General features: G+C 46.3%; 66 protein-coding genes, 1 pseudogene and 1 riboswitch (1 of these 68 only partly in view). Of the genes and pseudogenes, 23 read left to right on the forward strand and 44 right to left on the reverse strand.

Translation table 11 applies throughout. The annotated features are described in order from the left end of the window. Window positions 1-1783, reverse strand: the 5' portion of a protein-coding gene (locus HG547_RS17195) for an ATP-dependent endonuclease (RefSeq protein WP_144345039.1). It extends 209 nt beyond the left edge of the window; only the first 1783 of its 1992 coding nucleotides appear in the window; it begins with the start codon at window positions 1781-1783; its stop codon lies off the left edge, out of view. Window positions 1784-2409: 626 nt separating this feature from the next. On the opposite strand from HG547_RS17195, the gene ampC reads away from it, so the two are divergent. Both ampC and emrD read left to right on the forward strand, forming a co-directional pair. Then, window positions 2410-3540 carry a class C beta-lactamase gene (gene ampC / locus HG547_RS17200; protein WP_248278762.1) on the forward strand — a complete coding sequence of 377 codons (1131 nt, stop codon included), beginning with the start codon at window positions 2410-2412 and terminating at the stop codon, window positions 3538-3540. 339 nt (window positions 3541-3879) lie between these two features. Then, window positions 3880-5123 (forward strand): annotated as a pseudogene (gene emrD / locus HG547_RS17205) (multidrug efflux MFS transporter EmrD). A gap of 65 nt (window positions 5124-5188) precedes the next feature. Here emrD and pssA read toward each other — a convergent pair. Beyond that, on the reverse strand, window positions 5189-6502 hold the full coding sequence (gene pssA / locus HG547_RS17210) for a CDP-diacylglycerol--serine O-phosphatidyltransferase (RefSeq protein ID WP_140907312.1): 1314 nt from the start codon (window positions 6500-6502) through the stop codon (window positions 5189-5191). Window positions 6503-6513: 11 nt separating this feature from the next. Continuing rightward, window positions 6514-6846, reverse strand: a complete 333-nt coding sequence (locus tag HG547_RS17215) for a DUF1904 domain-containing protein (RefSeq protein WP_011072371.1) — start codon at window positions 6844-6846, stop codon at window positions 6514-6516. A gap of 378 nt (window positions 6847-7224) precedes the next feature. Between HG547_RS17215 and HG547_RS17220 the strand changes: the two genes are divergently transcribed. Beyond that, the gene (locus tag HG547_RS17220; protein ID WP_037418920.1) at window positions 7225-7401 is read left to right on the forward strand and encodes a hypothetical protein; all 177 of its coding nucleotides are present in this window, start codon (window positions 7225-7227) and stop codon (window positions 7399-7401) included. Window positions 7402-7426: 25 nt separating this feature from the next. After that, the gene (gene dacB / locus HG547_RS17225) at window positions 7427-8947 is read left to right on the forward strand and encodes a D-alanyl-D-alanine carboxypeptidase/D-alanyl-D-alanine-endopeptidase (RefSeq protein ID WP_169548519.1); all 1521 of its coding nucleotides are present in this window, start codon (window positions 7427-7429) and stop codon (window positions 8945-8947) included. A 61-nt stretch (window positions 8948-9008) separates the two neighbouring features. Here the strand turns inward: dacB and HG547_RS17230 are convergent, their stop codons facing one another. From HG547_RS17230 to aroA, 10 genes are all read right to left on the reverse strand, one after another. Beyond that, complete coding sequence (locus HG547_RS17230) at window positions 9009-10766, reverse strand: acyl-CoA dehydrogenase family protein (RefSeq protein ID WP_169548520.1); 1758 nt, start codon at window positions 10764-10766, stop codon at window positions 9009-9011. Window positions 10767-10989: 223 nt separating this feature from the next. After that, complete coding sequence (locus HG547_RS17235) at window positions 10990-11532, reverse strand: DUF2058 domain-containing protein (RefSeq protein WP_037428086.1); 543 nt, start codon at window positions 11530-11532, stop codon at window positions 10990-10992. 44 nt (window positions 11533-11576) lie between these two features. Next, window positions 11577-12404: an SDR family oxidoreductase gene (locus tag HG547_RS17240; protein ID WP_169548521.1), complete on the reverse strand. Its 828-nt coding sequence runs from the start codon at window positions 12402-12404 to the stop codon at window positions 11577-11579. A gap of 75 nt (window positions 12405-12479) precedes the next feature. After that, complete coding sequence (gene pyrF, locus HG547_RS17245) at window positions 12480-13175, reverse strand: orotidine-5'-phosphate decarboxylase (RefSeq protein ID WP_169548552.1); 696 nt, start codon at window positions 13173-13175, stop codon at window positions 12480-12482. 42 nt (window positions 13176-13217) lie between these two features. After that, window positions 13218-14378 carry a lipopolysaccharide assembly protein LapB gene (gene lapB / locus HG547_RS17250; protein WP_037418905.1) on the reverse strand — a complete coding sequence of 387 codons (1161 nt, stop codon included), beginning with the start codon at window positions 14376-14378 and terminating at the stop codon, window positions 13218-13220. A gap of 1 nt (window position 14379) precedes the next feature. Beyond that, a complete protein-coding gene (locus tag HG547_RS17255) occupies window positions 14380-14655 on the reverse strand; it encodes a lipopolysaccharide assembly protein LapA domain-containing protein (protein WP_037418900.1) in 276 nt (91 codons plus the stop codon). Between the two features lie 123 nt (window positions 14656-14778). Beyond that, window positions 14779-15066 (reverse strand): integration host factor subunit beta, encoded by a 288-nt coding sequence (gene ihfB, locus HG547_RS17260; RefSeq protein ID WP_037418898.1) that lies wholly within the window; start codon window positions 15064-15066, stop codon window positions 14779-14781. 72 nt (window positions 15067-15138) lie between these two features. Continuing rightward, window positions 15139-16806 (reverse strand): 30S ribosomal protein S1, encoded by a 1668-nt coding sequence (rpsA, locus tag HG547_RS17265; protein ID WP_011072381.1) that lies wholly within the window; start codon window positions 16804-16806, stop codon window positions 15139-15141. 103 nt (window positions 16807-16909) lie between these two features. Further along, window positions 16910-17602: a (d)CMP kinase gene (gene cmk / locus HG547_RS17270; RefSeq protein ID WP_169548522.1), complete on the reverse strand. Its 693-nt coding sequence runs from the start codon at window positions 17600-17602 to the stop codon at window positions 16910-16912. A 183-nt stretch (window positions 17603-17785) separates the two neighbouring features. Beyond that, window positions 17786-19066, reverse strand: coding sequence for a 3-phosphoshikimate 1-carboxyvinyltransferase (gene aroA / locus HG547_RS17275; RefSeq protein WP_169548523.1), 1281 nt, complete (start codon window positions 19064-19066; stop codon window positions 17786-17788). A gap of 433 nt (window positions 19067-19499) precedes the next feature. On the opposite strand from aroA, the gene HG547_RS17280 reads away from it, so the two are divergent. The 3 genes from HG547_RS17280 to HG547_RS17290 all read left to right on the forward strand — a co-directional run bounded on the left by HG547_RS17280 (window position 19500) and on the right by HG547_RS17290 (window position 23535). Beyond that, window positions 19500-20690, forward strand: coding sequence for an amino acid aminotransferase (locus HG547_RS17280; RefSeq protein ID WP_169548524.1), 1191 nt, complete (start codon window positions 19500-19502; stop codon window positions 20688-20690). 402 nt (window positions 20691-21092) lie between these two features. Continuing rightward, complete coding sequence (locus HG547_RS17285; RefSeq protein WP_169548525.1) at window positions 21093-22652, forward strand: YjjI family glycine radical enzyme; 1560 nt, start codon at window positions 21093-21095, stop codon at window positions 22650-22652. After that, entirely contained in the window at window positions 22624-23535 is a 912-nt protein-coding gene (locus tag HG547_RS17290) for a YjjW family glycine radical enzyme activase (protein WP_211164704.1), read from the forward strand. The genes HG547_RS17285 and HG547_RS17290 overlap by 29 nt, the downstream gene beginning before the upstream one ends. On the opposite strand, the gene HG547_RS17295 is transcribed toward HG547_RS17290, so the two are convergent. The 3 genes from HG547_RS17295 to gyrA all read right to left on the reverse strand — a co-directional run bounded on the left by HG547_RS17295 (window position 23532) and on the right by gyrA (window position 28682). Beyond that, window positions 23532-24452, reverse strand: coding sequence for a LysR family transcriptional regulator (locus HG547_RS17295; protein WP_169548526.1), 921 nt, complete (start codon window positions 24450-24452; stop codon window positions 23532-23534). The two genes, HG547_RS17290 and HG547_RS17295, sit on opposite strands and share 4 nt — an antisense overlap. Before the next feature lie 264 nt (window positions 24453-24716). Then, complete coding sequence (gene serC / locus HG547_RS17300) at window positions 24717-25814, reverse strand: 3-phosphoserine/phosphohydroxythreonine transaminase (protein WP_169548527.1); 1098 nt, start codon at window positions 25812-25814, stop codon at window positions 24717-24719. Window positions 25815-25919: 105 nt separating this feature from the next. After that, the gene (gene gyrA, locus HG547_RS17305) at window positions 25920-28682 is read right to left on the reverse strand and encodes a DNA gyrase subunit A (RefSeq protein WP_037419047.1); all 2763 of its coding nucleotides are present in this window, start codon (window positions 28680-28682) and stop codon (window positions 25920-25922) included. Between the two features lie 384 nt (window positions 28683-29066). Here gyrA and ubiG point away from each other — a divergent pair, with 384 nt between their 5' ends. From ubiG to HG547_RS17335, 6 genes are all read left to right on the forward strand, one after another. Then, entirely contained in the window at window positions 29067-29777 is a 711-nt protein-coding gene (gene ubiG, locus HG547_RS17310) for a bifunctional 2-polyprenyl-6-hydroxyphenol methylase/3-demethylubiquinol 3-O-methyltransferase UbiG (protein WP_169548528.1), read from the forward strand. A 1-nt stretch (window position 29778) separates the two neighbouring features. Further along, window positions 29779-30453 carry an HAD-IA family hydrolase gene (locus HG547_RS17315; protein ID WP_055648352.1) on the forward strand — a complete coding sequence of 225 codons (675 nt, stop codon included), beginning with the start codon at window positions 29779-29781 and terminating at the stop codon, window positions 30451-30453. Window positions 30454-30898: 445 nt separating this feature from the next. Further along, a complete protein-coding gene (gene nrdA, locus HG547_RS17320; RefSeq protein WP_037418879.1) occupies window positions 30899-33187 on the forward strand; it encodes a class 1a ribonucleoside-diphosphate reductase subunit alpha in 2289 nt (762 codons plus the stop codon). 61 nt (window positions 33188-33248) lie between these two features. Continuing rightward, on the forward strand, window positions 33249-34379 hold the full coding sequence (gene nrdB / locus HG547_RS17325; RefSeq protein ID WP_037418877.1) for a class Ia ribonucleoside-diphosphate reductase subunit beta: 1131 nt from the start codon (window positions 33249-33251) through the stop codon (window positions 34377-34379). A 33-nt stretch (window positions 34380-34412) separates the two neighbouring features. Further along, window positions 34413-34832, forward strand: coding sequence for a class I ribonucleotide reductase maintenance protein YfaE (yfaE, locus tag HG547_RS17330; protein ID WP_169548529.1), 420 nt, complete (start codon window positions 34413-34415; stop codon window positions 34830-34832). Window positions 34833-35028: 196 nt separating this feature from the next. Further along, window positions 35029-35484: a nuclear transport factor 2 family protein gene (locus HG547_RS17335; protein WP_248278761.1), complete on the forward strand. Its 456-nt coding sequence runs from the start codon at window positions 35029-35031 to the stop codon at window positions 35482-35484. Between the two features lie 100 nt (window positions 35485-35584). On the opposite strand, the gene HG547_RS17340 is transcribed toward HG547_RS17335, so the two are convergent. Further along, window positions 35585-37603, reverse strand: coding sequence for an NADPH-dependent 2,4-dienoyl-CoA reductase (locus tag HG547_RS17340; RefSeq protein WP_169548531.1), 2019 nt, complete (start codon window positions 37601-37603; stop codon window positions 35585-35587). Window positions 37604-37768: 165 nt separating this feature from the next. Between HG547_RS17340 and sppA the strand changes: the two genes are divergently transcribed. Both sppA and ansA read left to right on the forward strand, forming a co-directional pair. Next, complete coding sequence (gene sppA, locus HG547_RS17345; RefSeq protein WP_169548532.1) at window positions 37769-39613, forward strand: signal peptide peptidase SppA; 1845 nt, start codon at window positions 37769-37771, stop codon at window positions 39611-39613. A gap of 110 nt (window positions 39614-39723) precedes the next feature. Next, window positions 39724-40737 (forward strand): asparaginase, encoded by a 1014-nt coding sequence (ansA, locus tag HG547_RS17350; protein ID WP_037418865.1) that lies wholly within the window; start codon window positions 39724-39726, stop codon window positions 40735-40737. Window positions 40738-40805: 68 nt separating this feature from the next. Here ansA and HG547_RS17355 read toward each other — a convergent pair whose 3' ends face one another. From HG547_RS17355 to HG547_RS17405, 11 genes are all read right to left on the reverse strand, one after another. Then, the gene (locus HG547_RS17355) at window positions 40806-41087 is read right to left on the reverse strand and encodes a DUF1315 family protein (RefSeq protein WP_037418861.1); all 282 of its coding nucleotides are present in this window, start codon (window positions 41085-41087) and stop codon (window positions 40806-40808) included. Beyond that, complete coding sequence (locus HG547_RS17360; protein WP_037418858.1) at window positions 41084-41401, reverse strand: hypothetical protein; 318 nt, start codon at window positions 41399-41401, stop codon at window positions 41084-41086. The genes HG547_RS17355 and HG547_RS17360 overlap by 4 nt, the downstream gene beginning before the upstream one ends. An 8-nt stretch (window positions 41402-41409) precedes the next feature. Continuing rightward, window positions 41410-42537, reverse strand: a complete 1128-nt coding sequence (locus HG547_RS17365; RefSeq protein WP_037430581.1) for a M14-type cytosolic carboxypeptidase — start codon at window positions 42535-42537, stop codon at window positions 41410-41412. A gap of 170 nt (window positions 42538-42707) precedes the next feature. Beyond that, complete coding sequence (locus HG547_RS17370; protein WP_037419044.1) at window positions 42708-43391, reverse strand: response regulator transcription factor; 684 nt, start codon at window positions 43389-43391, stop codon at window positions 42708-42710. Window positions 43392-43586: 195 nt separating this feature from the next. Continuing rightward, on the reverse strand, window positions 43587-46166 hold the full coding sequence (locus HG547_RS17375) for a TonB-dependent receptor (protein ID WP_069454982.1): 2580 nt from the start codon (window positions 46164-46166) through the stop codon (window positions 43587-43589). Between the two features lie 785 nt (window positions 46167-46951). Then, a complete protein-coding gene (gene ruvB, locus HG547_RS17380; RefSeq protein WP_037418848.1) occupies window positions 46952-47956 on the reverse strand; it encodes a Holliday junction branch migration DNA helicase RuvB in 1005 nt (334 codons plus the stop codon). A 123-nt stretch (window positions 47957-48079) separates the two neighbouring features. Continuing rightward, a complete protein-coding gene (ruvA, locus tag HG547_RS17385; protein ID WP_037418847.1) occupies window positions 48080-48697 on the reverse strand; it encodes a Holliday junction branch migration protein RuvA in 618 nt (205 codons plus the stop codon). Next, on the reverse strand, window positions 48694-49215 hold the full coding sequence (gene ruvC / locus HG547_RS17390; protein ID WP_037418845.1) for a crossover junction endodeoxyribonuclease RuvC: 522 nt from the start codon (window positions 49213-49215) through the stop codon (window positions 48694-48696). The genes ruvA and ruvC overlap by 4 nt, the downstream gene beginning before the upstream one ends. 166 nt (window positions 49216-49381) lie before the next feature. Continuing rightward, window positions 49382-50128 carry a YebC/PmpR family DNA-binding transcriptional regulator gene (locus HG547_RS17395; protein WP_169548533.1) on the reverse strand — a complete coding sequence of 249 codons (747 nt, stop codon included), beginning with the start codon at window positions 50126-50128 and terminating at the stop codon, window positions 49382-49384. Between the two features lie 216 nt (window positions 50129-50344). Further along, on the reverse strand, window positions 50345-52120 hold the full coding sequence (gene aspS / locus HG547_RS17400) for an aspartate--tRNA ligase (protein WP_169548534.1): 1776 nt from the start codon (window positions 52118-52120) through the stop codon (window positions 50345-50347). 184 nt (window positions 52121-52304) lie between these two features. Next, window positions 52305-55118, reverse strand: coding sequence for a transporter substrate-binding domain-containing protein (locus tag HG547_RS17405; RefSeq protein WP_169548535.1), 2814 nt, complete (start codon window positions 55116-55118; stop codon window positions 52305-52307). A 150-nt stretch (window positions 55119-55268) separates the two neighbouring features. On the opposite strand from HG547_RS17405, the gene cmoA reads away from it, so the two are divergent. The 4 genes from cmoA to HG547_RS17425 all read left to right on the forward strand — a co-directional run bounded on the left by cmoA (window position 55269) and on the right by HG547_RS17425 (window position 60034). After that, entirely contained in the window at window positions 55269-56000 is a 732-nt protein-coding gene (gene cmoA, locus HG547_RS17410; protein ID WP_037418836.1) for a carboxy-S-adenosyl-L-methionine synthase CmoA, read from the forward strand. Continuing rightward, on the forward strand, window positions 55997-56989 hold the full coding sequence (cmoB, locus tag HG547_RS17415; protein WP_037418833.1) for a tRNA 5-methoxyuridine(34)/uridine 5-oxyacetic acid(34) synthase CmoB: 993 nt from the start codon (window positions 55997-55999) through the stop codon (window positions 56987-56989). Before cmoA ends, cmoB begins: the two co-directional genes overlap by 4 nt. Before the next feature lie 29 nt (window positions 56990-57018). After that, entirely contained in the window at window positions 57019-58917 is a 1899-nt protein-coding gene (locus HG547_RS17420; protein WP_240199952.1) for a M3 family metallopeptidase, read from the forward strand. A gap of 214 nt (window positions 58918-59131) precedes the next feature. Continuing rightward, the gene (locus HG547_RS17425) at window positions 59132-60034 is read left to right on the forward strand and encodes a LysR family transcriptional regulator (RefSeq protein ID WP_037418830.1); all 903 of its coding nucleotides are present in this window, start codon (window positions 59132-59134) and stop codon (window positions 60032-60034) included. 451 nt (window positions 60035-60485) lie between these two features. Here HG547_RS17425 and HG547_RS17430 read toward each other — a convergent pair whose 3' ends face one another. The 9 genes from HG547_RS17430 to HG547_RS17470 form a co-directional block, all read right to left on the reverse strand. Further along, window positions 60486-62639 carry a putative metalloprotease CJM1_0395 family protein gene (locus tag HG547_RS17430; RefSeq protein ID WP_140906649.1) on the reverse strand — a complete coding sequence of 718 codons (2154 nt, stop codon included), beginning with the start codon at window positions 62637-62639 and terminating at the stop codon, window positions 60486-60488. Window positions 62640-62641: 2 nt separating this feature from the next. Next, complete coding sequence (locus HG547_RS17435; protein WP_037418823.1) at window positions 62642-62905, reverse strand: hypothetical protein; 264 nt, start codon at window positions 62903-62905, stop codon at window positions 62642-62644. 111 nt (window positions 62906-63016) lie between these two features. Beyond that, window positions 63017-64132: a 2-iminoacetate synthase ThiH gene (gene thiH / locus HG547_RS17440; RefSeq protein ID WP_169548536.1), complete on the reverse strand. Its 1116-nt coding sequence runs from the start codon at window positions 64130-64132 to the stop codon at window positions 63017-63019. Then, a complete protein-coding gene (locus HG547_RS17445; protein WP_169548537.1) occupies window positions 64129-64893 on the reverse strand; it encodes a thiazole synthase in 765 nt (254 codons plus the stop codon). The genes thiH and HG547_RS17445 overlap by 4 nt, the downstream gene beginning before the upstream one ends. A gap of 1 nt (window position 64894) precedes the next feature. Beyond that, window positions 64895-65098, reverse strand: coding sequence for a sulfur carrier protein ThiS (gene thiS, locus HG547_RS17450; protein WP_037418815.1), 204 nt, complete (start codon window positions 65096-65098; stop codon window positions 64895-64897). After that, the gene (locus HG547_RS17455; RefSeq protein ID WP_169548538.1) at window positions 65095-66033 is read right to left on the reverse strand and encodes a HesA/MoeB/ThiF family protein; all 939 of its coding nucleotides are present in this window, start codon (window positions 66031-66033) and stop codon (window positions 65095-65097) included. The genes thiS and HG547_RS17455 overlap by 4 nt, the downstream gene beginning before the upstream one ends. After that, on the reverse strand, window positions 66030-67727 hold the full coding sequence (gene thiE / locus HG547_RS17460; RefSeq protein ID WP_169548556.1) for a thiamine phosphate synthase: 1698 nt from the start codon (window positions 67725-67727) through the stop codon (window positions 66030-66032). Before thiE ends, HG547_RS17455 begins: the two co-directional genes overlap by 4 nt. Before the next feature lie 2 nt (window positions 67728-67729). Further along, entirely contained in the window at window positions 67730-69874 is a 2145-nt protein-coding gene (thiC, locus tag HG547_RS17465) for a phosphomethylpyrimidine synthase ThiC (protein WP_169548539.1), read from the reverse strand. 160 nt (window positions 69875-70034) lie between these two features. Further along, window positions 70035-70133: riboswitch (TPP riboswitch) on the reverse strand. A gap of 175 nt (window positions 70134-70308) precedes the next feature. Continuing rightward, on the reverse strand, window positions 70309-71565 hold the full coding sequence (locus HG547_RS17470; protein WP_169548540.1) for a hypothetical protein: 1257 nt from the start codon (window positions 71563-71565) through the stop codon (window positions 70309-70311). A 278-nt stretch (window positions 71566-71843) separates the two neighbouring features. Here HG547_RS17470 and HG547_RS17475 point away from each other — a divergent pair, with 278 nt between their 5' ends. Next, the gene (locus tag HG547_RS17475; RefSeq protein ID WP_169548541.1) at window positions 71844-72527 is read left to right on the forward strand and encodes a hemolysin III family protein; all 684 of its coding nucleotides are present in this window, start codon (window positions 71844-71846) and stop codon (window positions 72525-72527) included. Between the two features lie 110 nt (window positions 72528-72637). Here HG547_RS17475 and HG547_RS17480 read toward each other — a convergent pair whose 3' ends face one another. After that, complete coding sequence (locus tag HG547_RS17480; RefSeq protein ID WP_055648294.1) at window positions 72638-73168, reverse strand: NUDIX domain-containing protein; 531 nt, start codon at window positions 73166-73168, stop codon at window positions 72638-72640. A gap of 112 nt (window positions 73169-73280) precedes the next feature. Then, the gene (locus HG547_RS17485) at window positions 73281-74069 is read right to left on the reverse strand and encodes a tRNA (adenine(22)-N(1))-methyltransferase TrmK (protein WP_169548558.1); all 789 of its coding nucleotides are present in this window, start codon (window positions 74067-74069) and stop codon (window positions 73281-73283) included. A 218-nt stretch (window positions 74070-74287) separates the two neighbouring features. Here HG547_RS17485 and HG547_RS17490 point away from each other — a divergent pair, with 218 nt between their 5' ends. Further along, a complete protein-coding gene (locus tag HG547_RS17490) occupies window positions 74288-76387 on the forward strand; it encodes a glycoside hydrolase family 97 protein (protein ID WP_169548542.1) in 2100 nt (699 codons plus the stop codon). Between the two features lie 283 nt (window positions 76388-76670). On the opposite strand, the gene HG547_RS17495 is transcribed toward HG547_RS17490, so the two are convergent. From HG547_RS17495 to HG547_RS17515, 5 genes are all read right to left on the reverse strand, one after another. Further along, a complete protein-coding gene (locus HG547_RS17495; protein WP_037431613.1) occupies window positions 76671-77678 on the reverse strand; it encodes a class I SAM-dependent methyltransferase in 1008 nt (335 codons plus the stop codon). Window positions 77679-77942: 264 nt separating this feature from the next. Then, the gene (locus HG547_RS17500; RefSeq protein ID WP_169548543.1) at window positions 77943-79052 is read right to left on the reverse strand and encodes an alkene reductase; all 1110 of its coding nucleotides are present in this window, start codon (window positions 79050-79052) and stop codon (window positions 77943-77945) included. Window positions 79053-79060: 8 nt separating this feature from the next. Continuing rightward, window positions 79061-80158, reverse strand: coding sequence for an alkene reductase (locus tag HG547_RS17505; protein WP_169548544.1), 1098 nt, complete (start codon window positions 80156-80158; stop codon window positions 79061-79063). 138 nt (window positions 80159-80296) lie between these two features. Beyond that, window positions 80297-81178: a LysR family transcriptional regulator gene (locus HG547_RS17510; RefSeq protein ID WP_169548545.1), complete on the reverse strand. Its 882-nt coding sequence runs from the start codon at window positions 81176-81178 to the stop codon at window positions 80297-80299. An 88-nt stretch (window positions 81179-81266) separates the two neighbouring features. Beyond that, a complete protein-coding gene (locus HG547_RS17515; protein ID WP_169548546.1) occupies window positions 81267-81560 on the reverse strand; it encodes a YciI family protein in 294 nt (97 codons plus the stop codon). A 610-nt stretch (window positions 81561-82170) separates the two neighbouring features. Here HG547_RS17515 and HG547_RS17520 point away from each other — a divergent pair. Together HG547_RS17520 and HG547_RS17525 are read left to right on the forward strand one after the other, a co-directional pair. Then, a complete protein-coding gene (locus tag HG547_RS17520; protein WP_169548548.1) occupies window positions 82171-83766 on the forward strand; it encodes an MFS transporter in 1596 nt (531 codons plus the stop codon). A 129-nt stretch (window positions 83767-83895) separates the two neighbouring features. Beyond that, the gene (locus HG547_RS17525; protein WP_169548560.1) at window positions 83896-86394 is read left to right on the forward strand and encodes a glucan 1,4-alpha-glucosidase; all 2499 of its coding nucleotides are present in this window, start codon (window positions 83896-83898) and stop codon (window positions 86392-86394) included. Window positions 86395-86789 lie beyond the last annotated feature (395 nt).

Below are 86789 nucleotides of genomic sequence, written 5' to 3' on the forward strand. Positions count from 1 at the left end.
CGCTATTAGCCAAGATAAATGCATCTTCAAAGCTACGGCCGCATAAGCCACTAACATCTTCATCTACCTGAAAGGCAAGTCGCCGGCATCCGAAAATTTTAGAACCTGAATCTTTAGCTCTAATAGTCGCTAAGTCAGAATAACCATCCCCGCTAAACCATTTCGAAATGCCTACGTTACTTGACCTATCACCCTGGCTCACCATTACACCAGAATTATGTTGTTTCGAATCAACGGCGTCTAGGTCAGTAATAAAGAGCGTTTTAAGCTCAAGAAAATCTATGAATTTGTAGAAGTGATGTGCATAAGCGCCACCAATTTCGACAACTGACAGGTATTTCTGCCTTAAGTTAGTACCTAAAGCAGCATCAACTTTTTTAATCATTTGAGGCAACAATATCCTTTCAGTCGCCCCTTCAACGAGGATCGCTCGATCCGCAAAATACAGGTCGCATTTTGTGAGCGTCAGGTATTTATGCAAAAACTCTTTGTCGCCTGCTGCTTCGTCACTTTGGAAAGCAATACCCAGATCCTTAACTTTGGTCTCGTTTCCATTTTTGGAAAGGAAATAACGAACTTTGCTAAAATCAGCTTCGTTAGCAATATGCGAGGAATGAGTACTCACTATAAATTGTACAGGCCACACCTGCTGGTCATTTAGCTCACGCTGGAACTGCTCAACAATTTGCTCAAGCTGTCGAATAAATACTTCCTGCATTTGCGGATGAAGATGTGCCTCGGGCTCTTCTATGAAAATTACATGCCCTTTCGGTGGCGTTTGATGGCTTTGAAACTCACGGAAATACTCATAAATTCGGAAGAGGATAAAGATTAGATTCCGCATTCCCAATCCGTTATAGGTTTCAGGCAATGTAAAATGATCATCTCGTTGATAAAAAACGCGGGTATGACTTTCCAGCAGTGATTTAACATTGAGTTCGGTTGCTGCGCTTAAATTTGGATCGTGCAGACCCGGATATCCAAAAATATTTAAGGTGGGAAGTAGAGCTTTCACCCTTGCCTGAAAGTCAGTATCAACGACTTGTTGTAATCCTTCGACGACAGTATTAATTTCAGCTGATTGCGCCTTAAAAGCTTCTGGCGCACCAACACTACTCGCACTTTTGAAAATATTACCTAACGATTTACCAAGCACATCACGTTCATTGTGCGTTTCGTCATCTAAACCGCGTTGTGCATTTATAAGACCCGACAGCAGCAATTTTTTAAATGATGAAAACTCAAGTCGAGCTTTGTTGTTCAGGTTTGTTGGCTCGACTGCGTAAACGCTAGCCTCGTAGTAATGCTCAATCCGCGCTCTTAGTTCAGAGAAATATTGTTTTCGGTTGTCATTATCGAGACCAGTAAAAAAATCACTGATCTTGCCATCTTTCAATTGGTAGGAAATGAGGATAATCGTTTCAAATAATTGGTCGTCGAAATCGATAATAAAATCGCCGAGGACACCATATTCGTCTGTATTTTCTTGATAATTAATAAGTAACTCTAGCTCGATTGTTGGAAGCATTAGCCTCACAACATCATCTTTAGCACCGCCTTTAAAAGCATTCAGCGCATCTTCGAAACCTGTCAGACAGGATTGATTGAAATCCTCATAACGCACCTTCGGCCCAGCAGGATTCAAGAAACTGCGGAAAGCCTCAGCAAATGAGGTTTTTCCAGTATTATTGCGCCCGACAATGAGCGTAGTTTCTTCATCAATCGAAAATGACACATCTTTAAGCAGACGATAGTTTTTAATTCGTACGTTTTTTATTTTCACTTTTCATCCCTGACTTAAATTTTATCCGATATTAATAGACACTTTGTAGCATTACTAAAATAGGGTCAATCGTTGCGTTTCAGAGTGAGCCTAAAGTCACGCTACTAAATCATTTTGGGGCATAAACATTGTAGAAAAGGCTGCGTACCGAAAAGAACGCTGCCATTTTAGTATGATATTTTGATGCTCAATATGATTCTATATTACGATCTTACACCAATTAACCTTATCAAAAGCGTTAATCTTTGCCGAAGTTTATGTGGTATTTAGTGATTATTACCATCGTGATAAGTTGCATAAAATACAATCAAACACTCCTAAGTCATAACAAGAAAACACATAGGCCAACTAATTGGTTACGCTTTGCTAAACGATCGCCGAAGATCAAACCGCTTAGGCTAAATTTGTAGCCAATCTGATTTAAATCGTGCTAAATCTTTCATTCATCAATCTATGTTGAATCAGTGCCATTTGCAGGCCCCAACAAAAATGCAAGGAATTATATGCCCACGTCTATCTTGCAAGCGGTAAAGCTCACCCGCTTCGCTTTGTTATCTACACAATTAAGTTCACACAACGTAGGCTCGATCATTTTTGGCGGAATATTGCTAGCAGTGACACCATTAATGGTAAATGCCGCGCCACAACGGGGCGTCAGCTTCCCTCCGAATGCCCAGACTATAGAAGCCCTTATCGATTCTACTGTTAATCCTTTAATGAACGAATATGGGATCCCTGGGATTGCAATCGGGGTAAGTATCAATGGACAACAGTACTTCTTTTCTTATGGTGTCAGTTCAAAAAAGACAGGGGAAAAGGTGAATGAAAATACCCTATTTGAGATTGGTTCTATCAGTAAAACCTTTACCGCGACCCTCGCAACATACGCTCAACTTGAGGGTAAACTGACGCTAACAGATAAGGTAAGCCAATATCTGCCTGAATTAACCGGTAGCCATTTTGACCAGGTCAATCTTATTCATTTAGCCACCCATACAGCGGGAAATCTGCCCATGCAGGTCCCTGATAATATAGCCAATAATGCTGAGTTAATAAGCTATTTAAAAGCCTGGCAACCAGCTTATGCCGCAGGTACTCACCGCAATTATGCCAATCCCAGCATTGGTATTCTCGGTGTGATCGCGGCAAAGCAGCTTGGTCAAGGTTTTCCTGAGGCCGTAGAGCAAACTCTCTTTCGACAACTTGGCATGACAAACAGCTATTTTATGGTTCCAACCAATAAAATGACTGACTACGCCCAAGGCTACAATAAGCAAGATCAGCCAGTACGCCTCAATCCCGGTGTGTTAGCCGATGAGGCCTACGGAATAAAAACGACGGTTGTAGATCTGCTCCGTTTTGTTGAAACCAATATGCAGCAGCATGCGGTGCCTGCAAGGTTGCAACGTGCCATTGATGCCACCCATACGGGCTATTTTGATGTCGGCATGATGACTCAAGCGCTGATTTGGGAGCAATATCCGTATCCGATTGCCCTTGATAAGCTCCTCACTGGACATACTCAAGATGTAGTGTTTGGCAGCATGCCAGTGAAAGCCATTACACCACCCCAAGCGCCACAGCAAAATGTCTGGATAAATAAGACTGGCTCAACGGGTGGTTTTGCTGCGTATGTGGCATATATTCCAGCTAAAAAGCTGGCATTGGTGTTATTGAGTAATAAAAATTATCCCGTGCCGCCACGGGTAACCGCGGGTTACCAGATATTAACAGGCTTAGAAACACTGCAAAATTAATATCGCGTTATCATATTTCAGCCCAAAACCGCGCTTGCCAAAATGGAGAGGTTTTCTCTCCATTCAATTTCTCTGCTACGAATATCTCGTTATTGATCAAAACCCATGTTAATAAACGCGTTATATTGTTGACTTAAGAATCCACCCTTTATCAATTACAAAACCTGATTAACAAGATAAAAACCAAGTGTAAGCTTAGTTTTACAGCCATAAAAGCATAGAAAAACTTATGGGTTGGATGAAAAAATATTCCTGAAAATCAAGACTATTAGCCATTGAACTACTCAATTTTGGGCGTAAGATGCGCGCCATTGTTCAACTGTGCTTTTTTACGGAATTATGATGTCAGGCGAAAAACCGTCTTTAATCTCATTAAAAGCGTCGGCTTCATCAGCAGGAAGTACCACTCGATTGCTCTTTATGCTGGTCTTTATGGTGGCCTGTGGACAAATGGCCCAAACGATTTTTGTGCCAGCACTCCCGCTGATTGCCCAAGGTTTAGCCGTCGATGCAAGCAAGCTACAAGCAGTCATGGCCTGTTATCTGCTCGCCTACGGTTTATGTCAATTTATCTACGGCCCATTATCTGACCGCTATGGGCGAAAACTCCCACTGTTGGTTGGTATTGGGATTTTTATGATCGGCGCGTTAATTGCCACACAAGCCACAAGCTTTAATCAGTTAATTTGCGCGAGTCTGCTTCAAGGCCTTGGCACAGCCAGTGCAGGCGCCCTGTGCCGCAGCATTCCTAGGGATCATTACTTTGGCGATAACTTAGTTAAATTTAATAGCTATGTGTCCATGGCGGTGGTGTTTTTACCCTTGGTGGCACCCTTCTTAGGGAGCCTTGCTTCAGCCTACTTAGGTTGGCAAGCCGTTTACTGGGTGTTATTTGGGTTTGGCGTCTTTGTTTGGTTACTGCTTTGTTTTGGTTTTAAAGAGTCTTTACCAAAAGACAAACGAGAACAACAACCAGTGTTAGCCTCCTATCGCCATGTGCTACGCCACCGCAGTTTTAGGGCATATCTATTTTCATTAATCGCCACCTTTGCGGGGATTGCCGCCTTTGAAGCCATTGCGGGCGTGCTCTATGGCCAATATTTGCAACTCTCATCTTTTTGGTGAGCTGCTATTTTGTGGCGCCTATCCCCGGTTATTTACTCGGTGCACTGGTAGCAGGAAGACAAAAACAAGCACAACGAACCGTATTTCAAGGTGTTGCCTTGCTCGGTGCTGGCGCATTGTTTATGTTGATCCCTGGGTTGTTTCAACTGGTTGTAGGCTGGAGTTTGTTGATAGGCTCAATTTTATTTTTCAGCGGCGCAGGCATGTTATTTCCGACATTAACCTCGGCTGCGTTAGAACCTTTTCCGCGTCAAGCTGGCATTGCGGGGGCTTTGCTGGGTGGTTTACAAAACTTTGGCGCAGGGCTGGCGGCATTAACCATGTCGCTCGTACCTATGGGAGGCCAGTTAAGTATCGGTTTACTGAGCGCGCTGATGGTGCTTTTAGTGATTGTGGCCTTGCATTATGCCCGAGATCAAAATGATACCCATCAAACACTATTGCCGCAAAAAACCTGAGGTTTGCTCTATCAAAATAACAAAGCCCACTTATGTGGGCTTTAGTTTTATCTGATGCTTATCGATTACAGGATTCGTCTTAGTAAAAAGTCTGCTTTTAATCTTCTAATACGATTCATAATCTTCTTCACCGGATCGGGATAGCTTTGCAAGGTATCCACTTGGCTATAGTGATATAACCTCTGTGTATGCTCAAGAATATGCGCTTGCTCGGCCTCAAATTGCGCCTTCCAGCTACCTGTTTCATCGTGGATCAAGAGCCCATTCTCTAAATCCAACGCCCATGCTCTAGGGTTTAGATTTGAGCCTGTGATCAAATGCTTACGCCCATCGGCACTGATACCTTTGAGGTGGTAACTGTTGATCCCATGCTTCCACAGGTGAATATTGAGCTGGCCATTATCAATCGCCCACTGCTGACGTTTGGCAAATTTACGCAGCGACTGTTCATATAAATACGGCAAGGCACCGATGGTGGAAAAATCTTGCTCAGGCGGAATATAAAAGTCATTCGCCGTTTTATCGCCGACGACAATATCAATCCGTTTGCCGTTGCGCAGATGTTTAGCTAAGGCACGGACTAATATATAAGGAGGGTTAAAGTAAGGTGTGCAGATAAAGAGTCTATCTTTTGACTCCTCAACCATCGCAATAACCGCTTTATTCAATAAATTATGTTTACGGCCTAAGCCCAGTAATGGTGTTACCCGATTACCTGTCCGAGTTGCGTTAAACTCGTACTGTGCCTGTGACAAACGTAATTTAAAGCTGCGCACATCGGTTTTAGGCGGTAACACTTCCTGCTGCGGATCTTGAGTGAGTGATGTCACTGCTGGATCGGCAATGATATAACGTTGGATCATTGCCCGCATGCTGCGTGCCAGCTCTGCTGACTCAATCACATGGTAGCGGTCGAAACGGTATTTATCGTTTTGCTGTAGATAGATATTATTAAGACTTGCGCCGCTATAAATCACGGCATCATCAATTACAAAGCCTTTAAGGTGTAATACACCCATAAATTCACGGGATTTGACTGGTACGCCCATAATCTCGATAGGATATTCAGCTTCAGCCATCACTTTGCGGTACATCAAATAATTACCGCTATCACCCTTATGACCAATCAAGCCACGTCTAGCACGGTGAAAATCGACCAAAATTTTGATATCTAACGCAGGATTTTTAGCCTTCGCCGTCATCAAGGCCTGTAAAATCTCCCGCCCTGCTTCATCATCTTCTAAATAGAGTGCAGCGATGTAGATGCTGTTCTTGGCATTTTCGATGCGAGTAAGTAACTCTGCCTTAAATCGGCATGGCGTAAGCAACCACGTTAAAGCCTCGGGTTGAACGGCTATTCCACCAAGCTTATCTAGCAAGGCATCCTCCTTTAAACATGCTGACCACCCCGATAGGAAGCGCTTGGGGTCAGTGACAAAAACATCACAGCAATCTGTGTTAATTCTGGGTAGGCTTCTGTCACTGCCAGTCTGATTGTTTGTTCTACTTTAAGATGAATATCAGGGTCTACCGGAAACCAAAGCAATTCGATTTGGACAAAACGCTGATCAATTCTACCATTACGGTAACTGATGCTGGGGATCCAATCTAATGTAAAACTCTCTGCTTTACCTTTACATATAGCCGCCAAAGACTGCAGTAATGTTTGGCTAAGCTCTGCAACGACTGCCTGGGGTAAGCCGCGCATACTAATATGAGGCATGGTTTTAGTGGTTACCTAAGATCCTAAAATCGTAAGGGGTAGAAATTACCGACTTCACTGCAACTCGGCAAGACTTTTCGATGAAAAGAGCGCGGCGTAACGCCTATTTTGCTGGTAATTTGAGCTGAAACAAGTCATTGGCAATAATAAGTGTAAAATTACGTCGGTTCAGCCTAAATATATACGAGCAGACAAGCCGACTTCAACGACTAACCAAATACGCTTGCACTCTTTATCGGTTGTTCATTTTGCTTATCTACATAGGGTGCCCAAAATGGTAGTTTAATCACAAAATATGGGTTGCTCCTAATGCAAGCATGCCCGTTTTACGTGTTTTAGCGTAAACTAAAACGTCACCAGTCAACACTGCAAAACGCTATGAATAAAAAAATCCTGTTAACCCTCGCACTGACTTTAGCTTTAGCGTGGGGCATTTTTCATTTTAAAGCGCAACTTGGATTACTCATTTTGCCACTTTTTATTGGCTTGGTTTTATTTGTTACCCTAAGGTTGTATCGTCTGATGGAAAAAGATGATGGCAGTCATGACCGCTAATTAAGAGAGTAAACATACAACAGACATGGAAACGTTCTCCCCATTATTCAATTTACAGCGTTCGGCAGGCATATTGCTAACGGTAGTCGCAACAGCCCTATTACCACATCAGCTGTGGGCTACGACTGCAGATATTCAACATGCGATCTTGAGTCAACAAATTAATGATATTGCACCACGTCACTCGCAAATTGCGCTGCTGGCACTGGATATGACGAACAGTAAACAGCTTTATAGCCAGCAAGCTGATACCTTGTTTATCCCCGCCAGCACACAAAAGGTCCTTACTGCCGTCACAGCATTGGCCAACCTTGGGGCCGATTTTCGTTATGTGACGGAGCTGTGGAGCGATGCACCCATTCGCCAAGGCCATATTGCGGGAAGTGTCTATCTGCGCTTTAGTGGCGATCCTACCCTCACTCAAGACGATCTTAAGGCCTTGTTTGCCCACCTACAAAAACAGGGCATCAACAGTATTGACGGGCATCTTTATCTTATCGGTGATAAACAAGAGCAATTACAAGCTCCTGGCTGGGTGTGGGACGACCTCGGCATTTGTTTTGCGGCGCCGGTGTCGAGTTACATCATCAATCAAAACTGTGTTTATGGGCAATTCGTTCCAAGCTCGAGCAAGCATTCCTCTGAGGTCAAATTAAGGGTATCTAGTTTTGGGGTAAAGGTCAGCAGTGACGCGATATTCTCTCCCAAAGCTAGCCATGATTTTTGTCAGCTCGATTTAGTGCGACTTGGGCAAAATCAATATCACCTTCGGGGATGTTATCCTGGCAGTGAGGCTATTCCCCTCGCTATCGCAATAACCGATCCTGAAAAATTCGCCATGGATACGTTAACGGCCATACTCAAGGGGGAAATGTCGCTCTCGGGTAAAGTTAAAATTGGCAACGCAATACCTTTAAAGGCAAAACTTATCGCCAGTCACAGTAGTGCGCCTTTGCCGGAGTTGTTAAAGACTATGTTGCTTAAGTCGGATAATCTGATCGCCGACAGCCTGTTTAAGTTAGTCGGACAACGCTATTACAAAACCCAAGGAAATTTTACCAATGGTGCGGCGGCCATGCGCCATATCCTTAGCGATTTGGGAGTAGATTTAACCCACGCCAATATCGTCGATGGTTCAGGGCTTTCTCGTTATAACTTATTGAGCGCAAGGCAATTAGCCAATGTGCTTACACTAATTTATCAAGATGCCCGCTTTCACAGTCTGATTGACAGTTTGCCCGAGGCGGGAGTCAGCGGTACGCTAAAATATCGACAAGGTTACACTCAACCACCGCTCAAAAACCGTGTTTTTGCCAAGACAGGTTCAATGCAAGGGGTTGCCAATTTAGCTGGTTTTATTCGAATACCACAGCGGAATATCTTATTTGTGGTGCTTGAGAATGGCATTAGTCCTGAAACGAAAAAACAACGCACGCCTGCGTTTAGCGCTGACTTTTTGACTCGTCTCATAACTACGGTTGAGCAACAGGCACAAACAAACCAAACATCGACTAAAGAACTCAACACGGTTAAATTAATTGACTGACAAAACTAAAAAGTACTGATAAATCAGTGCTTTTTACATCATTTATCTCACCAATCCAAACTTAGAATAATTCTGCTGGCATTGCCATAGTACTGGCATCACCCGCACGCACTTGCGCTAAATGATAATCGGCCTTAGGCAATAACTTATCAAAATAGAATTTAGCTAGGTAAGCTTTTTGCTCGGCAAAGTTTTTATCCTCTGCACTAGGGACCTTATCCAACATGGCTAGCCAATAAAAACCATATAAGCTGTAACCAAAGGCATCTAAAAAGTCGACTGCACAAGCATTGATTAACGCAGGTTGAGTCAGTTTTTGCTCATTGATCGATTCGGCCACATGGACTAAAGCATCTAAACGAGCACAAACGGCGGCAACTTTTACACCGTCGACCTGTGTAAATTCACGCATTTGTGCTTTTAATTCGGCCACAAACTCTTTTAGCGTCGCTAAGTTGTCGCCAGTGACTTTTCGACCAAGGAAGTCAATGGCTTGAATACCATTTGTACCTTCATAGATTTGCGCAATGCGGGTATCACGTACCAATTGCTCAATGCCTGTTTCACGAATATAACCATGTCCACCAAAGACTTGCTGCGCCATGATAGTCGCGTCTAAACCACGGTCAGTTAAAAACGCTTTAGCAACGGGTGTTAATAAACCCACGTAGCGGGCAGCTTTAGCTTTAACCTCATCTTGAGCATATTTCGCCAAATCGAGCTGTTTGCCGGTAAATATGGATAAGGCACGTCCCGCTTCTGTCATCGCGCGGATTGTCAGTAGCATACGGCGCACATCGCCATGGACGATAATAGGATCAGAATCGCTTCCCGTGGGTGAGCCACCGGCAGCAACGCCTTGATTGCGCTCTTTAGCATAATAGGCGGCCATTTGATATGCGGCTTGTGCGCTGCCAAGCCCTTGAATACCAATAGCTAAACGTTCGTAGTTCATCATGGTGAACATACAAACCAAGCCACGATTAGGCTGGCCAATCAGATAGCCCTTTGCTTCATCAAAATTCATCACGCAGGTTGCTGAGCCTTTAAGGCCCATTTTGTGCTCGATTGACCCCACGCTAACACCATTAGCCTCACCTAAGCTGCCATCATCATTAACCGTGATTTTGGGTACGAGGAACAGTGAAATACCTTTGCTTTCTGGTAATTTTGCCAGCACTAAGTGAATGACGTTTTCAGTTAGATCGTGATCGCCACCAGTAATAAAAATTTTGCTGCCACTGATCGCATAACTGCCGTCCTCCAATGGAATAGCGCGAGTGCGAATATTACGCAGATCAGAGCCAGCTTGTGGCTCTGTCATATCCATCGCTCCAGCCCATTCACCAGAATATAACTTGGGTAAATAAGCTTGTTTTAATGCTTCGCTACCGTGGGCATTGATACACAAAGCTGCCCCCGCGGTTAATGAGCCATAAAGCGTAAACGCGTTGCAGGCACTGTAGGCCATTTCATCCACTAATACACCAAGCATTTTGGGCATGCCCATACCACCAAACTCAGGCTCACCACATAGGCCTACCCAACCACCTTCAGAATATTGCTTATATACGGCTTTATACCCCTCAGGGGTAATCACACCATTATCTTGGTGTAAAACGCCTTGCTCATCACCAGCACGGTTTAGCGGATGGATTAATTCAGCACTGATTTTTGCCGCTTCTTCAAGGATTGCATTGGCCGTATCCATATCAACCATTTCTGCAATCTCAGGTAATTGTGACCACGTATTTGGGGCATCAAAAACCTGTTCCAGTAAGAAACGCATATCTGCTAACGGGGCTTGGTAAGGATTCATTGGGAGACTCTTAAACGTAGGATTTAAACAGTTGTTTTAATTTATACCAGTTCTATACAGAAAACAATCTCATTACAAATTCACTTTGATGCTAAGCACTAATCTACGCAACATAACAGAGTGAAGAACGGGCAATAAAAAACCCTTAAGTGACCTTAAGGGTTATAGTGTAGCGAGAAGTAAACTTGGTTGTCGTCGGCTTAGCTCACGATTAACGTATTGATTACCACATTAAATCGTCAGGGATCGCATAATCAGCATAAGGGTCATCTTCGACTTCTACGGCCTTACCCGCATCCTGTTGCCACAAATAGCCGCACCATTGTGGCACCAATAGATTCACACGTTCGGCAAGCTTGTGGGGGACGAGGTAGCTCTTATCTTCGTATCGAACAATCCCTAATTGGCCTTTAAGCAATTCGGATTGAATTTTCTCATCGATATAGACAGAGTAAATTTTATTGTCGAGCGTATAGTTGAATTTGATCTCGGCATGACTTGGGATCTTGATAGCAAATTGCGTGAATTCACTCACTAATCCTCGCACTTGTCCTCGGGCCGTTGCCTCTGCAAAGCGTTGTTCATTGAGGGCTTTGTCTTTTTCAGCTTGTAAGCGTTTTTGCTCGGCAATCTCAAGTTTTAACGCGCTTGAGCCATCGTCAACCCGCGCCTTTTTATCGCGACGCTTTTGCGTTTTTACATCACGCACTTTTTGTTTACTGGCAAGTCCAGCTTTCAGTAGCTGCTCTTGTAATGCATTCGCCATGGATTTTCACCCGATTTTCTATTAAATAAATGAGTTATAACTATTTAGTTACTGCCCTTTGCTGCTAATTCACCTAAGGCAGTCATCGCGATACTGGCACCGCCCAGTGACCAACCTCCATCGACGGGAAGTACAACACCCGTGATATAGGATGCCAGCTCAGAGCCTAAAAATAACGCTGCGTTGGCAATATCTTGCCCTTCCCCATTACGTTTTAACGGTACCGATTGTGCCACTTGTTGCTGTAGTGCAGCGCTCGGCGCTAAACGATTAAAGCCTTCGGTGCCTGTAATCGGGCCTGGAATAATGGAGTTAATTCGAATGCCTTCACAGCCCCATTCAATAGCTAAGGTTCGCGTCAGCATGTCAACCCCCGCTTTTGCCGCACAAACATGGGCCTGCATTGGCATCGCAATCGATGCCTGTGGCGCAGAAATTTGAATAATATTCCCCTGTGGGCGACGCAGTAAAGGATAAGCTGTTTTCAGTACTTGGAAACTGCCCAATAAATCAATATCCATGACAGCTTTAAAACCATTCGCCGAAAGCTTAGCGGCAGTTGCTGGAAAATTGCCCGCAGCGCCGCTCACCAATACATCAATAAAACCAAATTCTGAGGCGATGGTTTCAAAGCCCTGTTCTACTGCGGCTAAATCCCTGACATCAAAACTCACCCCAAGATGGATCCCATCTGGATTCGCCTGTTTGAGCTGTAACACCGCAGCATCGACTTTATCTTGGCTGCGACTCGCCACCGCCACATTGGCTCCCGCATGGGCAAACACAATGGCAATTGCGAGGTTTATGCCACTGGTACCACCGACAACGACTACATTCTTCCCCTGATAATTAAACATCGTAGTATTGAGCATGGACGTTCTCCGTGAACGGTTAAAGTTTGTCGCGAATACGAACCTTAACAGCTAAATAGTGTGCTGTTCAGTATACTAAAGCAAAGATTGGTGAATCGCCTGCAGCGCAGCCAGAGGATCTGTCGCCTTAGTGATCGGACGACCAATCACTAAATAATCAGAACCGGCAGCAAGCGCCTCAGGCGGCGTCATCACACGGTGTTGGTCGCCAACCTCACTACCCACAGGGCGAATGCCGGGTGTAATAAGTTTAAAGTCTTGACCTAATAAAGACTTAAGCACGCTCGCTTCTTGGGCTGAACAGACAACACCATCAAGTCCGGCTTGTTTAGTCAATTTAGCTAAACGCTGAACATGCTCAAATGCTGGCACATCAATGCCGACGAGCTTCAGATCGTCATCGCTCATAGAGGTTAATACCGTCACAGCAATCAGCATTGGCGCCTCTTTACCGTAAGGCAGCAAAGCTTTTCTCGCCGCTTCCATCATCGCTAAGCCGCCACTGGCATGGACATTCGTCATCCACACACCAAGTTCCGCTGCAGCAGCAACCGCTTTCGCAACCGTATTAGGGATATCGTGAAATTTTAAGTCGAGGAAAAGATCGAAGCCACGGTCATGGATATCTTTAACCAATTGCGGGCCGAACAGGGTAAACATTTCTTTGCCAACTTTCAGGCGACACATGTTGGGATCGAGTTGATCTATCAATTGTAAAGCGTGGTTTTTATTATCGTAATCAAGCGCTACGAGGATAGGTTTAGTCGTCATCATCTCTCCAACAGGGTTACACTAACTAGATATTTAAAGAAGTTATTCACCGTCCAAGCCTCTGATCCGTTTAATGGTGCCCCACTTTTTGCAAGAAGGACAATGCCAATATAGTGTATGGGATGGGAAACCACATTCTTTACAGCGGTAGCTTGGCCGGAATTTAATTTGTTGTTCAACAAGTTGCTCAAGCATTGTCAAACTTTGTTTAGCTTGCCCTTCTTCTGCTTGGCGTAGATGCATTTGCATTAAGTGCTGAAAACCCTTCATGGTCGGATGGCGATAAAGCGCATCGAGCACCATGTTTTCAGCAGCTTTAATCTCATCAAGGCTTATCATATGTTGGGCAAGCGCCACCACTACGGATGCGCCAGCACCTTCAGCCATAGCGCCAGCTAATAACTCTTGATAGCCCTCTTTATCTTGAGTATCGCGATATACTTCTTTAGCCGTCGGCAGTGCATCAGCAAAAAGCTCAATATCGGCCTTTTTTAATGCTATCAGCATGGATTTACACTGACTGTAATCCTTCGCATCGAGAAATTTCTTGGCAAGAGTCAATAAGGCTCGGCCACATTTGGGATCTTGTTTTAAGGCTTGTTGCAGTAGCTTGACCTTCTCAGCATCATCACTGGTTTCATCGGCAAGTTGGCAATAAAAATGGGCAGTTATCGGTTTGAGTACGAGTTGACGTTTACGGCTTAAACGTTTGGTGATATCGATGGCTTTTTGCCATTCCTTTATCACTTGGTAAATCGCAATCAGCTGAGTTTCAGACTCTTCGCTGTGGTCATCTTGACTCACCAAATTCAGAAAAATTTCTTCAGCACGGTCGTAAAATCCCGCGGCAAGATAGTCTTTGCCCAGCTCCATCATGGCGATATCGCGCTGCTCATTGGTGAGCGTAGGACGGGCAATTAAGTTTTGATGGATACGAATCGAGCGGTCAACCTCTCCACGCTTACGGAATAAGGAACCGAGGGATAGATGGGTGTCGATGGTTTCATCGTCTACATCGAGCATACTGATGAACAAGTCGACCGCTTTGTCCGACTCGTTAGACAATAAGTAATTTAAGCCGGTGAAATAATCACGACTTAATTGTTTACGCTGATTGCTCTGATTTTGCCTTATGCTCCGCCGCCCCATATACCAACCGTAACCGGCAGCAATAGGAAGCAACAGGAAGAGGATCTCAAGCATATTAGGCGTCTACACCTTGAGGTTTTTTAGCAGTTTGAACCGTTAATTTCTTTTTCGTTGCCGCTAAAGCCAATTTAAGTTTAACAATATAATAGCTCGCTACCAACCAACTAAGCATAAAGCCTGCAAAGAAAACAATCGCTAACACAACGGGTAAACGGTACTCCCCTTGTGCCACAAAGTAGCTGATTGTCACGACTTGTTCATTACGTGCGCCAAAAATCAAAGCCACTATAAATAACAGTGCCACTAGGACTGTCGCTACAAAAGATTTCACGTCGCACTCCCTTAAACGCCTTTCAATTTTCTGATTATCCAAGAAATTTACTGAGCTGACCAGCTTTGCCTTACATTAGATATAAAAAAGCCCCCTTGCGGAGGCTTTTTGCAATGCGGTCAATTAAACATTGACAGCGTCAACGCGTTCGCGCAGTTCTTTGCCTGGCTTAAAGTGCGGGACGTATTTGCCTTCCAATTCGACGGATGAACCCGTCTTTGGATTGCGGCCAGTACGCGGCGCACGATAATGAAGCGAGAAACTACCAAAGCCACGGATCTCAATACGATCACCGCTTTCTAATGTTGATGCCATTTGCTCCAACATCTCTTTGATTGCGCCTTCTACCTCTTTCGCCGACAGCTGCGACTGCCTGGTGGCGAGTTTTTCGATCAGTTCGGATTTTGTCATCCTAGCTATCCCCTATTATCAAGCCAAACACAGTCACCTAATGGGGAGAAAATCTCCCCATACAACAGGCGATTATTTGCGAGCTGCTTTAAACGCTTCAGCCATTGCATTACTAATAACAGCGTCTTCTTGTTTATTCAAGGTCGCCATTACTTCTTTTTCTTCAGCTTCGTCTTTCGCTTTGATTGACAGGCTGATAGAACGGTTCTTACGGTCAACACCCATGAACTTAGCTTCGATTGCGTCACCTACTGAGTAAACAGTAGATGCATCTTCGATGCGCTCACGGCTGATGTCAGCTACACGGATGTAACCTTCAACAGTGTCAGCCAGTTCAACAGTCACACCTTTAGCATCAACAGCAGAAACAGTACCGTGTACGATAGTACCTTTCTTCTTGTCAGCTAAGTAAGCGTTGAATGGGTCGTCTTCAGTTTGTTTAACACCTAAGCTGATACGCTCACGCTCTGGGTCAACAGACAGAACCACTGCGTGGATTTCGTCGCCTTTCTTGTACTCAGATACTGCGTCTTCGCCAGTGCCGTTCCAAGAAATGTCAGACAAGTGAACTAAACCATCGATACCGCCGTCAAGACCGATGAAGATACCGAAGTCAGTGATTGACTTGATCTTACCAGAAACCTTGTCGCCTTTGTTGTAACGAGTTGCGAAGTCATCCCATGGGTTGGTCTTACATTGCTTCAGACCTAGAGAAATACGACGACGCTCTTCATCGATGTCCAGAACCAGAACTTCAACTTCATCACCTAAGTTAACCACTTTAGATGGGTGGATGTTCTTGTTAGTCCAATCCATTTCAGAAACGTGAACTAAACCTTCAACGCCTTCTTCGATTTCAACGAAACAACCGTAGTCAGTCAGGTTAGTTACGCGACCAGTTAACTTAGTGTTTTCTGGGTAGCGCTTGCTGATTTCTAACCATGGATCTTCGCCAAGTTGTTTCAGACCTAGAGACACACGAGTGCGCTCACGATCATACTTCAGTACTTTAACGTTGATTTCGTCACCAACGTTGACGATTTCAGATGGGTGCTTAACGCGTTTCCATGCCATATCAGTGATATGTAACAGACCGTCAACGCCACCTAAATCTACGAATGCACCGTAGTCAGTCAGGTTCTTAACGATACCTTTAACTGCTTGACCTTCTTGCAGGTTTTCTAACAGTGCATCACGCTCAGCGCTGCTTTCTGATTCGATAACTGCACGACGAGAAACAACAACGTTGTTACGCTTCTGGTCTAGTTTGATAACTTTGAATTCTAATTCTTTGTACTCTAAGTGAGCGGTGTCACGAACTGGGCGCACGTCAACTAGAGAACCTGGTAAGAAGGCACGGATACCGTTTAATTCAACAGTGAAACCGCCTTTCACTTTACCATTGATGATACCGATTACAGTTTCAGCATCTTCGTAAGCTTTTTCCAGAACGATCCAAGCTTCGTGACGTTTCGCTTTTTCCCGAGACAGTTGAGTCTCACCGAAGCCGTCTTCAACAGAGTCAAGAGCTACGTCAACTTCATCACCAACAGCGATTTCTAAAACACCTTGAGCGTTTTTGAATTGTTCAGCTGGGATTGGGCTTTCAGACTTCAGACCTGCATCAACCAGAACCATACCGTTTTCGATAGCAACTACAGTACCACGAACGATAGAGCCTGGACGGAATTCCAGAGTTTGAAGGGATTGTTCAAATAGATCAGCAAAAGATTCAGTCATGTTTAAGTTACTTTAATGTAATAAACCACAGTCAATCCTAGACGTGGAGTCAGTCAAATTATCCGTATCATCCTTAATACGAATACCTACCCGAGCAATAATTTTAGTTAGTGCTGGATAATTTTTGCTTGATAAAGTTGAGCGCAAGCTCCAGTACTTCATCAATACCTTTATCGCTTGTATCGATAACGAGCGCATCCTCGGCTGGGACCAATGGTGCCACAGGACGATTTATATCGCGGTCATCACGTTCGATAATTTCAGCTAAAAGGCGCTCGATATTAACATCGAAGCCCTTGTCCTGCAACTGATTATAGCGTCTTTGAGCCCGCTCTTGTGCAGATGCCGTTAAATATAATTTAGCCGATGCTGTTGGGAAAACTACCGTCCCCATATCGCGGCCATCGGCGATCAATCCCGGTGCCGTTCTAAAGGCTCGTTGGCGACGCAATAAGGCTTCCCTAACACGGGGAAACGCCGCCACTTTAGAGGCAGCATTTGAACATTCTTGGGTACGTATCGCTGTGGTGACGTCTTCACCTTCTAAGATCACTTGAACGGGGTCTTTCTCATTGCCCGTTAAAAATTTCACATCGAGGTGTGAAGCTAGCAAGGTGATGGACTCTTCATTTTCCAATTCTACGTCGTGATGAATGGCAGCTAGTGCAAGTACTCGATAAATTGCACCACTATCAAGCAGTTGCCAACCTAGATGCTTAGCCAATAATTGGCTAATGGTCCCTTTACCAGCACCACTTGGGCCGTCGATTGTGACTACAGGAGCCCGTTCAGACATACATTCCTCCGCAAAAAATAATCATCATCCGTGAGTTCATAAGTAGAGCCCCGAAAATGAGCGCGCCGCATTGTACAATAATATACAAATAAAATCCGTGGATTTTTTATGAAGTTTAGAAGCCGCTCAAATGCGGCTTCTTTTGTTTGATATGGTCAGAAGTCAATCTGTTAGCTGAAAACGTTAGGCCTTCAGACTGGCAAATTGAGCAAAATAGTCAGGGAAGGTTTTCGAGGTGCAGTCAGGATCATTAATAGTGATCCCGCAATCGGCAAAGGCCAGCATGGAGAAGCACATGGCCATGCGGTGATCGTTATAAGTGTCAATCTCTGCGGTATTCAGCACAGCTGGCGGCGTGATTTGAATATAATCATGTCCCTCTTCGACTAACGCGCCGACTTTACGCAGCTCAGTTGCCATCGCCGCCAAACGGTCGGTCTCTTTAATGCGCCAGTTATAAATGTTACGAATGGTGGTCGTGCCCTTAGCAAACAAGGCGGCGGTAGCAATGGTCATCGCCGCATCGGGAATATGATTCATGTCTAAATCAACCGCAGTTAACGGCGCGCCACGGGCAATAATATAATCATCGCCCCACTCAATATCGGCACCCATTTTTTCCAGCACATCGGCAAATTTTACATCGCCCTGAATGCTTAAACGCCCCACTCCTGTGACTTTCACCTCACCACCTTTGATGGCACCTGCGGCTAAAAAGTACGATGCAGAGGATGCATCCCCTTCAACAAGTACTTTACCCGGTGATACATACTGCTGCCCAGAGAGGATCTCAAAGCGAGCGTAATGATGATTGATGACCTTAACCCCGAACTGCGCCATCAGCGCTAAGGTGATGTCGATATAAGGCTTAGAAACCAGTTCTCCCTTAACATGAATATTCACGCTACCTTTCGCAAGGGGCGCAACCATTAACAACGCCGTTAAGAATTGGCTAGACAGATCGCCGGCAATTTCCACATCGCCACCATTAAGACCTGTCGCATTAATGGTTAGAGGCGGGAAACCGTCATTTTTTAAATACACAACATTGGCACCAAGTTGCCTTAAGGCATCGACTAAGTCACCGATAGGACGCTCTTCCATGCGCGGCTCGCCGGTTAAGGTAAATTCGCCTCGCCCCAAGGTCAGCGCAGCACACAATGGCCGCATTGCCGTGCCCGCATTGCCTAAAAACAGCGTTTGCGCGCTGTCTGCCGAAATCGTCCCACCTAACCCTATGAGTTCACAGACAGTGTTGTTTTGCGATAGACGGTATTCAACCCCTAACTGCTTTAAAGACGCCAACATGTGGCGAATATCATCGGAGTCGAGCAGATTGGTGAGCGTGGTGGTACCTTTGGCTAAGGTCGCCAATAATAAAGCGCGGTTAGAAATACTTTTTGAGCCGGGAATATTGATCTCACCGCGGACTTGCACAACAGGTTCAAGACGTAATTGCTTCATGAATAAATCTTCTTTCTCTTTGGGCGTGATTGATGTCATCACGCGAACTGAATAGGCTAATGGCAACTTCACGCTACAGGACGTCAAGTTTACGTTACTAATAAAAGGAGATTGGGGACCTTGTTGGTGCTTCGTCGTTATAAAATTACCGATAGTGACGCAGGATTCAACCGTTTTTTACTAAAAAATGGCTTTTGAAACCGGAAATTTACTCAAGTCAGCCTAAAAATAACAAAAATACTAAATATAATGGGTGAAATTGTGATCTAAACGCTTTTTCGGCAGGCTTTTTTGCCAGACTAATTGGTCTCTAAACACCATTTTTACTTTAAAGTTTTCATCTATTCACGTTATCCTAGGTTTCAATCGATAAATCACGCACATCCTATGTGATTCATGCTGTCGCTTAATAACTAGAAAGGTAGATGGAGCTATGTTTAACTCACTCATCGCAATGCCTGCGGATCCGATCCTCGGCTTGTTGACCCAGTACCGCGAAGACACACATCCACAGAAAGTAGACTTAGGTGTTGGCGTTTATAAAGATCCCGCGGGAAACACCCCCATTCTCAATTGTGTAAAAAAAGCCGAGAAATTTCGTTTAGAAACCGAGACGACAAAGGTCTATATCGGTCCAACTGGTTCGCCTCAATTTAATACCCTGATGACAGAATTAGCCTTTGGCAGTGATCATAGCGCGATTATCGCTAACCGTATTCGTACTGTTTCCACACCTGGCGGTACGGGCGCTCTGCGTGTTGCGGGTGACTTTATTAAGCGTTGCAATCCTAATGCGGTATTGTGGGTAAGCGATCCCACATGGGCTAACCATACCGGTTTATTCGAAGCTGCTGGGATCACAGTTAAAACTTATCCCTATTATGACTACGATAGTAAATCGTTGAAATTTGACGAGATGCTTGCTGCATTATCGCAAGTAAGTCCTGATGACGTAGTGTTATTACACGCCTGCTGCCATAACCCAAGTGGGATGGATTTGACCACTGAACAATGGGATAAAGTCGTTGCACTGACCAAAGAGCAAGGTTTTACCCCACTTATCGACATGGCCTACCAAGGTTTTGGCGATGGAGTGGATATTGATGCCTACGGCGTGCGTAAAATGGCCGCCGCGGTTGATAATATGATCCTGTGTAGCTCTTGCTCGAAAAACTTCGGTCTGTACCGTGAGCGTATCGGTTCCTGCTCTGTGGTTGCAAAGGATGCGAACACGGCAAACATTGCGCAATCTGTACTGCTTTATGTGGTTCGCTGCCTCTACTCTATGCCGCCAGCCCACGGCGCGGCGATTGTTGAGACGATTTTAGGATCAAAAGAATTAACCCAAGAATGGCTTGATGAGCTCAAAGTGATGCGCGACCGTATCAACGGTAGCCGCGCGATTTTAGTTGAAAAACTCAAAGCCAATGGCGTTGAGCGCGACTTTAGCTTTATCACTCGCCAAAAAGGCATGTTCTCCTTCCTTGGAGTTAATCCTGAGCAAGTGGCGCGTCTACAGAAAGAATTTAGCATTTATATGGTGGGGTCAAGCCGCATTAGCATTGCAGGCATAAGCGAAGACAATGTGGATTACTTAGCTAAGTCGATTGCAAAAGTGCTTTAAATACACGCTTTAAATACAAGTGCTTTAAATACACGCGATTTAGTACTTTTTAACCATCTAGTTACTCTGCTGTATTCTCTATCTAGGATGCAGCAGAGTTATCTATCGCTTGTAAATATTACACTCAAGTTCTATTTAGTTTGGATTGACGAGTCTTCCTTTTCGTTTCTCCCCAAAAAACCTCATAAGCCACGCCATCGTCACCCTTTAAGCATTTATTTTCAATCGTAAAACCCTATTTGAATGATGTTGACTCCACGGTCTTATCACAATAAACCGCACGTTGTGATCTCAATCGGCGGATTTCCATTTTATAAATCTGGGCTACGGCTATTTTCACTTTTTAAAGCCAGAGCCACTGAGTAAATTAATCGTCATTATTAAGCTTGTGGATATTCCGCCATGTTATTACAAGATAAATTAATGCAAATTGTCACTAAGTCGCAGCTTTCACCTAAGCAAAAATCTAACTATTTAGCGTTGGAGGCTGAGGCAAGTTTGCCCTATCTGCCAATATCGACTGAGGTAAAAGCAGCGATGAATGGTGGCGTTATCTGCGATATGTTTGAAGGCCATACACCGTTCAAACCGCGCTATGTATTGCCAGATTATGCCCGCTATCTTGAGCAAGGCTCTGAATATTTAGAGCTTGTTCCTGCGCAGAATTTAGACGAAGCCCTCAATGCCTTAACGATTCTGTATCACCATGTGCCATCGGTGACCAATATCCCCGTGTATTTAGGTCAGTTGGACGACATTTTGATGCCTTTCGTGGAAGGAATGGACGCGGATGTCCTTTATCGTAAACTAAAGCTGTTCTGGATCATGCTCGACAGAACCCTGCCCGACGCCTTTATGCACGTCAATATTGGCCCAACAGACAATATTGTTTGCCGAACCCTACTGCGCATCGATGCCGAACTCAAACAAGTTGCCCCCAATTTGACCTTTATGTATGACCCCGCCGTCACACCGGATGAATTATTGCAAATTGCGGCAACCAATATTTGTCAGTGTAGTAAACCGCATATCGCCAATTATCCACTGCATGCCAGTGCATTTGACAAGCGCGGCTTTGGTATTGTGAGTTGCTACAATGCATTACCCTTAGCAGGCGGCGCTAATACCTTGGTTAGACTCAATCTGAAAGAAGTGGCATTGAAGGCAACGTCAATCAATGACTTTTTTGAGCGTGTCTTGCCCTATTACTGCTCACTCACCTTCGAACTTATCGAGGCGCGTTCGGCCTTTTTACATCAAGAGTCGCACTTCTTTGATAGCTTTTTAGTTAAAGAACAATTGATTGATGAATCGCGCTTTGCCCCCATGTTTGGTATTTACGGTATGGCTGAAGCGGTGAATATTCTGCAAACTCAGATGACAAATGAGACAGACACATCATCTCAATCAAACAAACCCACAGGCTATGGTCATAGCATGGATGCGAACCAACTTGGCTACCGTATTTCTGCCGCCCTCGATAGCATAGTAAAATCCACGCCCGTCACCTATGGCTACCATGGACGAGCGCTGCTGCATTCACAGGGCGGTATCAGTCTCGATAAAGACGTGACGCCCGGCGTGCGTATTCCCTATGGTACGGAACCCAATCCCATCGCCCATATTCAAGCCCTCGCGCAGCATCACCAGTATTATACGGCGGGGATCAGCGATATTTTGACCATAGATGAAACCGTCAAATCCAATCCTCAAGCTATGTTCCAGCTGTGTAAAGCGGCACTGGAGTTAGGCTTTAGGGAATTTACCGCCAATGTGGCCTCTAACGATTTAATGCGTGTCACTGGCTATATGGTAAAACGCTCAGATATTGAAGCATTTAAACAATGCGGTTCGCGGCTTAATACCACGGGGTTAGGGGCTGAAGCAGCACAAAATACCGGCATATTACAACGCCAAGCACGCGTAATTGCCCATGAGCATTCTCCCTGTGTCGTTAACTAAACCGGCCATAAATAAGCAGGCAATAGTTAGTCAGCTATTGCCGTTTTCCTGCGTCGACGGGCCTGGCAGTAGGCTCGTATTATTCCTGCAGGGCTGCAACTATCAATGTAAAAACTGCCATAACCCACATACCATAGGCTTATGCGATGGCTGTGGCGATTGCATCGCCACCTGCCCTGACAAGGCGCTGACATTGATAAAGGCTAACAATAAGCATCAAATCCATTGGGACAAAGATCGTTGTAGCCAGTGCGATACTTGTCTTGCTGTGTGTCCACAACAAGCCAATCCTAAAGTCACCCGATACACTGTTGAAGAGAGCTTGGCGATTATTCACCATCAGCGTCACTTTATTAATGGCATTACGGTGAGCGGTGGTGAAGCAAGTCTACAACTGCCATTTATTATTGAATTATTTAAAGCAATTAAGGCCTCACCGCAGTTATCACAGTTAACCTGTATGCTCGATACCAATGGCAGTTTGAGCCTCACAGGCTGGCATAAACTGCTGCCGTTTTTAGACGGCGCTATGGTGGATCTTAAAGCGTGGCAAAGAGAAACCCATAGATACATTACCGGGCGAGATAACCATGCTGTGTTCAAATCGATTGAACTCTTAGCGCAGCAGCAAAAACTGTATGAAGTAAGATTGCTGCATATTCCGGGTATTACGGATTTTGAGCAGGAAATAGACGCGCTATCTTGCTATTTACTGACACTTGGTGCCGATATCCGGGTGAAATTAAACGCCTTTCACCACCATGGCGTGGTTGATGAGGCATTAACTTGGTCTAGTTGCACACAGACTGATATTGAAGCCTTAGCGGCCTCCCTTGCCCAGCGAGGTTTAACAAATATCGTGTTACCATCCATCTACCTTTAACGGCTACAAAGCAGGATCTGCTCGTACAACCAACGTAGTGCGGGATCCTTCATACTTTGTTTATGCCAAACGAGGCTATAAGCCACTTTTCCATATTCGATGGGTAACGATTTGACGGTTAAACCTTTGGCTTGGCTGGCGATAGATGCCCAGCGGCGCGAGCAGGTAAACAGCAGCTCACTGTGGTGACACATTAACGCCGCGCTGCCAAAGTCTGGCACCGAAATAGGTACCGCACGTTTTTGAGATTGCTGAGCGAGTAAAATATCAAAATAAGGTGTACTCAGATCCGTATCTGTGATGCCTATATGGCTGAAGCTGAGATAATCATCAAAGCTGATATGCGATTGTTTGGCCAAGGGATGGGATGAGTTCATTAAGCAAATCATTTCATCGCTGAACAAGGTTTCCCACACGAGATCATCTTGCGAAGGATTAGGCTGACTCAAATCATGGGGTAACAGTACAAAATTTAACGAGCCATTAATGAGTCCATCAAAACCGATATTGTCTTTGCTGTAAATATCGAGATGAATATGGGGCGCCAAACCCAAAATATGGGCGCTGAGTTTGGCGGCCAGCAGCTCAAAAGTACTTTCGCGCATTGCCAGTGTAAACCGCCCCTCATAGTTTGTTGGGGTAAACGCATCTTGACTCATGATCTGATTCATATCATTGATCATTTGTTGCACGCTTGGGCCTAATCGTTTGGCTAAAGGCGTTGCAACCAGTGAGTTACCGTTACGGTAAAACAGTTCATCATTCAAACTGTCTCGAAGCTGGCTTAAGGTTTTACTGACAGATGAAGGGCTTAAGCATAAACGTTCGGCGCTAGCGGTAACGCTCAGAGTATCGAGCATCACATGCAAAGTGATTAAGTGCTTCATACTAATGCGCGAAAGCTTGGCTAAATCCATCAGTGGTTTCCTAGTAATTTATCTTATGTAAAAATCAAAATATCAACTTTTAATCATGATAAACAATAAGATAAAACTTACCCAATAGATTGCTAAGTATATTAGTCTGTTATGCGTGCCGGCTCACAGGCTTGCTCGGTACAAGTGCCATTGCCCCAAGCTTATCTGGGTTAACCAAATCCAGCCAACAAAAAAGCGAATGCATATGTGCATTCGCTTTTGCGTATAACAGCTTAAAACTTATGTGCCTTGGGCGAGCGCGGACTACATCTTGTGATGTTTCGCTGCAAACTCATTCATAAATGTCACCAGCGCGGCAACACCTTCCAGTGGCATTGCATTGTATAGGCTTGCACGCATACCACCGACGATTCGGTGCCCTTTTAAAGCCACTAAGCCAGCCGCTTCGGCCTCTTTTAAGAAGGCGCCATCGAGGGACTCATCCGCCAGTTGAAAGGTCACGTTCATTTGTGAGCGGTTCGCAGCCACCACACCATTTTTATAGAAAGGATTGGCGTCGATACAGGCATACAGCATTTGCGCTTTTTGCTGATTGATTTTCGCGATACTGGCTACACCACCTAAGGATTTGAGCCAAGCAAACACTTCCGCCGCTAAGTACCAAGCAAAGGTTGGAGGGGTGTTGAACATAGAGTCATGCTCTACCGCTAAACGGTAATCCATGATCGATGATTGGGTTAAACTCGGCAGTTTCAACATATCATCACGCACGATCACGATGGATAAGCCCGAAGGACCAATGTTCTTTTGTGCACCAGCATAGATTAAACCATAACGGCTGACATCAATTTCACGCGACATAATGGTTGACGATAAATCGGCGACAATCGGCCATGGACTGTCTAACTCATCAAAAATTTCGATACCATCAACTGTCTCATTTGGGCAGTAGTGCACATAACGGTAATCAGCATCAATTTTATGCAGTTCAGGCAATACTACCGCATTGAGTCCATTATGTTTTTCAACAATGTTAAGGCTGTCAATTTGTGCGTCGCCCGCCAGCTTTTTTGCTTCGGCTAATGCTGCAGAAGACCATTGACCACTGACTAAATACATTGCTCGGCCTTGGTTGCCTAAAAAATTATTCACAACGGCAGAGAACTGACCGCGACCACCGCCGTGCATAAACAGCACATGATAGTTTTGTGGAATGTGCATCAGCTCGCGTAAATCCGCCTCAGCTTGCTTGGTCAGCGCGATAAATTCCTTACCTCTGTGGCTGACTTCCATCACGGAGACACCTAGCCCATTCCAATCGAGTAATTCCTGTTGTGCTTTTTTCATTACCGCTGCGGGTAACATCGCAGGACCTGCACAGAAATTATAAATCGCGCTCACTGCCACTCTCCTTATTTACAAACCATGATATTAGAATTCATAAAATAAAACGTTGCCATGAAAAAAACGAGCGTCCAATTGGACGCTCGTTTTCATACTCTCGAATTAGTCTTCGTCTTGCTCGTCGTCAAGCTCTTCGTCTTCGTCTAATTCTTCTTCCAGTTCATCCTCTTCCTCTAAAGGCTCTTGTTGAACAGAGTCACCTTCAGCGACAACTGGGACGATTGGCATACCGTTTTCATCCAGCTCGACGTCATCTTCGTCGCCTTGGATCTCATCAATACGTTGCAGACCAACCACTTTCTCATCACTTGCAGTACGGATAATGGTCACACCTTGGGTGTTACGGCCGATGATAGACACACCGTTCGCCGGCGTACGGACTAAGGTACCTTTGTCGCTGATCAGCATGATTTCATCATTACCGCCAACTTGTACCGCGCCAACAACCGCACCGTTACGCTCACTCACCTTGATCGATACCACACCTTTGGTCGCGCGGCTCTTAGATGGGTATTCAGACAGTTCGGTACGTTTACCATAGCCGTTTTCAGTCACGGTTAAGATAGCGCCATCGCCCTTAGGTACGATGAGAGACACCACTTTTTGGCCTTCTTCAAGCTTGATACCGCGAACACCGGTCGCACCGCGGCCCATTGGACGCACGCCCTTGAAGTTGATTTGTGGATTGCCTTCTTCATCCAGCACCGGGTTGCCGTTTTCATCGAGGACTGCAACTTCTTCGCCTTCTTTAAAGCGAACCACTTTACCTTCGTTCGAGAACAACATGATCTCATCATCACCATTGGTGATATCGACACCGATCAGTTGGTCACCGTCTTTGAGGTTAACAGCGATAATACCGTTAGCACGTGGGTTGCTGTAAGCTGTCAGCGCAGTCTTCTTCACGGTACCGTTAGAGGTCGCCATGATAATGTACTTATCTTCGGCGTATTCACGCACTGGCAGAATCGCAGTAATGCGTTCGCCATCGGCCAGCGGCAGCAAGTTAACAATCGGACGACCACGGGAAGTGCGGCTCGCCAGCGGTAACTGATATACCTTGAGCCAGTACATTTTTCCAAAATCTGAGAAGCACAGAATCGTATCGTGGGTGTTGGCAACCAACAGTTTTTCAACGAAATCTTCGTCTTTCACCTTAGTGGCGGCTTTACCCTTACCACCACGGCGCTGGGCTTGGTAATCGCTAAGCGGTTGGTACTTGGCGTAACCTAAGTGTGACAGAGTCACAACTACGTCTTCTTCGTTGATTAAGTCTTCAAGACTCATATCAATTTCATTGGCGTTGATGACAGTGCGGCGAGCATCACCGTATTCAGCAAGAATTTCTTCCAGCTCTTCTTTGATCACTTCCATCAAACGCTCAGGGCTACGCAGAATAAACAACAGACCCGCGATGAACTCAAGCAGCTCTTCGTATTCGGCGATGATCTTATCGTGCTCAAGACCGGTTAAACGGTGTAAGCGTAGCTCTAGAATCGCCTGAGCCTGTTGCTCAGTCAGATAATATAAGCCGTCACGGATACCGAATTCTGGCTCTAACCATTCAGGACGCGCCGCATCATCCCCCGCTTTTTCAAGCATGCCCTGTACATGGCCGAGCGCCCAGCCCTGCTCAACCAGTTTGACTTTAGCGTCAGCTGGGGTTGGCGAGGCTTTGATCAGCGCAATAATCGGGTCGATGTTGGCCAGCGCGACCGCTAATGCCTCAAGAATATGGGCACGTTCGCGCGCTTTACGCAGTTCGAATACGGTACGGCGAGTCACCACTTCACGGCGGTGCAGGATAAAGCATTCGAGCATTTCTTTTAAGTTGAACAACTTAGGCTGACCATTGGTCAAAGCCACCATGTTGATACCAAAAGAACATTGCATTTGGGTTTGTGCGTACAAGTTGTTCAGGACAACTTCACCCACTTCACCACGCTTAATTTCGATAACGATGCGCATACCGTCTTTGTCAGACTCATCGCGCAGGCCGCTAATGCCTTCAATCTTCTTATCTTTAACTAGCTCAGCGATTTTCTCGATGAGTTTCGCCTTGTTCACCTGATAAGGAATTTCGGTGACGATAATACGTTCACGGCCGTTATCTTCGGTTTCGACTTCAGCCAGCGCGCGCATAACGGCGCGGCCGCGGCCCGTCTTGTACGCATCGATAATGCCCTTACGGCCATTGATGATCGCCGCCGTTGGGAAATCAGGGCCAGGAATATATTCCATGAGCTGTTCAATCGACAGCGCAGGATCGGCGATAAGCGCTAAACAGCCTTTAACCACTTCCGTTAAGTTGTGTGGTGGGATGTTCGTCGCCATACCCACCGCAATACCCGATGAACCGTTAATCAACAGGTTAGGTACGCGTGTCGGTAATACCGCAGGAATTTGTTCTGTGCCGTCGTAGTTTGGCACATAGTCAACGGTTTCTTTTTCAAGATCGGCAAGGAGCTGGTGCGCTAACTTATCCATCCGGATTTCGGTATAACGCATTGCCGCGGCAGAGTCACCGTCAACCGAACCGAAGTTTCCTTGACCGTCGACTAAGGTGTAACGCAGTGAGAAAGGCTGAGCCATACGCACGATAGTGTCGTATACCGCCGAGTCACCATGGGGGTGATATTTACCGATCACGTCACCGACCACACGGGCAGACTTTTTGTACGGCTTGTTCCAATCGTTCTTCAATTCACTCATGGCAAACAGCACGCGGCGATGTACAGGCTTAAGGCCATCACGCACGTCTGGTAATGCACGTCCTACGATGACGCTCATGGCGTAATCAAGGTACGAATTCTTTAGTTCGTCTTCGATATTAATTGGCGAAATAGATGATGCCAGATCAGTCATAAACTGCTCGTTCCCCTGAAAATTAGCCGACAACGCATAATCCGTATCATTGAGCGGCCCAAAAACGTGATTTGGCATTCTAACACAGTTATTTAATGTCGCCAGACCTATCCTGCGCGAATTGAGAAGGATGTGGCTTAATAGATGAAAACACTGTCAATTTGCACTTTTAAACCCGATAAAATCCGTTGTTAATGGCGAAATTGAGTCCAAGACTTGATTAATATCCGAGCAGAAAAACCGCTCAGCTTCACAAAGTGTTTAAGAATTAATGATAATTGCTGAAATTTCACTCAACCACAAAGACTTAGAATCAGCCAATACTGTGTTTATCCACCATTGTCGTTATAATAGCCGCACTATTCAGCCGCTTTAGGTAATCGCATGCAACAGAATACCAACGTAGACCCACAGGAAATCGCAAAGTTTGAACGTATGGCCGAAACCTGGTGGGATCTCAATGGCGAGTTTAAACCGCTGCATCTATTAAATCCCCTTCGCTTAAACTATATCGATCAGACTGCTGGTGGGATTTTTGGTAAAAAAGTGCTCGACGTCGGCTGTGGCGGTGGCATTTTATCCGAAAGTATGGCGCGCATCGGTGCAGTGGTTGATGGTCTTGATATGGGTGAAGAACCGTTAGAAGTTGCACGCTTGCATGCGCTAGAAACTGGTATAAGCATCAATTACGTGAAAAACACCGCCGAGGCTCATAGGGAAGATCACCGCGAATACTATGATGTGGTGACCTGCATGGAGATGCTCGAACACGTACCCAATCCCCAATCAGTGATCCAAGCCTGCTGCGATATGGTAAAACCCGGTGGTTTTGTGTTTTTTTCCACGATTAATCGCAATGTTAAATCCTTTGTCGAAACCATTATCGGTGCTGAATATCTACTGAAGATGTTACCGATTGGCACTCATGATCATAATAAGTTTATTAAACCTTCTGAATTGATTGAGTTAGTCGATAACACCGACCTCATCTGCAAAGACGCCCTTGGGATCACTTATAACCCGTTAACAGGGATTTTTAAGTACACATCTAAGGTCGATGTAAACTATATGATTGCAACGCAAAAGGCAGATTGAGATGAGTTTAGCTGAGGTTAAAGGGGTCTTATTCGACCTTGATGGTACTCTTGCCGATACCGCGCCGGATCTGGTTCAGGCCCTTAACCTCAGTTTGTCTGATGTCGGTATTGCAGCAAAACCCTTTGCAGACATGCGTAGCGCCGCCTCCCATGGCAGCTTTGCCTTAGTCGATGCGGCCATTCCAGGCGCAGATGAGGTGCTACGCACCCAAGTCCAGCAAGGACTCCTTGCCCACTATCAAAGGATCAATGGCGACCATTGCCAATTGTTTGAAGGTATTTCCCCACTGCTTGACTGGCTCGAGTTATGCCGCGTGCCATTTGGAGTCATCACCAATAAACCTGCCCGCTTTACTCGTCCCCTGTTACATAAACTTAAGCTCAGCTCGCGTATGCCAGTGATGATCAGCGGCGATTCGACCCGTTACCCTAAGCCCCATACCGCACCTATGTTATTAGGCGCGCAGCAGTTGCAGTGCAAGCCACAGCAAATCCTTTATTTAGGCGATGCCGAGCGGGATTTACTCGCAGCCCAAGCGGCGGGCATGCTCGGCGGTGTAGCGCTGTGGGGATATTTGGGCGAGGACGATACACCCGATGCATGGCCTGCCTATGCACAGTTTACGACGCCTTCGAATTTACATTCGGCACTAAGCCAAGCGTTAACAAAATAAGCACGAATCAGGATTCATGCTGATAGCTATTAATAGAATTAACGCTATGGGTCAATCCCCGCGATCGTGATCGCTGCTTATTTTAGCGATCGATCACACTGCGGGATCGGAATAAAAATTCGCCATATCAGACGCATGCTAATCTCAATTTGAGCTACAGGGTTAGTCATTACTAACGCATTTTTTTATCCTCAAGATATCCACAAGATACCCCCTAAATTGAGACTTGCAAATAATAGCAAACCTCACTATCTTGTATCTCAGATTATTTAAAACACCATATCTTGTGTATAGGTAGCAATCAGACACACTAGAAGTTCCCCGCTAAATCGACTATTTTCACCATAGTCAACAGTATTAAGGGTTTTCAGGTTGATTGTTTTACAAGGAAACGTACGGTGACTTAGTTCACCTGAACAGATATCAGAACCAAGGCCTCTCTTCAATGAATAGCAATATGACAGTTACAAAACGCTGTGGTGCACGTGAGACAATTGATCTCGACAAAATACACCGCGTAATTACTTGGGCAGCCAAGGGATTAAAAAACGTTTCTGTTTCTGAAGTTGAACTTCGCACGCATTTACAGTTTTTCGATGGGATCCCAACCGAAGCTATCCACGAAACGATCATCAAATCTGCGGCGGATTTAATTTCCCCTGAGTCACCCGATTATCAGTTTCTGGCTGCGCGTTTAGCCGTATTCCATTTGCGTAAGAAGGCTTTTGGTCAGTTCGAGCCACCCAAGTTATATGACCATGTCACTAAGCTGGTAGAGTTGGGTAAGTATGATATGCATATTCTGCAGGATTACACCCGCGAAGAACTCGATATTATGGATACTTATATCGACCATTGGCGCGATATGAACTTCTCTTACGCAGCCGTTAAACAGCTTGAAGGTAAATATCTGGTTCAAAACCGCGTCACCCACGAGATTTATGAGAGCGCCCAGTTCCTCTATATTCTGGTGGCGGCCTGTTTGTTTGCCCGCTATCCAAAAGCTACGCGTCTGCAATACGTCAAAGATTTTTACGACGCGGTATCGACTTTTAAGATTTCACTGCCAACGCCTATCATGGCGGGAGTGCGTACGCCGACTCGTCAGTTTAGCTCATGCGTACTGATTGAATGTGGCGATAGCTTGGATTCAATCAACGCGACAGCATCATCTATCGTAAAATACGTGAGCCAACGCGCTGGTATCGGTATCAACGCCGGTCGTATCCGTGCATTAGGAAGCCCAATCCGTGGTGGCGAAGCCTTCCACACGGGTTGCTTACCTTTCTACAAGTATTTCCAAACTGCGGTGAAATCGTGCTCGCAAGGCGGCGTGCGCGGCGGTGCAGCTACCCTCTTCTATCCTATTTGGCACTTAGAAGTTGAATCGCTGCTAGTACTGAAAAATAACCGTGGCGTTGAAGATAACCGTATCCGTCATTTAGACTACGGCGTGCAACTGAATAAACTGATGTATCAGCGTCTGATCAAAGGTGAAAACATCAGCTTGTTCAGCCCATCGGACGTACCCGGTCTTTACGATGCCTTCTTTGAAGACCAAGCTGAATTTGAGCGTTTATATCTGCAATATGAGCAAGACAGCAGCATTCGCAAAAAGACATTAAAAGCGGTGGATCTGTTCTCACTGATGATGCAAGAACGTGCTTCAACGGGCCGTATCTACATTCAAAACGTGGATCACTGTAACACCCACAGTCCATTTGACTCAAAAGTTGCACCGATCAGACAGTCTAACCTCTGCCTTGAAATCGCTCTGCCGACTAAGCCATTGAATAACATTGACGATCCAAACGGCGAAATCGCCCTTTGTACACTGTCGGCATTAAACCTGGGGACAATTACCGATTTAGCAGAACTGGAGCCATTAGCTGATTTAGCCGTACGAGCCTTAGATAACCTGCTGGATTACCAAGATTATCCAATCAAAGCGGCGCAGATTTCGTCGATGAACCGTCGTACCTTAGGGATTGGTGTTATCAACTTCGCTAACTATTTAGCGAAGAATGGTATGAAGTACTCCGATGGTAGCGCGAACAATCTGACTCACAAGACCTTTGAAGCGATTCAGTTTTATCTGCTCAAAGCGTCAATGAATCTGGCGAAAGAAAAAGGTGCGTGCCCATTATTTAATGAGACGACTTACGCTCAAGGTATTTTACCTATCGATACCTACAAACGTGACCTAGATAAGATTTGCAGTGAGCCATTGCATTTAGACTGGGAAGCGCTGCGTAACGACATTAAAGAGTATGGTTTACGTAACTCGACATTGTCTGCACTGATGCCGTCTGAGACTTCATCACAGATCTCAAACGCCACCAACGGTATCGAACCGCCACGCGGCTTGATCAGTGTGAAAGCCAGTAAAGATGGCCAGTTAAAGCAAGTGGTACCCGATTTTGATGAGCTGAAATACAACTACGAGCTGTTATGGCAAATGCCAAGCAACGAAGGTTACTTACAGCTTGTGGGTATCATGCAAAAGTTCGTTGACCAAGCGATTTCGGCCAACACAAACTATGATCCAGCGCGTTTTGAGGGCCGTAAAGTCCCAATGCAGACCCTGCTAAAAGACTTACTCAATGCCTACAAGTTAGGTGTAAAAACGCTGTACTACCATAACACTCGCGATGGAGCATCGGATCAACACGATGACATTACCAACATAGAGAAAGAAGATGACGGCTGTGCTGGCGGCGCTTGCAAAATCTAATCTTCAATGTTAACGGTTGCGGGATCCCAATGGGATCCCGACTTATTGGAATACTCGTACCATGACCTACTCTACTTTTTGCCAAACACCCAACGATGCCACCCGTGAACCCATGTTTTTCGGACAATCGGTAAACGTCGCACGTTATGACCAACAAAAATATGAAGTGTTTGAAAAATTAATTGAAAAGCAGCTGTCTTTCTTCTGGCGCCCAGAGGAAGTCGATGTGAGCCGCGATAAAATCGACTACAACTCACTACCCGATCATGAAAAGCATATTTTTATTTCGAACCTGAAATACCAAACGCTGCTCGATTCAATTCAAGGTCGCTCGCCTAACGTAGCTTTTTTGCCATTGGTGTCACTGCCTGAGTTAGAAACCTGGATTGAAACCTGGTCATTCTCCGAGACCATTCATTCGCGCTCATACACTCACATTATTCGCAATATCGTCAACGATCCTTCAGTGATTTTTGACGATATCGTGGTGAACCATGAGATCCTGCGCCGTGCCACAGACATTGCAGAGTTCTACGATCACCTCATCAAATTAACCCAGACATATCATCTACTCGGTGAAGGCACCCATGTGATTGATGGTGAGCCTTTAGAGGTAAATACCCGCACCCTGAAAAAAGCACTGTACCTGTGCATGATGTCAGTTAACGCGCTCGAAGCCATTCGCTTCTACGTGAGCTTTGCCTGCTCATTTGCCTTCGCTGAGCGTAAGCTTATGGAAGGTAACGCGAAAATTATTCGTCTTATCGCTCGTGACGAGGCGCTGCACTTAAACAGCACTCAGCATATCTTAACCATTATGCAGGGCGGCAAAGACGATCCTGAGATGGCCGAGATTGCCGCAGAATGCCAACAGGAAGCCTATAACCTGTTCCTAAAAGCCGCCGAACAAGAAAAAGAATGGGCGAAATACCTGTTCAAAGACGGCTCAATGATCGGTCTAAACGAGCAGATCCTCTGCCAATATGTTGAGTACATTACCAACCAACGGATGAAGTCAGTTAACCTGCCGCTACCTTATGCAGAACAAACTAACCCACTGCCATGGATGAAAAACTGGCTAGAGAGTGACGCAGTGCAAGTGGCCCCACAAGAAGTGGAAGTGTCATCCTATCTGGTCGGCCAAATTGATGCAGCCGTCGACAGTGATGAATTTCTTGATTTCGATCTCTAATCACTTTTGATTGTGAAATGACTAGATTACGAAATGACTAAGTCGAACCAGCTAAAGAGCCATCCATTGAATAATCCCTTTGCCAAGGCGCCCATTGTGCGCCTGCAAGGGCAACCTGTGCTGCTATTTACCCCGCAGCACGGCTCTTTACTGCAAGCTCTTGAGGCCAAAAAAGTCAGAATTTTCTCTGAATGTCGTAGTGGCTTTTGTGGTGCTTGTAAAACAAAAGTGCTTAGTGGTCGTGTCAGTTATATAACCGAGCCTTTGGCCGAACTCAAAGCCGACGAATGCCTGCCCTGCTGCTGTATACCCAGCGAAGATTTAGAACTCGACTTATCGCCCGAAGGCGCTGCCGTGGTGACCTATTCTTGCAACACCCGCGCTCAGTCTACATCTACACGTAAAACCGCCAACCTAAAAGCCGTGCCACAGCAAGAAGTGGTCGAAGACTAGCAGAGTCGTCTACTATTGGTTGTTATTGACAAACATCCTCCTGCATAACACCTACTGATTAGCAAAAACAACATCTTTACAGCTTCCCAAACGCTTTATCGCTCACCCTTGTTAGCTTGCCAAAAGATCATTATGTTATTGCTTTCCAATTATTTTTACTTTGTATTAGGTGGACCAGTTTATGCCAAGGAGAGCTATGGATAAGTTAATCGCAATCAGCTTGCTGCTTGTGTCAATGAGTGCATTTTCGAGTGAAGATAACCTCGTTGCCGAAATGAAAGACATGGATAGTAAGGTATTTGATTCATTTAATCGTTGTGCCGATGAGCAACAACTCAAGCTGCACGAAAGTTACTTTGCAGATAAGGTCGAGTTTTACCATGACAACGGTGGTGTCACTTGGGATCGCCAGTCGATGATCAGCAACACTAAAAACTATGCCTGTGGTAAATACACCCGCTCACTGGTTGAAGAGAGCTTTCAAGCCTATCCCATCAAGGACTTTGGCGCGATAACAGAGGGTGTACATAAATTTTGCAGCCAAGAAACTGGCAGTTGTGACGGCAAAGCCAAATTTTTAATGGTCTGGCAACACACCAATGGCCAGTGGCAAGTCACTAGAGTCGTCAGTTATGGGCATTTACCCAACTAAGCAAATGGCCCAGTCATATAGATAAGCGCTTATCTTCATATCAATCAACAAAAAAGCCTGAGTCTGACTCAGGCATTTTTTAGGATAAACCGCTTAAAAACTACAGCCGCATAGCAAGCTCAGCGCCTTGACGAATGGCGCGTTTTGCATCGAGCTCGGCGGCCACATCGACACCGCCAATCAAGTGCACAGGAATGCCCGTTGCTTTCATCTCATCGACTAAGGTGCGGTTAGATTCTTGTCCGGCACAGAGGATCACATTATCCACAGCTAGCACTTCAGTTTGCTCACCAACCCGAATATGTAGGCCAGCGTCATCAAACTTTTCATAGTTGACGCCGGTTTTCATTTTCACATTGTGCTGTTTTAACACTAAACGGTGGATCCAACCGGTGGTTTTACCTAAGCCTTGGCCCATCTTCGAGGTCTTACGTTGCAGCAAATAAACTTGTCTGTGATCGCTATTATCTACTTCAGGCTCAGCTAACCCACCCGCATGCTGATATTGCTTGTCTATGCCCCACTGCTTTAACCATTTTTCAGGATTGAGGGTGCTCGACTCAGATTCGCAGAGGTAATGCGCCATATCAAAGCCAATACCGCCAGCACCAATCAGCGCGACTTTGTCACCAATCGCAGTTTGCCCCGTCAGTACCTGCTGATAATCCACCACTTTGGGGCTATCAAATCCTGGCAAGCTCAACTCGCGGGGTACCACGCCCGAGGCAATGACGATTTCATCAAACGTTTCGGTTTCCAGTACCTTAGCATCCAAGCGGGTATTTAAGCGCAGATCAATTTTATACAGTTTGATTTGATTGAGGAAATAACGGATTGTCTCGTTAAACTCTTCTTTTCCTGGGATTTTACGTGCCAGATTAAACTGACCACCCACCTCTGATTTCGCCTCAAAAAGCACGACTTCATGACCACGCATCGCTGCATACACCGAAAATGCCATGCCTGCGGGACCCGCGCCCATCACTGCAATTCGCTTCTTTTTATTGGTAGGTAAAAAGTTTATTTCGGTCTCATAACAGGCACGAGGATTGACCAAGCAAGTGGCACGTTTCAGAGAGAAGGTATGATCTAAACAGGCCTGATTACAACCAATACAGGTATTAATCAGCTCTGGCGTATTGGCCGCCGCTTTATTCACAAACTCAGGATCAGCTAGGAACGGCCTCGCCATAGATACCATGTCCGCTTGACCAGAGGCGATGATTTGCTCGCCAATCTCAGGCGTATTAATACGGTTTGTGGCAATCAAGGGCACTGAAACCGACTTCTTAAGTTTTTCAGTTACCCAAGCAAAGGCGCCGCGGGGCACACTGGTCGCAATGGTTGGCACGCGGGCCTCATGCCAGCCAATCCCAGTATTGATAATAGACACCCCAGCATGCTCAAGCCATTTGGCCAGTTGCACAACTTCGTCCCAGGTGGAGCCGTTATCGACTAAGTCGAGCATAGATAAACGGAAAATAATGATGAAATCTTTGCCTACTTTGGCGCGAATGGCATTCACAATCTCTAGCGGAAATTGCGCGCGTTTTTCAAAACTGCCGCCCCATTCATCGGTGCGCGTATTGGTCCGGGAACTGATAAATTGGTTGATCAAATACCCCTCAGAGCCCATCACTTCAACGCCATCGTACCCTGCTCTTTTTGCTAAGGCGGCAGAACTGGCGTAATCCTTAATGGTGGCACGTACTTGACGGCTCGACATGGCCGAAGGCGTAAAGGGAGTAATCGGCGATTTGATTTTACTCGGTGCCTGCGAAAAAGGATGATAACCATAGCGGCCAGCATGCAGGATTTGCATACAGATTTTACCTCCGGCTTCATGCACCGCTTGAGTCACAATGCGGTGCTTGCCCACTTGCCAGGGGAAACTCAGCTGACAAGCATGGGGAGTCAATCGACCACGTAGGTTTGGTGAAATTCCGCCAGTGACGATCAATCCTACGCCGCCTAACGCGCGCTCTTTATAAAACGCTGCCAGTTTCTCAAATCCGCCCTTTTCTTCTTCTAACCCCGTGTGCATGGAGCCCATCAACACACGGTTTTTGAGCTGGGTAAATCCCAGATCTAAGGGTTCTAATAAATGGGGAAACGACATTCAAACATCCTTTTTAAACAAGTGATTTAAATGAGCATACCTTGAGTCAAATGTAAGCTCAACTGTTGCTAACGGGTTAAAAGTTAAAAACCTTTACAATTGTGTTTAGCCAGTAAAGAGATTTTCAGTTAGCATTGGCACATTCGATATGCAAAGGAGTGGCTAATGTCCGCTAACCCATCGTTTTTCAAGAGAATATGCTTATTCATTTGGAACGCCCTTAACGGGATCCGTAAATTCATACTTAACCTGATCTTTTTTGGCCTCCTCGCCATGATTCTGATTGTCATTGGCAGTAGTGAAGATATTCAGGTCGAAGATAATTCGGCACTGGTACTTAATCTTGCGGGATCGATTGTTGATCAAAAACAACAGGTCGACCCGCTTGAAGCCGCACTCAAGCAAGGTAATAACGGCAGCAGCGATGGCGAAATACTACTGGCGGATATTATCTATGTGATTGATAACGCGGCGCACGATAACAGGATAAGCACTATAGTCTTAGACTTGGCAGAGCTAAAACGTGCGGGGATCAGCAAATTACAATCCATTGGCGACGCCTTAAATCGTTTTAAAGAAAGCGGCAAAAAGGTTGTAGCGATTGGTAACTATTACGAACAAAACCAATATTTTCTTGCCAGTTTTGCCGATACCATCTATCTCAACCCTCAAGGTAGCGTCTCACTTGAGGGATTAAGTATGTATAACCAATACTTCAAATCCGCCCTCGAAAAACTCAAGATAAAAGCACATATTTTCCGTGTTGGGACGTTTAAATCCGCAGTAGAACCTTATATGCGTGACGATATGTCAGATGCGGCCAGAGAGGCCAGCAGCGTCCTACTCGCTGATGTTTGGCAAAGTTACACTCAAACGGTGGCAACAAATCGCCAAATTGATACCAAAGCTTTGGTTTTGGACTCGGCAAATTACCTCGCGCAACTCGATAAGGCTGAGGGCGATTCTGCGACTATGGCCCTCAATATGAAATGGGTCGACACCCTAGCGACCGATGAAGATTTCCGCAAAGTTATGCTTGAGACCGTGGGTAAAGAAAAGTCGGGTGACAGCTTTAAGCAGGTCAGCTTTTACGACTATTTAACCCTAGTGACACCTCTGCCAAGCTTTGTTGAGCAAGACAGTGTTGGTATTATCGTTGCCAGCGGCACTATTTTAAATGGCAGCCAACCCGCCGGCCAGATTGGTGGCGATAGCACGGCTGAACTCATTCGTAAGACGCGATTTGATAAACATATTAAAGCGCTGGTGTTACGAGTTGACAGCCCTGGCGGTAGCGCCTTTGCCTCGGAGCAAATCCGCCAAGAATTACTCGCTCTCAAAGCGGCGGGTAAACCTGTAGTCGTGAGTATGGGTAGCCTTGCGGCATCGGGCGGTTATTGGATTTCGGCCAGCGCCGATTATATCTTCGCGACACCAACAACACTGACGGGCTCTATCGGCATCTTCGGGATGATCACCACCTTCGAAGATTCACTCGCCAGTTTAGGCATCCATACCGACGGCGTATCAACCTCTGAATGGGCGGGTTTATCAGTCACGCGCACCCTCTCGCCACAAATTGAATCGGTAATCCAGCGCCATATTGAGCGTGGCTACTTAGACTTTATTTCACTGGTGGCTAAGGAACGAAAAATGACCTTAGAACAAGTGGATAACATCGCCCAAGGCCGTGTGTGGAGTGGTAAAAAAGCTCTAGAATTAGGCTTAGTTGACGAACTAGGTGATATAGACCAAGCTGTCGCGAAAGCAGCAAAACTGGCGGATTTAAGCCTGTTCGATACCCGTGTGATTGAGCAAGAACTCACGCCTGAGCAGCGTTTTGTGCAGCAAATGTTTGCTTCAGTGTCAGCTTATTTACCCGCTTCACTCAGCCATTCAACGCTGCTTGAGCAAATGCTGAGCCAATGGACCGGTAGCTTAAAGACTATCGCGGCCTTTAATGACCCTAACCATGTGTATGTGTATTGTGACAGCTGTGCGATAAACTAGCGCAGACTCAAGATGAAAGACACAAAAGCCCGAACCCTCGGGCTTTTTTATTGGGTTTATGTCAGCAAAATCGTATAATTAGCCCACGTGAAGCTAAGATAACGACAAGAATGACTAAACGCTCCATTTATGTCGCCTACACGGGCGGCACCATAGGCATGCAAAAAACCGATAATGGCTTTGCACCAGTAGCAGGATTTTTGACCCAATGCGTCCAATCCATGCCCGAGTTTTACCATGCTGAAATGCCTGAGTTTGTGATCCACGAGTACTGCCCGCTCATCGACTCATCAAACATGGCACCGACCGACTGGCAAATGATTGCCGATGATATCAAGGCCAATTACGACAAGTACGATGGCTTTGTGATCCTCCACGGCACTGATACCATGGCCTATACTGCATCAGCCTTATCCTTTATGCTTCAAGGCCTATCAAAGCCAGTTATCGTCACTGGCTCACAAATTCCATTGGCACAGCTGAGATCCGACGGTCAAACCAACCTGCTCAACTCTTTGTATATCGCCGCTAATTATCCTGTGGCTGAAGTGTGTTTATTCTTTAATAACAAACTATTCCGTGGTAATCGTTCTACCAAAGCCCACGCCGATGGCTTCGATGCCTTTGCCTCACCAAACTTCCCCTTACTGCTTGAAGCGGGGATCAAAATTAATCTGCGCGCAGGTAAAATTGCCACGCCAAGCGATAAACCGTTAGAAGTCGCTAATATCAGCCCTCAGCCTGTCGGTGTGGTCACCCTCTACCCAGGTATCTCCACGCAAATTTTTGAGAATATTCTGCAGCAACCCGTTAAGGCGCTCATTTTACTGACCTTTGGTGTAGGGAATGCACCGCAAGATACGGCATTACTCGATACCCTAAAGCAAGCGGATGAACGGGGAATTGTGTTAGTGAACCTGACTCAGTGTTTCCAAGGCAAGGTGAATATGGGCGGTTATGCAACGGGAAATGCCCTCGCTAAAGCAGGCGTGATCAGTGGCGCAGATATGACCATTGAGGCTGCATTGGCTAAGTTACATTATCTGCTGTCGAAAAACCTAAAACCGAGCGAAATTAAGGCTGCTATGTTGCAAAACTTAGTTGGTGAGCTCAGCCCCGATTAAGGATCGCAACTTTGCGTATTAAAAAGCCCACATTAGTGGGCTTTTTTACTACGTTGCGTCAACTGGGATTACAGGTCGTCAGCTTTAAACTCGGCTATCGACTCTCCACGGAATTGTTTCTTCAACTCCGCCTTTGACAGCTCATTTAATTTTCCGCCAGCACCTATGGTGAAATGCTCCGTTTGATCTAAGCGGCGCGCCTGATAGAGCATCACCACTTGAAGAGTCGATTCACGCTGGGCTTCGGTCAATACTGTGCCATCTTCCCATTTGCCTAATTCAGCAGCGCTACGCAGCCTTTCATAGACTTCTTCAGGCATTTGGTCGATTACTTGATTAATGTCGGTCATACACTCTTTCGCTTATGTAATACGATTCTAACGCGGGTAATTAAATAGCCCACAAAACCAAAGACAAAACAGATGGCGCCAATGGTCGCGCGTACGCCTTCGGCGGGCTCTCCACCCCAAAACCAAATCACCACCCCCGCAATAAACAGCGTCATGGCAACAAAGCTTTGGTTCATTAAGCTGCTGGATTTTTGGATATGACTGATCCGTACGAGCGAGCTATTATCACCATTGGTTTTTGCCTCACAATGCGGGCAAGCTGGCGCTTTGCTCGACATCCGTTTACGGCAGATTGGACATTCGATTAATGCCATAGTCGCACCTATCTTAACTTATCAACCACGGCGAGCATGGCAATCAATGACGCTTCGCCTAAATAAATACTGCGCTCAGGTGACCAACCCACAAACGGATCTTGCAGGTTATTGTTGTCTTTAAAAGGCATTTCTAAGGTGTTCGACAAGCAATCGAAGGTTTGCGCCACCCAATTAGACGCCACGGTCAAGTTGGCTTGACCAGGCTCGTCTTTAGCGTACCCAAACTCGGTTTGGAAATCGGCACTGGCTAAGGTTAATGCCTGACTAAAGTCCGCTTGCAGCTGCGCCAATCGCTCATTGTAAGCTGGTACACCCTCACAACCCGCGAGGAAAACATAGGGAAGACCTTCATCACCATGAACATCGTAAAATAAATCTACACCCGTTTGCTGCATCTTATGCACTACATGGTAGACCTCAGGGCTTCTTTCTAAGCTCGGGGTTTGCCATTCACGGTTAAGGTTAACCCCAATCGCATTGGTACGCAGATGGCCTCTTACGCTGCCATCCGGGTTCATATTAGGCACTATGTAGAAGTTCGCTTTATCGAGCAACGCTTTTGCGGTTGGACAATCATTATCCAGCAGACGATTCACTAAGCCTTCGACTAACCATTCCGCCATGGTCTCACCGGGATGTTGCCTTGCGGTGATCCAAATATTGCGTTTATCAGGATTGCCATCGCCCACTTTCATCAGGGTAATATCACGGCCATCTAAGGTTAAGCCTAAATGTTCAAGATTTACATCGGGATGCAATTGTGCGTTGCTGAGTAAATCTAAGTGACGCTCATAGCTGTACGGCGCAAAGTAAGCGATTTGAATCGCATCACAATCAAGTTCAAGCTGGATACTGAGTTTGCCATCAATATATTGAGTTGGTACACGGAACCAATGCTGACGATCGTAACTGGCGACTGCGTGGTAATCCTGCCAACCCTTAGGATAGGAAGCGGTGCCCGCATTGATAATATTTAAGGTGTACTGGTTTCCCACCTCACCTTCGAATCGGAAGTTGAACCATTGATAAAACTCACCGCCCGCATCGGGACGGATAGCCAGTTGAATATCGTCTTTATTATCAAGATTAATGACTTGGATATTTCCGCCATCAAAATTGGCACTGATCCGCATACTGATTCCTACTTAGTTATTCATGTGAGGGTAATGATGCAAAATACGCATCTACTATAATGCCCGTTAGAATAAACCAAATCCGTATCAGGGGAAAATGAAAGCGAGTAAAATTGCCTAAGAAGCCATCAGTCACGCTTTAATTAATCAGTGCCTAGGGCAATCATCATTTAAGCGCTAAAACTATATCCTTGACCGCGAACAGTATTGATTAAGGTACGCGGTAAGCGAGTATTAGCGAGTTTTCGCCGAGTATTACTGATATGCATATCTAAATTACGATCAAACCGCCCTAAGTCCTTCTGCAAAACTGACTTTTGCAGCTCTTGCTTAGTGATCACTTGCCCTTTTCGTTCAAACAGGTACTTAAATAACCTAAACTCAGTTTGGGTTAGCTCCACGGCATGCTTGTCGATGGTTATCCTGTAGGCGGTTTCGTCAAACTTAATCGATTGAATGGCTGCGGTTTGATCTATCGCCATTAGTGGCTTATGCCGCTGCACTAACCGTCGCTCAATCGCCTGCAAACGTACCAATAACTCTTTAATACTAAAGGGTTTAGCTAAGAAGTCATCCGCACCGAGTTCATAGCTTCTGATCCTGTCTTCTTCATTATCGCGGGCTGACAACATCATTATCGGCGTCAAACAATCCCTTGCCTGTAAAAGCTCAAAACCATCCATTTGCGGCATCACCAGATCGAGCATAACAATCTCGGGCGCGAAGGAGCGAATGCGTGAAAGCCCATCAACACCGTTAACGGCACATTCAACCTCATGTCCTTGTGCTCGGAGCACATCAGTTAACCACACTCGGAATAATGGATCATCATCGACTAACAGTATTCTACTCATCTCAAAACACCAAACGATAATCAATATCATTTATATTACCATACCTAGATGTTTGGCTCTAGTATAAGAAGAAGATTAAAAATCAGTATTTACTTAATTGTGATCAAGTTGGCAGCGATAGATAACGCTTGTAACCTTTTGCACCAAAACAAAAAAGCGCCCGAAGGCGCTTTTTAGAGTGGGTTCAAATTAAAATTAGAACTTAACAGTCACACCGCCGTAAATGGTACGGCCGATAGTGTCGTAAACTTCTGGAACAGTACCAGCATCACTACCGTTAGTAACGTATAGAGGCTTCTCATCAGTCAAGTTCTTCACACCTAAGCTAACAGTGGTGTTATCAGTTACATGATAGGTACCAGAAATGTTGTGATACAGAATTGAATCAACACCTCTTGTAGCAACGAATGGATTGTCGTTTGCATCATAATCAGTGTAAACATCTGTCATCGATCTGATATAGCGGTTGAAGTACATTACGCTCCAATCATCTTGACCTGCAGAGATGCTGAAGTTGTTACGTACGCGAGCATAAGCTCCCATATTACCGTCGATTGTACCAGTATAGTTTTCACCATCCTGCTCGAACTTAATCAAGTAAGTCGTATCGTTACTCACTTTCCAATCTAACCCAAATAACTCGAAGTTATAGGCTAAGTTGAAGTCGATACCGCTAGTATCTTGTGAACCTACGTTAGTCAGTGCACTTGTTAAGTTGAACAAGTCACCATCCGCAGTAATATTGAATGTGCTACACGCTTCTGCATCACCAGCATGACAGGCATCTAAGCCAACTTGCACGTCTGCACGAGCAATTGCATCCGTTACTTTGAAACGCCAGTAGTCAAGAGTAATTGACATACCATCAATATAGTTTGGTGAGTATACTAAACCAGCAGTGTATGACTCTGACTCTTCGGGTTTCAAATCTGGATCTGATGTGCGATTAACTAGAATCTGCCCAGTCTGTGCACTAGTCGGTAACCAAGGATTAGTTAAATAGTCAAACGAACCTGAGTTACCACCATAGAGTTCAGCAACGCTTGGTGCCCGGAAACCAGTCGCAGCTACAGTACGAACCATCAGCTCATCTGTCGCTGTGTAGGTTAAACCAATTTTCCAAGTAGTCGCTTTACCGAAGGTAGAGTAATCATCTAGACGAAGTGCAAATTCACCCGTTAGTTTTTCAGTAAACGGTACACTTACTTCTTCGAAAATAGAGATAACATTGTAGTTACCACTGGTTGGATCTTGTTGGGCTGCTGTACTATCACCAGCTACAACAACGGCATCAGGATTGTAGAAACCACTTTCACGACGGTATTCTGCTCCGATAGCGAAACCTACTGCACCAGCACTTAGGTCGAATAACTCACCGTTTAAGCCTGCTGATAACGTTTGTTGTTCGTTACCGCCAGTAGATTGCTCTTGATACGAAACATCCTGCATTTCATCCGTCAGGGGAGAACCTTCAAACCATGCATATGGATCTGCATAGATTGAATTAGCCATTAATGTTGCATTAATAGAGTTAGCAACCCCAGTCTTAGCTTCGTTCTTACCAAAGGTGTAGTCCACATTCCAATTCATACCAGTATGAACGTCTAAAGAACCCGCTAAACCAGCTGATAAACGCCAAGTATCAGTATCTTGACTGTAAACACGAGGACCAACATCCTTCATACGTCTGTTGTATTGCACTTGTCCGCGAGCATCAGCTTCAAGTCCCGCATCAACCATACTTTGGTCAAGATTAATGCAACCAGCATTCGGGTCTGTCACTCTTGGATCACCACACACGTTTAACTTGATTTGAGCAGGTTGTGCTGCAAGTTGTTGGTTAGAACGACGGTTTGTGTAGATTGCATCCGCAGTCAGAACAACATCATTGCCTAACTCTTGCGTCATATTTGCAAATAAGCTTCTGCGCTCACTAGGTGTTTGGAAATAAACATCATCAGAAAAATCATAACGTTCAGTTCGTTTTACCCAGTTACCATTAGCATCTAGAACTCTTTGAACGCTGTTATCAGTCGTGTTTAAGCTACCTGTTGGGATTATCGAACTTGAGTTTTCTGCAGGGTCATACCAATCACGATCACCCTGAATTACACCACGACGATCAGAGTAAGCTGCACCAAAGGTGTAGTTACCACCATCGGTGTTAAAGCCATACAGTGCGCTCACATCACCGTTTTCGCCGTCACCCTTGTCGGTGCCGCTACCGTTGAAGTCTAATTGGAAACCTTCAAAATCTTTTTTGGTGATGATGTTCACTACACCAGCAATCGCATCAGAACCGTATACCGCTGAAGCACCGTCTTTCAGGATTTCAACGCGAGCGATCATCGCAACAGGGATAGAGTTTAAATCCACAGAACTGTCAGCACCTGAACCTGAGTTCACCATGCGACGACCGTTTAATAGTACGAGAGTACGTTGCGAGCCCATACCACGTAAGTCAACTTGGGCAACACCGTCAGCACCGTTGTTAGTGGTTGAACCTACCGCAGCACCTGCCATTGAGGTTTGTACTTGTAGCATTTGGTCTACAGAGGTAAAGCCTTCGGCTTTGATTGCAGCAGCATCAATAACGGTAACAGGAGAAGCTGTTTCCATATCTTGACGTTGAATACGTGAACCCGTGACTTCAATACGCTCGACTTTTGCAGTCTCTTCAGCTGCAAATGCGCTTGATACCACGAAGGTACCAGCAGCAATTGAGCTAACGACAGCTAAATTGATAGCCGACGCAACTTTGGTTCTTTTTATCATGAATGAATGCTCCCTAGATCTTACTATTATTTTTATGCTTACAGTATGTACAACTATTGCTGTACGACTGTTGCGCTTGATACTGAGGATTCACTTTCATTCAGTCAACGTTCATTTTTTTAACTTTAAAAATCAAAATGTTTAATTTATTTAGTTACTTTGTTTTTTATTTGTTTCAAAAAGATCGTGTGCACTTTCTTTTAGATTTATTCAGCATAAAACACCAATAAAACTGATTTCATATAGACACAACAACTGTTAACAATGCAACATTTAAAAAACATCTAAACACTTCAAAAGTGTGATACATGTCACACTTTATCAAAGGTAAACAGTCTTGCGCACAGAATAATGTATCGATTAATTATGAGAAAATATGCATATTAGCAATCTTTACAATACTAAGAATTGAGAAAACATAAGTAGTTTTGGTGAGTTAATGGATACAAAATGAATAAGGTGTGGTTTTTATGCAAACCCAGGGAATTTTAAACACAAATGCAACAATTAATTGTCAATTTATAAATTGAGAACTAATTTGCTATTGGGACAATCGTTAAGGGACAAAAATGCATTAAGATAACGAAAATACGAAGAAGATAGATGATATACAATCAAACAACACTCAATAACGCATCACTTAAATTACTTGCAGAGATTACGTAAAAAGCTAATAAAAACAATAAGGATTAAATTAAATCCAGGTTTCATCTATTTCTATTCAAAAAATATAAAAGCGACCTAAGTCGCTTTTATATTAAGCAATAGATAACACTATTTAGCGATCACTCTGGTTTTATCATTCCAAAGTGTAAATACGCTCTGGCCGTTGCGATCCTGCCACGGGGAGTGCGTTGGATAAAACCTTGTTGAATAAGGAAAGGTTCGAGCACATCTTCAATGGTTTCGCGCTCCTCACCAATTGCTGCCGCAAGGTTATCAAGGCCCACTGGGCCGCCCATAAACTTATCGATAATCGCGAGCAACAATTTGCGGTCCATATAATCGAAGCCTTCGCCATCGACATCGAGTAAATTGAGCGCCAGCTCAGCAACATGTTGAGTCACAGCACCATCGTGTTGCACTTCGGCATAATCACGCACCCGCCGGAGTAATCGATTGGCAATCCTTGGTGTACCGCGCGAACGTTTGGCAATTTCAGTTGCGCCCTCACTATCAATGGCTAATCCCATCACTTGGGCAGAACGGGTCACAATGGTGCTTAAATCTTTGACATTATAAAACTCAAGTCGCAGCGGGATGCCAAAACGCGCCCTTAGCGGAGAGGTTAAGGCCCCCGCCCGCGTGGTCGCGCCGACTAAAGTAAAAGGTGGTAAATCGAGCTTAATGGAACGCGCTGCAGGTCCTTCACCAATCATGATATCCAGTTGATAGTCTTCCATCGCCGGATACAAGATCTCCTCAACCACTGGACTTAATCGATGGATTTCATCGATGAAAAGTACATCACCCGCTTCGAGGTTAGTCAGCAGCGCCGCTAAATCCCCTGCTTTTTCCAACACGGGACCCGAGGTCGATTTAATATTGACGCCCATTTCATTGGCGACAATCATCGCCAAGGTGGTTTTACCTAAACCTGGCGGACCGTAGATCAACATATGATCTAAGGCTTCTTCGCGATTCTTGGCCGCTTGAATGAATACCTTTAATTGAGCGCGCGTATCATCCTGCCCAGTGTATTCATCGAGCAATTTAGGGCGCATTGCCCTATCGATAACATCATCTTGACCTTGCAGCTGTGGCTGTATCAGTCTATCTGCTTCAATCATTTACCTATTCCTGTTACCGCATTGCATTCTTGACATACGGTACTTGCTATTTTGCTGCAGTTGCAGCCTGCTTGGCTGCAAAAATCATGCACCGCAATAAACTGCCTCAATCAAAACCATGCATTAGAGCATCGATTTTAACGCGGCCTTAATTAAGGTCTCACTGTCCATGCCTTCTTTAAAGGCTGCTGAAACCGCTTTGCTCGCCTGTGGCGGTTTATAGCCGAGGGAGATCAACGCTGAAATGGCATCCTCTTCAGCACTGTTGACCATAGGTGCAGGTGAGTAATTAGACTGCAGCACAAACTCACGCTCGGAGCCCACTGACGCCTCCATCAGGCTCTTAAGTTTATCGCGCATTTCTACCAATAACCGCTCGGCGGTCTTTTTACCAACACCAGGTAATTTTACCAGTGTCACTATATCATCGCGCTCAACACAGCCCACAAATTCACTGGCCGTCATGCCAGAAAGAATTGTTAAGGCGAGTTTTGGGCCAACACCGTTAGCCTTAATCAATAAGCGAAACAGTGAACGCTCTTGTTTGGTGATAAAACCATACAGCAGCTGGGCGTCTTCACGCACCACAAAATGAGTATAAACCGTGGTCGGTTGATTGAGTTCAGGGAGCTCATAAAAGCTAGTCAGCGGCATTTGTAATTCGTAACCGACCCCATTCACATCAATCAACACCTCTGGCGCTTGTTTTTCTATTAATACGCCACGTAAACGACCTATCATCTGTACCGTCCATATGTTCTTGTTGTTGCTCGGCCGCTTAAGGCAACCAAACTTTGATTGGTGTGATAATGACATACTGCAACGCCGAGTGCATCCGCGGCGTCTGCCTGTGGTGCGGCTGGAAGCTTTAGCAATTGCTGGATCATGTGTTGTACTTGCTCTTTTTTCGCACGTCCCGTCCCTACCACCGCATTTTTTATCTGTGTTGCGCTGTATTCTGCAACAGGTAAATTGGCTACGGTTGCTGCGACAATTGCTGCGCCACGGGCTTGACCCAATTTCAAGGCTGAGTCAGCATTTTTAGCCAAAAATACCCGCTCAATCGCAAACTCATCGGGTTGATATTGGCGAATAATTTCACTGATCCCATCAAAGATCTGCTTTAATCTTAACGGCAAATCATCACCCGAGGTACGAATGCAGCCACTGCCTAAATAAAGTTGCTGCCGCCCTTGGCATTGGATAACGCCGTAACCTGTGATCCGCGAACCGGGGTCTACACCTAAAATAATTGCCATTGTTTCCTTATGCGTGCGCCTTACGTAAATCGGTCGATTTGCGTCTTAACAGCGCCTCAACCAAATCATGACTGATTAAAGAACCACTCAAAACCTGCTCGCGTTCATTCCATCAAAAGAGACACGTTGTCTTACTCAGCAAACACTTGTACCTCCCCAAGTTGGCTTAACCCAAACTTTCCATAATCTCATCGGAAATTTCCGCATTATGATACACCTCTTGCACATCATCGTGCTCTTCAAGGGTATCGATAAGGCGCATAAACTTCTCGGCAGTCTCGGCATCTAACTCGGCTTTGGTCGAGGCTATCATCGAGATTTCGGCGTTATCACTGACAAATCCCGCCGCATCGAGGGCATCTTTCACCCCGTAAAACTCCGTCGGTTCAGTAAACACATCGATAGCGCCATCATCGTAACTCACCACATCTTCTGCGCCCGCTTCTAGCGCCGCATCCATTAAGGCATCTTCATCTGTGCCCGGCGCATAGGACAACACCCCGCGTTTAGTGAACAAATAGGCAACCGAACCATCGGTTCCTAAGTTACCGCCCGATTTGCTAAAGGCATTACGTACGCCGCTGACGGTACGGTTACGGTTATCGGTCATGGTTTCCACCATCACCGCGGTGCCGCCTGGGCCGTAACCTTCGTAAATAATGGTTTCGAGCTGCTGACCTTCAAGCTCGCCAGCACCGCGCTTAATCGCGCGCTCAATGGTATCGCGGGTCATGTTGCCGCCGAGCGCCTTATCGATGGCGATTCGCAGACGCGGATTTGAATCGGGATCTGAGCCGCCTTCGCGGGCTGAAACCGTTAACTCACGGATAAATTTGGTAAAGAGTTTACCGCGCTTGGCATCTTGCGCTGCTTTGCGGTGCTTAATATTGGCCCACTTACTATGACCAGCCATGGGAGTTCTCCTCTACATGTAGCCATTGCACATCTTATCAATAGCCTAAGGTAACCTTGACGGTGCCTCGAATAAGGCGCCTTTACTCAATGTTCCTTTACACAGTGAATGACGGCAAGTTCAGTGACGTCGATAACGCAGATATTGATAAGAAATGAAATGACGGGATAAAAATAGACCGAGGCTTGCGCCTCGGTACTCGATAATCACTAAGGATTAGTCTTCAGTCTTCGCGGCTTTCACCACGGAAATACCTAGTTCAGCTAATTGTTGTGGATTAGCAAAACCTGGCGCATTGGTTAACGGACACGCCGCTGTGGTGGTTTTCGGGAATGCCATCACATCACGGATTGAGCTTGCGCCCGTCATCAGCATGATGATGCGGTCTAAACCGAATGCCAGACCAGCATGTGGTGGCGTACCGTAGCGTAGCGCTTCGAGTAAGAAGCCGAATTTCTCTTTCGCTTCTTCGTCGGTAATGCCAAGAATGCGGAATACCGCAGACTGCATCTCTTGGTTGTGGATACGTACCGAACCACCACCTAATTCACAGCCGTTTAATACCATGTCGTAGGCATCGGACACACGGTTAGCCGGATTGGCTTCCAGCTCTTGTGGTGTCACGCCGCGTGGCGCAGTAAACGGATGGTGAACCGCGTGGAAGCTGCCGTTGATCTTCTCAAACATTGGGAAGTCAACCACCCACAATGGACGCCATTGACCTTCAAGCAGATTAAAGTCTTCACCGGCTTTAAGACGCAGTGCGCCCATAGATTCGGCAACCACGGTCGCTTGGTCTGCACCAAACAGGATAATATCGCCAGTTTGTGCGCCAGTGCGGCTGATTATTTCGTTCACAATGCCTTCGTTCAAGAACTTCAGCACAGGCGATTGGATGCCTTCTAACCCTTGAGTCAGGTCGTTTAGCTTCATCCACGCTAAACCTTTAGCACCGTAGATACCCACGAACTTAGTGTAATCATCGATTTGCTTACGAGACAGGCTTGCACCGCCAGGAATACGCAGCGCCGCAACACGGCCTTCTTCGTCATTGGCTGGACCTGAGAATACTGCAAACTCTACTTCTTTGAGCAAGTCAGCCACGTCCACCAGCTCTAATGGGTTACGTAAATCGGGCTTGTCTGAACCAAAACGACGCATGGCTTCGTTGTAGGTCATGCGCGGGAATTCGCCTAAATCGACATTCAGCATCTCAAGGAACAGACCACGCATCATCTCTTCGGTTTTCGCCATCACTTGCTCTGAGCTCATGAAAGACGTTTCGATATCGATTTGAGTAAATTCTGGCTGACGATCAGCACGTAAATCTTCGTCACGGAAGCATTTTACGATTTGATAGTAACGGTCAAAGCCTGACATCATCAGCAGCTGTTTAAATAGCTGTGGTGATTGTGGCAGTGCGAAAAATTGACCTTTATATGTACGGCTCGGCACTAAATAGTCACGGGCACCTTCTGGGGTTGCCTTGGTCAGGATCGGCGTTTCAATATCTAAGAAACCGTTTGAGTCGAGGAAACGACGCACAGCACTGGTCACTTTCGCGCGGAACATTAACCGCTGTGCCATTTCTGGGCGACGTAAATCTAAATAACGATATTTTAAACGCTGTTCTTCACTGTTGTTTTGATAGTTATCTAAGCTCAGCGGCAGAGGCTCAGAACTGTTGATAATAGTTAGTGCTTTACCCAACACTTCAATTTCGCCAGTTTTCATTTGTGCGTTAACTTGGCTATCAGGACGTGCACGAACCACGCCTTTTACCTGCACACAAAACTCAGCGCGCAGTGTGCTAGCCACATTGAACACTTCAGGTAAATCTGGATCGTAAACCACTTGGACCAGACCTTCTCTGTCTCTTAAATCTAAAAAGACTACGCCACCCAAATCACGGCTACGATTAACCCAACCTACCAAGGTAACTTCTTGTCCAACGTGAGACTTATTGACGTCTCCACAATAATGACTGCGCATCTAACTCTATCCTTTATCCGGAAACCGGTGCTTTGGAAATAATCAAAACGAGATAAAAGCGGCATTATAGTCAAATAATGCCGATTACCAAAGTACTTCACTTTTAGGCGGTGAAGTATCAAACAGTTTTACGCCCTTGACTAGAGGCGAACGCACTATCTATGCATAAACGTACAAAAAAACATCAAGCCACGCGGTAGCAACGCCCACCCGCCGTTTTGGCTTGATACATTAATTGATCCGCTTTTTTTAATAATTCAATCGCCGTATCACCATCGCGGGGATAAATCACCACACCGATACTCACAGCAATTTCTACCTTTACGCCTTCAAAAGTGAAGGGTGATGAAAGCGAGTGCAGAATATTATCAGCAACTTGGGTCGCGGCATCGAGATCTTGCACACGATTTAGCAGGATAACAAACTCATCGCCGCCAAATCGAGCCACAGTATCAGAATGGCGAACGGCTTGCGTCAGTAATCCCGCCACCCGTAGAAGCAAGGCATCACCTATTGGATGTCCATGCTGATCATTGATTTGTTTGAATCCATCTAAATCAATAAACAGCAGCGCAAAATGGCTCTGATCGCGACGATGGGCTAATAGTGCCTGCGATAATCGATCATCGAGTAAGCCTCGATTAGGTAACTGGGTTAATGCATCATGGTTCGCAACGTATTGCAAACGTTTTTCCGCCGCAATACGGCGAGTTATCTCACGATTTAGACGACGATTAACCACTAATACCGCGATCATCACCACCGATAAACTCAACGCTCCAAGCAATAAATAGCGGATCCAACGCAAGTATTGCCCATCGTCAGTGGCAATCGCGAAATTCACCCAATGGGAATAGATTTGTTGCTGCTTTTGCTGATCGATCTGCGCTAATACTCGGTTGATTAATGGTGCCAATGGGGTAAATTGCGGGTTTATGCCAAAATGACTATGTTGGTCGGCTAAATCGCTTAAGAGTGACATTTTAAGTAAAGGATACTGGCCCGTTTTTAACTCAGAGGCTAGCGTCACCACCTTATCAATAAACACATCGGCATTACCTTCATTTACCGCTAAAAGCCCTGAGTGCGTATCGGGTACCAACACGAGCTTCAGCGAAGGTTGTAGCATCATTAGTTGAGCGACAAGATGATAGCCTTCAACCACGGCCACTCTCTGACCTGCCAATTGTGCCAAATTAAAAACAGAGACTTGTTCAAGCTGCGATACTAGCCCCCATGGCGATGGCCAATAGGCATCACTAAAAACTACATGCTGTTGCCGCTCAGCGGTTTTAGCAATACTGCCCGCCAGTGCAATCTCTCCTGTTCGCAATGCGCGAATAAGCGACTGCCAATCATCAAACGCAACGGGTTGGATCTTAAGATGCAATTGCTGGGCGAACATATTTACGATATCACTATTAATGCCCGCGAATTGGCCTTGCTCATCGCTAAATTCCATGGGCGGCCACTGCTTAAGATAACCCAGTTTGAGTTCACCCAATTGTGAAAGATAGTTTTGTTCACTGCTTGAGAGTTGGATACTGCGTAAGCCTGCCTGATTAAAAATACGGTCTTTAGGGTTAAGCATCCATTTTTGTTCAACATCAGCAAATTCCTGCATGCTAATACTGTGAAATCCATTGCTGATCCGTTGAGTCAGTCCAGGATCATCGCTTCGAGTTAATACATAGATATCGGTAGGAAATTCCAGCTCAGGGTATTGATTAAAATCGGCCCATGCTTTGTTTTGCAGAAGATAATGGGTAGTCCATGCTCCCGCTGCAACAAACCCAACAATCTCTCCCGCTCTTGCACCGGCGACCATCGCATCCATACTGTCATAGTAACGCAATGACGCATCCGGCAGTGCTTTGCGTAACTGGACTAAATATGGCGCCGTTGGCACAACACCAATACGTTTACCTTTTAAGCGATGTAAATCAGTTAATTGCTGTTGATACAAAAACAGTCGACTTTTTACCGTATACAAGTGCCACGCGCGAGTTAACCCCGTTTTCATGTCATCACTCTCGGGATAACCAATATGGGCATCGGCTAACCCTTGGCGTACATCGTTAACACTGCCGTTCATATCGCCTGAGATAAAATCGACATCAATCCCCGTTTTAGCCGACCATAGTCGCCAAAGATCCACATAAAAACCATGGGGTAAACCATCAACACCTAAATCAACAAAAGGCTCAACCCCCAGTTGCATCGCGACTATCAGTCCCGCTTTTTGGCCGTGGTAACCCAACCAGCGACGCTCAGTTTGTTGGATAAATTTAGGGTCAAGAGCATTAAAGCCCGCCTTAATTTTATTCAGTAAGGCGGTATTGTGCTTCATCACCGCAGGCACAAATTGCATCGCTTTAATGGGGATACGAATATTGAGAGGAAAATTTGCTGCGATCGTTTGGTTAGAGGAAGGGTCGCGAAGATAACCGTCGAGCCCAGCAAACACCACTGTGTCACCCGCCGCCACACCTGCAAGTAGCTTTTCACGGCTTTCATAATATTTAAATACTAACGCAGGTTCGATACGGCGTAATTCCGCTTCATGGGAAGAACCGGACACAATTCCAATCTGGTAAGGCACCAATTCTTTAATGTTTTTTTTGCCCTGCAAGGATTTATGTAAATACAAATAGGTGCGAACATCAGCAATCGGATCGGCAAAATCAAATAGTTGTTCACGCTCCGGGGTTTTACCCATGCCAATATGCACTTGGGCGTTTCCCTGTTGTAACTGTGCGAGAGATTCATTCCAGTGTCGCGCAACAAAAACGAGTGAGGTATCGGTACGTTTACCCCACTCCTTCCAAAGATCGACTAATAACCCCGTGGCTTCGCCCTCGTTATCCACAAATTGATAGGGAAAGCTGTCTTCCCCCATCACCACGATAAGCGAATCAGTCGCTCCTTGACTGGCATTAACTGTGTTGTTCGAAAAAACACAACACAGGATCACAATAAGCTGGAACACTAACTTCAACTGGGGTCCCTAGTACCTGATGTACAATGTAAATACTTTGTTATTTATCGCATATTAGACAGAAATTTCTGGCAAATTACTAGCCCGAGACTTGCTGCTAGTCAACGGGATTCGTTAAAATGCGGGGTTGAATTTTCGAGACATTCCCAAATGAACGCTTCCCAAGATACTATCTACGCTCAAGCGAGCGAGCACATTAGCGATTTCCAGTTTGATAGCCGTGTTGCGGGTGTCTTTAGTGACATGATCCGCCGCTCAGTGCCTGGTTACACCCAAATTATCAATACTATCGGCGATTTTGCGGATCGTTTTGTTAAACCTAATACTCAGATTTACGACTTAGGATGCTCTTTAGGTGCTGCAACATTGAGCATTCGCCGCCAGATCCAAGGCCGTGACTGCCGAATTGTTGCCGTAGACAATAGTGAGTCTATGGTGACGCGCTGCCAAGAAAACCTCAATGCCTATGTCAGTGATACTGAGGTTGAGCTGATCTGCGGTGATATTCGCGATATTCACATCGAAAACGCCTCCTTAGTGGTGCTCAACTTTACGCTACAATTTTTACCTCCCGAGGACAGAGAGTCACTTATTGCCAAGATTTATCAAGGCTTAAATCCAGGAGGGATCTTAGTACTCTCGGAAAAAATCCGCTTTGATGATGCGCCAATTCAAAGTGTACTTGAAGAACTGCATCTCGACTTTAAACGAGCCAATGGCTATAGCGAGCTCGAAATCAGTCAAAAACGTAGTGCGCTGGAAAATGTCATGAAACCAGATACCTTAAGTACGCATCAACAGCGCTTAACTCGCCAAGGGTTTAGTCACTTTAGTACATGGTTCCAATGTTTTAACTTTGCTTCTATGGTGGCCATCAAGTGATTAATTTTAGCTCCTTTTATCAACAAATCGCCGACTCAAATTTACAACATTGGCTTGAAACCTTGCCAGCAATCCTCGGTAAATGGCAAAGAGAACACAAACACGGCAACCTCCCGAAATGGGAAAAAGTGCTTAATAAACTGCACTATCCAAGCCCAGATAAAGTCGATTTTGTTGATAGTGTCACGATAGGCACGGGTGAGCAGCTCACGCCAGGCGAAAAGGAAAAACTCGAGAATTTACTGCGGCTCTTTATGCCTTGGCGTAAAGGTCCATTCCATATTCACGGCATTCATATCGACACCGAATGGCGCAGCGATTGGAAATGGGATCGGGTTAAACCGCATATTTCGCCCCTGCAAAACCGTACAGTACTCGATGTAGGTTGCGGTAGCGGCTATCACATGTGGCGTATGTTAGGGGCCGGCGCTAAGCGTGTCGTGGGTATCGACCCTTCCCCGCTGTTTTTATGCCAATTTGAAGCGGTTAAACGCTTGAGTGGTGAGAATCACCCTGTGCACCTGTTGCCACTTGGTATTGAAGAACTTCCGCCATTGGATGCCTTCGATACAGTATTCTCCATGGGCGTCTTGTATCACAGACGCTCACCCATTGATCACTTGTTGCAATTACGCGATCAGTTACGTATGGGGGGAGAATTAGTATTAGAGACGTTAGTGATTGATGGTGATGAAAACGCCGTACTCGTCCCGCAAGATAGGTATGGCAAAATGAATAACGTTTGGTTTATTCCATCCGTTGCGGCACTGATGCTCTGGCTTAAAAAATGTGATTTCACCGACATACGTTGTGTCGATACCGATATTACCGCCCTTGCCGAGCAGCGCCGAACCGATTGGATGCCAAATGAATCACTGGTTGAATATCTTGATCCTAACGATATCACTAAAACTATCGAGGGTTACCCTGCGCCAAAACGCGCAACGATTATTGCTGTGAAAAATCAACCGAATCAAGATTTGAACTAGAGCATGATACACTTAGGCATGTTAAAGCCATGTCATCCCATACCATGAGGGTCACAGCCCCGTTGCCTATGCCAAAAACATTGTTTACGGCTAGCCTGTTTGGCTGGTGTTTATTATCCTCTATTGGTGCAGCCTCTGCTGCACCAAGCCCTGTACCTCTGCTGGTGGAACAGTGTTTACGTCATCCTAATATTGACTTGACTAGCGCCTTTAGCCGCTATGCCAATACACATAATTTGCCCACTTTAATGCTCTCAGATAAAGCCTTGGTATTAGAGCAACACACCATAGGGCTTAATAACATTAATGATAGACTCAACTACTATCGAGGTTTATCTCTCTCGGGCGAAGAACGCCAAGGACTACTGCAATGTCAGTTGCGCCTTGCCGATATCCTAAACGACCTGCTGAGCCAAGCTGCATTCAACCAACTTGTCGATGAGCTCACTGATGCGGCTGATAAACATAGCAATGATGAGCATCTCACCCAAGATCAACTCTTATTCGGTGAACAATTAGTCGCATTACTACGTCAGCATCAATCCCCCCTTGATAAGGCCAAACTGCACACAGCACAAGCCACTATTCGACAAGGATTAGGCAGTCAACAATTTCATTTAGCGGTTCAAGCAACCCAATGCCAACTGCCAACTGAGGTTACTACTGCCAACACAGAAAATGTCGCCGTTGATGCAGCCGACAACGCCACAGAAACATCAAATACAACGTTTTCCGGCACGATTGTCGGTTATCTCTTAAAACAACCCGATCGCCACTGTCGGCAAATTCTGTGGCAGGCCTATCAAGGTCGTGCCCGCGAGCATAACCAACTCGCATTGCATCGTATTGCAGAATTGCGTCAACAAATGGCAAATGACGCAAACTTTATCGATTTTGCCAGTTACAGCTTGGCTGAACAGCAACTCAATTCTCCTGCGTTAGTAAAACAGTTTCTCGACAGCCAAACTGAATCAATTGGAGTCGCACCTTGGGATGTCGGCCGTAAATTATCGCAGCTAAGTAGTGCCAAACAGATTTCCTTACACACTGGCGAAGTGCTCGATAATGCTTTTGCTATTCTCGGTGAGTATGGATTGAGTTTTGAAGTGATAGATGGGCATATTGCATCAACCGCGGCTCAACGGCAGCAACAAATCATCCGGGTTTACCACCAACATCGTTTGCTTGGTGAAGTGTATCTTGACGTAAATAGTCGGCATGCCAGTGCCAGTCAACATACCCTCAGACAAAGTGTAATTGGCCAACAGTTTGGTCAACAGGCACTCGAGCTTAATCCCACACTCAACAGTGACAAAGATATTGAACGTTTTTGCAATGCGTTAGCCCAAGCTGTTGTAGCACTTGCACGGGGAAGCCATTTTTATCTAAACAATACCTTAGGCCCGAGTCTCGATTCAAATCAGTTACCAAGCCTTTGGCTAGCCAATGTATTACACGAAACACTCTTTCCAAAATATGATATTCAACATATAGCGCCAAGGGAGATACTCGCCAAGGCCTATACCAAACAACTTAATGTGTTTCGCGCTAAAGTGGCGCTTAATTTTTATCAGTCTTTAAAACAGAAAAGCTATCCCGATCTACAAGCAGAGTTCAGTAAGAGTTTTGGCGCAAATTGGGAACAACCAATTGACTATGCATATAGTTTCAATGCAATCGCTAATGAAGGCCCACGCTATTATCAATCCCTGTGGCAAACGCAATTAGCTAAATTTGTCTATTTATCCACACAAGACTGCCAAGATAAACTTGGGCTTTTTAATCTGTTGGTAGTCAATGAGGCTGCACTCACCTTAAGTGAGCAACTACACGCTACTATTGGCGATCCCGTTGATGCGGCATCGCTTATCCAGAGGATTATCGTTGTCTTAGGATCGCACGCTAACGCAAGCAATTGTGCTTTTTAGCGGCTTAACACAATGGGAACGGTGATTTGCACACACCAGCAAACAATATCCACGCGTAATCTTACCGTCAGTAATAATCATACCGCTGCACATCGCCGCGATTATCGTCTCCCAATTAAATCACCGATACTATTGAATAAACGATCATGACTCGCCACTATAGGGCTAAACCTATCGTTTTTTTAGAAAACTGTCGTTAGACATTAGGATCTCCATGACTCGCGCTAAATCCACCCTTGAGCAATGGCGTATTTTACAGGCCGTCGTCGATTATGGCGGCTATGCGCAGGCGGCAGAAAAACTCAACAAGAGCCAATCGTCTCTCAACCATGCTGTCGCCAAGTTGCAACATCAATTGGGAATTGAGCTACTCGAAGTTCGAGGCCGCAAAGCTTACCTAACACCACAGGGCGAAGTGTTACTGCGACGTTCACGCCATGTCACTCAATCTGTGAATGAATTAGAACAACTTGCTAGCAACCTAGAGCAAGGTTGGGAGCCAACGCTGACCATTGCCCGTGAAATTGTCTATCCGATGGAAAGCCTTGTATGTGCGCTAAGTGACTTTCTGCCCCATAGCCGTGGTACTCGCATTATTATGCTTGATTCAGTGATCACTGGGACGCAGGAGCTGATCTTGCAGAATAAAGTCGATATCGCCATTTGTGCAGGCATCCCACCCAAAGGCTATTTATCCGAGCCTCTATGTGAACAAGAGCTGCATCTGGTTTGCCACCCGAGCCATCCCTTAGCCGACATTGGCACTTTAGATGACGACAAACTGTTGGCACAGCATCTGCAATTAGTGATCAAAGACACGGGCGTGCAATCTAACATTGATATCGGCTGGCTCAAAGCCGAGCAGCGCTGGACAGTATCTAACTTCCATGAGGCGAAAGTTATTTTAAACCAGGGAATTGGTTTTTGTTGGATCCCATCCTTCCTTATCCAAGAAGAATTAGCCGCGAGTAAACTGGTGCGTTTACACCTGCAAGGCAGCCAGAAACGACGGATAATGCTTAGCCTTGTGATACCCAACCGCGATCACCAAGGCCCCGCCTCGAAACTGCTGGCCTCTTATATCCTAAAGCACCATGGTGTGAGCACTACCGATTGATAACGCTAAGGTTGTTTCCTCTAGCACGGCAAAATGAGTGCTTGGCAAATCGAGAATCACTGTTATTTGATTTATAGCTACAAACTTGCAAACAGAGCACGATTAAGCGATAGGCCTTAATGGGCAAACGCTACTCGGTTAATATTTGCGAGAATATCGAGAATTAGAGGCTAGGGCGTGTTGACGTTTTAGGGGTATTTTTGCAGCAATTTGGCGGGCTTTTATGCAAGGCAAAGTCCGTGCTGTGTAGTTATTCTACATAAACGGACGATAACGCGGCAGAAAAGCCAGCCAAATGCTGCCCGAAGGGTTCGCCTAGCAAGCACTTGCTCTTACTTTCTGTCATAAGAGCCGCTCGTCATTTGAGTAGAATAACTACACATCATTCCTCGTTTCGCGAGCACGTGCTTGCCAGAACGAACAAAATCTAATCTCGAAACGTCAACACGCCCTAGACATTCACATCTAAGAAACGCGGACGATGCAGTGCTAAAGTTTGAGGGTTGAACAGGCCGCGAGTGTCTTGGCGGTTTGATGAGTCAAGTGTTAATCCATTGGAAATAAGACTATTCTCCCCATAAACAGTCGAGCTAGACGCCAATGCAGAATCGTCTATTGGTTCTGCTATCTCCCCACGATGTGCATCAACACTCGACTCATTGTGCACTAGTGTTGAGTTTTGATTACTGGCTAGCGCTGCTACGGCTACCGCATCATAGAAACGAACCGCATTGCTGTCCCTTTGGTTAAGATTCAATGCACCCTTGTTGAATAAGCGAGCGGATGATTCGAGTCGCTGTGAGGAAATCTGCGGATTTTCAGCTTGGTTTGATTGCACAGAACCAACGGCCAAGGTTGCTGTTGGAGGTTCAATTGTATCGCTATTTTCAACCTCTATGGCATTTACGGCATCAGAGGTATCACTCGATGCAACCTGCGCCGCAATAGCTTGCTTAATCTTATCAATCACTTCGGTAACAGGAGCCGATGGCTCGTCTTGGGGGACCGTGATATTACCATCGGCATCAACCTTACCCGTGACTTGAATTTGACGTTCTTTGAGCGGTGGCAAGTTTTCAAGTTGCGCCTCGGCACCTACTAAGGTTTCCGTTGTGGACTGGTCAACAATCTGCTGTTGACGTTCTTCAGCAAGTTTAGCCTTGGCCTCATTCATTTTCTGCAGTGCTTGCGCCGCCACGCGAATATCGGCAGAAGATGGGTCAACTGGCGCCATCGCGGCCGCATAGACTTGCTTCATTTTATTGATGGTCGCCAGAGGATCGCCTGGTACTGTCGACACATCGATTTGTACTTCACCGTCGGTGGCATAGCGTTGGCCATCAGCACCTTTTTCATACTTGAAACTGGGGCTTTGGGCATATTGACCACCCACGCTGGCATGAGCGTGCTCGTGAGCTTTGACTTCTGTGTCCCTTGCTTTTAATTCATCAATTTGGGCTTTTTGTTGCTCTATCGCCTTTTCTTGTGTCTGTTTGACTTGCTCTTTCGCTAAGTCTTGCTGGCGAGTTTGTTCGACCTGTGTCTGCTGAGCTTGTTGGCTATTATCGGCTTTAGCAAAGGCTTCGGCTAATGCTTGTTGTTTTTGCTCCTGCTCTTGTATAGCCTTTTCCCTTGCTTGCTTAGCTTGCTCATCACGAACTTGTTCAGCTTGATTTTGCTGAATGTGAGAAAGTTCGCCTGCTACCGATTCACTCCCAACTGGTTCCTTGGTCGCGGCAGGTTGGCCAAAGATATGACTAAACTGCTCACTCAAACTGTTTGCCTGAGGCGAGGTTCTATCACCAACGTTAGCCACCACCGAATCGCGGGTCCCCGAAGAAAACTCAGTAGCAAAAGGACTCATTGCTGTACTAGTGGCCTTTTGTTGTCCCAAAGGTGCAACACTCGTTGTGATGGGATCTGAAGTCGGGAATATATTGGCGAAATCCGAATTTGACGAAGTAATACTACCGATATCGCTTTCAGTTGAGTAAGCGGTTGTGCTTGGCGCCAAAGAAACCAGAGGATTAACGGCACCATTCAATGCTGAAAGCCCCATATCAGGAGCACTCAACACTGACACGGCTGTCTGAGAGGCAGCAATTTGCCCACCTCTCATTCCACCTATGGAACGAGGTCCTGTGAGTAAACTAAAACTTTTATTAGTTGAAAACTGTGAAGTCGAATCTATCAGTTTTGGAGCAGAGGGGTTTGAATGTAATTGAGCAGAAGCGTTTACGCCTAAATCTACAATAGCTTTCTGTATCGCACTCGCATCAACATTATTCGCGCTAGAAGAAAGGCTCGCATAACTCGATTTAGTGCCTGCCAATAACTCAGGCCGAGTCCCAGTGAAAGGCAAAGTTTGGTTGGAAGCAGCAGTAAAGCTACTTAAAGACGGTTCAAGTGCCCCACTCACTTCGGATTTTGGTGCATGCAGGCTAGCCGTTGAAGCGCTATGGTTAGCAACCGTCTGACTATTGTCACCTTGATAAACCAGTCCACTTTGAGGTTTTGCTCCTTTTAGCGGCTCAATCGGCTTATCTGCACTCAAAAACGAATTGGATGGCGCGCCAACCTGTGATGACAGCGCCATGACCGACATAGTTACACCTTGATGTTAATAATCGAACCTATAGTTTCAGATTCTCTCTCTAGTACCTCAGTCGATGCTTCGCCTTGTCGCAATGATGAATTGGCAGCAACTAATGCTGAGGTTTTATCGGTTTCATCTACCGCCTTAGCGGTTTCTGTGGGTGCAGCGCTTTGCGAAGGACTCGGTTTAGCCACATCAATCGTAGCCTGTGTTAAGCCTGATTGAGCCGTTTGCAAGCCTTGCAGACCGGAAGCATAAGCAGATTGGATTTGCATAAAGGGATTCCTGCATCTGGTGAACACTAGGTTAATTATTGACCAAACCTACCTTGATGTACAGATTTATCCCTCTTATGGAGAGCTTTTTTGCTCATTTTCAGCTCCTTTTTAACAGGCTATCCAAGCCGATTCCCAATCCTTAAAGACGGGGTTAAATCCCTTGAGCCGCATTTGACTGATGACCTGCTCAACAGTTCGCTCATCGCTGATCTCAAACTGATCGAGCTGACTATCAGGTGCTTGGTAACCTCCGGGCTGAGTTGAACTGCCCGCACTCATTTGCGTTATCCCAAGAGGCAGTAAATTGTCCCGAAGCGATGGTGCCTCGCGGGTCGATAAACTGATATCAAGTTGTTGATTAAAAAGTCTAAAGGCACAGATCATTTGCACCAGTCCAAGATCGGTTAAATGCACTTTTGGTGTTATGCCACCAGTACAAGGCCGCAAACGTGGTAGAGAAATACTAAAACGAGTACGCCAGTAATGTCGTTCTAAATAGTCCAAATGGTGGCCCATCAGTAAGGCATCGAGCCGCCAGTCATCTAATCCTAGTAACACACCGAGGCCTATCTTATCGATACCCGCACGGGCAACGCGATCGGGCGTGGCAAGCCGATAGGCGAAGTCCTGTTTTTTGCCTCGGGTGTGATGTTTAGCATAAGTCGCGGCTTGGTAGGTTTCTTGATACACCATCACAGCATCCAGCCCTTGCTCAACAAGCTGGCGATAATCAATCTCCTCAAGCGGCTGCACCTCCATAGCCACATAACTAAACTGCTGTTTTACCAACGGTAAAACCCGCTGAAAGTAATCCATTCCAGCCTTAGTTTCATGCTCTCCCGACACTAGCAAGATAGAATCAAAGCCGCGGGATTTTATAATCGCCATTTCGGCAGCAAGTTCCTGCTCATTGAGCACTTTGCGCTTGAGCTTATTGCTCATGCTAAAACCACAGTAATCACATTCGTTAGCGCAAAGATTGGACAAGTACAGTGGTAAGTACAATCCGATATTGGCCCCAAAGCGTTGTCGAGTGAGCGCTGCCGAGCGCTGTGCCATCTCTTCGATATAGGGCTCGGCCGCAGGAGACAGCAAAGCGAGCAGACTCTGTAAGTTGCCTTCTGGTTGAACTAGGGCACGTTCAACATCAGCAGCAGTGCATGAATACAACGCCAGCAATAACTTATCCCGTTCAATGCGGGCAAAATGGTCGACAAAACTCATTGCTGTAGGAATCCGGTTAGTGGGCTGGTATGCACCGCCTGAGTTTGCACCCGGCCAAGCCCCGCTTCAAAGGCGCGTCGACCGCAATCTACCGCATCCTTAAAGCACAACGCCATTTCAATCGGAGATGCGCTGCTGGCAATGGCGGTATTAACCAGCACGGCATCGGCACCTAACTCCATCGCGTGCGCTGCATGGGATGGCGCGCCAATTCCCGCATCAATCACCACCGGCACCCTTGCTTGCTCGATAATCATCTTGATGAAAGGCTCAGTCACCAACCCCTGATTGGTGCCAATTGGGCTTGCCAGTGGCATCACAGCGGCGCAGCCGACATCCTCTAAACGTCGGCACAGCACGGGATCGGCATGCACATAGGGCATCACAATAAAGCCACGTTCACAGAGGATTTTGGCTGCGGCTAATGTCTCGACCGCATCGGGCATCAGGTATTTGGGATCGGGATGAATTTCAAGTTTAACCCATTGTGTTCCCAGCATTTCCTGCGCTAATTCCGCGGCGAATATCGCTTCCTTAGCATTACGCGCGCCCGAGGTATTAGGCAAGAGTCGCACGCCCGTTTGCCGAAGTGGCGAGAGCAAATCATCGGCCCCAGTTTTTAAATCAATTCTTTTCACTGCAACGGTCACCAACTGCGACTGAGACGCCTTAATTGACTCCAGCATCAGCTGACTTGAGCTGAATTTTCCCGTGCCCGTAAATAATCGCGATTCAAATTCCACACCTGCAATCGTTAACATCTTAACCTCCCGCGACCACGGCAAATACATCAATCTTATCCTCATGGTGGCAGAGGATAGATGACCATCTATGCCTTGGCACTACGGCCTCATTTAGCACTAATGCGACTGATTGTTGATTAATATTTTGTGCTTCTAACAAGGCTTGTAAACTGAGCGGTTGTTGAAGTGTTTGGGGCACATTATTGAGATGAATTAAAATCATAACAAACCTCGATTAGGGACAGATTTGAATGAAGCAGCTGTGGTTGATTTCATTAATGCACTCGGCTTTAATCCGCACACCTTGCACTCGGGATCACGGGTTAATGCGGCCGAATGCCATTGGAGTAACTTGGCATCGAAACGCCAAAATCGGCCAAGTAGCGCTCTCGTGGAGGTGACTGGGTGACTTGTCTCTTCGAAAGACTGATTACCCGTTTGTTTTGTTGTAGAAGTTGGCGGCGTGGCTAAGAGCAACAATTGCATCGCTAGCAGCGCCTGCATCGATGCCATCACGCCGACACTGGGGCCGAGCACTCCTTGACTGCTACAGTTTTGTGGCGCGCGAGTATTCGAGGGGAAGATACAGTGATAACAGCCGCCTGCGGGAAATCGCCGCTGATCAACCGCAAACAATTGGCCGTTAAAGGCAGCAATCGAGGCGCTCACCAAAGGCAAGGCATGCTCAATACACAACCGATTGATACAATGGCGCGCAGTAAGGTTATCAGTACAATCAAGCACTAACCTCGTCTCTTCACCATGGGTTAACAGACCAGAAAATACAGTGTTCGCAGACTCGAGAGTCAAATGCTCGGCAAAGGCATCAATCTCACAACCGTGCGCCAACACGGCTAATTTCTGTTTAGCAATGAGGGCTTTGTGATGACCAATATCGTCGTCACTAAAGAGTAACTGCCTTGGCAGATTGGATAATTCCAGCCTATCGCCATCGACAAGCGTTAAGCGCCCGACTCCGGCACAAGCCAAATATTGCGCCGCCAATTGCCCGAGGCCGCCTAAGCCGACGATAAGCACATGAGCCTGTTTAAGCTGCAACTGGCCAGCCTCGCCGACCTCGGGTAAAAATATTTGCCGCGAATAACGAATAAAGTCTTTATCGGCAAGGGATTGCGCCTGCTCTTGTGTGATGCTCATAGGCTTGACTCCCAAGCTCGCGTCAATTCGGCAAAGGCCATTATTGGATCGCTTGATTCGGTAATCGCCCGCACCACAGCAATATTGCTCACCCCAGTCGCTTTGACTTGGGCAAGATTCGAAGGCCCGATGCCGCCAATTGCCACTAAGGGATAATGCGCTTTTAACAGTTCAACATAATGCGCTAACTTGAATAACCCTTGTGGCACCGATGGCATTTGCTTGGTCGTCGTCGGGAAAATATGCCCAAGGGCGATGTAAGATGGCGCATGTTGATGGGCACGCAGCAACTCGAAATAACCGTGGCTCGAAATGCCAAGAGCCAATCCCGCTGCATGAATGGCGTTAAGATCCGTCACCGCCAGATCTTCTTGCCCAAGATGGACCCCAAATGCGCCATGCTTTATCGCTAATTGCCAATGGTCATTGATAAATAGCTGCGCATCATAATGCTTACCTAAGGCAATCGCGGTTTGGATTTGTGCCTCAAGCTCGTCCGACGCCAACACATTAGACTTTAGCGCATTAGACTTTATCCTGAGCTGTATCGTCTTCACGCCCCCCGCCAATAATTGTCCGAGTAACAGTAAGTTATCGACAACTGGATAAATCCCTAAGTCAGGATCAAGGCGCTTAAACGCGCCGCATTGCAAATCACTGGATTCACTCAAGCTATTTTTAGGGTAAGAAGTGACGTAAGGATACGCCGTTAAGCTGTGCGGCCATGCGGTACGCGCAAGTGGTCCGGGGCCTTGGCCAATCCCCACTGCATAAGTTAAGCCTTGATTGACATAGGCTTTTGCTACCACAACCGCATCCTGCAATACAAACCCAAAGGCTAACACTGAGGCGATGGCTGAAGACAGAGTACAACCACTGCCGTGGTTATGGCGCGTGTTTATCCGCGCACTACTGAGCCAAAAACCACCATTCGCGTCAAGCGGTGAGCAGCCAGTAACCTGATGACAAATCAACAAATCTTCCGCAAAATGCTGATTCTCTGTAGCGATGCGATGACTTGTGATATCGCTTTTTTGATCGCTTAAGACATCACTGGTGTTAATGCCAGCACTTGCCTGAACCGCAAAATCAATATCGCCGCCCTTGGCTAATACGCTGCACGCTAATTGCGCAGAGAGTTGCATTGCCGCAGAGGCAAATTCTGCTTTTGTGTGTATTGGTGACGCTTGTTTGTTAGTGGCGACAGTAAGCCTTGCCAACTCCTGCACATTCGGCGTTATCAGGCTAATCAAGCCCTTAAAAGGAGTAAAATCCAGAGGTTTACTTGCAGTGCTCTTATCGCCGAGCTCATCCCCACAGCTGGCAACCATTACAGGGTCGAGAATAACGGGGACGAGCGGAAATTGGGTTTTAAAACCAGCCAACCAATCGGCAACTAAGTGCACTTGCTGCTGATTTGCGAGTAAGCCAATTTTAATCGCCTGAGGCGGTAAATCGGCTAACAGGGTCGAAAGCTGTGTAAGTAACATTGCCTCACTCACAGGCTCAACTAACTCCACCGCTACTGAACTTTGCGCCGTTAACGTGGTGATCACGCTGCATCCATGGCCGCCCAAATCCTTGATGGTGGCCAAGTCGGCTTGGATCCCCGCGCCGCCACCACTGTCCGACCCCGCAATGGTCCAGACGATAGGTTTAGGCACCAAGTGGTTGAAATGCTTAGTCGGGGTCATCATCATACCTTCGCAACCTGCGTTTTAGATTGCAGCTTTGCCCCGTCCTTATGCTTGGCCAATTCATTGGCAGCATTGTCATTGTCCAGCGGCAGATACAGCTTAGCGCCCGAGGCCGCAAACTCAGCCGATTTTTGCGCCATGGCGGCGGTTAACTCTTCTTGGGTTTTGACAGCGATATGGCTTAATTTAGAATCTCCCGTTTTCACTTGCTGAACTGAACCTAATGGCGCAAGTGTTCCGTCAGTCTCAGCAGCAAAGCTTTGTGCCTTTGCATCCGCTTCAAGGCTTGCCGCATAGTCACGCACATCTTGGGTGATCTTCATCGAGCAGAACTTAGGGCCACACATAGAGCAAAAATGCGCTACCTTGGCTGATTCCTGTGGCAGGGATTCATCGTGATAGGCTCGCGCGGTGTCAGGATCGAGCCCGAGGTTATATTGATCTTCCCAGCGGAATTCAAAACGCGCCTTAGATAACGCATTGTCGCGGATCTGTGCGCCCGGGTGGCCTTTAGCAATATCAGCCGCATGGGCAGCAATCTTGTAGGCAATTAACCCTTGTTTGACATCCTGCTTATTGGGTAAACCTAAGTGTTCTTTTGGCGTCACATAGCAGAGCATGGCGCAGCCATACCATGCGATCATCGCCGCCCCAATCCCTGAGGTGAAATGATCGTAACCCGGCGCAATATCGGTAATTTGCGGCCCTAAGGTATAAAAAGGCGCCTCGGCGCAGTGAATAAGCTGCTTATCCATATTCTCCTTGATAAGCTGCATCGGAATATGCCCTGGCCCTTCGATAATGGTCTGCACATCGTATTCCCAAGCAATTTTGACTAGCTCACCTAAGGTTTCAAGCTCAGCAAACTGCGCCTCATCATTGGCATCGGCAATCGAACCTGGTCGCATACCGTCGCCTAATGACAGCGACACATCGTAGGCAACGCACAGCTCGCAAATCTCACGAAAATGGGTATAGAGAAAGTTTTCTTGATGATGGCTCAAACACCATTTGGCCATAATCGAGCCGCCGCGGGACACAATCCCAGTGACCCGCTTGGCGGTCATCGGCACATAGCGCAATAACACACCTGCATGGATGGTAAAGTAATCAACGCCCTGCTCCGCTTGTTCAATCAAAGTATCGCGAAACACTTCCCATGTCAGGTTTTCGGCCACGCCATTCACTTTCTCAAGTGCTTGATAAATTGGGACAGTACCTATGGGGACCGGCGAGTTACGGATAATCCATTCGCGGGTTTCATGGATATACCGTCCCGTGGACAAGTCCATCACTGTGTCCGCGCCCCAACGGGTTGACCAGACTAACTTTTCCACTTCCTCCTCGATGGAGGACGTAACCGCCGAGTTACCGATATTGGCATTCACTTTCACCAAAAAATTACGGCCAATAATCATAGGTTCGGCTTCAGGGTGATTGATATTTAACGGAATAATGGCGCGACCACGGGCAATTTCGTCACGAACAAATTCAGGGGTTATCGGTTTACCTATTACGGCGCCAAAAGATTCACCTTGGCCGCGGCGGTTTAAGATTTCGTCCTGCACCTCGGCAAGTGCCATATTTTCACGAATCGCCACATACTCCATTTCAGGGGTAATAATCCCTTGGCGGGCATAGTGTAGTTGACTCACACGTTTACCCGGTAAGGCGCGGCGTGGGCGAACAATCGCGCTTGAAACTGCGTCAAAACGCAAATGATCGAGTCCGTCATCCTTCAAGTGCTGCTGGGCAAAATCTGAGGTCGCGCAATCAAGCACTTCAGTATCTTGGCGCTCAATAATCCACGGTAATCTGAGTTTAGCTAGGCCTTGGCGCACATTGATTTGGGCTGCGGGATCGGAATACGGGCCAGCGCAGTCGTACACCGGAATGGGAGGATTTTTCTCGACTATCGGCGCGGCCGTAGTGCCGCCAATGCGCGTATCGGTTTGAAAAATTTGCCGCATCCCCACACGTAAATCCGCACGGCTTCCCTGCAAATACAACTTTTGCGAATTAGGATGTTGTAATGGTTTTAGCGTATCGATAAAGGCTTGTGCCTGGGCGCGCGCTGCACGGCGGTTCCTTTGCCCCTGAGTGTTCACGGCAATCGATTCTGAGGACGATTCTAAACTGGACATAAGCAATCTCACTTTAACAAATAAAAATGGGGTTGCTTGTCTGGAGACTTGAGTGTTGAGAGCTGAGCCTTGTAAACCGTAAACGGATTTACTGACTCAATAACGACTAAATCGATGGGTTAATAGACGGCGAAAAGATTGCCGCTGACACGATTTAATGGAAGTTATTATGCTTGTTTCCTTCGCAGGTTTTAACCTGATCAGGTTCAACGGATCCCGAATAAACGGTCTCAGCCAAGAGGCACTCCGACAAGATGGGCAAAAGTATAGGCAGAAGCGCAGCGAACAAACAAGCGTAATTTAAGGATAAAAACTTAACTATCAATCAAAAACAAAGAATACATAACTAACTGTATATTATAGCATTTAATTTTATAAAATTTTTAAACTCATCATTATCATTATTTTGGGTGAAAATTTATCATCGTTATTTTTTAGCCTTTTGGCCGCTTTACCATCATTTTATCGAGCTGCGCCTTAATGGCATCATCAATTTCTTGGTTCATTTTCTTGCCACTGCAATCGAAGGGAAAACCTAAATTCTCGGCATAGGGATTAATTGGGGTGCCTACTTTGACGACCCGATAACAGGTATTACCTTGACGAACGATACGATTCGGATCCAGCTCTAAATCCAAACTGGTGGGGCCGCTAAAATCGTCGGCATTGGGCACAATCAGTACCTCCATCTCGGGGCTCATTTCAGACATATTCGACCGTTTGCTGTAATAATTTGCTTGCTCTAACACTAAATCATCTAAAGCTTGCTCACGCTGTCGTTCAAAATAACGCTGAGTAAACAATCCCACACTGCCCGCCGCCCCACCGCTTTGCCCACTGGCCGCAGACTGCTCAGTACTTGCCGCATGAGCCGAGCTTGATTGGGTTTCTGCCTTTTTCGGTTTAACAGCCTCTTTTGCACTCTGCTGGGTTTGGCCCTGAGTTGAGGTGTTCGGCGTTGAGGTGTTAGGCACAGATGTGTTTGGTACTGATGCTTTTGATTCTGTTACTTTTGATTCTTGGGCGCTGACTTCTGGAGGTTTGGCTATCTGCTCCATGGGTTTTGGCGTCAGCTTTACTGCGACTTTTGGTGACACTTTCGCTGACTGCTCAATATCAGCTGCCGGCTTTACGGTATTAGGCGGTGAGGTTATCGGCTCGCTAGTGTTAATAAACTCTTCCACTGAGATATCTTGAGCAGAATCCGCTGGAGCAGTTTGCGTTGGCGGCGCATAAATAAAATATGCCTTTAACGCTTTGGTTGTAGTCCGTGCGTTAGCAGATGATTCAGTAAAATGCAGCCCTAAGTGTTCCGACTGGGTTCGCCATAAAAAAATTAATAAAAACAGCAGTAAGCCATGGCCAAACATGACCCAAAGCAATAGCTTAAGATTGAAATAATGTGGCCGCTCTAGCCCGCTTAGATTTGAAGATGTTTTAAATGCGCTATCGATTGATCTTTGGTCTGCTTTACTTAAATTGAGGTGTAGATTGTTATCACAAGACTCGACATGAACACTTAAAGCGCTAAAAGGCTTAGTGTTCAAATCTGTAGCGCCTTGGGCTGTAGCACTTAAAAACGTTGCACAAAAAGGCAAAGCGGAAAATGGTGCGGTCTCATCGTTTGTAACGCGGCCGAGCACATCAACACTAAGATCATCTTCTGGGGCTATATTCGATCGAACAGGCAAAATCAATCCCTTAGTACTTAATGAATAAAGTACTTAACAAATCCATGACATCTTACGGAGAATTAGAGAAAGTGAGTCGAACAAAGTTCCAAAGCAGTGACATTATTCAGTTGTAAACCAGTACCATAATCTTGTACAAGGACAACAGAACTCATCAGTGTTATAGCCAATGGCAAGAACACGCAAAACAAATCAGCTTACACGTGTAAGCCAATTGTAGCTTTCCCTTTTATCTACTGATAGACTCAATCATTATCGTCATCGAGTGGATCAACAGCATGCCAAGCCAGAGTTTGATAGAGCCGCAAATGAGTCATGAAAAACCTTTAAATATCAGCGGGTATAGCTTAAGTGAAGAGATAGCCAATAGCATTAGCCATGGCCTAGGGGTGATTGCAGGTGTAGTGGGCTTAATCTTTATGCTACTTAAGGGCGCAGATAATCTCACCAATATTCAACTTACAGGCGTTATTATTTATGGCGTAAGTCTTATCCTGTTATTTTTAAGCTCAACCCTGTACCACAGCGTAACGCATGTTGGCTGGAAACATAAACTCAAGATTGCCGACCATTGTGCTATCTACTGCTTAATTGCGGGCACCTACACCCCACTGATGTTAATCAGCCTGCAAGGACAGCTTTCAACCATTATCCTGACGGCGATTTGGTCTTTGGCTATTGGTGGGATTTTATTTAAGACCTTATTTATTCACCGATTTAAAAAACTCAGTCTTGTGTTATATCTGGCGATGGGTTGGCTTTGTATGACGGTGATTGGCGATTTGACAGCAGCAATGTCACCGCTTGGATTTAATCTACTGCTATTGGGCGGGTTGTTTTACACCCTTGGAGTGATCTTTTATGTCGGCAAACGTATTCCGTACAATCACGCGATTTGGCATCTGTTTGTGCTAGCTGGCGCGATGAGTCATTTCTTCTGTATTTATTTAACAGTGATCTAGCATCTCACGCACTCTGAGTCACACAAGCCATTCTCTGGGTGGCTTTTTTATATCAATGCTTTGAGACTGAGTTTTATGGCTAAGTGATAAAGTCGCCAGCCAAGCGTTATCTACAATAATTCTGCAACTATCTGTTTCAGCAAAAAGGTTTCCCTGTCGATAGATTGGCCTTTGTTGGCGAAGGTGCGCTGAATTTCTTCATTATGGGCAATGGCTTGATGGATATTGATCCACTCAGGGCGCATACCGTTTTTCACTTCATGGGCTTCAAGCTTTGGCTCACCTAAGCCACGGTTACCTAAAGTCATATCGATTTCACACAGGTAGCAATAGGAATCCATATGTACTATGTTGGCGCCTTCGCGAAACCAAGGTCGATATTCTTCATAGCGGCCAAAGGGTGCAATAACGTTAGCTGCAATGGCGCCGGTTTCTTCCTGTAACTCACGAATAAGCCCAACCTCGATGCTCTCGCCCTTATCCACACCACCGCCGGGCAAGCCGTAATCTCGATATTTTTGGGTATAGAGCAGCAAAATATCTTCCCCCGACAGCACAATGGCGCGGGCGGCTTGGCGATAAAAGATCCTTGCCTGTTTCAAATTGATATTGGCGGCTCGGGTGGACTTCAATAAACGCATAGAAAAACTCAAGATTAACGGCCTATTAGCATAAACCAACTTTATGGATTTATAGAGCAAAACCGTTTTCAAGCAACACGCACAACAATACGTACACTTGAAACGGGTTAATTCAGTTGCTTAGTTGCCGCAAGATTTGCTGATAGGCCGCAACTATTTGCGCCTTATTTGGCAAGCGGCTCTCGGGGATACGTTGGTAATGGCTGATTGTCTGCACAAGATAACGCTTAGCCTGGCTGGTTTTATCCGCATCTAACCCTTGCCACATAATTGAGCCAGTCGAACTTAAGGGTGCCACGTCATTGCGCTTCGAAGCTGTACTCGAATGGGTTAAATGCAATATCTCATAGAAGCGCTGATTTTCTTCGAGTAAATATTCCTGCTTAAGGGATAATCCCAACTCTGCAAGTGAGCTGCGCACATGATAATTATGATGCACGGGACACAAAATAAACTCGAGCGGGCTGGAATGATAAGAATGGTTGTGATTGTCGCTGTGATACTGGCCATAACACGACACTATGCTGCGCACCAGTTCAACCAATAACTCGCCCCCCACACCCGCAATAATCACTAAGTGCTTGGCTTGCTTGCCGTAATGCGCCAGTGGCAACGCCGCCACATCCAGACAATGCACTTGCCATTCACTCTGGGCATGGGTGGTTTGCTCTTTTTCGTTTTGAGCGTTTGAGATAGGCTGCTGGGGGAAAAACCGAGCTAACTCAAGGCTGAGTTGCTGCATCAAGGGGGCCACACAATCGACAAAATGCACTTTAGGCGCAGCATTTCTTTGCAGTAACAGCATGCCGAGTAAACCATGATCGCAGCAGCAGTCCCAAATATGATCGTATCCTTGCTCTACCATCTGATTGATCTGCTGTAATCGCTGACTGATTTTCACCGCTGACGCCTCAAAAATCGCGCCCATACATGCTTGAGCGCCATAAAGCCGCGCATTCTACCCGAGTCAGCGGTTAAAACCCATCTCTTTAGGTTTGACTATCAGGCTGCCAGCCTCTAGGCCGCATCGGTGAATACGTATGCAACCCATTGCGAGCAAAAAGCCATCACCACTAGTATGCATTGACCCATATTCACTATAAAAACAAGGATCAGGGAATGTTCAGCAATCCTCTTACCCACGCACGCCACATCAACTCGCCAACGCGAAATCGACACAATTTATTCACGCCCAGCTTGCTAGCACTCAGCATTGGCGGCCTGTTGAGTACAGGTTCCACGGCGCAAACTCTCAACCTGAGCTCCCCCGATAAACAAATCGTCTTGAGTCTGAGTGATGATACGGGCCGCCCCGAATACCAAATCCATTTTCATGGCAAATCAATTATCGAACCGAGCCGCTTAGGGTTAGTCTTTACCTCACTGGGGGAATTAGGCCAAGGTCTTCGCATTAAATCGAGCCACACCGCCAGCGCCGATGACAAATGGCAGCAACCTTGGGGTGAGCAAGAGTGGATTAAGGATCAACACAATCAACTGAGCGTGGTATTAACCGACGGTAAAATCGACTTAAACCTCGAGTTTAAAGCCTTTGACGATGGCATCGGCTTTCGTTATCACTTAGCCGCACAAAATGCCCTGCCAGCCAATACGCCGCTTGCCATTACCGATGAACTCACCGAATTTAATATTGGCCAGAGTGATAAGGCCACCGCCTGGTGGATCCCTTCTCGGGGATGGAACCGCTACGAATATCTGTATCGCACCAGCGCGCTCAATCAGGTCGACCGAGCCCACACTCCTTTTACCTTTAAACTGGTCGATGGCACCCATTTGAGTATTCACGAGGCGGCGTTAGTTGATTTTGCCTCAATGACACTCGATCAACAGCGCGATGGCAAGCTCAAGGCCGATCTAACCCCTTGGTCAGATGGCACTCGCGTTAAAACCCAAGCGGGCTTTTATACCCCATGGCGCACGATTCAAATCGCCGACAAGGCCACGGGTCTGCTTAATTCTCACCTTATCCTCAACCTGAATGGGCCCAATAAACTGGGGGATGTCTCTTGGGTTAAACCGGGTAAATATGTCGGCATTTGGTGGGGGATGCACCTCAATGAAAACACTTGGGGCTCGGGCCCAACGCACGGCGCAACCACCAGCGAAACAGAGCGCTATATGGATTTCGCCGCCAAATATCAGTTTGATGGCGTCTTGGTCGAAGGCTGGAACCAAGGTTGGGATGGCGATTGGTTCCATAATGGCGATCAATTCAGTTTTACTAAGGCCTATGATGATTTCGATTTACCCGCCATTACCGCCTACGGCGCGAAAAAAGGCGTGCGCCTGATTGGTCACCACGAGACCGCAGGCTCAGTCACCCACTACCGCAAGCAAATGAATGATGCCTTCGCCCTGTATGAAAAACATGGCGTGACCCAAGTCAAAACCGGTTATGTCGCTGACGGTGGACAAATCAAACGCATCGATGAAAATGGCATCACCCGTCACGAATGGCACGACGGTCAGTTTATGGTGGGCGAATATCTTCACAGCGTTACCGAAGCAGCCAAGCACCATATCAGCATTAATACCCACGAGCCGATTAAAGATACTGGGCTGCGCCGCACTTATCCTAACTGGATCTCCCGCGAAGGTGCCCGCGGCCAAGAGTACAATGCTTGGGGCAGCCCACCAAATAGCCCAGAACATACCGCCATGTTGCCCTTTACCCGCATGCTGGCTGGACCAATGGACTTTACCCCGGGAATTTTTGATTTGGCGCCTAAGGGGTTAGATGCCGAAAATCGTGTGCAAACCACCTTAATGAAGCAACTCGCCCTGTATGTGGTGCTCTACAGCCCAATCCAAATGGCCGCCGACTTGCCACGCAATTATCAAAAACATCTAGATGCCTTCCAGTTTATCCGCGATGTACCAACAGACTGGTATCAAAGTATCGCACTGGCTGGCGAAGTGGGTGATTATGTGGTGTTTGCCCGCCAAGCCAAAGATCAACAAGATTGGTACTTGGGGGCGCTGACCGATGAAAATGCCCGTCAGATCAAGGTTAAACTGGGTTTCCTCGATCCAAACAAACGCTATCAAGCCCAGATCTACCGCGATGGTGCAAAAGCCGATTGGAAAACCAATCCCTATGATTATGTGATTGAAACTAAAGAGGTCAGCGCCAAAGACAGCCTAACCTTAACCCTCGCCAGCAGTGGTGGCACAGCGATCCGCTTTAAGGCTCTTTAAATTAATAGGGCGACCAATATGGTCGCCCTATTAGGTTTGCAATGCGATTAATTTAACCTGAACTCGGGATAACGGGTGTCGAAAAAGTCTAAATTTAACAAACAAAATCAATGCTATAGATGATTATTTTGAAAAGAAAAATCTTTTTCCTGACTGAATGCGCAGATTTTTGCGCATATCAAGGCGCTCTGTCGTATGCCATAGCGAGCTATGGTGAGACAGAGCAACGCAGAGAGGCCCGAAAAGATGCCTATTCAGCGGCGCTACTTATCCCGAGCTCAGGTTAATTTAAGGTCAACGCCACAATTTTAAGGGGATGATTATCATCGAACGACGGAAAATCCTCATGGGGATCGAGCCAAGTGTGATCAATCACACCTCGGCCTTGTTTTTCAACGCAGCGAACTAGACTATCAAACCAATCTTGACGATCTACTTTGGCGACATTATTGCAACACACAATGGTGCCACCAGCCTTGGTTGATAATAATGCGGGTTTAAATAACCCTTGGTAATCATTAACTAAATCGACAATCCCGAAGGCACTCTTGGCATAACGAGGCGGATCAAGAAATACCAGATCAAATTGGGTTTGCGGCAATTTGGGGTAACTGGGTAATTTTTGGTTGCGGCGCCCTCCCACACTTAAACCAGCTAATTGGCGCAAGGCCGGAAACGCATCACTCTGCACAAACTCACATACCTCTGACACTTGGTTTAATTCGGCATTAGTTCGCCCAGCGGCGAGTGCAAAGGAGGAAAAGTCGACATTCACAACCCGTTCTGCGCCGCCCATAGCCGCAGCAGTGCCGATACCACAGGTGTAAGAAAACAAATTCAGCACGGTTTTATCTTGACTGTGTGCCCGCACATATTCGCGACCAATACGCATATCAAGAAATAGCAGCGGATCTTGTCCTTCGTGGCGTAGCTTAGTGGTGAATTTAATCCCATTTTCCTGCATCACCAACTCGGCACTGGCAATATCATCCAGTTCAGGGCTTAGCGCATTGAGCACCCGCGAATGGCCAGCGGAGCGGTCATTATACACAACAGGCAGGGCCACTTCTTGGGTGAGCACGTCCACTACCTCAGCCAATTCCTCAGCGGTTAAGGTGTGGTGAAAACTCTGCACTAACCAATTATCGCCGTAGCGATCGACATTCAAGCCACTGACACCTTCGACCGTGCCATGGAACACCCGAAAACAATCGGTATGATCTTGTTCTGCTTGTAGTAAAAAATCATGGCGTTTAGCTAAAGCCGTCGATAACAGCGTTTGAATAGACATAAAAAGCGGGACTCATACAGCGGAAACCTGCGTAAGGTTTCAAGGGGAAAACGGCATGATAGCAAACTCAGCGACAAAATATCGGATAAATTCCCCCAGTATCCAATCACAGACTATGCAAGCGGAGCCGTTTTAGCTTAAGGCACTAAGTGAGGCAGCCCCTTTGGCTCACCCCTTCCTTTAGCGCCTACACCATTAGTAGCTAGTAGCTAATAGCCGCAAACTACACCACTAGACTATGTCACTAAAACGATGCCGCTCAGACTATGCCTTTCTCTCTGCAAACGATGCCTGATAAACGGGATAATCGATATAGCCAGCTTCACCGCCGCCATACAAGGTAAGCCTTGCATCCGCATCAAACTCGGTTAATGGCCAGTCATGGGCAAAGCGCGCGACTAAATCCGGATTGGTCACAAAGGGCGTGCCAAAGGCCACAAAGTCTGCGTAGTGTTGGTCAAGTAAGCGCTGAGCAGATTGCTTGGTTAATTTCCCCGCCACCATTATCGGGTGTTGATACACACTGCGCACTTGCTGACGAAACGCGTCAGACACTTCCACATAGCGCGAGATGTTTTCAGAAAAATGCACATAGGCAAGATTCATCGGTTGCAGCTTTTGTAGCAAGGTGAGTGTTAATTGGATGATGTCAGGGTTGTCACCGGTAAATCCCTCACCAATATGGGGAGATATCCGCACAGCGACTCTCCCAGATCCAATGGTCTGTGTAAGGGCTTGTAAGGTGTCGACTAAAAAACGCAACCGATTTTCTTGGCTGCCACCGTAGCGATCTTGCCGTTGATTGCTTTCTAAGCGCATAAAAGTATCAAATAAATAGCCATGGGCTGCATGCACTTCAACCCCATCAAAACCGGCTAACATCGCATTTTGTGCTGCTTGCACAAAATCGCTGATAGTCGCTTGGATATCTTGTTCGCTCATCGCCTTTGGCTGCTGGGTTTCAATCATGCCAAAGCCACCTTCAGGTAATGGACCAAATACCTGATCGGGTATTTTTATTGCCGATGGCGCAAGAGGCTCAGCGCCAGACACACTCGAATGGCTGCGACGACCAACATGCCAGAGTTGGATAAATATTTTCCCACCTTCTTGGTGCACCGCTTCCGTGACTTTTTTCCAGCCCTCAATCTGTGCTGGAGTATAAATCCCAGGGGTCATTGAATACCCTCGCGCCACCGCTGACACAGGTGCGCCTTCGGTAATAATCAATCCTGCGCTTGCTCGCTGGCGATAATAGGTGGCCATCATCTCGTTCGGAATATCCCCCGGCTGAGTGCTACGTGAGCGAGTCATTGGAGCCATCACAATACGGTTTTTAGTCTCTAACACATGACCTTTGAATGCCTTGAACATACTTTCCCCTAGGCTTGATAAGTTGGATAGTCAGTTAACCCTTTTTCGCCACCACCAAACAGCGTTGTTGGGTCATGCTCAGCCAACGGATAGCCGTGTTTTAGCCGCTCGGGTAAATCTGGATTGGCAATAAAAGGTCGTCCAAAACCAATCATATCAGCCAAACCATCGTTAATAGTTTGTTCCGCTGTGTGTGCGTTGTATCGTCCGGCATAAATCAGCACGCCCTGATAAGCCTCACGCAATGCTTGTTTGAATGAGCGTGGCGTATCAGGTGCATCATCCCAATCCACCTCGGCAATATGTAGATAAACAATTCGATGTTTGTTAAGTAACGCAGCGGCAGCGGTATAGGTCAAAATCGGGTCCGCATCCACAGTACCATTGAGGGTCGTAAGGGGCGCTAAACGCACACCCACTCGCTCAGCACCAATAGCATCGACCAATGCCGTAACCACTTCGTCTAAAAAACGTAGGCGATTTTCAAGGCTACCGCCGTACTCATCACTACGGTTGTTGGCTTCGGAATCAATAAATTGGTTGATCAAATAGCCATTAGCGGCGTGGAGTTCAATGCCATCAAAGCCAGCCGCCATAGCATTGAGCGCTGCTTGACGATAATCAGCGATCACTTGCGCAATATCAGCCTTCGTCATTGCCCGAGGCGCAACGACATCAACAAAACCAGGTTCATCAGTGCCGTTATCGACAAACACTTTTACGTTTTCCGCTTTTAATGCGGATGAAGAAATCGGTTGTTGCCCACCAATATTGTCAGGATGGGTGACTCGGCCTACATGCCATAACTGAGCAAAAATCACTCCGTTCTTGGCATGAACTGCCTCAGTGACGATACGCCAGCCCGCGATCTGTTCGGGAGTATAAATACCAGGAGTCCAAGCATACCCTTTTGCAGTTGGAGAAATCTGTGTGCCTTCAGAGACAATGAGCCCCGCACTCGCACGCTGAGCATAATAGGTTGCCATCATATGATTGGCTACATCGCCTGGCTGACTGGCTCTTGAACGAGTCATTGGCGGCATAACGATGCGGTTTTTGAGTGTTAATGCACCCAAGGTGATCGGTTGAAACAGTGATTGCGTCATAATATAACCCTCTCATTTCGTTGCAAACATACTAGCAAACTCAACAAGAGACATTGAGCGCAATAAAGACAAATGATTTTTGTTGTAACTGCAAAAGTGTTTACTGATACGTCAATACGACAAGTGTTGCCCTACTGCTTACAGGATTAGCTTAGGCTGAATAAAATCAATAAAGGCCGAGATACGTTTCGCGACGGTAGAAGATTTATAGTACACCGCATTGATCTGCTCTCGGCCGGTATTGGTGATTTTTTCACTCTCCAATAAGGGGATTAAACGCCCCTCAGCGATATCCTTTTTCACCATAAATCCCGATAAGCAGGCAATGCCATTACCCGTTAATGCAAGCTGCCTTAACGTTTCACCGTTACTCGAGGTTAATGTAGGTGTAAATCGAGTAAATCCGTTCAGTGGCCAATCATTGAGGGCTTTTGGGGTAGAAAATCCCAGCAAATCGTGGTGAATAAGATCGCTGCTTTTATTGGGAAAACCGCGCCTTGATAGGTAATCTGGTGAGGCTACAATGTACAGCAAGCTTTTACCAAGTGGCCTAGCATGCAAAGTCGAATCCGTTAAGTTGCCAATGCGGATCGCGAGATCGGTTTTCTTTTCAAGCAAATCAACAAAACCTTCGTTGGAGGTGAGTTCCAATTCAATATCGGGATAGGTTTGCTTAAATGGCTGGATAAGCGGCACTAATTGATGAAACACAAAGGGACTTGCGGCATCGACACGTAAACGGCCTCTCGGTAGCTCTCCACGAGTAATGATATCCTCTTCAGCTTGCTGGATCTGTAATAAGCCAATTCGGATGGCTTCAACAAACTGGCGACCTTCCTCGGTTAATTCGATCCGGCGAGTCGTGCGATTTAAAATAGAAACGCCAACTTGGCTTTCAACCTTGCTCACCGCCCGAGACACGCGGGCAACTTGAATATCTAACAGTTCAGCTGCCGCCGAAAAACCACCACTGTCGACGACAGCAAGCAGTATTTCTAAATCATCGGACCGTGTTTTCATTTTATTTCTCGCGCCACACCCGTAATTGTTGCATTTATAGCAAATATCATTGGTATAAATATCTGTATTTTACAATTTGCAAAAATCACTAAAGTGTCTCAATGAGTTGCTCGAATCCTGCGGCGGCTTTGGTTGGTACAAATTCCACCACATCAAATTCAGCCACGTCTTCGGTATAGAAAGGATCTTGCTGCAAAATAGCCTCGAGTACTGCACGCGACTCCGCCTTAGCGAAGATCACACCGCCCGTGCGTGGCACCTTACGGCCCGAGGCGATAAAAACGCCCTTGGCGTAATACGCCTCAAGATAATCAATATGAGCAGCTAAATGTAACTCAACATCTGCCAGCGGCTTTTTGTAGGTTAAGGTGATAACAAACATAGATATCCTTTATTCAAAAAATAATCGATTTTGACAGGTGCTAACCATGATTACATGAGAGCATCTGCTGACATACTGTTCCATTATTTTTGCAGTATCAATCGCATAATGCGTCTATTGCTCACTGCTGCTGACACTTTAGCCACTGACTGGATACCCACACAACCCCATAGGAGTGTAAAATAGGCTGCCATTAGGTTACACGGCTGTTTAACTTGAGTTATCAATGGATGATGAATACGTATGTAAGCGGTTGTGCGTCAATCGACGCTGCGGCTACTATAAATTCGCTAGTTCCACCCTCTGCTTGTGGGGTTGAACACTGTGAGGTCGTTTCTGGTAGCAGCCTTTGAGGATAGCTGTCAGGCTTAGGTTCTTTTCTGCTTCTGAGCATTTGCATCATAGAGTATGAAAATGAATTTATTGGCGAATATGCTTCTGAGGGAGAGGTATATTCGCTATTTTTTAGCATCAAAACACACCTTTATAGCGACCAAACCGAACTGGCACAATAATGCGTAAACTGAGCCAAAGCTATTGATTAAGCTTTCAAATTATAACGATAAATGACTCAAGGCAGCACTGCTGTCCGCTACTGAAGGGAAGTTGCATGTCCACGGATCAACAAACGATTACCCCATTAGAAAGTGTCTCACCCAAGGTGGTGCATCGCGCCGTACATAAGCTACAACCCGAGCTGAATTTCTGGCAAATTTTTAATATGTGCTTTGGTTTTTTGGGGATCCAATTCGGTTTTGCCCTGCAAAATGCCAACGTCAGCCGCATTTTCCAAACCCTTGGCGCCTCTATCGATGACATTCCCATCCTGTGGATTGCCGCACCGTTAACGGGTCTGCTGGTTCAACCTATTATTGGTTATCTGAGCGATAATACTTGGGGGCGCTTAGGTCGCCGTCGGCCGTATTTTTTAATCGGCGCTATTTGTACGACTCTTGCGATATTTGTGATGCCGCATTCCCCTACATTATGGATTGCCGCAGGCATGCTGTGGATTATGGACGCCTCAATCAATATTGCCATGGAACCCTTCCGTGCCTTTGTGGGGGATAATTTGCCTCCCAAGCAGCGCACCCAAGGTTATGCCATGCAAAGCTTTTTTATTGGCATCGGTGCAGTTGTGGCCTCGGCCCTACCCTATATTCTCAGTAACTTCTTTGCTGTCGCCAATACCGCGCCCGCGGGCGAAATTGCCGATTCGGTGCGTTATGCCTTCTATTTTGGCGGCGCCGTGCTGTTTCTCAGCGTTGCCTGGACAGTGATCTCCACCAAAGAATATTCCCCCGATGAACTTGCCGCCTTCCATGGCAATGCTGACGCAGGCGCAGATGAGCAACAGTATCGCACTCGCACCCATCAGAATTATCAATTTGCCGCTATCGTTTGGATGGCTGTAGGCGCACTGCTGACGCTTGCGGTGTGGACACAGGATTTAGATAAGCAGCTGTATATTTTAACCTTAGGGATTTTTGCCTTTGGCCCATTGCAACTTTACTGCGCCCTTCGCTTAGGTAAATCAACGCCCTCACAGCGTTCGCAACTGGGCATTGTCTTTAATGTGGTCGATGATTTATTCCATATGCCTAAGGCAATGCATCAGTTAGCGATAGTGCAGTTTTTCTCTTGGTTCGCGCTCTTTGCGATGTGGATATACACCACCTCGGCGGTAACGTCCTACCATTTTGGCAGCAGCGATGTGTTATCCCCAGCCTACAATAATGGTGCCGATTGGGTGGGTGTACTATTCGCCTCCTACAATGGATTTTCGGCCATTGCGGCGCTGTTTATTCCGCTACTTGCCAAACGTATCGGGATCAAACTCACCCATACCTTTAATATGTTCTGCGGTGGTTTTGGCTTAATAAGTTTCTATTTTATCAAGGATCCCAGCCTGCTATGGCTGCCGATGATAGGGGTGGGTATTGCCTGGGCCTCAATTCTATCTATCCCCTACGCGATGTTATCCAGCACCTTACCGCCGAAAAAAATGGGCGTGTATATGGGAATTTTTAACTTCTTTATCGTGATCCCACAGCTCCTTGCAGCCAGCGTCTTAGGCGTAATCCTCAATGGATTATTTGATGGTCAACCCATCTATGCCCTGCTCACCGGCGGCGTCCTCATGCTCTGCGCCGGGATTGCCGTGCTCTTTGTTGAGCAGCCGAATACTCAGCATACTCAAGCGTAAATCGCAGATCCTACAACTCGGCACTCTTGGCGTTTGGGTAACTAAACGCCAATACGTATAGCCACATAACTTACAACAAGAATAAATCGCAATTAGCACCATCTATTAATTGGGGAGATTTTGATGAATATGGCATCGACAACAGTACCTTCGCAGCAGGCTCGCAGCTTAACTCGTAAGCCGATTGCGCTCGCAATTGCCGCAAGTCTTATCGGCGTTGTCAGCTTAATGGGCTGCTCACCCTCGGCCCCCAATGCAGACACATCAACACAGACCGTCACAAAAGCCACAGATGTACAGATTGCCCCCGGCGCCCCCGGCAAAGCCCCAACCTGGGCGTTCTCCGGCAAAACCGGTATCGGTACCTCCTATGAGCCTTATAATCAGGGGCAATACCAAGACAGCGCTCAAAATCCCATTAGCCGAGTGTGGTTCTCCATCGCGCAGGGGATTTTAACCGAAACCATGTATGGCCTTATTCACAATGCTCAACTCAAAGAGTTGCAATTTGTGATCACCGGCAATGGCTTTGTCGATACCGAAAAAGACAACACGATCAGCAGCATTGAATACTTAGATACCGATGCCAATGGCCGCCCACAATCCTTGGCCTATAAGATTATCAATCGCGACGTTGAAGGTAAGTATCAGATAGAAAAACATATCTTTACCGATCCCGACCGCGATACGCTGATGATGCGCGTGACGTTTACCGCCTTTGAAGCGGGCATCACACCGCATTTATACGTTAACCCCCATATCGATAATGCGGGCGCGAATGATATGGGCAGAATTGATCATCAAGCCCTTATCGCTCGCACCGCTGACCCACACAGCAGCGTGATGACGGTGAAATCGGATATCGATTTTGCGCAGGCGACCACCGGTTTTGTCGGTGTATCCGACGGTTTGGCCGATTTAGCCGATAACGGCAAGCTAGATACGCTGTATCAAGCCACCAGCAGCGCCGAAAAGCCTACTCAAGGCAACATTGCCTTTACCGCCAGTTATCCAGCACTCCAAGCGAATCAACCTCTTAATGTGAATTTGGTGATTGGTTTTGGCCAGGATGAGGCCAGCAGTTTAGCCAATGCCAACGCCAGCTTAACGGCGGGGTATGATGCGGTGCTGAACCAATACAACGCTGGTTGGCACAGTTATTTACAATCGCTGCCCGCGATGCCAGCTATGGCGCAAAGCACCACAGATAATGGCAAGCTGCTGTATACCAGTGCCATGGTACTCAAGGCGCAGGAAGATAAAACCTACGCGGGCGCCCTTATCGCTTCGCTTTCTAATCCTTGGGGCGATACCGTCCCTGCTGTCACACCCAGCACGGGTTACAAGGCCGTTTGGCCGCGCGACTTTTACCAGTGCGCCATGGCATTTCTCGCCATGGGCGATACCCAAACGCCTAAAGTCGCCTTTGAATACCTTAAAAAGGTGCAAGTGAGCGATAAAACCCCAGGCTTTAGCGGCACACCCGGTTGGTTTTTACAAAAGACCCATGTGGACGGCCAAATTGAATGGGTGGGCGTACAGCTCGACCAAACGGCGATGCCTATCATGCTCGGCTGGAAACTCTGGCAGGCAGGCGTACTCAGTCAAGCTGAACTGAACCATTGGTATCAAGAGATGTTAAAAGCTGCGGCGGACTTTTTAGTCAGCGGCGGCGAGGTGAATCTTGACTGGAATCACACCCAAATTACGCCACCGAAAACCCAGCAAGAACGTTGGGAAGAACAAGCTGGTTATTCGCCTTCCACCACGGCCGCAGTGATCGCAGGCTTAGTGGCCGCGAGTGATATTGCCAAGGCAGTAAACGACAGCGATGCCAGTCAACGTTATCTCGCGACCGCTAAAACTCTTAATCAACAACTTGAAAAACACTTAGTGACGACCCAAGGTTTACTCACAGATAGCCAAGGCATTAAGGCGCCTTATTATCTGCGATTGAGCCCCAACGGTGAGCCAAACACCGCCGAGACACTCGCCGCCAATAATGGCCGTGCGGGATTAGATCAACGTCAGATCCTCGATGGTGGCTTTTTAGAGCTGGTGCGCTATGGCGTACGTGGCGCCACCGATAAGCTTATCAATCAAAGCCTAGCGCTGGTGGATAACACTGAGCTTGAGGACAATTTACGCCTCAAATACAACTTTACGGCAAAGGATGGCAGTAGCGTTCCCGGCTTTAGACGTTACGGTAACGATGGCTACGGTGAAGATACCCTCACTGGCGCAAACTACGCCGAATCGGGCAGTAATAGCGACAATCAACGCGGCCGCGTATGGCCCTTCTTCACCGGCGAGCGAGGACATTTTGAACTGGCTTTAGCAAGTGCAAAGGGAGAATTGACTGGCACGAAAGGACTGCAAACCAAACAGCAGCTTATCAATACCTATGTACAAGGTATGGAAACCTTCGCCAACGCGGGTCTAATGCTCCCCGAGCAAGCATGGGATGGTGTCGGTAACGCCACACGTTATCAATATCAACTCGGCCAAGGCACTAACTCCGCCACTCCGCTCGCCTGGACCCACGCTGAATATATCAAGCTGGTACGTTCAATGAGCGATGGTCGAGTATGGGATAACTACCCTATCGTCCCAGAGGCGTTGAAATAGTGTTTAAATACTGATACGAGTCAATAAAGCCCGCACAAGATTAGTTGTGTGGGCTTAATGATGAAAAACAGCATACTCCTTTAATTCGCCCCACATCATCCATTCTGCGCACCGTAAAAGCATTCTCTGTTTTTATGTGAATACTTGTTTTTATTGCCGTTACTTCAATAAAAAATTGACTTACATAAGTCCGTCAGCTTGATCACGATACTCCAATAGGGTGATTGTTTACTTAAGCAAATACATGACATAAACGCCTTCGACATGTGCTAAAGTTAGCCTATACTGTGTATATGTAAGGGCTATCCACTTAGCACGACCAACCACTATATATTGTGGTTATCGATTTTTAATTGATTGGTACGTTATCGGCTTAGAACGCACTGCTTGCTCAA

Origin of the sequence: Shewanella sp. DNRA4, assembly GCF_012843185.1 — a bacterium.
GTDB classification, from domain to species: domain Bacteria; phylum Pseudomonadota; class Gammaproteobacteria; order Enterobacterales; family Shewanellaceae; genus Shewanella; species Shewanella xiamenensis.

Bases quoted from the DNA above. Each gene is read 5' to 3' on its own strand.
- ampC (WP_248278762.1), top strand. From the start codon at position 2,410: ATGGTAAATGCCGCGCCACAACGGGGCGTCAGCTTCCCTCCGAATGCC.
- HG547_RS17215 (WP_011072371.1), bottom strand. From the start codon at position 6,846: ATGCCTCATATTAGTATGCGCGGCTTACCCCAGGCAGTCGTTGCAGAG.
- HG547_RS17220 (WP_037418920.1), top strand. From the start codon at position 7,225: ATGAATAAAAAAATCCTGTTAACCCTCGCACTGACTTTAGCTTTAGCG.
- dacB (WP_169548519.1), top strand. From the start codon at position 7,427: ATGGAAACGTTCTCCCCATTATTCAATTTACAGCGTTCGGCAGGCATA.
- HG547_RS17230 (WP_169548520.1), bottom strand. From the start codon at position 10,766: ATGAATCCTTACCAAGCCCCGTTAGCAGATATGCGTTTCTTACTGGAA.
- HG547_RS17235 (WP_037428086.1), bottom strand. From the start codon at position 11,532: ATGGCGAATGCATTACAAGAGCAGCTACTGAAAGCTGGACTTGCCAGT.
- HG547_RS17240 (WP_169548521.1), bottom strand. From the start codon at position 12,404: ATGCTCAATACTACGATGTTTAATTATCAGGGGAAGAATGTAGTCGTT.
- pyrF (WP_169548552.1), bottom strand. From the start codon at position 13,175: ATGACGACTAAACCTATCCTCGTAGCGCTTGATTACGATAATAAAAAC.
- lapB (WP_037418905.1), bottom strand. From the start codon at position 14,378: ATGCTTGAGATCCTCTTCCTGTTGCTTCCTATTGCTGCCGGTTACGGT.
- ihfB (WP_037418898.1), bottom strand. From the start codon at position 15,066: ATGACAAAATCCGAACTGATCGAAAAACTCGCCACCAGGCAGTCGCAG.
- rpsA (WP_011072381.1), bottom strand. From the start codon at position 16,806: ATGACTGAATCTTTTGCTGATCTATTTGAACAATCCCTTCAAACTCTG.
- cmk (WP_169548522.1), bottom strand. From the start codon at position 17,602: ATGTCTGAACGGGCTCCTGTAGTCACAATCGACGGCCCAAGTGGTGCT.
- aroA (WP_169548523.1), bottom strand. From the start codon at position 19,066: ATGAAGCAATTACGTCTTGAACCTGTTGTGCAAGTCCGCGGTGAGATC.
- HG547_RS17280 (WP_169548524.1), top strand. From the start codon at position 19,500: ATGTTTAACTCACTCATCGCAATGCCTGCGGATCCGATCCTCGGCTTG.
- HG547_RS17285 (WP_169548525.1), top strand. From the start codon at position 21,093: ATGTTATTACAAGATAAATTAATGCAAATTGTCACTAAGTCGCAGCTT.
- HG547_RS17290 (WP_211164704.1), top strand. From the start codon at position 22,624: ATGAGCATTCTCCCTGTGTCGTTAACTAAACCGGCCATAAATAAGCAG.
- HG547_RS17295 (WP_169548526.1), bottom strand. From the start codon at position 24,452: ATGGATTTAGCCAAGCTTTCGCGCATTAGTATGAAGCACTTAATCACT.
- gyrA (WP_037419047.1), bottom strand. From the start codon at position 28,682: ATGACTGATCTGGCATCATCTATTTCGCCAATTAATATCGAAGACGAA.
- ubiG (WP_169548528.1), top strand. From the start codon at position 29,067: ATGCAACAGAATACCAACGTAGACCCACAGGAAATCGCAAAGTTTGAA.
- HG547_RS17315 (WP_055648352.1), top strand. From the start codon at position 29,779: ATGAGTTTAGCTGAGGTTAAAGGGGTCTTATTCGACCTTGATGGTACT.
- nrdA (WP_037418879.1), top strand. From the start codon at position 30,899: ATGAATAGCAATATGACAGTTACAAAACGCTGTGGTGCACGTGAGACA.
- nrdB (WP_037418877.1), top strand. From the start codon at position 33,249: ATGACCTACTCTACTTTTTGCCAAACACCCAACGATGCCACCCGTGAA.
- yfaE (WP_169548529.1), top strand. From the start codon at position 34,413: ATGACTAAGTCGAACCAGCTAAAGAGCCATCCATTGAATAATCCCTTT.
- HG547_RS17335 (WP_248278761.1), top strand. From the start codon at position 35,029: ATGGATAAGTTAATCGCAATCAGCTTGCTGCTTGTGTCAATGAGTGCA.
- HG547_RS17340 (WP_169548531.1), bottom strand. From the start codon at position 37,603: ATGTCGTTTCCCCATTTATTAGAACCCTTAGATCTGGGATTTACCCAG.
- sppA (WP_169548532.1), top strand. From the start codon at position 37,769: ATGTCCGCTAACCCATCGTTTTTCAAGAGAATATGCTTATTCATTTGG.
- ansA (WP_037418865.1), top strand. From the start codon at position 39,724: ATGACTAAACGCTCCATTTATGTCGCCTACACGGGCGGCACCATAGGC.
- HG547_RS17355 (WP_037418861.1), bottom strand. From the start codon at position 41,087: ATGACCGACATTAATCAAGTAATCGACCAAATGCCTGAAGAAGTCTAT.
- HG547_RS17360 (WP_037418858.1), bottom strand. From the start codon at position 41,401: ATGGCATTAATCGAATGTCCAATCTGCCGTAAACGGATGTCGAGCAAA.
- HG547_RS17365 (WP_037430581.1), bottom strand. From the start codon at position 42,537: ATGCGGATCAGTGCCAATTTTGATGGCGGAAATATCCAAGTCATTAAT.
- HG547_RS17370 (WP_037419044.1), bottom strand. From the start codon at position 43,391: ATGAGTAGAATACTGTTAGTCGATGATGATCCATTATTCCGAGTGTGG.
- HG547_RS17375 (WP_069454982.1), bottom strand. From the start codon at position 46,166: ATGATAAAAAGAACCAAAGTTGCGTCGGCTATCAATTTAGCTGTCGTT.
- ruvB (WP_037418848.1), bottom strand. From the start codon at position 47,956: ATGATTGAAGCAGATAGACTGATACAGCCACAGCTGCAAGGTCAAGAT.
- ruvA (WP_037418847.1), bottom strand. From the start codon at position 48,697: ATGATAGGTCGTTTACGTGGCGTATTAATAGAAAAACAAGCGCCAGAG.
- ruvC (WP_037418845.1), bottom strand. From the start codon at position 49,215: ATGGCAATTATTTTAGGTGTAGACCCCGGTTCGCGGATCACAGGTTAC.
- HG547_RS17395 (WP_169548533.1), bottom strand. From the start codon at position 50,128: ATGGCTGGTCATAGTAAGTGGGCCAATATTAAGCACCGCAAAGCAGCG.
- aspS (WP_169548534.1), bottom strand. From the start codon at position 52,120: ATGCGCAGTCATTATTGTGGAGACGTCAATAAGTCTCACGTTGGACAA.
- cmoA (WP_037418836.1), top strand. From the start codon at position 55,269: ATGAACGCTTCCCAAGATACTATCTACGCTCAAGCGAGCGAGCACATT.
- HG547_RS17420 (WP_240199952.1), top strand. From the start codon at position 57,019: ATGTCATCCCATACCATGAGGGTCACAGCCCCGTTGCCTATGCCAAAA.
- HG547_RS17425 (WP_037418830.1), top strand. From the start codon at position 59,132: ATGACTCGCGCTAAATCCACCCTTGAGCAATGGCGTATTTTACAGGCC.
- HG547_RS17430 (WP_140906649.1), bottom strand. From the start codon at position 62,639: ATGTCGGTCATGGCGCTGTCATCACAGGTTGGCGCGCCATCCAATTCG.
- HG547_RS17435 (WP_037418823.1), bottom strand. From the start codon at position 62,905: ATGCAAATCCAATCTGCTTATGCTTCCGGTCTGCAAGGCTTGCAAACG.
- thiH (WP_169548536.1), bottom strand. From the start codon at position 64,132: ATGAGTTTTGTCGACCATTTTGCCCGCATTGAACGGGATAAGTTATTG.
- HG547_RS17445 (WP_169548537.1), bottom strand. From the start codon at position 64,893: ATGTTAACGATTGCAGGTGTGGAATTTGAATCGCGATTATTTACGGGC.
- thiS (WP_037418815.1), bottom strand. From the start codon at position 65,098: ATGATTTTAATTCATCTCAATAATGTGCCCCAAACACTTCAACAACCG.
- HG547_RS17455 (WP_169548538.1), bottom strand. From the start codon at position 66,033: ATGAGCATCACACAAGAGCAGGCGCAATCCCTTGCCGATAAAGACTTT.
- thiE (WP_169548556.1), bottom strand. From the start codon at position 67,727: ATGACCCCGACTAAGCATTTCAACCACTTGGTGCCTAAACCTATCGTC.
- thiC (WP_169548539.1), bottom strand. From the start codon at position 69,874: ATGTCCAGTTTAGAATCGTCCTCAGAATCGATTGCCGTGAACACTCAG.
- HG547_RS17475 (WP_169548541.1), top strand. From the start codon at position 71,844: ATGCCAAGCCAGAGTTTGATAGAGCCGCAAATGAGTCATGAAAAACCT.
- HG547_RS17480 (WP_055648294.1), bottom strand. From the start codon at position 73,168: ATGCGTTTATTGAAGTCCACCCGAGCCGCCAATATCAATTTGAAACAG.
- HG547_RS17490 (WP_169548542.1), top strand. From the start codon at position 74,288: ATGTTCAGCAATCCTCTTACCCACGCACGCCACATCAACTCGCCAACG.
- HG547_RS17495 (WP_037431613.1), bottom strand. From the start codon at position 77,678: ATGTCTATTCAAACGCTGTTATCGACGGCTTTAGCTAAACGCCATGAT.
- HG547_RS17500 (WP_169548543.1), bottom strand. From the start codon at position 79,052: ATGTTCAAGGCATTCAAAGGTCATGTGTTAGAGACTAAAAACCGTATT.
- HG547_RS17505 (WP_169548544.1), bottom strand. From the start codon at position 80,158: ATGACGCAATCACTGTTTCAACCGATCACCTTGGGTGCATTAACACTC.
- HG547_RS17510 (WP_169548545.1), bottom strand. From the start codon at position 81,178: ATGAAAACACGGTCCGATGATTTAGAAATACTGCTTGCTGTCGTCGAC.
- HG547_RS17515 (WP_169548546.1), bottom strand. From the start codon at position 81,560: ATGTTTGTTATCACCTTAACCTACAAAAAGCCGCTGGCAGATGTTGAG.
- HG547_RS17520 (WP_169548548.1), top strand. From the start codon at position 82,171: ATGTCCACGGATCAACAAACGATTACCCCATTAGAAAGTGTCTCACCC.
- HG547_RS17525 (WP_169548560.1), top strand. From the start codon at position 83,896: ATGGCATCGACAACAGTACCTTCGCAGCAGGCTCGCAGCTTAACTCGT.